This is a genomic window from Streptomyces sp. NPDC045695, assembly GCF_056432025.1.
In genome coordinates, this window is sequence record NZ_JBWKJU010000006.1 from 114,592 (window position 1) to 224,683 (window position 110,092).

A 110,092-nucleotide genomic window follows, 5' to 3' on the forward strand; every position below is an offset into this window, starting at 1 on the left:
ACGCCCACCCGGCGCTGTGACGCAGCGCCCCTGAGGGACGTGTGAGCCGTACGGAACCCCGGGGTTCCGTACGGCTGCGGTCACAGGCTCGTCAGGATCTGCGGAGCCAAGGTCTTGATCAGGGTGTTGGTCCAGCGCATCTGCCGTAGCGTGCGCGGGTGGCAGAAGGAGGCCAGCTCCTTCAGCCGGTCGTCCCTGGCCGCCTGCGCCGCCTGGGCCAGCATCTCCCAGTACAGGGAGTTGCCGGCTGCGTCGAGGTGCAAGGACCGCAGGTCGCTCAGGAGGAGCAGGCCGGGTTCCGGCCGGTGGCCGACGGCCTGCGCCGACTTCTCCCGGAGCGTCGACACGAGCCCCGGAGCGGACTTCTTGGACGGTCCGTCGAGGTCCAGGCCGTAGTGGCGGCCCGCCTCGGCCACGCGCCGGCAGTGGTCGTTGGACCACAGGACGAGGTCCTTCGCCACGTGGTGGAACTCGTGCTCCGTACGGTGGCGTTCCGCCATGGTGGACAGTTCCTTCGCCAGGCTCCGTTCGCCGTGGTGCAGCGCGCGAAGCGTCAGGGTGATGCCGTTCACTGTGCGCCTCCCGGGGAACCGCCGGCGTGTGGTCCGGGGACCTCGAGGACATGGGCGGCGGGGCCGCCCTCAGTGGCCGGGCCCGCGAGGGCGAGCGCGGGCGCGGACGCGGTGGTGGTGGGGGCGGGCGAGGGCCGGCCGTCAGCCCTTTCCACGAGCGTGACGGCCGCGGTGGAGGTCTTGAACAGGGGTTGTTTCGATACCGGGTCCCAGTCGGTGATCGTGGTCTCGTTCGCCGCCCGGCCCCCATCGGCCGTATCGGGTCCCGAGCCGGAGGGTGTGTCCCAGTAGCCGTAGTGGAAGGGCACGAACAGCAGGCCGGGCCGGATGTCGCTCACGCGCAGCCGGGCCGTGAGGGAGCCGCGCGGACTGCTGACCCGGACCAGGTCGCCTTCGCCGAGCTCTCGCGCCTCCGCGTCGGACGGCGAGATCTCCACCCACACGTCCGGCGCCGCGGCGTTCAGCTGCGGGACGCGGCCCGTTTTGGTGCGGGTGTGGAAGTGGTAGAGGTGCGCCCGGTCGTCAGCTGGAACGGGTAGTCGCCGCCCGGGGTCTCGTGCGGTGGCATGTACTCGGCGGCCTTGATCACGGCCTTGCCCTCGGGGTTGAGGGACCGGTACTCGACCACCGATACCGAGGCGCCGGTGACCAGGTCCTTGCCGTAGGACTCGCACACGTCCGGCCCGGCCCAGGTGATGCCGTCACCGTAGAGCCGGTCCGTGCCCTCGGGAACCCGCTCGTTGCACGGCCACTGGATGCCGCTCCCGCCGCGCAGCTTTCCGTAGGACAGGCCGGTGTAGTCACAGGGCCGGCCCGCGCTGCAGCGCTTCCACGCCTCGAAGGCGGACTCCGCGTCGTGCCAGGGGACGAGCGGGCCTCCGTCCTTGTCGCGGAAGTCCATGCGCCGGGCGTAGTCGAGGAAGATGTCGAGGTCCGCTCTGGCCTCGCCGGGCGGCTCGACGGCCTTGTCGGAGAGGTGGACGGTGCGGTCGGCGTTGGTGAAGGTGCCGGTCTTCTCGCCCCAGGTCGCCGCGGGCAGCACGACGTCGGCGAGCTGCGCCGTCTCGGTGAGGAACAGGTCCTGGACGACGGTGAACAGCCGGTCCTGGGACAGGACGGAGCGGATGCGGGACAGCTCGGGCAGGGACACGGCGGGGTTGGTGCCGCTGATCCAGAGCATCCGCAGGGAGCCCTGCTCGGCGTAGCGGAACATCTGCATGGCATGGGTGGGCGGGGCGTAGTGCGGGATCGTCGCGGGCTCGACGTTCCACACCTTCGCCAGGTCGGCGACGTGCTCGTCGTTCTCCCAGTTGCGAAAGCCGGGCAGATCGCCGTTGGCGCCGCACTCGCGGGTGTTCTGGGCGGTGGGCTGCCCGTTCATCTGGAGCACGCCGGCGCCCGGCCGGCCCAGCATGCCGCGCACGAGGTGCAGGTTGTTGACCTGAACGGCGGCGGCGGTCGCCTGGTGGGACTGGTAGACGCCCTGGAGCACGGTGGACAGCAGCCTGTCGGAGGTGCCCAGCAGCTCGGCCGCCTCCCCGATCCTCGACGCGGGGACGTCACAGATGCCCGAGGCCCATGCGGGAGTGCAGTGCGCCACCGCCTCGGCCAGCTCCTCGAAGCCCACCGTGTGGGCCTCCACGTAGGCGCGGTCGATCCGTCCGGTACGGATGATCTCGTGCAGGAGCGCGTTGAGCAGGGCCACGTTCGTCCCGCCGCGCGGGGCGAGGTGGACGGCGGCCCGGCGCGCCACCTGCGTCGGGCGGGGGTCGACGCACAGGAGGCGCGGGGGATCGGCGCCGTCGAGCCGGTCGAGGACGCGCATCCACTGCACGGGCTGCGTCTCGGCGATGTTGTGCCCGAACAGAGCGATGACGTCGGCGTGGTCGATGTCGTCGAAGCTGCCGGGCTGCCCGTCACACCCGAAGGACTGTTTGAGCGCCTCGGCCGCGGTGGAGGTGCACAGGCGCGTGTTGCCGTCCAGGTGGTTGGTGCCGATGCCGGCCCGGGCCAGGACCGCGAGCGTGTAGTACTCCTCCAGGAACAGCTGGCCGGTGGTGTAGAAGCCGATCGACCCCGGGCCGCGCTCGGCGAGCAGCTCGCGGGAGCGGGAGACGACCAGGTCCATCGCGGTGTCCCAGTCTGACTCGACGAGCTGCCCGCCCCGGCGTACCAGCGGCCCGGTGAGGCGGTCGGGCGAGGCGCCCGCCTGCCAGCCGAACGCGTCCTTGGGACCGAGCCGCCCGCGGTTGACCCGGTCCACGGTCCGGCCGCGCACCCCGACCATGGCGCCGTCCTTGACGGCGATGTCCATGGCATCACCGCCCGAGTGGAGGATCGACGCGGTCTGCACCCACTGGCCGACGTCGTCCGGACGCACACCCTCGGCCAGGTACGTGTCCAGGCGCTCGGGCCACGGCTCGTCCCGTGCGTACGGGGTGCGGCCGCCCCAGGGCGACGCGATCCGGTCCACCCAGTTGCCCATGCTGCCTCCCGGCGGAACACCGGCGGCGGCCGCTACGTCGGCCGCTCATCCGTGCGGAGATCCCTTCCCGCACGGGCTCCGCTCGCATCCGGGCCGTGGGGGCTGTCACCCCTGGGACGAGCCGACTCGGCCGTTCAGGGGCGTCCCGCGTCCGCGTCCAGGAGGCGGGCCGCCGCCTCCACGGCCGGCGGCAGCGGACGACGCGAGCGCAGCGCCGCCGGAAGCCGCTTGAGCATTCCCGCCAGCGCCTGGCGGGCCTCCGGGTCGCGCGGGGCCTGCGCGGCGAGCTGGCGGGTGTGCTGAACGGCGACGCCCACCGGGCGCCGCAGCCACGCGGTGAGGGCGGCGTTGCGGCGCTGGACCGCGGGCCGGCCGGGCCGCACCCCACCGGTCGGCCGGTGGACGGCCACCACGTCCGGGACGTGGCACACGCCCCATCCGTACGCGGTCAGGTCGTAGGCGAGCAGGGTCTCCTCGCCTCCGAGGAACAGGACGGGGTGGTAGCCGCCTGCCTGGAGGTAGGCGTCCCGCCGGGCCACGGCGGCGCAGGCCAGGAACCCGAGCACCTGTGGCCCGGGCAGATCGACGGCGCGGCCGAGCGGGGAGGCGGCGAGCAGGCCGTTCAGCGGATCGGGGTCGGCGTCGGGGCCCACGCGGACGCAGGCGGCGACCAGCCCGAGGCGCGCGTACCGGTCCAGCAGGTCCGCCGCGCGCGCCAGGGATCCCGCCTCCCACCAGGAGTCGTCGTCGCTGAACGCCACGTACGGCGTACGGGCGTGGCGCACGCCCAGATTCCGGCCCGGAGCTCCGAGATTGCGGCCGGGCGAAAGGAGGGTGACCTCCGGCCGCAGCCGGGCGACGGCTTCCGGGGTCCCGTCGGTCGAGGCGTTGTCGACGACGATCACAGGCGGCCGCTCGGGGAGCGCTGCCAGCCGGTCGAGGGTGTGCAGCAGCTGGTCGCGGCGGTTGTGGGTGATGACGACGACGGTGGTGCGGGGGTCGGGGCTCACGGCCGGGCCACCTCGGGTGCGATCGACGGGATGGTGCGCGAGGCCCGCGCCTAGGGAGGCCGGGGTCGGACGGTCGCTCGGCGCGCTCGCCGGTCGGACGGTCGGGTCGGATTCACGCCCCCAGGTGCGTGATCGCGGTGTTCAGCCGCGAAGCCAGGGCGTCGAGGTCCTGCTCGGTCGGTGTGCCGGACGGCAGCGTCGCGGCCAGATCACGGCCGGACACGATTTCCACGGCCCCCGCGTAGGGCTCCGAGGTCAGCCGGTCCGGGGGGACGACCTCCGTACGCCCCTCCAGCAGCACGAGGGAGCGGTCCTCACCGGAGGGATCGAGGAGGGCCCGGACCTGCGCGCGGGTGACGGCCACGGCCCCGTCCCCCTCACCGGCTCCCGGAGTCGGTTCCGGGGGATCCTCGGCTGTCTTCTCGGGTGCGGCATCGACACCGGCCAAGGGCTCCCCGCTACCGGTGCCGGCCTGGTGGTAGCCCTCTCGGGCGCTCGCCGTGCCGGGTACGACACGCTCCCGCGCCTGACTCTCCGAGCCGGAGTGGGCTCCCGGTTCCTCGCTGCTCCGGGCGCGCTCGTAGCGGTTCTGCCGCGCGGCGTCCGGTGTGTTCCCGGTCATCTCGGTGTCCTTCCGTCTCGATGACCCCGTGGGGCGGCTGCCCGCGAGAGGGAGGGCGAAACGGCGAAACGGCCGTGCGCGGCGCCAGGCCGGCGGCACCCGGTTCCGCGGGTGTCGCCGACCTGGCGGAGGTCGGCGTAGGAGGCGCCGGGACGCTCAGGAAGGTTCCTTGCCCCGTCCGCTCATCGCGTCACGCAGGCGGTCGACGAGCCCGACCCCCGGGGCCAGGAGCTTGTTGGCGGGCGGCTTGTCCGGGGCGGACGGGTGAGGGCGCGTGGGCGCCGTCTTCTTGGCCTGGCGCACCTTGTCTCCGAGCTTCTCCAGCATCTCCGCGGAACACGCCTGCCGCAGGCGCGGGAACAGATTGTTCTCCTCGTCGTTCACGTGGCTGCGGATCTCCGTCATCAGCTTCGTGACGAGCTCGTCGAACCGGGGATGATCGGCGTCGCATCCCTCCAGTTCCTTCATGATGCGTTCTGCTGTGGCGTGATCCTCCAGCTCCTTGTCGGCGATGCCGTCGCCGTCCGGAACGTGCTCGCGGACGGCGGGATACAGGTACGCCTCTTCGGCTACCGAATGCCGGACGAGTTCCATGGTGACCTGGTCGGCGTACATCTTCCTGCGGGCGTCACCCGAGGGCGTTTCCTCGATGTTCGCGAAAAGCTCCTCGACCTCCTGGTGATCGGTCATCAATTCAGCGATCACGTCACCGCCATGTCCCATGGGGCGTGCCCTTCTCTGTGAGGTTGCTGGAGCTCCAGTGAATCGCGCGACGCTCACAGAGCGTGGTTCCCCTCCACCCAGCGTGTCGGTCGCAGGTGCCCCGAAAGGCCTGTGACCTGCGCCATTCCTGGAAAGTCCGTGAGGCGATACGATCCCTTTTTCCTCCTTTTCGCCCCTCCCTTACTCCGAATTGGCCACCCGTGTCGGCAGACTCCTCCCTCTCCTCGCTCATAGCGGCGACGGCTCAGTGGATCACTCACGCCTATCCCTCCGGCCGCGGCGCCTTGCAGCGCGCCCTCGCCGAGGCCCAAGCGCGCCAGGCCGTCACCGTCGCCGCGTGGCTGAGGTACCCCACGGAGCTGGACGCCCAGCTGATGAACCTGACGGGGCCCGGTGGCTCCGCTCGGCTGGACTGGGTCACGGGCGCGGAGACCGAGGAGTCCTCGGACCCGGAGCTGCACGCGTGGCGCACCTGGGTGGACGAGGTCGTGGCGAGCTGGGCCGCCTGCCTGCTCGGTACGCCGGCCCTGGTCACCGCGGCGCTCACCACGCTCGCCGGGTCGACGCGGGCGGCGGGCGAAACGGTCGATTTCCGACGCCTGAGTCATCCGAACGAGAACGACCGGCACGCAGCCGCGCTGCTGCGCCACCCCGACCTCCTCGCTCCGGTGGCCGACCTCCATCACGCGCAGCTCAGGGACCTCCTGGAGAGCGGCGCGCCCTCCTCGTCCTGACCCCGGAAGCGTGCGGCGCCCCTCACCGCCGCCGCACGGCGGGCGTCGCGTGTTGCGGCGTCTCGTGTTGCGGCGCCGCGCGAGGGAACGTTCCATGAGCAGATAGCCGCTCAGCCCCCTTACCGGGCGGGACCGGCAGCCGGGCCCGGGTCTCGCGGGAGGTACTGCATGCTGAATCGATGGTGCTGGCATGGCATCGCGGCGATGGCGGCCGTCCTCACCCTCACCTCCTGCGGTTCCCTGTCCGAGAGGCGTGACGGCGCCGCCGCGGAGGTCGTCCGCTTCGAGCGGGCGCTGGGCGCCGGGCAGCACGATCGGCTGTGCGCCGCTCTCGCACCTTCCACCAGAGAAGAGCTGGAGCAGTCGGCCAAGAGCCGCTGCGAGCAGGCGATCGGTGAGGAAGAACTACCCGCGGCCGGCGCGGTGCGCACGGTGGACGTGTACGGCGACCAGGCCAGGGTGGTGCTGGAGCAGGACACCGTCTTCCTGGCCCGGTTTCCCGCGGGCTGGAAGGTGACCGCGGCCGGTTGCGCGCCGCGGCACCAGCAGCCGTACCAATGCGCGATCAAAGGCGGGTGACACGGCAATGAGGACGCTGTTCGCGGGAACGCTGCTGCTGATCTTCGTTGGGCTGGCGTACTTCATGACGTTGGGGCTGATGCACCGATGAGCACGGAACCCGCATCCGGCAAGCAGACCGCAGCGCCCGGCCATCGTGCGGGACGCTTTCTCCACCACAACGGTCTGGGGCTGTTCTTCCTCATCGGCTTCCTGCTCGCACTGGCAGGCCAGGCCGTGGCGGGGCACGCCGACTTCAACAACCAGCTCGTCAGCGACGGTATGACGCCCATCAGTTTCGGCGCTTACCTGACCTCGTCCGACTTCGCCGTCGACGTCACTGAGAACTGGCAGTCGGAGTACCTGCAGTTCTTCCTCTTCATCTTCGCCACCGTCTGGCTGGTGCAACGCGGCTCACCGGAATCGAAAGAACTCCACAAGGCCGGCACCGAGTCGGACAAGGAACAGATGGTGGGCGCGCACGCGAAGGAGGACTCCCCCCGCTGGGCCGCGGCCACGGACTGGCGCGGTTTCCTCTACTCGCGTTCGCTCGGCCTGGTCATGGGAGTCGTCTTCCTGCTGTCCTGGCTGGCCCAGTCCGTCGCGGGAGTCGCCGCCTACAACGAACAACAGCTGCGCGGGCTCCAGGCTCCCATCAGCTGGGCCCAGTACATCTCCTCCGCGGACTTCTGGAGCCGCACGCTGCAGAACTGGCAGTCCGAGCTGCTGGCCGTGGCCTCCATGGCGATCCTCGCCATCTTCCTGAGGCAGCGAGGATCGCCGGAGTCCAAGCCGGTGGGGGCACCCCACTCGGCGACCGGTGTGGAGGGCTGAGGGATTGTCGGGCGGTCAGTCCGAGGTCCGGCGCAGGACCAGGCACAGGAAGCCGAAGCTGTCCCGGTACGCGCGCAGCCACTGCGAACGCTGGGCGGTGGCCGTCTCCAGTGCCTGCGCGCCGGCCGGATCGGCGGGGTGGTCCAGAGCCCACGAGGCCAGCGAACCCCAGCAGGCCCACTCGTAGGCGTCCAGCTCCCCGCGGGTGCTGATGTGGCCGTGGACGGGGGTCCATCCGTCGGCGACGACGTGGTCCACCGTGGTCGCCAGGTCGGCGAGGTCACCGAACATCTCGACGGCCGCCGGTGAAGGGGCGCGGTCCCAGAACGACTCACCGATCAGAACGCGGCCGCCGGGAGCCAGGTGCTTTCGGGCCGCCGCGAGGGTGGGGAGGAGACCGCCGAAGGCATGGGTGGCACCGACGCTGATCACCAGGTCGAACGCATGCGGAGAGCTGAAGTCCGCGGCCTCCTGGTGGTGGAGGAGCAGGCGCTCGTCGACTCCGCGTCCGTTCGCTGCCCGGCGGGCCTGCGTCAGGGCGACTTCCGAGACGTCGACGCCCTCCGCGCGCAGGTGGGGCCGCGTCGCCAGGGCGCGCAGGAGCCACTCCGCCGTGCCGCAGCCGAGGTCGAGCACCCGCTCGTCGCCTCGCGGGAGGCCGCGTTCGAGCAGCAGGCTGACCGAGTCGTCGTCGAGCGGCGCCTTGATGGGGTGGTCGGCGTGGGCGATCATGGAGATCTGTTCGCGGCTCAGCGGCGTGGTGTGCCCCGTCTCCAGGAGCAGCTGCGCGGCCACGGCGGCCCCGTCGGTGCGGATGGTGCCGGCGACGGCCTTCGCCCGGTCCCCCGTCTCGGGGGCCAGGGCCGTCCTGAGCGCCGCGGACAGGGACTCGAAGGTCGGGACAGGGCCGTCGTGAGCGGCGCCGATGCCCAGGTCGGCCACGCGCGCGGCCCAGTGCGGCTGGTCCACGAACTGGGGCACCACCACCTGCGGCGCACCGGCTCGGGCGGCGGTGGTCGTGGTGCCCGCACCGCCGTGGTGCACGACGGCGGCGACCCGGCGGAACAGGGCCTGGTGGTTGACGTCGCCGACGGCGAAGCAGTCGTCGGAGCCGTCCACCGGGCCCAGGTCCGCCCAGCCCCGGGAGACGAGTACGCGCCGGCCCTGCGCGCGGGCCGCCTCGACGGCCGTCCGGGCGAGGCCGGGGGCCGAGTCCAGGGGCATGCTGCCGAAGCCGACGTACACCGGTGGGGTGCCGGCGGCCAGGAACGCCTCCAGATCGGCGGGCAGGGGGCGTTCGTCGGGCAGGATCCACGCGCCGGTCTGCACGACGTCGAGGTCCGTCAGCTGCTCCCACGGGCCCAGCACCGGGTCCACCGCCAGCCACGGCCGCTCGGTGAAGACGTGGTCGCGGACGTTGTCCACGGGCGCGAGGCCGATCGCCGCGCGGTGGGCGTTGAGGGGTTCCTGGTAGAGGGCGTCGACCTTCTGGGCGTCCAGGTCCCACAGGGCCTGGTGGTCGGTCAGGTCCGGCGGGACCGGCGGGCCGGGCCGCGGGGACGGCCGGTAGTGCGGGGAGGGCATCTCGAACGGGTGGAAGGCCGCGTACACGTAGCGGATGCCCAGCTTCTCGGCCACCGAGCGGGCACCGGCCGGCATCAGTCCGCTCGCCACCAGCACGTCACAGCCCTCGGCCGCCTTGCCGACCGTGTCGAAGTGCGCGGCGACCAGCTCGGCCGCGAACGCGGCCGCGTTCGACGGCGGCGCTCCCGTCCGCAGCGCGCGCACGTCCCGCCCGAAGGGCACCAGTTCGGCGCCGACACCGGCCACCAGTCTCGCGAACTCCTCGTCCGGCGGTGCGCACACGCGTACCTCCGCGCCTCGTTCGCGCAACTGCGCCGCCAGTCCCGCCAGCGGCGCGATGTCGCCGCGCGATCCGTACGCCATCAACAGCACACGCATGTCGTCTGTACTCATTCCTGTGGGGGCCGGCCCGGGGCCGGCCGGTGTCGGGTGGAGCTGCCTGCGCTACCTGCGCAGTCTGCGCCCCAGCGGTCGAGAACGGCGTACGCCGGCATCCACCGCCCGGTGCAGGCGGCGTAGGCCGGTGCCGGCAGCCGGGCGAGGAGCCGCTGCGCCGTCGGTTCGTCGGTGCCGTCCAGCAGCCACGGCAGCAGCAGCGCGTCCTGGTCGATGCGCTGGGCGTGGACGCGGCTGAAGTGGTCCCACTGCTCGGCCGTCAGTTCCCGCTGGATCAGCGGGAGCGCCGCTTCCTCCTCGTGCTGGAGGTGGCCGGCCAGGCCGCGGACCAGCGCGTCGGTCAGCTGGCCGAGCCGCAACGAGCCGCCACCCGGGTCGGCCAGCGCGGTGTCGATGGCGTGGATCACCGGGGTGATGGCGGCGTGTTCGGCCTCCATCACCTCCAGCAGTGCCAGGTCCTTCGGCCGGCCGGCCAGATTGCGCCGCAGCGGCGGCCACAGTGCGTCGTCCTCGGCCGTGTGGTGGGCGTGGAGGGCGTTCTTGAACAGCGTCCATCCGGCAGCCGTGGTCAGCACCTGCCGCGGGTCGCGGTCCGCGGCCGTGGTGACCCGGCCCAGATGGGCCAGTTCCCGGCGCAGGGCGTCATGCGTCGCGTACAGCACGGTCAGGTCGACGGCGTCGCTCACGGACGGTTCCAGGGCGCTCGGGTGTGCTCGGCGAAGGGCGGGTCGGGCGCGCGTGACGGCATGCCTCACACGATGGTGCGGCCCGCACATATGATCAATGAACACGTGTGCGTGGTTCGATAACCGCTGGATTATTGATCGAGGAAGGGCCGGGGCCGGTGGAGCTGCGGGACATCCAGATCTTCCTGGTGCTGGCCGAGGAGCTGCACTTCGGCCGGACCGCGCAGCGGCTGCACGTCTCCCAGGCACGCGTCAGCCAGGCCATCAAGAAGCAGGAGCGGCGCATCGGCGCCGAACTCTTCACCCGCACCAGCCGCGCGGTGCGCCTGACCGAGATCGGCCGGCAGTTCCGTGACGACCTGCAGCCGGTCTACGCGGGCCTGCACGACTCCATGGAGCGGGCCCAGTTGGCGGCCCGCGGCATCACCGCGCAGCTGCGCGTCAGCCTGATGCCCTTCAACGTCGCCGAACTGCACCCGTACTGGAAGGCGTTCCGCGCACGCTACCCGCACTGGGGACTCCGGGTCCGTCAGGCCACCTTCACCGACGTGTTCGGCCAGCTCCGCAGCGGTGCCATGGACGTCCTGGTCGCCTGGCTGCCGGTGGAGGAGCCGGACTTCACCGTCGGACCGCGGCTGTGCACCGACTCCCGGATCCTCTCCGTGGCCGCCGACCACCCGCTCGCAGGACGGGACCACGTACCCCTGGAGCTGCTCGCCGACTTCCCGCACGCCACCGCCCTCGGCCTGCCGGACTACTGGGAGGACAGCTACCTGCCCTTCCACACCCCCCGCGGCCGTACGATCGAGCGCGTCACCGCCGCGGCGTCGGACACCGCCGACGAGCTGATCGGCCACGTCGGCATGGGCGAGATCATCCACACCTTCCCCGGTCACGTCACCCGGTACTGGGGCATGTCGCACATCCGGTGGCTTCCCCTCCCCGACATGCCCAGACTGGACTTCGCCCTGGTCTGGAGGACCGAGGCCGAGAACGACCTCATCCGCGCTCTGGCCGACACGGTGCGCGACCTCGGCGTCTTCCGGTTCTGACCGTCCGGGCTCAAGCGTCCGGCCCGCCGAGCACCGCCTCGACCACCTGGTCGACGGTGATGCGCAGGAGCCGGGCGTCGGGCAGCGAGGCGTGCGCGTCACCCGGCCGCAAAGGGTCCTCGCCCGCTCGGGGACACCACAGCACGCGGTGTTTCGCGTGAGGGGGCGGGCCCCACAGGCTGGGGGCCACGGGGCCGAAGAGCACGACGGACGGGGTGCCCAGAGCCGTGGCGAGGTGCGCCAGACCCGTGTCGCCGACCAGGACGCAGCGCGCACCGGCCACCAGCGCGCAGAGCTCGTCGAAGGGCACGTCGCCGGAGCCGCCGACCACCGCCTCCTGCGGCAGACCGGCCTCGCGCGCCACCCGCCGCGCCCGCTCTCCCTCGCCCGCGCCCGCCGTGACGACCACGTCCCGGCCCGCCCGGCGCAGCGCACGTACGACCGCTGCGAACCGTTCCGGGGGCCACCGGCGGGCCCCGGCGTCGGCGCCGGGGTGGACGACGACGGCGCCGGGGGCGGGGGAGGCGCACGCAGGGGCGGCGATCGAGAGGTCCGTGGGGTCGGCCTCGATGCCGTACCAGCCCAACAGGCGGCACCAGCGCTCCCGCTCGTGCTCGTCGTCGCGCCACTCGGGTCCGGGGATGTCGGGGGTCCGGGCGTGCCGGTAGGCGAGGAGCCGGCGCGGCCGCAGCCGCTGGAGGAGCCGATGGCTGGGCGGTCCGTTCCCGTGCAGGTCCACCGCCAGCTCCGGGGGCGGCCCCTCCCAGTGCAGTGCGGCGGGCACGCTGCGGCCCGGCGCGGTCGTGGGCAGGACACGGTCCACGAGGCCGGTGGCGACGGCGACCGCGGTCAGCCGGCCGGGCGCCGCCAGGACGAGGTCGTGACCCGGCAGGCTCCTGCACAGGGCCCGCAGGCAGGGCACCACCGTCAGCAGGTCGCCGAGGCCCAGGGCCCGTAGGACGACCACGCTCGGGCGGCCGTCCGCGGCCCCCTGCTCCGTCGCGGCGGGGCCCGCTCGCTCGTGCACCGTCATGAACCCGAGGCGGCGGCCCGGGCCGCGCGATCGGCGAGGCCGGTGGTGGAACGGCCGTCGAGGTAGGGCAGGACGACGGCCTGGCCGCCCCAGGCGCGCAGCGCCTGCGCCTCCGGGAGATCGTCGGCCGAGTAGTCGCCGCCCTTGACCCACACGTCCGGCCGGAGCCGGTCCAGCAGCGTCTCGGGCGTGTCCTCCTCGAAGGCCACGACGGCGTCGACGCTGCCGAGCGCCGCCAGCACCCGTACGCGGTCCTCCAACGGGTTCAGCGGGCGCCCCGGCCCCTTGAGCCGCCGCAGGGAGGCGTCCGAGTTCACGCAGACGATCAAGCAGTCACCGATCCGCCGCGCGCTCTCCAGCAGGCCGACGTGTCCGGCGTGCAGCAGGTCGAAGCAGCCGCCCGTGGCGACCACCGTGCCACCGCGAGCCCGTACGCTCGCGGCCGTCGCGAAGGCGTCGCCGCCCACGGGCCGGGCGAAGCCCGATGCGGGGGGCGTTCGCCACAGGGCGGGGTCACCGGCGCCACCCGCCGCCACGAAGGCCGCGGCCGAGGCGACCGCCAGCTGCAGCGCCTCCTCCGGCAGGCATCCGTCGGCGAGCGCGCAGGCCGCCACGGCGGCGAAGCAGTCGCCGGCCCCGCACGGATCGCCCACGGCACGGTACGGGGACGGTACGAGCATCGGCGCCGCGGACCGGGGCCGGGTCAGCAGGACCCCGCGCTCGCCGAGGGTGACGGCCACCGCGGCGGCGCCCCAGCGCTCCGCCAGCTCCGCGCCGCGCCGGGCGTGCGCCGCCAGGGAGTCCCCCTCACCGGGGCACAGTACGGTCGCCTCCGCCGCGTTCGGTGTCACCAGCCGCGCCCCGGGTACGGGTGGTCCGCCCCGCGGATGCGGGTCCCACACCAGGGGGACGCGGCGCGCGGCGCCGGTCAGGAGGCTCCGCAGCGCCTGCGCCGTGCCCCGGCCGTAGTCCGCGACGAGGACGGCGTGCGCCTCGGCCAGGGCCCGGCCCACGGCGGCGTCGGCGCGGCCGACCTCACCGCCGCCCCGGTCGATCCGGACCAGGGGGCGGCCGTCGGCCAGCACCCGCGTCTTGACCGGCAGCGAGCCGTCCAGCGGGAGCTCCACCAGCCGGACGCGGCCGTGCAGCGCCTCCCGGACGCGGTCGCTGGCACGGTCCTCGCCCAGCGCCGTGACCAGGACGACCTCCCGGCCCGAGCGGGCAGCCAGCACGGCGGCCAGACCGGCGCCGCCGGGCCGTGAGACGTCGTCCGTGACGTCGACGACGGGCGCCGGTGCGTCCGGGGCAAGACGAGACGCGACACCCCGGACGTCGCGGTCCAGCAGGACGTCGCCGACCACGACCAGCGGTTCGAGGCCGGTCACCGGGCCCTCCTGACGGAGGCGACGGCGCGCCGGGGCGCCGAACGCACGGCGGCGGTGGCGGTGGAGGCGGAGGCGGGGGAGCCGAGGGCCGCGTCGAAGGCCTCGCACAGCAGGTGCACCGCCACCAGGTGTGCCTCCTGCACGGTCGCCGTGGAGGCCGCGTCGATGCACAGGGCCTGGTCGGCGGCCTCCGCCAGCGGGTTGGGGGCGGCGCCGGTCAGGGCCCAGACCTCCACGCCCGCCGCGCGCGCCGTCATCGCGGCCGACAGCAGGTTCCCGCTGCGCCCCGACGTCGACAGCAGGACCAGGACGTCACCGTCCCGGCCGTGGGCCGCCACCTGCCGGGCGAAGATCTGCTCGAATCCGTAGTCATTGCCGATCGCGGTGACACTGGACGTCTCGGCGTGCAGGGCGATGGCCGAGTAGGCCGGCCGCTCCTCGCGGTAGCGGCCGACCAGCTCCGCGGTCAGGTGCTGGGCCTGGGCGGCGCTGCCGCCGTTGCCGGCCGCGAGGAGGCGGCCTCCGGCGGGGAGCACCGCGGCGAGCCGGTGACCCCAGTGGGTGAGCTGGTCCAGACCGTGGACGCGCAGACGTCTCAGCGCGTCCTCGAGCGACTGGCAGTGCTGGTGGGCTCCTGTGGTTGCGGGAGATCGGCTCATGGCGTCGGGGCGGACGCTCCGGAGAGCGGTCCGCACCCCACCTCCTTCAGACGGTCGGTACGGCGCGGTAAGCGGTCCGGTCGTGGCCGACCGGAGGCGTTCGTCGGACGGGGGCCGGACGGACGGACGAGCGGCGCAGGGGGCTCACGTCCTCGTCCCGGCGCCCACGAGCCGCCCGGCGAGCACCGATCGGTAGGACCGTTCCGTCGCGGCGGCGACCTGGGACCAGCCGTAACGGCTCAGTACGCGCCGCCGCCCGGCAGCCCCGTACGCCCGGCGTACGGAGTCGTCGGCCAGGAGCTCGGCGGTGGCCGCCGCGAGCGCGAGCGCGTCCCCGGGCGGCACGAGGCGTCCGGTCTCCCGGTCGGCCACGGTGTCCTGCTGGCCGCCGACGGCGCTGGCCACGACGGGCCGGCCGCAGGCCATCGCCTCCAGCGGCACGATGCCGAACGGCTCGTAGTCCGCCGGGCACAGCACGACGTCGGCACTGCGCAACAGGGCCGGCACGCCCTCGCAGGGCACCGCCCCGACGAAGCGCACGCGGTCGAGGACGCCCGCTCCTCGGGCGAGGGCGCGCAGCCTCCGCACCTCCGGGTCCGCGTCGAGGACGCCGGGCGCGGGACCGCCCGCGATCACGAGCTCCGCCTCCGGCAGGTGGGCGAGAGCGGCGATGGACAGGGCCGCCCCCTTGCGGGGGACCAGCCGGCCCAGCTGGAGCAGCCGGTGGCGGCGGGCGGTCCCGCGGTCGGCGACCGGCCCCTCCGGCTGGAACCGCTCGGTGTCCACACCGCACGGAACGACGTCGGCCTTGTCCTCGGGAAGGCCCATCCGGACGAGTTCGGCGACCTCGTCGCGGCACGTCGCCACGACCCGGTCGCAGCCGAATCCGACCTCCCGCTCGCAACCGATGCGCGAGGGCGGACTGGTGTCGGCGGCGCCCTGGTGGCGTCGCTTGACGGTTCCCAGCGCGTGGTAGGTGTGCAGCATCGGCAGACCCAGCTCCCGCGCGGCCGCCAGCGAGGCCAGCCCGGACATCCAGAAGTGCGAGTGGACCAGGTCCGGCGGACCGGCCTCCCGCCAGTGGCGCATCAGGTAGTAGCCGAACTCCCGCATGTGCGGCAGCAGTTCGTCCTTGGGCAGGGGTTCGGCCGGTCCGGCCGGCACATGGTGGACCGTCACGCCCGGGCGCAACCGGCTGACGACCGGCAGGTCCCGGGAATCCCGCCGCGTGTACACGGTGACGCGGTGCCCCCGGTCGGCCAGCGCCCCGGCGAGGCAGGCCACGTGCACGTTCTGGCCGCCGGCGTCGACACCGCCGAGGGCCGCCAGGGGGCTCGCGTGCTCCGAGACCAGGGCCAGCGACAGGGGCCGGAGCCGGTGGGGCGACCGTATCGGACGGGCGGTGGGGGATGTCATGACCGTACCTCCGTCATCACGCGCTCCCAATCGGCCAGGAAGCGCTTGAGGCCGTACCGTTCGAGCGCGGCCTGCCGGGCGCGCGCACCGTCCTCGGCGGCCGCCTGGGGTTCGTTGAGGTAGCGGGTGACCGCCCGCGCCAGCACCTCCGGCCGGGTCGACAGGACCCCGGTGCCCGGCAGGACGGCCTCCACGGCCTCCGTGGACGCCAGCGCCACGACGGGCATCCCCAGGTGCATGGCTTCCAGCAGCGACAGGCCGAGGGAGGTCCAGCGCACGGGGTGCAGGTACAGGCGGCGCTGCGCCATCGCCGCGTGCAGCTCGCGCTGGGGGAGCTCATAGGCCCGGCACCGCTCCGCAGGCAGCCCCAGGTGCTCGGCGAGGCCCTGGGTGCGCATGCCGAACACGTCCAGCGGCGCCGCCCGGGCCAGGTCGGGCAGGAGGTCCGTCCCGGTGTGACGGCCCCGCCTGATCGGCTCGTTCGTCACCACGGCCGCGCGCGGGACCGCACCGGTGTAGAGGTGCCCCGGGTCGACGATGCCGTGTTCGACGACCTCGGTGCGGGTGGCACCGTTGTCCCAGAACAGCCGGTTGAAGTGGGTGACGTGGACGAGCGTCAGATCGTCGCGGTCCGCGCAGGGGTGACGGGTGCGCGGCACGTCGCCGTCCGGGGCGTTGTGCTCCAGGTAGACGGCGGGCAGATCGCGGCCGGGGCGCCGGCCCAGCCAGCGTTCGGCCAGCTCCATCTCGTGGGGCCGCTGGAGCACGACGAGGTCCACCGGCGCATGGGCCAGTTCGGCCGGCGTGACCTCCCGCACCGAGTCGGGCCAGCTGAAGGTGCGGGCGCGGCCCAGCCCGTCGGGGCCCCGGTCGGGGGTGACCGGGACGAGGTAGGTGTGCGGTCCCTGGACGAACGCGGTGGTCCAGGAACCGTGCACGTGCCACAGCAGGATGTTCATAGCGTCGCTCCTCGATCGGTCGCGCTCGGATCGGACGGCCGCGGGCCGTGCCCGCCCGGGGGAGCGTCCCCGAGCAGCCCGGCCACGGCCGCCAGCACCTCGTCGTCGGCCACCGAGTCCAGACAGGGATGGCCCTCCACCGGGCACACCCGCGCCCTGCTGCCCGCGCACGAGGCCCGTTGGTCGCCGAGCAGCACGTGCGGCACCCGGTACGGCCGCCACCGGCCGGCCGGCACCACGGGTGCGAACAGGCACACCACGGGCGTGCCCACGGCGGCGGCCAGATGGGTGGGGCCCGTGTTGCCCGCCACCACGACCTGCGCGGCGGCCAGGACACCGGCCAGTTCGTGCAGGTCGCCCGTGACACCGCCCAGGTCGAGCCCGTGACGGCCGGCCACCTCGGCGGTCAGCCCCTTCTCCGCGGGGCTGCCGGTGACCACCACCCGGTGTCCCGCCTCGTGCAGCGCGGCCGCGGCGCGCGTGGCCCTGGCCGGGCTCCACGCGCGGGCGGCCACGGCGGCTCCCGGATGCAGCACCACGTACGGTTCGGGACCCGTCAGCCGCGTCGTGTCGGGCGGGACGCACACCCGCAGTGCGCCGTCGTCGCCGTCGGGAAGCGAGAAACCGAAGTCGCGCACCAGGTCGAGGGCCGCGTCCGCCTCGTGCCGTTCCGGAAGCCGGTGGTGGCGCAGGGCCAGCAGGGATCCCGGGTACTCCTCGCAGTCGGCCGCGACCCGTTCCACGCCCGCGAGCGCGAGCAGCAGGGCCGCCGGCAGCGGGCTCTGGTGGTGGGACACCAGGATCACGCCCCGGTCGAAGCGGCCGGCTGCCAGGGCGTCGACCAGCAGGCCGCACTCCTCGCGCGAGGTGCGGCCCGGCTCCAGCCCCACCCAGGGGGCCTCGTACACCAGTACCTGGTCCACGCCCGGCAACAGCCGCGCGGCGGCGACACCCTGGGGGCCGCAGAGCAGCGTGGTGTGGGAGGAGCCGGCCGCCACCGCGCGTACGGCGGGACCGGCCAGCAGCACGTCCCCGGCGCTGTCGAGGCGGACGACCAGACTGCGCGGGGCGTTCACCGGCCACCGCCGAGGCGGGGCGGGCGCTCCTGTACGGCCCGTACGGGTCCGCGCGCCGCCGCGGCGTCCGTGCCGCGGCCCGCCGCGGAGCCCGGCGGGCGCGCGAGGAGCCGGACGGCGCCGAGGAGGTCGCACGCCGTCTCGCCGGCGGCCGCGACCTCCTCGGGGCGGGTCACGGGCGTCGGCACCAGCACCCCGCGCGCCCCGGCGGCGGCCGCAGCCCGCACGTCGGAGCCGATGTCCCCGATGACGACCGTGCGTTCGGGGGCCGCGCCCAGCCGCTCGCACGCGGCGAGGACCAGGCCCGGTGCCGGCTTGCGGCAGCCGCAGCCGTCCTCGGGGCCGTGGGGACACACCGCCCACACGTCGAACGGCCCGAAGAGCTCGTCCACGCGTCGGCGTACCGCCAGCACCTGCTCCCGGGTCAGGAGCCCGCGTGCGACGCCCGACTGGTTGCTCACGACACCGACCGGGACGCCGAGCTCGCGCAGCGCGGTCACCGCGGCCCGCGCCGTGGGCATGGGAGAGACGAGGGCGGGGTCGCCGTTGTACGGGACGTCGACGACGAGCGTGCCGTCACGGTCGAGGAGGACCGCTTCGGGAAGCCGGCCGGCCCTCCCGGACGGACGCCTCGTGCGCGCCGCCCCGGGGGCCTCCCACACCCAGGGGAGGGCCCCGGCCGTGGCGCCGGCGGTCGAGGTGCCCCCGGCGGGCAGGTGTCTCATGACACCACCTGATCGCGGGGAACCGCCTGTGGGGCCGCCGAGCGGCTCGCGGGGGGCGCCGCCGGGTCCGCTCGGCGGATCCTGCGGTGCACGGCCGTCCCGCGCAGCCAGTGCCAGACCGCCACGGCGGGGATGACCGCGCTCGTGACGGTCATGGTGAGGACCTCTGACGGGGTGCGCGGTCCGGGGGCGATGCGGGCAGCGGCGAACTCGGCGGTGCCCGCCGCCCAGCCGGCCGCGCACCACGCGGCGGCGCCCCTGCGGCCGGCCAGCGCACAGCCCACGGCCGCGGCGGCGGCCGCGGTCACGGCGAGATGGCGCGGCAGCCGCCCGCGAGGGGTCCCCGCCCGGCCCCACCAGTCGTGGCCGTGCAGCCGGCCCATCAGTACGTCGTCGGCGTTGCCGGCCTGGACCCGCACGGACACCCAGCGGTCGGCGGGGCGGACCGGATGGGTGGTACGGCGGCTTCCGGGTGCCAGGACCCAGCCGCCCTGGATCAGGCGCAGCGCCAGCTCGGCGTCCTCGCGGAAGGCGCGCCGGAAGCGCTCGTCGAAACCGCCGGCGGCGTTCAGCGCCTCCCGGCGGAAGGCCATGTCCGCGGTGATCCAGCGGGCGGTCGCCAGACCGGCGGTGTTGCGCTCCCAGTCCGTGGGACGTCGGCCGGACGGCAGGGGGACGTCGATGCGGGCCGTGACGGCCGCGGTGTCGTGGGAAGCGGCCACCAGATCACGCGCCAGGGCCTCGCCCCAGCCCTGTCCCGGCACCACGTCGTCGTCGAGGAAGACGATCCAGGGCACCGGACCCGCCGCCCGCGTCCCCGTGTTGCGGGCGGCCGCGGGGCCACGGGCCGGGCCGGCCACGACGGTGGTGATCGGGCGCAGCGCCGGCGGGACGTCCAGAGCGGGCGGAGTCCCGTCGGGGCCGGGACGGTCGTGCACGAGGACGATCCGCACGGGTCCGTGCCCTGCGGCCGTGGCGGCCGCCACGGCGTCCAGACAGGCCCTGAGGCTGGGCCGGCCGAGGGTGGGCACGACGATCGCGTACGGAGGCGGCTGCGCGGACACCTGGATCATCGCGGTCAACCTTCCTCTCCCGTACGGAAGATGGCGTCCCGGCGGACGGCGTACGGCCCGATGGCCAGCAGGTCCACCGGCGACGAGCCGAAGCACTCCAGCGCGTCCCGGGGGTCGTCGACCATCGGCCGGCCGGCGGTGTTCAGACTGGTGTTGACGACGACCGGCAGTCCGGTACGCCGTTCGAACTCGGTGAGCATCCTGGCCACCAGGGGCTCGCGCTGCGGGTCCACGGTCTGGATGCGGGCGGTGCCGTCGACGTGGACCACCGCCGGGATGCGCTCGCGCCACCCGGGAGCCACGTCGTGCACGAACAGCATGTACGGGCTGGGCAGCGGTCCGTCGAAGATCTCGGACGCCCGCTCGGCGAGCACCATCGGGGCCACGGGGCGGAACTGCTCACGGCCCTTGACGTCGTTCAGCCGCTCCAGGTTCCCCGCGTGCCCGGGATGCGCCAGCAGCGAGCGGTGGCCCAGGGCCCGCGGGCCGAATTCCGAACGGCCCTGGAACCAGGCCACGATGGCGTTGTCGGCGAGCGCCTGCGCGACGGTGGCCGCGATGTCCGGAGGCCGCTCGAAGGGGACTCCGGCCGTCTTGAGCCAGGCGCCGAGTTCCCCGTCCGACCAGTCGCGGCCCAGATCCGCGCCGTCCATGGGCTCGGGGTCGTCCCCCGCCCCGGCGGCGAGGAGCAGCGCGGAACCCAGGGCCGTGCCGGCGTCTCCGGCGGCCGGCTGGACCCACACGCGGGAGAACGGGCCCTCGCGCGCGATGCGGGAGTTGGCCACGCAGTTCAGTGCGACGCCCCCGGCGAGGGTGAGCACGTCGTCGTGGGTGCGGCCGTGGAGCCAGCGGACCAGGTCCAGCAGCGTCTCCTCCAGTACGGCCTGGGCGCTCGCGGCGAGATCGGCGTGAGCCCCGTTCCACGGCTCGTCGGGGCCGCGGAGCGGGCAGAACTCGCTCCAGGGGACGCCGGTGGCGTGGAAGCCGCCGTCGCCCGTCGGGTACACGTAGCGGCGCAGCTCGGCCAGCATCCGCGGGCTTCCGTGGGAGGCGAGTGCCATCACCTTGAACTCGTCGGAGGACCTCAAGAAGCCCAGGTGGTCGGTGAGCTCCTCGTACACGAGCCCGAGCGAGTGGGGGAGGTCCTGCGCGTACAGCGGCTCCAGCCGGGCGCCCGTCCGGCGCGCCGCCAGGTGGGAGGCGCGTTCTCCGCGTCCGTCGAGGACCAGCACGGACGAGCGGGCGGCGCCCTCGGTCGCGAAGGCGCCGGACGCGGCATGGGCCATGTGGTGCGGAACGAAGCGCACGAGGCCGGGGTCGAGCCCGGGCAGGGCGGTCGCGAGGAACCCGGGGGCCTCGCGCGCGTACGTCTGGCGGAGGTGGTCCCACGGGTCGTCCAGACCCATGGCGTCCGCCGGGAGCGCCAGGGCCGGGTCGTAGGAATACGCCACGGCGTCGAGGTCCTGCGGGCGAAGCCCCGCACGTTTCAGGCACCAGGCGGCGGCCTGTTCCGGTAGTTCCCAGGCCGAGAAGGGCACCGGCCGTTTGCCGTGCTTCCGTCGGGAGAATCGTTCCTCCTCGGTGGCGGCGACCGTACGGCCGTCGATGACGAGGGCGGCGGAAGGGTCGTGGAAGAGCGCGTTGATTCCGAGAATGCGCATCGCGGAAGGGACCTTTCGGCGAAGGGGCCGGGCGGGGCCGGGCAGGGAGGGGCGGGGAGGGGCGCGGCCGCCGGCGGACGTGCGTCGGGAGCCGAAGACGGTCAGCCGTCGCCTTCCGCGCGGAACCAGGCGATCGTGCGGCGCAGCCCGTCCTCGGCGGCCACCCGCGGCTCCCACTGGAGCTTGTCCCGGGCGAGCGTGATGTCCGGGCAGCGCACGGTGGGGTCGTCGGTCGGCCGCTCGACGAAGGTGATCTCCGACCGGGAACCGGTCAGCTCGACGATCCACCGGGCCAGCTCCAGCATGGTGAGCTCGTCGGGATTGCCGAGGTTCACCGGTCCCCGCATGCCGTGGTCCGCCGCCGCGAGGATCCCCGCGACGGTGTCGTCGACGTAGCACAGGGAACGGGTCTGCAGGCCGTCGCCGGTGACGGTCAGCGGGGCACCCGCCAGCGCCTGGCGGATGAAGGTGGGAACGGCGCGACCGTCGTAGCCGCGCATGCGCGGGCCGTAGGTGTTGAACAGCCGCACGATGCACACGTCCGTGCCCAGGGCCGAGGCGTGCGCGGTGCTCAGTGCCTCGCCGAAACGTTTGGCCTCGTCGTAGACGCTTCGAGGCCCGACCGGGTTGACGTGCCCCCAGTACCGCTCGTTCTGGGGATGCTCCCGCGGATCGCCGTAGACCTCGGACGTGGAGGCGAGGACGAAGCGGGCCTCGCTGCGGTGCGCGAGTTCCAGGGCGTTGCGCGTACCGAGGCTTCCCGCCTCCAGCGTGTGCAGCGGCAGCCGGAGGTAGTCGGCGGGGGAAGCGGGGGAGGCCAGGTGCAGGACGAGATCCGGGTCCCCCTCGACGGTGAAGGGACGCGAGACGTTCGTCTCCAGCAGGGTGAAGGCGGGATGGCCGGCCAGTTCGGATATGTTCTCCGGCCGCCCCGTGCTGAAGTCGTCGACGCAGGTGACGGCGGTCCCCGCGGTCAGCAGGGCGGAGCACAGGTGGGAGCCGACGAAGCCCGCACCGCCGGTGACGACAGCGTGCTTCCAGCGCGGCGCATGCGATGAGCTCACGGTGATCTCCTCGTGCGACAGGGACACGCGGGACACAGGAACCGCGAGGGGCGCCGAGCCGGGCCCGCTCGTACCGGGACGAACCCCGCGGGGACGGCCCCAGCCTGCCGCAGCCGGGGGAGGGCGGCACCTGGGAACGGCCAATCGGGTGAGGCCACGACACGGCGGGCCGGTCCTGCCGTCGCCCCGAGTCCTGTCGCGGGAGGATCCGCCGCGCGCCCGGGGTCCTGCCGTCGGGCCGCGGTCAGGCGATGACGACGCAGGCGGCGGCCGGGACGTCCAGCTTGCCGGCCAGGTGCGGGCGGCCGCTCCCGGGATCGATGTCGAACCAGGTCACGTCACCGGACCACTCGTTGGTCACGTAGAGGTGCCGCCCCGACGGGCCGGCCGCCAGATGCCGCGGCCATTGACCACCGCAGTTCACGACCTCCGTGATCCGGGGCTTCTCGGGACCGTCCTCCAACGACAGGGTGACGACGAGGTTGCTGCCCCGGATCGCCGCCCAGACGAAGCGGCCGTCCCCCGAGACGAGCGCCACCGACGGGTACTCCCTGGTGTCCGGCGCGGCGTCGGCCGAGCCCAGCGCCACCTCAGCGGTCGGCTCCAGGCGCCCGGAGCCCGCGTCCCACCGGCAGACGGTCAGCTGCGGTTCCAGCTCGTGGATCACGTACGCCACGTCCCCGCGCGGGTGGAACGCCACCTCCCGCGGACCGCTCCCGGCACGCAGCGGCGTCTCGGCCCGCACGCGCAGGGGCCCGCCGGCCGGATCGGGCGGGTACGCGCGCACCGAGTCGGTCCCGAGGTCCACGCCGAGCACCCAGCGGCCGCTCGGATCGGGCGTCACCTGGTGGGCGTGCGGGCCGGCCTGTCGTTCGGGGTCGGGCCCGCGGCCGCGGTGGCCGAGGACGGCGGCCGGGCCCTGCGGGCTGCCGTCGCCCGCGACGCGGATGCTGCTGACACTGCCGGACGTGTAGTTGGCGATCAGCAGCCGGTCCCCGCACACGCTCAGGTACGCGGGCCCGTCCCCGCCGACTGGGACGGGCCGTCCGAGCGGGGCGAGAGCGTCGGCAGTGATCCGGTAGGCGGCCACCAGCCCCTCGGCGCCCCCGGCGGCGTAGAGCGTCCGCCGGTCGGCGGACAGGGCCAGGCACGAGGGGTCTTCGAAGCCGTCGACGACGCTCAGTGCGGTGAGCGCCCCCGTGACGGGGTCCACGGCCGCCGTGATGATCCCGCGGCCTCCGCCGGAGGTGAACGAACCGATGTGAGCGCGCTGTCCGGCGCCCTCGTACGTGCTCGCCGCGCCGTCCACCGGGTGGTCCTCTCGCCGTCGGTCCGCTGCTACGGGGCGAAGCTAACAGCCGCCTGCCGCGAATCCGCGTGACCCGGCCGGGACGGGGCGGCGGGCTCAGCCGTCGGGGTCAGGATCGGGCCGGGACGGCGGGGCGCCCGGGGTGCCCGGCCCGCGCGCCCCGGCGCCCCGCGCGGGGCGCGGTCGGCCCTCAGGGCCGACGCCACCGGTCGTGTTCCATGTGCGACCCGGCCATGGGGCCCATCCGCAGCATGCCGCCGTCCACCGTCCAGGAGGCGCCGGTGACGTACGAGGCCGAGGGCCCGGCCAGGAACTCGATGACGGCGGCCACCTCGCGGGCATCGCCCGGCCGGCCGGCGGGAATGCCCGGCCGGGGCTGCGTCCGCACGTCCTCGTCCTCCTGACCGGTCATGGGGGTGGCGATCTCGCCCGGAGCCACCGCGTTCACGGTGATGCCGTGCTCGGCCAGTTCGAGTGCCATCACCTGCGTGAGGAGGCCCAGTCCGCCCTTGGCGGCGCAGTACGGGCCGGCGCCGACGCGCGGCTGGTGTTCGTGGACCGAGGTGACGTTGATGATCCGGCCGCCGGCGCCCTGACGGATCATGTGTCGCGCCGCCCGTTGACCGCACAGCAGCGGGCCCACGAGGTCGACGTCCAGGACCTGGCGCACGGTGGCCAGGTCCAGGTCCAGGAAGGGTGTGGCGGTCCCGGTGCCCGCGTTGTTCACGAGCACGTCGATGCGCCCGAGTCCGTCGGCGAGCCGGTCGATGACGTCGGCGGCGTCGGGCAGGTCGGTGAGGTCGAGCCGGGCCAGTACGGCGCGCCGGCCGCGGGCCCGGACCTCCTCGGCCGTGCGCTGGGCTCCCTCCTCGTCCTCGTGCCAGGTGATGCCGACGTCCAGGCCGGCCGTGGCCAGCCGCACGGCGACGGCGCGGCCGATTCCGGAGTCGGAACCGGTGACCACCGCCGTGGCGGGGGCGAAATCCAGCGGACTGATCATGGTGGCGGCCTTTCCCGTCAGGGCCAGGACGGTTCGCGGCGGGGCACCACGACCAGTTCGCCGACCACGCTCCCGGCGGGCACGGACAGCGCGTACATCACGGTGTCGGCCACGATCTCGGGGCTCTGGAGCAGAGCGGTGTCGGCCTCAGGGAAGCGGTCCATGATGAAGGCGGTCTCCATTCCGCCGGCGATGATCCCGGTGACACCGATCCCGGTGCAGTCCCGCTGCGCCTCCTTGAAGAGGGTGTGGGTGAACGCCCGCAGCCCGGACTTGCTCGCCGCGTAGGGGCCCGCTTCCGTCCACGTACGGTTCGCGGCGGTGGAGAGGATGTTGACGATGTGACCCCCGCCCGCGGCCACCATGCGCCGGTAGGTCTGCAGGCACAGGTACATCGGTCCGAGCAGGTTGGTGGTCACCACGTGCCTGACCTCCTCCGCGGTCAGGTGCTCGACGGACTTGGACACGTCGACGGCCGCGTTGTTGACGAGGACGTCCACACGGCCCCCGTCCGCCTCCACGTCCCCGAGGACGGCTGCGACCGCGTCGGGGTCGCACACGTCCATCTCGACGAAACGGGCGCGCCCGCCCGCCACCACGAGGTCCGCGCACAGCTCCTGGGCGAGGTCCTTGCGTACGTCGGCGACCAGGACCGAGGCGCCCGCCGCGGCGAGCCGCCGCGCGATGGCGGCGCCCAGGCCCCGGGCCCCGCCCGTGACCAGAGCCTGCTTGTCCGTCAGGTCGACCTGTACCGCGCTGTTCATGCTGTTCCTTGCCTTCCCTCTGTTCCGGGCGGGCCGGTGCCCTCCCGCAGGGGAGGGCACCGGCGACCGTCGCCTCTCGTGGGACCCACTCTGGGCAGGGACCGGGCACCGGGCGCGCGGGGTTAGGCCACCAGGCGGCACGCCGCCCCGCCCGCGTCATACGTGGCCCGCCCGCAGCAGTTCCAGGACGGCGCTCTCGACGGCCCCCTGGGTGGCCGGCCGGCCGAAGAGGCCGTCCTGGCCCAGCTTTCCGAGCACCGGGGCGATGGTCCGTCCGTCCTCGTAGAGCTCGATGACGCGGGGGTCGATGTAGGAGGACCGGCAGACGGCGGGCGTGTTCCCGAGGTAGCCGGCGACCTCGCGCACGGCGCGTGCCACGACCAGGCCGCGCCGGGCGGGGGAGGCGTCAGCCGTCTCCGCGGAGACGGCCAGGGCGACGGCGGCCAGGACGGTGGCGTACCAGGTCCTGAAGTCCTTGGCCGTCACGTCCTGCCCCGAGCACTCGCGCAGGTAGCCGTTCAGGTCCTCGGCGCGGACCTCGCGCCACGCGCCGTGCTCCCAGTACGCGAACAGCCGCGGGCCCGGCTCCTTGCGCCGGAGCAGGGCCCGGACCACGGCATGGGCCTGCTCGTCGACCAGGGACCGGGTGACCGTCCTGCCGGATTTGGCGGGGAAGTGCAGACGGATCTCGCCGCCCCGGCAGGTCACGTGGTCCCGCAGCAGGGTGGTCAGGCCGTAACTGCCGTTGTCGCGGGCATAGCGTTCGCCGCCGATGCGCAGGAAGCCCAGGTCGAGGAGCCGGGTCAGGCAGGCCAGCACCCGGGCGCGGGTGAGGCCGCGTCCGGCGAGATCCCGTGTCACGTGCTCCCGCAGCCGTGGCAGGGAGCGGGCGACGCGCTGCACGTGCTCGTGCTTGGCGGCGTCCTGCTGTTCGCGGAAGAGCGGATGGTAGAGGTACTGGCGTCGGCCGGCGGCGTCCGTACCCACGGCCTGGATGTGGCCGTTGGGCCAGGGGCAGATCCAGACCTCCCGCCAGGCGGGGGGAACCACCAGGGCGCGGACCCGGTCCCGGTCCGCCCCGGACAGGGGCCGGCCGTCGGTGTCCAGGTAACGGAACCCCCGGCCGTGCCGCACTCGGCGCCACCCCGGCGCGTGCGGGTCGCTGGTCCGCAGTCGCACGGCAGGCATCCGTCAGCCCGCGCGCATGCCGCGCTGCGGCACGATCCCGCCGGGGTTCCGCTGCTCGGTCTCACTCATGCCGGGCGTCTACCCGCGCAGACGCCGACGCACTCCAGGGCTGGGGCCGTCGGTGGGGGACCGGGCTCGCTCGTGCGAGCACGGCGTGGCGGCCGGCAACCAGGGTGCCGGCCGCCGTCGTTGGGGCCATGCGTGAACCGTTGACGCATGCCGTTGCTCACGGGTGGTCGGGCTGCTGCTCGGGGGGTGTCCCGCCGCCCTTGCCGCCACCCTTGTGTCCTCGGTCCGTTCCGTGGGGGCGACCCTCGCGGGCGCCCGCCTTGCCTGCCTCGTCGGCCTGAAGTTCCCTGCTGTCCTGCGGTGTGGCCCCGCCCTTGCCGCTGCGCCGGGCCTCGGGCTGCTGTGGACTGGACATGCCTGCTCCCTCTGCTCGCCACGGGCCGTGCGCCGAGCCCTTCGGCGCCGGTTCTTCTCCTACCGCTCCGGCGCCTACCCTGACCAACAGGGGCTAACCACCGGCCGATCCGGTCGCTCGCACCCCACGCGGCCTCGTGGGCTATGCCGTGCTCCCGTCCCGCGGGCTGCGGTCCAAGGGGCCCCAGCGTCCGCGCTGGCGTCGGATCTCCCGGGTGGCTTCCTCGATCACCGCCGGGTCGATCCACCCGATGGGACGGACGTCGGTGACGAGCGGCTCGTTGTCGGGGCCCCGCCCGTTCTCCGTGCCGTGGAGCAGCCAGGGACGCACGCGGCGGTCCTTCACGCGGGGCAGGTGGGCGTAGTCGTAGAGGCGGCGCGCGGCCCAGACCCGTAGCGGCCGGTCGCCCCACCACGGCTCGACGTCGAGGGGATTGGCGGACAGCCCCGGCAGGGGCGTCCCCGTGAGCTCGTCGCGGCTCGCGGGTGCGGGCAGGTCGACGTCCGGCCCCATGGACCAGCGCACGTACAGCCCCGTCCGCCGGGCGATGAGACCCGCCAGCTCGTCCAGTGACCTGATCGCCTGCATGTGCGTCAGGTGGTCCTCTCGATGCACGTCGGGCGCCTACCCGGCCCTGCGGCTGTCATTCGGGAGCCGCCTGGTGTTCGCTGAACCGGCAAGGCCTCACGCATAGTTCGTTAGACAGACGAAGAGTTTCCTTACATAATCCTTAGACATGGGAAAGACTTACGAACGCATCGACGGCCGACTGCGCACCTTCATAGAGCAGCAGCCGATCTTCTTCACCGCGACCGCTCCGCTGGCCGGCGACGGCACGGTCAACCTTTCGCCCAAGGGCCTCAAGGGCTCCTTCGCGGTCCTCGACGAGACGACGGTCGCCTACCTCGACTTCGCGGGCAGCACGGCCGAGACCGTCGCGCACCTGCGGGAGAACGGCCGCATCACGATGATGTGGTGCGCCTTCCAAGGGCCGCCCAACATCGTCCGGGTGCACGGCCGGGGTGAGCCCGTCTTCCGTGACGACCCCCGCTTCAAGGGACTCCTCGCACACTTCCCGGACATCGACCCGACGCAGCACGGCTTGCGCGCGATCATCGTGGTGACGGCCGAACTCGTCCGCGACTCCTGTGGGTACGCGGTGCCCTTCATGTCGTACGACGAAGAGCGCGACCTGCACGGCAAGCGCTTCGCGCGCGAGGACGACACCTCGCTGAGCGCCTACTTCGCCAAGAAGGACCACATCGCGCAGAGCCTCGACGGCCTGCCCGGGCTGCCCCTTCCGCTGCCGCCCGGTGACTTCTGAGCAACCGTCGCCCGATGTGATGCGGGTGCGGAACGGGGCAGACGCGCAGCATGGCGATGTCAACCCCGATGAAATGGAGCACGTGATGAGTGAGAAGAGGCAGCACCGCCCGGTCCCCACCCCTCCGTCGAAGGCTCCCGGCGAAAGCGGCGACCCGGAGGCCCGCAGGGAGGCGGAGGAAGCGGTGCTCCCCGAGACGCACGAGGGCGAGGCCGCGGACGCACTGACTCCGAGCAGCGATGCGCAGCGTCGCGCCGCACAGAAGAAGGGCGCTGCCCGGACCTCCGAGTAACTGCACGGCTGGAGCAAGGCGGCGACGGAGCGGGGCGGGCGGGGCGGGGCGAACGGGCCCGGGAATCAGCCGGCGCTGCGCTTTCCGGGCGGATCCTGCGGGTCGACGCCGGTGGTGGCGGACGCGTCCTTGGTTCCGCTGGGGCGTTGCGAGCGGCCCTTGGGGCCCATGTCGCGCATGCCCTCCTCGCGTCCCGTCTTGCTCTGGTCCTCGCCGCGACGGCTCGTACTCTTCGTGGGCTCACCGTGCGGATCTCCGGCCTCCTCCTTGGAGACCTTGCGCCCGGCACCCTTCTCGGGGGCGTACTGGTCGGGGTGGAAGGAGCGGTGGGCGCTCGGATTGTCCTGCTGACGGGTCTCGTCGACGTCGGGGGACCAGCCGTGCTGCTCGGTTCCCTTGTGGGGGCTCGGGCCTTCGCCGTGCCGGGGGTGGGATGACTTCGGTTGCTTGGCCATCTTGTCCGCCTGCCTTCCGGAGAGGGGGAATCCACTGCCTCCGCACGCTGCGGAGCACGGGGTGGGGTGTTCCGGCCAGGGGGGCCCTGGTCCCTTCCAGCCTAGGCTCATCCGGCGGCCGACGGTCGAGTCGCCGTGCTGGTGCGCGCCGGGTCCCCGCCGCTGCAATCCGGTCCGGTAGACCTGCCGATCGCGGGTAAGCGCCCGTCATGATTGCTACCGAGATGTACGCGGCCGAAGCCCGGCCGGCGCTCTTGCTCATCCTCGCCGGAGTGGCCGTGGCCGTGCTCCTGATCAGCGCCTTCTGGTACGGCAGCCGCCGCAGCGCGCGACGCCGTGCCCCGGCCCGGGCGGCCGAGCAGAACCCCGTGGCGCAGCGGCGCGCCCAGTCCTGGGAGACGCCGGACGAGGGGCCGGGCGGCCGCGAGAGCCGCCCATGAGCCGGACGGGCCGGATGGGCCGAATGGGCCACAGAGGGCCGCACGGGCCCGCGCCGCCTGACGCGAGCAGCCCGGGCCGGCCCGGCAGCCGGTCTGCCGGTACCGGCCCCGGCGGTCACAGCAGGCGGAGCTCGAAGCCGGTGCGGGGGAGCGTGGGCATACGGGACAGGGGAATGCGGAGGTCCTGGTCGGGGACGTCGTAGTCGAGCCGCGCCAGTTCCGTCGCGATGACCGCCAGCGCTGTGACGGTGATGTCCTCTCCCGGGCAGCGGTGGCCGTCGGCCGGGTCCCCGCCGCCCTGGGGCACGAGGTAGTCCAGTGGGTTCCGCAGCCCGTCCGTGCTGGTGAAACGCTGCGGATCGAACCGGTACGGGTGCTCCCACAGGGCGGGATCGTGGTTCTGTCCGTACAGGTCGAGCAGGACCATGCTGTCCTTGCCGATGTCCTCCCCCTGCCAGGTCAGGTCCCGCGCCGCGAGGCCCGCCACGAAGGGGGCGAAGGGGTAGAACCTGCGCACCTCATGGGCGAACGCCTCGGCATAGGCGCCCGCGGTGTCGGCGCGCAGCAGGTCGCGGTGCCCGGGCCACCGGTGGAGTGCGTGAGCGGCGAACGCGGCGAACCAGGCGATGGCGACCGTGGGCCGGATGACGTTCAGCAGCTCGACCGCGGCGGTCCGGGGGTCCAGCAGGGTTCCGCCCAGGTCGCGATACCAGGCCACCGCCTCCAGTGCCGACCGCGCGGTGTCCCCCTGCGAGGTCTGGCGCACCTCGGTGATCAGAGCGGCGAGGGCGTCCTCCTGGCGGCGGCGGGCCCGGCGGGCGCGCAGGTGGCGGGGGCCGGGGGAGGCGAATCCGTCGACCATGGACGTGCAGTCGCGTGCCAGCTCCGCGGTGGCCGCGTCGGAGAGCGGCACACCCGCCCAGTCGCGGACCGCGAGGCCCAGGACCGTGGCGGCCGTGTCGAAGACCACCACGTGGTCCTGGTGCCGCGCGGCCACCGCTTCGCGCCACCGCCGACGGACGTGCCCGCCCAGCGATGCGACGCCGTCGCCGTCCTTGAGGAGGGCGAGGAACATCGCCTTGCGTACCCGGTGCACCTCTCCGTCGAGCGTGTGGACGGCGCCCTGGCCGAAGAGGGTGTCCAGGACGGGGTCGGGCAGGGCGCAGGTGCGTACGACGTGCTTCTCGTCGTAGAAGAAGGCGACCGCGTCGGGGCCGCGCAGGGCGACGGTGGGCCGGCCCATCAGACGGGTCCGGACGACGCCGTCGGCGGCGTGGCGCATCCGGTTGGGCAGCCATGCGTAGCCGTGGGCGAGGAGCCCGAGCGTGCTGTCGGGCCACGGGGCGGACTTCATGGAGGGAGGCATGGAGCGCGCGTACCCGGCCGGGGCCCTGGGCACGCACGTGACACCGGGAGGTCACTCGTGCGGGGCCGTGCGGGGGCGCAACGGGACGCACGCGGCCGTACGCGGCCGTGCGCCCGGCACCCGCCGTGCTCGTCAGACGCGTTGGGCGCCGTGGAGGAAGGAGTGCAGGCCGTGGGGACGCAGGGCGGCGCGGGCGGCGTTCGCACCGGGCGCGCCGTGGACTCCTCCGCCGGGATGGGCGGCGGCAGAAGCCAGGTACAGGTTCTTGACGGGGGTCTCGGGCCGGCCCGTGCCGGGAGTGGGGCGAAAGACCGTCTGCTGGTGCAGGGCGGCGGTGCCGTTGTTGATGGCCCCGTTGTGGAGGTTCTCGTCCATGGCCTGGAGGGTGGTGGGGGACAGGATCCGGCGGGCCCGGATCAGGGCGCGGAAGCCGGGCGCGAAGCGTTCCACCTGGGCTTCGACGCGGTCGGCCATGGCCTCCTCCTCGCGGTTGTCCCACCGGCCGGTGAGGCGGTCGGGGCCGGCGTCGGCGGTGACGCGCTGGGGAAGGTGGGTGTAGGCCCAAGCCGACTCCGTCCCGGCGGGGGAGCGGCTGGGGTCCGCGGTGGTCATCTGGCCGAACAGGACGAACGGCTCGTCCGGCACGTGTCCCGTGGCGATCTGTGCGGCGAACCTGGTCAGGCCGTCGACGCCGTCGGCGAGGTGGACCGTACCCGCCCCGACCGCCCCCGGCGCCGTCCACGGCACCGGCCCCGTCAGAGCCCAGTCGACCTTGAAGGTCGCGAAGTCCCACTGGAAGCGCTCCAGGTCGCGCAGGAGCCGTGGCGGCAGGTGTGCCTCGCCGACGAGGTCGCGGTACAGGGACTGCGCCGACGTGTCGGCCAGTACCGCGCGGCGCGCGCCGACCGTCTCCCCGCCCGCGGTCTCGACCCCGACGGCCGTGCCCCCGCGTACGTCGACGGAGGTGACGCGCTCCCCGCAGCGCAGGACGCCCCCGCGACGCCGCAGGCGGCTCACGAGCGCATCGGTCAGCGCGCCCGCTCCGCCGACGGGCACCGGGAAACCGTGGCTCTGCCCGAGCATCGACATCAGCCAGCCGAAGCCACCGCTGCCGGCCGCTTCCGGTGCCAGGTCGGCGTGCAGGGCGTTGCCGGCCAGCAGGAGGCGGCCGCCCTCCCCTGCGAACTCCTCCTCACCCAGGCGGCGCACCGGCAGGGCCAGCTTGCGGGCCAGCCGCAGCCCGCCGCCGGCGCGGAGCTTCGCCGCCAGCCGGAGCCCGGAGCGCACCGGGGGGAACGGCGTGAACAGGGCCTGTACGAGGTCGGGCCCCACCCGGCTCCACGTCCGGTACAGGGCCTGCCAGGCCTCGGCGTCGGCGGGCGCGAAGCCGGCCAGGCCGGCGCAGGTGTCCTCCACCCGCCGCTCCAGCACCGCGCACCGGCCGTCCGGCAGCGGATGGGCCAGCACGGCGGGGGCGTGAGCCCAGCGCAGGCCCTCGGCGGCGAGGTCGAGCCTGGCCAGGACGGGGGAGGCGGCGGCCAGGGGGTAGAAGGCGCTGAAGACGTCCGAGACGTAGTCCGGGTGCACCCCGCGGTCACTGCGTACCGCTCCTCCGGGCTCGTCCTGCGCCTCCAGGACCTCCACGCTCCACCCGGCGTCGAGCAGTACGTTCGCGGCCACCAGGCCGTTGGGCCCGGCGCCGATCACCACCGCGTCAGGCACGGACCACCTCGTCGTGCCGCTGTTCCACGAGCCTGGCCAGGCGGGCCAGCATGCCCCGGTGCCTGAGCTGGATGGCCGCTTCGCTCAGGGGGTTGTGCAGCGTCCCTCCCAGGCCGCGCAGCGGATGCTCGTCGCAGACGACGAGGGTCTCCTCGCCCCACGGCCTGAGCTGGAGGAAGATCCGCGCCGTGCCGAGTGCCTTGAACGCCGCCTCCAACTCCAGCTCCCGGCCGGGTTCCTGGTGGCGTACGGTCGTCGTGCCCTGGAGGGACCACGGGCCGAGCCGGACCGTGTACCGCAGCCGGGAACCCGGTGCGGGCCAACTGTGGTCGAGCGGCGTGGACTCGGACGGGCCCACCACCCACTCCCCGTACAGGGCCGGGTCGGCGAGCACCGCCCACACACTGCGAGGAGGACGCCGGATGAGCTGATGACGCACGGCCACGGGGGACTCCTCGTGTCACCGGAACGGTAGGGGTGCGGCGCAACGGCCATGCCCGCACTGGTGGCCTGGAACGGCCCGGCCAGACGGGTGCCGACGGGTGCCTGCGCGGTCAGTGGCCGAGTGCGCTCTTGAGCTGGTCCTTGGTCATCGTGGAGCGGCCTTCGATGCCGCGCTTCTTCGCCTCCTGGTACAGCTCGTCCTTGGTGCGTTCGGACGAACCGCCGCCGCCACGGGACTTCTCGCCGCCGCGCTGCGAGGCGGACTTGCCCTGGGTGGAGCTGCTGCTCGCCGTCTTGCTCTCCCCGGAACGCGCACGTTCCTTGTTCACCGTGCGGGAGGCCATTTCCTTCGCGCGGTCCTCCGACATACCGCGCTTCTCACCCGACTCCTTGACGTGTTCGTACTGACGCTCGCGCTTGGGGCTGGATCCTCGGGGCATGACAGGACCTTTCATCGGTGGTTGGTGTCACGGTCATCGTGCGCCTACCCCGCTCGCACCGCATCTCACACGGTCCGAACCGGGCACCCTCCGCGCACGGGGGTTGGGCCCCCCTGAGCCGGCGGACCAGGTCACGGCAGGGGCGTGCCGCCGGTGGCGTTGACGATCTCCCCGGTGATGTAACTCGCCTGGGGGGAGGCCAAGAAGACGTACGCGGGCGCCATTTCGGAGGGCTGGGCCGGGCGCCCCAAGGGTGACTGTTCGCCGAACCGCTGCACCTCGGGCATCGTGGCCGGGATCAGCGGCGTCCACACCGGGCCGGGGGCGACCCCGTTGACCCGGATGCCGCGCTCGGCGAGCATCTGCGCCAACCCGTGGGTGAAGGAGATGATCGCCGACTTCGTCATCGCGTAGTCGAGGAGGTGCGGACTCGGCTGGTAGCCCTGTACGGAGGTGGTGTTGATGATCGCCCCGCCGCGCGGCATGTGCGCCAGCGCCTTGCGGGTGAGCCAGAACATCCCGTACAGGTTGGTCTTCATCACCCGGTCGAACTGCTCCGTGGTGATCGCCTCGATGCCGTCGGGCTGGGACATCTGGTAGGCGGCGTTGTTGACGAGGAGGTCGACGCGGCCGAAGGCGTCCACGGCCCGGTCGATCAGGGCCGCGCACTGCTCCTCGTCACGGATGTCGCACTCGACCGGGACCGCCGTGCGGCCCGCGGCGCGGATCAGGCGCGTGGTCTCGGCTGCCTCGTCCGCCTCCTCGGGGAGGTGGGTGAAGACGACGTCCGCGCCTTCGCGCGCGAACGCCAGGCAGACCGCCCTGCCGATTCCGGAATCGCCGCCGGTCACGACCGCCGCCCGGTCGAGCAGGACGTCGTGACCCTGGTAGGAGTCCTCCCCGTGGTCGGGTCGCGGCGCCATCAGCTCCGTGGAGCCGGGATGGTCCTGCTTCCGCTCGGGAAAGGGAGGGCTGGGGTGGCGTGTCACCGGGTCGGGGACTCGGGGCGCTTCCTGAGGCATGGGATCTCCGTCGTGCTCCGTCGTGTGCCCTTGTCGGGCGGATCAGGGGGTGGGACAGGGGACATGGGACGTGGTACGGGGGACGTCAAGGTCATGGTGCGCGTCCCCGCATCTGCCCGCATCCGTCCGCCGTGAACACGAACCGGCCCCTTCGGTCCGACGGGCCGTGAGGAGTGGCCCGCCAGGCGGTGGGTAGGCGCCGGTCAGGCCCGGTCGACCTGCCGACAGGGCGGCCCCGGCCTTCGTGGAGAGGAGGCAGACATGTCCGCACACGTCCCAGAACCAGGTGCGGGGAACGTTCCGGAACCGGGCGCCGGGAACGCTCCGGAATCAGGCCCGGGGAACACGTCGCGCCCGCAGGTCGGCGGCGTACCGCCGGGCGAGACCCCACCCGGTGAGTCGAGCACCGGCTCCGGCGCGGGTCCGTACCGTCCCCTGACGCGCGGCTGGGGGAAGGGTCCCCTCCTGGTGATCTGCCTGCTGGCCCTGGTCTGCGCCCTCTTCTTCCTCGCCTACGCCATCATGCTGAACGTCTGAACGGCTCCGGACCGCCGTGGAACCCGTGGGGATGGCCGGGCAGGCCGGCCGGGTCGGCGCGAACGACCTGGCCGACCTGGCTCACTGGGTGGGCGTCGCCTCCGTGTCGTCCGACGCCCGCCGGGCCGATGACGTACGGCGATCCGCCCGATGGCTGGCGCGGACCATGAGCCGGACCGGGTTCCCCCGTGCGGAGGTGTGGGAGACGCCCGGCCTGCCGGCCGTCTACGGCTGCTGGCCGGCCGCCGATCCGGACGCCCCGGTCCTGCTGGTCTACAGCCACCACGACGTCCATGCGGTCGAGCCCTCCGAATGGCACGTCACCGCGCCCTTCGCACCGCTCCGGCGCGACGGGCGTCTCTACGGGCGGGGCGCGTCCGATGCCAAGGGGCAGATCATGTGCCACCTGTGGGCCCTGCGTGCGCGCGCGGGCCCGCGCTCGGCGCCGCCGGTGACGGTGAAGTACCTGATCGAGGGGGAGGAGGAGATCGGCTCCGTGCACATGGCCGATCTGCTGTCGGAGCACGCCGCCGACCTCGAAGCGGACGTGGTCATGGTCTCCGACTCCATGCTCTGGTCCCTGGACGAGCCGACCGTCTGCGTGGTGGTCCGCGGGTCGGTCACCGCCACCCTCACCGTCCGCGGAGCCCGGCGCGACCTCCACAGCGGTGCGGTGTCCGGCGCCGCCGCGAACGCGGCCTTCGAGCTGTGCCGGCTGCTGGACCTCCTCGTCGACGGGTCCCGCCGCATCACCCTGCCCGGTTTGTACGACGCGGTGGCCGACCCCGGAACCGTCCTCGCAGGACTGGACTCCCTGCCCTTCGACCTGACGGCGTGGCTGGAGGACACCGGTACGTGCGAGGCCGCCGGGGAAACGGGGTTCACGGTGCCCCAGCGGCTGTGGACCCGTCCCTCCGCCGAGGTCGCCCGCCTCACGGCCGGGCGCACCGATGCTCCCGCTCTCGGACTCATCCCGGCGAGGGCCAGTGCGGACCTGCTCTTCAGGCTCGTACCGGACCAGCGGGCCGACCGGGTCGCGGACCAGCTGCGCGCCTGGCTGGACGAGCACCGCCGACCGGGTTTCACCTACGACCTGGAGGTGTCCTCGACCGTCTCCGACCCGTACCGGACGCCCTCCGACCACCCCGCGCTGGCGGCCCTGACACGGGCGGTCAGCCATGCCTACGGAGCCCCCGCCCGGTACATCGGCAACGGCGGGGCCACCCCCGCCGCCCAGCTCGCCCGCGCCTGCGACGCGCCCGTGCTCTTCTTCGGGACGGGACTGCCCGGGGACCGCTGGCACGCAGCCGAGGAACGGGTGGAGATCGAAGCACTGCGCCTCGGCGTCCGCACGCTGGCCTGTTTCCTCGGAGAGCTGGCCTCTGAGCCCGCCCTGCGCGGGCCCGCGCACGGACGCGGAACGTCCCCGTAACCGGCACATACAGGTTGGGGGGGCCGCCCGGTTCGCCGGCACGGCAGGGGGCACGCGCAGGGTGAGGAGCACGGCCACAGCGGGCCCCCGCTGGGCACCGACAGGGCCGAGCGGCAGCCCCGTCCCCAAGGAGGCGTTCATGAGGGCACTCACCTGGCACGGCAAGCGGGACGTACGCGTCGACACCGTGCCCGATCCCACGATCCACGACCCCGACGACGTGATCGTCAAAGTCACCACGACGGGCCTGTGCGGCTCGGACCTGCACCTCTACGAGGTGCTCGGAGCGTTTCTCGACCCCGGCGACATCCTGGGCCACGAGCCCATGGGCACCGTCGTGGAGGTGGGCCCCGACGTCACCTCGCTGAAGGCCGGCGACCGGGTGGTGGTCCCCTTCAACATCTCGTGCGGCTCGTGCTTCATGTGCGACCGGGGCCTGCAGTCCCAGTGCGAGACGACACAGGTCCACGAGCACGGCACCGGAGCCTCCCTCTTCGGCTACACGAAGCTCTACGGGCAGGTCCCGGGCGGGCAGGCCGAGTACCTGCGCGTCCCGTTCGGCAACTCCCTGCCCATCCAGGTGCCGGTCGGACCGTCCGACGAGCGTTTCGTCTACCTGTCCGACGTCCTGCCCACGGCATGGCAGGCCGTCGAGTACGCGTCCGTTCCGCCGGGCGGCAGCGTCGCCGTCCTCGGCCTGGGGCCCATCGGGGACATGAGCTGCCGCATCGCCGCTCACCGCGGCGCCGGTACGGTCATCGGCATCGACCTCGTTCCCGAACGCCTGGAGCGGGCCCGCAGCCGCGGCGTCCACACCCTGGACGTCCAGGACGGCGGCGACGACCTGGTGGACGCCGTACGAGCCCTCACGGGCGGGCGCGGCCCCGACGCCGTCATCGACGCCGTGGGCATGGAGGCCCACGGCAGCCGCATGGCCGCCGCCGCGCAGGGCATGACCACCCGCCTGCCCGACGCCCTGGCCGCGCCCTTGATGAAGCGGGCGGGCATCGACCGGCTGTCCGCGCTCCACACCGCCATCGACCTCGTTCGCCGCGGCGGCACCCTGTCGGTGTCCGGGGTCTACGGAGGCGCGGTCGATCCGCTGCCGCTGCTGACGATGTTCGACAAGCAGCTCACCCTGCGCATGGGCCAGGCCAACGTCCGGCGCTGGGTCGACGACATCCTCCCCCTGCTCGTCGACGACGATCCCCTCGGCGTCGACGACTTCGCCACGCACCGTTTGCCCCTCGAGGAGGCGCCGGACGCCTACGAGATGTTCCAGAAGAAGCGGGACGGCGCCGTCAAGGTCCTCTTCAAGCCGTGACCGCCTGAGCACCTGAGCACCTGACCAGTTGGGAGAAACGATGACCACGAAGCACACCCCTGCCGCCCCGGAGCCGGACGGGGACGGCGTACCGGGCAAGCCGGGACCGGTGTCCCCGCCCGTGGCCGAGCCGGCGCAGCCCGCGGAGCCCTTCCCGGCGAAGCCGGACCAGGAAGGGCCGGAGACCGTGAGCCCCACCGGGCAGGCCACCGGGGTGGAGCAGGCGCGCACGGCCCAGAGCGGCGCGTACCTCACCACCGCCCAGGGGGCCCGGCTCCACGACACCGATCACTCGCTGAAGGCCGGCGCGCGGGGGCCGGTCCTGCTCCAGGACCACCATCTGCGCGAGAAGATCACGCACTTCGACCACGAGCGGATCCCGGAGCGTGTGGTCCACGCGCGCGGCGCCGCCGCGCACGGCGTCTTCCAGGGCTACGGCACGGCCTCGGAAGTGACGCGTGCCGCCTTCCTGGCGAAGGACGTGGAGACTCCGGTGTTCGTGCGGTTCTCCACCGTCCTCGGATCGCGCGGTTCGGCCGACACCGTGCGCGACACGCGGGGCTTCGCGACGAAGTTCTACACCGACGAGGGCACCTTCGACCTGGTCGGCAACAACATCCCGGTGTTCTTCATCCAGGACGCGATCAAGTTCCCCGACATCATCCACGCCGGCAAGCCCCATCCGGACCGGGAGATCCCGCAGGCGCAGAGCGCGCACGACACGTTCTGGGACTTCGTGTCCCTGCACACCGAGGCCACCCACCACACCCTTTGGAACATGTCCGACCGGGGGATCCCGCGGTCGTACCGCATGATGGAGGGCTTCGGCGTCCACACCTTCCGCCTGGTCAACACGGCGGGTGACACCGCTCTGGTGAAGTTCCACTGGAAGCCGAAACTGGGCGTGCACTCGCTGGTCTGGGAGGAAGCCCAGCTCATCAACGGTATGGATCCCGACTTCCACCGCCGGGACCTGTTCGACGCCATCGAATCCGGTGCGTTCCCCCAGTGGGAACTGGGCATCCAGGTCTTCCCCGACACCGCGGAGCAGACGTTCGAGGGGATCGACCTCCTCGACCCGACGAAGATCGTCCCGGAGGAGCGCGCGCCGGTCCAGCCCGTCGGGCTCATGACCCTGAACGCCAACACGAAGAACTTCTTCGCCGAGACGGAACAGGTCGCCTTCCACCCCGGTCACCTCGTCCCCGGCATCGACGTCACCGACGACCCGCTGCTCGCCGGCCGGCTCTTCTCCTACCTCGACACCCAGATCAGCCGGCTCGGCGGGCCCAACTTCGGCCAGATCCCGATCAACCGGCCGCAGGCCCCCGTCAACGACATGCTCCGCGACGGCATGCACCAGACCGCCGTCCACACCGGCGTCGCCCCTTACCGGCCCAACAGCCTCGACGGTGGCTGTCCCTTCCTCGCCGGAGGCGACACCAGCGCCTTCGTCGAGACACCCGTGAAGGTCCCCGCGGCCAGCAAGGTCCGCGAGGCGCCCGCATCCTTCTCGGACCACTTCTCCCAGCCGCGGCTCTTCTGGCTCAGCATGACCCCGCCTGAACGCGAACACATCATCGCCGCCTACACCTTCGAACTGAGCAAGTGCTACGAACAGGCCATCAGGGAACGGATGCTGACCGTCCTCGCGAACATCGATCCGCAGCTTTGCGAAGGGGTCGCCGCGGGCCTCGGCCTGCCGGCCCCGGACGCCACCGTCCCGCACGCCGCGGTGGACCCCAGCCCGGCCCTCTCACAGCTGGGACGGACCTGGCCGACCGACGGCCGTGTGATCGGCATCGTCGTCGACGCCGCGGCCGACCTGGACGGCGTGCGGGCCGCCCGGCAGGCCGTCCTGGACGCAGGCATGGTGCCCCTCGTCGTCGCCCCGACCGGCGGCACCCTCCATTCCGGCGGCGACCCGATCACCGTTCGGCGCACCTTCGCCACCGCCCGCTCCGTCGAGTTCGACGCCCTCCTGTTCGCCGGCGTGCCCCTGGCGGGCGCGGACGCGTACGGTGCCCGCGACGCCAAGGCCGGTACGGCCAGGCCCCCCGAAGCGCCCGACCCGCGCGTACTGCTGCTCCTCACCGAGGCGTACCGGCACGGCAAGGCCATCGGCGGCTGGAACGGCGCGGAGCGGCTGCTCGACGCCGCCGGCCTCGATGCGGACGGTCCGGGCATCGCACTCGGAGAGGACGGCGCGGCGGTCGTGGAGAGCGTCGCCGCGGCCCTGGCCGAGCACCGGGCCTGGGACAGGTTTCCGGCCGAGGCCTGATCCCGGCGCGGGACGGGGGTGAGCGGACGGGGCAGGCACAGTGAGCTGGAGGCACAGTGAGCATGCGGACACGCGACCGGCCCCTGAGGGGTCGCACCGTGGTGGTGACCGGCGCCGCGCGGGGACTGGGAGCCGCACTGGCGCGGGCCTTCGATGACCGGGGCGCCCGGCTGGCCCTGCTGGGATTGGAGGAGGCGAGCCTGGAGCGGGTGGCCGGGACACTGCGCCACGACACCGCCTGCTGGAGCGTCGACGTGACCGATGACGCGGCCATGGCGGCCACTGCCCGCAAGGTCCGCACCCGCCTCGGGCCCGCGTCCGTGGTGGTGGGCAACGCGGGCATCGCCGAAGGCGGACCGTTCGCCGATTCCGACCCGCGGACCTGGCGCCGCGTGATCGAGGTCAACCTCATCGGCAGTGCCACGACCGTGCGCTCCTTCCTGCCCGATCTCTTCGACACGCGCGGCTACTACCTCCAGGTCGCCTCCCTGGCATCCATGGGTGCGTCCCCGCTGATGAGCGCCTACTGCGCATCCAAGGCCGGCGTCGAGTCCCTGGCCCAGGCACTGCGCGCCGAACTGGCGCCCCACGGTGTCGCCGTCGCGATCGCCTACATCAACTGGACGGACACCGACATGATCCGGGACGCCGACCGTCACGCCGTCCTGCGGGAACTGCGCGCCCACATGCCGCCACCCGCGCGCAAGGTGTATCCGGCCGAGCAGGTCGCGGACCGACTGGCGACCGCGGCGGAGCGCCGGAGGCCGACGGTGTACGTACCCGCCTGGCTGCGGGCCGTCCAGCCCGTGCGTGCCGCCCTGCCGGCCCTCGTCACCCGGGTCGCCCGCACCGAACTACCCCGCCTCGAACGTGCCGCGCCCTTCGGGGCCACTGGCCTGCTGGGTGCCGGCGGGCGCGCTGACGACGAACTGCGGGATTCCTGAGGAACGCCGCTCCCGGACGACGGCACCTGGGTGGGCCCCCGTTCATGCGTCCGGTCCGGACGGTCCGGCAGGACCGGAGAGGAGGTCCTCCGCCGCGCGCACGGCCTCGTGCGTGGTGGGACGGCCCATGAGCACGCACAGCGTGTAGGTGACGTCGTCCATGGCCCGCAGGGCCGCCGGGTCGTCGGGGGCAGCGGCCAGGCGTGCCCGGCAGGCCCGCAGCCGGTTCAGGACCTCTTCGGTCCGTGCCCGACTGGGCACGAGGGCGGTTCCGCGGGTGTGCCCCACGGGCGCGGCCCTGCGGGCCGCTTCGACCGCGTGGCGCAGGGCCCGCTCGACCGGGGCGGGCAGGGGCGTGCCGTGGGAGGCGGCCGTCATCGCGGCCGCCAGGCTGTGCACGGTGGTCCGGGCCAGGTCGGCGGCCGCGGCCAGGATCCCCCTCGCGTCACGGGCCGAGCACGGTGTGGCGGCCATCAACGTCCCCACCGCCCACGCGGTCGTCGGCGCTGCCGGCGGACACCCGCCGTCCTGTCCGGCGGCCACGGCGAGGGGGAACGGGTCGGAGGGTGTGGCCATGGAGGTCCCTTCGGTCGGTCCAGGCAGCAGGAGGAGGAGGGGGCCACAGCACGGGCGCCCACCGGAGTCATGCCCTGGATCGTCGCGACCGGCACACCCCGCGCCGGTGCGACACCCGCTCGCGTCGAGGCATTCAGCGGTCCCCCCGAAGGGTGCGTTCGGCTGTCTCCGTGGAGGAGGATGGAAGGAGCGGGCTGTGGCTGGAGGTGAGGCACCGTGGATCCGGTCCATCCCCAGGACGGCGAAGGACCCGAGAAGGGATCGTTCCCGGGGGGCGGCCGCGAGTACGGGCGCCTGAGCGAACTCTTCCTGGGAGGCCTCGACGGATCGGCCGCCGAAGGAGCGCCGGCCGCTCTGGCGAGGGCCTGCGTCGATCTCATGGACGTCAGCGGGGCCTCGGTCTCCCTGCACGGGGACGCGGACGTCCGCAGCCTGTGGTGGTCCAGCGACGGCGTGGCCAGCCGGCTGGCGGAGGCCCAGTACACGCTCGGCGAGGGCCCGTGCCGCACCGTGCTGGAACAGGCCGCGCCCGTGTTCGCCGCCGACCTCACGCGGGGACCGGACGCCGGCCGATGGCCGCTGTTCGCCCAGCAGGCCGTCGAGCTCGGCGTGCAGGCCGTGTTCAGCCTGCCGCTCGGCAGCAGCGGCCTGGCGATCGGCACCCTCGACCTCTACCGCGACCGGCCCGGTCCGCTCACCGAGCGGGACCGGTCCCTCGCCTTCCCCGCGGCCGACGCGATCACCACCGCCCTGCTGGCGCTCCAGGCACAGGATCCCGGAGCCGGGACCGATCTGGACGGGTCGTGGCTGCACGCGGCCGAAACCGATCATGAGGAGGTTCACCAGGCCACTGGAATGATCATGGTGTATCTCGGGGTCGATCCCCAGGATGCACTGGCCCGCCTGAGGGCTCACGCCTTCTCCCACGGACAGTCCGTGACGGAGGCGGCTTTCGACGTGATCGCCGGGAGAATCAGGTTCCATGACTAGGCCCGCCCCCCCATGGACGGCTGGAGCAGGGAAACGGTGACACCGGCATGACCACCACCCGAGAGCAGCAGCTCACCGAGGCGTTCGTCGCGCTCAGCGACACCCTCGGCGACGATGTCGACCCCCTTGTCCTCCTCGGACACCTCGTCCGGCACAGTGTCGCGCTGACGTCCGTCGACGCAGCCGGCGTCATGCTCGTCAACTCACGCGGCGGCCTGCGGTCCGCGATCACGACGGAGCACGCCGCCGAACTCACCGAAATCTGGCAGGCCGAGACCAAGCAGGGCCCCTGCATCGACGCCTTCACCACCGGCGACGCGGTGCACGCCCCGGAGCTGGCGTCGCACGAGGAGCGCTGGCCCGTCTTCACGCCGCTCGCCCGGGCGGCCGGCTACCAGAGCGCCCACGCCCTCCCCCTGCAGCACCGCGGGCACGTCATCGGCGCGCTCAACCTGCTGGCCCACCGGCCGACCGCCCTCACGGACGCCGACAACGCCCTTCTGCGGGCCCTGGCCGACGTCGCCACCACCGCGGTCCTGACCTGGGAGCGGCACCCGAGGACATCACCCTGCGCACGCAGACGGCCCTGGCCGGGAAAGCGGTCTTCGACACCGCCAGCGGGATGCTCGCCGCCACGGCCGACATCACCCCGCCCGAAGGCGCCGACCACCTCTACGCCTACTCCCGCCGCCACCACCTTCGCCCCACCGACGTGGTGGACCAGCTCGTACGCCGCACCCTCGACCCCCACACCGTCCTGGCGCCATGACGACCGTGCCGTATGGGCGAGCCTCAAGGCGAATGGCGGCCCGGTTGGCCAGGATGACGGCCAAACGGGGGGGCTCGTACGCCCACCGCTGTCGTGAGGAGAACGCATTGATCAGCATGGACGCCGAAGCCCGCGGTCACACGCTCCTGGTCGGACTGGCCGGGGCCCTCGACGAGGGAGCGGCCCCGGTGCTCCAGCGGGCGCTGGACCACCTCCCGGCCGAAGCACGGGTCCTCATGATCGATCTGCACCGGGCGACGTCCATGGACCCGGCGGGTCTCCTCCACCTCCTCGACCTGCACCGGCGCGGGGAATGCCTGGGCCTGCGCGTCCTCGTCGTGGGATGGCAGGACCAGCCCCAGCAGCTCCTGGCCGAGATCGCCGGCCTCACCGGGCCCGGCTCCCTGGCCGGCGAGCGCTACGCTCTGGCCGGCTTCCGCCGCCTGATCGGCGAGCGCGCCCAGCGGGCCCAGGACCTCGGGGCCGCCGAGAAGTCCGTGACCTGCCGCTGACGGGGGCTCTGCCGCGCCGCGGACGATCACCGCGGCCCGGACCGTTCGCCCGGCGGCCGCTTGCCCGACAGCCCCGGCCGGGCCCAAAATCGTGTCGAGAGACGTGTCGTCGGGACACCCCGTGGACGGACGGGGCGGACCCGGATGGCGAGGTGAGACGCCATGAACCCGGCTTTCCGCATCGCGGTCAGGCGCTACGGGACGACTCTGTGCCTTGCTCCCTCCGGAGAACTGGACCTGGAGAGCTGCCCGGCCTTCGGCCAGGCCGAACAGCTGGCCGACGCGGACACCACGGCCGTGAACTGCACCATGGCGGGCGTACCGTTCATGGACCTCAGCGGCCTGCACTGCCTTCTCACCCTGGCCGGGCACCTGGAGGCCCGCGGTGTGGCCCTGGCCGTCTACGACTGGCAGCCCCAGCCCCGGCGCCTGCTCGACGTGGTCCAGCACCTCAGCGGCTTGCCCGAAGGCAGGGCCCGAGAACGTCAGGCAGCGGCCGCCGCACTGCGCGGTCTGCTGAACTGCCGCGCACGGGCAGGACGCGAGCAAGGCACGCACGAGGCCAACGGCGCGTACGTGCCCTCCGGTGCGGTGGCGGGCCGCAGCCGCAGACCGGGCTCCTTCCGTACCCCCGCCTGACCACCTCCGCCAGCCGTCGCGGCGAAATGGCATTACTGCCGAATTACCGTGACGGGAATTCATGCAGTGATTATCGCGATGACGTTGATGACGTTAAATACGGAAAAGCAGCCATGCCATGAGGCGGTCGAAGGAGTCGAAGGGGTCCTCGTACGGATGTGAGGCGGCCGGCCGAACCGTCGGACGGGTCCTCTCCCGGGTCCCTTCCGCGGACGGCCGAAACGGCCTCGCCGTAGTCCCCGGCGCGGACCGCACGCGGACGGGGATCCGCACCCGGTGGCCGGCGGCGGCCTGCCGCTCCCGATCGCGTTCGGCGTCGTAGGCGGTCCGCCGCAGCGGATCGTGCAGGGTCCGGTAGGCCTCGATGACTTCGGCCAGTTCGCCCTCGGCCACCGGCCCGCCCGGGCGGGTGTCCGGGTGCAGGGCGCGGATCAGCGCGCGGTAGGCGCTGGTGATCTGCTGCGGGGACGCCTCCGCGGGGAGTCCGAGGACGGTGTAATGGTCGCGTGGCGGTCGCGAGCCGCCCATTTCCCTCACCTCCACCATGACCGGCACCTCTCCTCTCCCACCCGTGATAAAGCCGGTCCGCAATGTTGTCAAGGTGACCCTGGATGGGTATTCGACTGTGAGGAGAAGGTCGCAGCCGAAGGGAGGCGACGGACATGATTACCGAGATGGCATTGGAACGGGCGGAATTCACGTGCGGCCGGTGCTGGCACCAGTGGAGCATCGACTACGACGTCCAGCAGTACCGCGACGAAGAGGGCGGAACGTGGGAGTACTTCTCGCGCGACGGCCTTCCCGTGCCCTCCCCGTACACGCCTGCCGGCGCCTCACCGTGCCCGGCGTGCGGTCGGCACTGGGTGGGCCGGCTCCTGGCCCGCCGGGTGATTCCCGCAGCACCCGGAGCGGCGGACACCCCGCGCGAGAGGGTCGCCGACACCGCTGGTCACCGGCCCGAACGGCAGGGCGCACCCCTGCTCGGCGCCACCGAGCACATCCAGCCGGAACAGCTCGGCATGCCCGCTCAGCGGCCCTCCGCGCCGACGCCCGGCTGATCATCACCTCTACCGGCCCGGCGCACGCCAGGCCGGTACGCGTACCTCAGGTCACAGCACTGGTTTGTGCTTCCTCCCGGTCGGGCGGCTCGCTCACCGTCACCTGGGCCGGGCGCAGGAGGTGCTCACCGACCCGGTAGCCGCGGCGCAGCACGGTGGTGCAGGTGGGCCGGTCGACCTCGTCGGACCGCTGGTAGGAGATCGCTTCGTGATGGGTGGGGTCGAAGGGTTCTCCCGGGGCCCCGACTTCCTGGAGGCCGAGCGTGGCGAGCTGGGTTTCCAGCGCGTCGGCGACCGCGCGCAGGCCGGGGTCGAGGTCGCCGTGTTCACGGGCGCGGTCGATCGCGTCCAGGACGGGCAGCAGCCCGGCCAGGACGTTGGCGACCGCGATCTCCCGCACCGCGAGACGGTCGCGCTGAACCCGCTTGCGGTAGTTGTCGTATTCCGCCTTCAGGCGCTGCAGATCGGCGGTGCGTTCCGCCAGCTCGCTCTGCGGAGCGGTGCTCCCGGCGGCGGGGGCGCCGCCGGGGGAGCCTGGTCCGGCGGCGCCGGTCTGCGTCTGCTCGGGACCACCGCTGTCGGCTGCCCTCAGCTGCAGGGTGACGGGGTCGATGCGCCGCTTGTCCCTGATCACGACCGGGGGCTGCTGCTTTCGCGTTCCGTCGGAAGCCTTCGGCAGGCTCATCGCGCCTCTCCCTTCGGGCTGTCCTCGTCGACGATCTCCGCGTCGACGACATCTTCATCCGCACCACCGGACGATCCGGGGTCGGACGCTCCGGCACCGGATGCCTGACCGTCACCGCCCGCGGCGGCTCCCTGGGCGGTTTGGTAGAGGGCGGTGCCGATCCTCTGGGCGACGGCACCGGCGTGCTCCGTCGCCGTGCGGATGGCGGCCGTGTCCTGCCCCTTCAGCTTCTCCTTCAGGTCCCCGATCGCCGTCTCGGTCTCGGTCTTCAGATCGGCCGGGATCTTGGACTCGTTGTCCCGCAGCAGCCTCTCCGTCTGGTAGACGAGCTGTTCGGCGCTGTTGCGGGTCTCGGCCTCCTCCTTGCGGCGACGGTCCTCCTCGGCGTGCTGCTCGGCCTCGCGGACCATGCGGTCGATGTCCTGGCGGGGGAGCGAGGAGCCGCCGGTGACGGTCATCTTCTGCTCCTTGCCCGTGCCGAGGTCCTTGGCCGTGACGTGCATGATGCCGTTGGCGTCGATGTCGAAGGACACCTCGATCTGCGGGACGCCGCGCGGGGCCGGCGGCAGGCCCGTCAGCTCGAACATGCCGAGCTTCTTGTTGTAGGCCGCGATCTCGCGCTCGCCCTGGTAGACCTGGATCTGCACGGACGGCTGGTTGTCCTCGGCCGTCGTGAAGATCTCCGAGCGCTTGGTCGGGATCGTGGTGTTGCGCTCGATGAGCTTGGTCATGATGCCGCCCTTGGTCTCGATGCCCAGGGACAGCGGGGTCACGTCGAGGAGCAGGACGTCCTTGACCTCACCCTTGAGCACACCGGCCTGCAGCGTCGCGCCGATGGCGACGACCTCGTCCGGGTTGACGCCCTTGTGGGGATCCTTGCCGGTCAGCTCCCTGACCAGCTCGGTCACCGCGGGCATGCGGGTCGAGCCGCCGACGAGGATGACGTGGTCGATGTCCGAGACCTTGATCTTCGCGTCCTTGACCGCGTTGTGGAACGGCGCCTTGCAGCGCTCCAGCAGGTCGGCGGTCAGCTGCTCGAACTGGCTGCGGGTGAGCTTCTCGTCCAGGTGCAGTGGGCCCTCGGCGGACGCGGACACGTAGGGCAGGTTGATCGTCGTCTCCGTGGAGGAGGACAGCTCGATCTTCGCCTTCTCGGCGGCCTCCCGCAGACGCTGGAGTGCCATCTTGTCCTGGGACAGGTCGATCCCGTAGGCGTTCCGGAACTGCTTCACGAGGTGATCGACGATCTTCTGGTCCCAGTCGTCGCCACCGAGGTGGGTGTCACCGTTGGTGGACTTGACCTCCACCAGCCCCTCGCCGATCTCCAGGAGCGACACGTCGAAGGTGCCGCCACCGAGGTCGAAGACGAGGATCGTCTGGTCGTTCTCCTTGTCCAGGCCGTACGCGAGCGCCGCGGACGTCGGCTCGTTGATGATGCGCAGGACTTTCAGGCCCGCGATCTCACCGGCCTCCTTCGTGGCGGTGCGCTGCGCGTCGTTGAAGTACGCCGGAACGGTGATCACGGCGTCCGTGACGTCCTCCCCGAGGTAGGCCTCGGCGTCGCGCTTCAGCTTCTGCAGGACGCGCGCGGAGATCTCCTGAGCCGTGTACCGCTTGCCGTCGATGTCGCCGGACTCCGGGAAGCGCCAGTTCGTCTCGCCGACATGGCGCTTGACGGACCGCGCGGTCCGGTCGACGTTCGTGACCGCCTGCCGCTTGGCGATCTCTCCGACGAGGACCTCTCCGCCCTTGCCGAAGGCCACGACGGAAGGGGTGGTCCTGTTTCCCTCGGTGTTGGTGATGACCGTGGGCTCGCCGCCCTCAAGGACGGCGACGACGGAGTTGGTCGTGCCCAGGTCGATCCCGACTGCGCGTGCCATCATGCGCTCCTCTCGGATCAAGAACCTTCATCACTTCTACTGTTCACTGCGCCGGACGGCCGAGCAGGCCAGCCGTACCGGTCCCGCGCAGGAGCCGCCGCACCAGGGGCGAGGTGACGCTCACGACGCGCAGGACCGTGCCCCGTTCTCCCGCACGACGGCGGGCCTCCAGCAGCACACCGAGTCCGTAGCAGTCGCAGAACTCGACCGCGCTGAAGTCGAGCTCCACCACTCGGGCACCGTCCGACAACGCCTCGTCGAGGATCACGCGCAGCCGCGGCGCGCTCAGGATGTCGAGCTCCCCCGACACGGCGACCTTGAGGTACCCGTCGGCGCGCTGCCTGGTCTCGGCCGCGAGAGGCGGCGTTTCGGGCATCACGGCGGACCTCGCTTTCTCGACCGGCCTTTCTCCACCGGCCGACGTGGACGGCGGGGGAGCGAGGGGAGGGCGGCCCCGGCGGAGGCCGCCCGTCCTCCGCGTTCCCACCGCCCGTCCGTCAGGCGTCGATCTCCTTGTGCGAGCCTTCTCCGGCCCTGATCTCGATCTTCCGGGGCTTCGCCTGCTCGGCGACCGGAAGGGTCAGCCGCAGCACGCCGGCCTCGTAGGAGGCCTCGATGCGGTCGGTGTCCAGCGTCTCGCCGAGGAACAGCTGGCGGCTGAAGGTGCCGGAGGGGCGCTCCGCGATCAGCACGTCGCTGTCGTCGCCGGAGGCGGTGGTCCGCCGCTCCGCCTTGACGTTGAGGACGTTCTGGTCGACGTCCAGGTCGATGGACTCGGGGTCGACACCGGGCAGGTCCAGCTCGACGACGAAGGAGTCGCCCTCGCGGAAGGCGTCCAGGGGCAAGGCCGCCGACCGGGTGGCGCTCCCCAGGACCTGCTGGGTCAGCCGGTCCAGTTCACGGAAGGGATCGGTTCGCATGAGCATCGTCGTTCACTCCTCTCCTTTGTGTCCCACATGCACATGGCCACACCACCTATATAGCGCGCGGCAGAAAACTTGACAAGAGCCGACTCAAGGTGGGGGACGCCCCTTGCCGGGTGAGGGGACGAGGCCCCCTAAAGGGCTTGCTCAGCGCGAGGACCGCCTTTGCAGAAAGATCACTCGATGGTGCATCGGGCCGTGCATCGGGCCTGCTCGGCGCAGCTCAAGCGGCCAGACTCGAAGGGCGTGGCGCCGAACACCGTGACGCGCTGCTCCGTGCCGACCGGCCCGGAGCCGGGGCGGGCCCTTCCGTGCAGGAGACATGCTGTGGCACACCATGACGGCCGCGAGCCGCGGCTGACCGAGGACGCGGTGGCCCTGGTGGCCGGTCTCGCCGATCTCGCGGTCAGCGGCCTGAGCAGCGCGGTGGGCGGACTGAGCGGCCTGCTGCGCCGCGCCGATCTCGAGGACCTCCTCGTCGACGGCCAGGAGGAGACCAAGGCGCGCGGCCGGCTGTTCCTCGACCGGCACGCGGTCACGCCGCCCGCCCACCTGGAGGTCCTGGCCCGCACCCTCACCGCCCCCACCCCCGCGGAGCGCGTCGGTGACTGAACGGGAAGAGCGCGCCTCGCTCAAGAAGCGCGTCGATCACGTCCTGGACGAGTTCGTCTCCGCGGAAGCACAGGCGCTGGCCGACATCGACGCCTCTCTGGCCCCGGTCGCAGACCAACTCCATGCCGCGACCGCGCACGGCAAGCGGCTGAGGGCGGCGTTCTGCTACTGGGGCTGGCGCGGGGTCGGCCAGCCGGACAGCGAGGCGTTGGTACGAGCCGCAGGCGCCATCGAGCTGGTCCACGCGGCCGCCGTCGTCCACGACGACCTGATCGACCACAGCCGCACCCGTCACGGCCGCCCGACGGGGCACATCGCCCTGCGCGAGGCCCTCCCCGATCACGCGCGGCCGAAGGCCGGCGCCCGGGCGCTGGCCATGCTCGTGGGTGATCTGCTGATGTCCATGGCCGGCCAGCTGTTCACCTCCTCGGGCCTGCCCGGCGCCTTCCTGAACCGGGCCCGGCCCGTGTGGACGCTCCTGGCCCGCGAACTCGTGGCCGGTGAGTGCCTGGAGGTCATGCGCACCGGCTGCGCACCGGACCCCGACGCATCGGTGAAGGTGATCCGCTACAAGACCGCCAAATACACGGTCGAACACCCCTTGCAGATCGGCGGCCTGCTCGCCGGCGCCCCACCGCGGCTGATCCGGGCGTACAGCGACTACGGCCTGCCGCTCGGCGAGGCGTTCCAGCTGCGCGACGACCTGCTCGGCCTGTTCGGCGATCCGGAGCAGACCGGCAAGGACCCGGCCGACGACCTGGCCGGGAACAGGCCCACCGCCCTGATGGCCCACGCACTCGCCTCCGCCACCCCGGCGGAACACGCGGAGCTGCACCACCTGCTCGGGCAGGCGAACCTCGGCGAACGGCAGGTGGAACGGGTGCGGGAGATCGCCCACCGCACCGGGGCCGTCGCCCGCGTCGAAGACATGATCACCGCTCGGCTGCGGGAAGCACACGACGCCCTGGCCGACGCCGACCTGACCACCGAAGCACGCAGCGCCCTGGTGGACCTGGCGACCCTCTCGGCCACCCGCACGCACTGACCGCCCCACCCCCACCCGGAGCACCCGAGCATCCGATGACCGGAGTTTCACGATGACCTACACCCGGGCGTCCATGGACGCCCTGCGCACCACAGGGGACGAACTCGCCGACGCGACCGTGGCGACCTTGTTCGAACGCGGCGAGGTGGGCACGTTCAACACGCTCATGCGCTACTTCTCCACCGTCGGGCAGGACCTCCCCGAGGGCCTGCCGGAGGTCGCCCGCGCGTACCTCCACGAGACCAGTGCGCCGCCGGCGTGGGTGGACTGGGGGGAGATGGAGAAGGCCCGGCTGTTCTTCATCGACAACAACGTGCACATCGCCACCGCGCTGTCGTTCGCCTCGATGCCCGCCTGCTACGTCCTGCCGCACGTGGCCAAGCTGCTGTCGGCCACCCACTCGCTGAAGTACCCCTCGAAGCGGATGGCCGAGACCGGCCAGTTCACCGTCTACCTCATGCAGCCCAACGCGTTCGAGGCGGGCAGCCGGTTCATCCCCGCCGCCCAGAAGGTCCGGCTGCTGCACGCCTCCATCCGCCACCACCTCAAGCGCGAGGGCCGCTGGGACACCGCCGCCCTGGGCACGCCGATCTGTCAGGAGGACCTGATCGGGGGGCAGATGATGTTCTCCATCCAGGTCCTCGACGCCCTGCACCGCCTCGGCATCCACATGAGCACCGAAGGGGCCGAGTCCTACTACTACGCCTGGAGGGTGGTCGGCGCCATCCTCGGCGTCGACCAGGACCATGCCCCCGCGGACCTGCGCGCGGCCCGCGCCTTCTCCGACCTCTACATGACCCGCCACATGGGCCCCAGCGAGGAGGGCGCCCAGCTCACCCGCCAGCTCATCGACCTCTACGAGGAGGTCGTGCCCGGCACCTTCTTCGACCCGATCGTCTCCGCCCTGATCCGCTACCTGATCGGCGACACCTGCGCCGACTGGCTCCAGGTCCCCCGCACCACCTGGGACACCGTCGTCAAGGCCGCCCCCACCCTGCTGGGCGTACTGGAAACGATCGAGGACCGCTCACCGCTGGCGGGCTGGGCCCTGGACCGGCTCGGACACCTGACCAGCCTCTTCGAACTGTCCGCCCTCACCCGCGGCCGCGTCATGCACTACGCCATCCCCGAACAGCTCAAGCGATTTCGGAGTCAGAGGCACCATCCCGCCCAAGAGCCGCTGGACCCCGCCGCCCGCCACCGTCCGCTAGGGGCGTGCTGGACTTGCAAAGTCATGCATCCCGGCCTCCCCGGCATCTCCCACTTGCGGTGGCGTGGGTCCGCGAAACCCTGGAAGGGAGCGCAGCGGGCAGCCGGGGGACGAGCCCGGTCGAGAGCACGGTCGCCGTCGCGCACCGGCAGTCATCCCGAGAGGGCGTGAGGATCATGGGCACGACGCAGTCGCGGCCGCCCACTGGGCACACCGATCTGGGGCGGCGCATCGCCGCCCGGCGCGAGGAGCTGGGTCTCACCCGGGAACAGGTGGGCAAGCGCTGTGGGGCGGACGCCTCGTACATCGCCTACATGGAGGAGCACGCCGCGTCCCCGGCGATCGGCTCCCTCCTGCGACTCGCCGACGCGCTGGGCACGACGGTCGCGGAACTGACCGGCGCGACGACCGAGCTCCCGCCCGGCAGAACCACGGCCCTGCACGACGTCCAACTGATCACGCTGAGCGACGAGGAATGCCTGCGCCTGCTGTCCACTCACGGCATCGGCAGGATCGCCCTCGTCACCCCGCAGGGTCCGGCGATCTTCCCCGTGAACTACGTGATGGCGGGCCGGGACATCGCCTTCCGGACCCTCGGTGACGCCGTGCTCGCCCGGGCCGACGGGACGGAGGTGGCCTTCGAGGTCGACCACATCGACGATGTCACCAGACTCGGCTGGAGCGTCCTGGCCGTGGGCGAGGCGGAAGGCGTCATCGACCCGGAGGAACTCGTGCGTCTGGACGCCCTCGCGCGCTCGCTCCCCTGGGCGGGCGGGCCCCGCACGCACTGGATGAGGGTCAGGCCGGCCCGGGTCACCGGGCGCCGCTTGGTGGAGCGCTGAGACAGGGACCCTCGGCCCCGACGCGGGTCCCGCGTGGCCCCCCGCGAGCCGGGGCCCGGCATGTCAGGGTGAGAGGCGACCGGCGAGGGTCCTGGCCGAGGAGGCGTCATGGAAGGCACCGTCAGCGGATCCGGTCTCGGTTCCGTCATCGTCGGAGTCGACGGCTCGCAGTCCGCCCGTCAGGCGGCGCTGTGGGCTGCGGCCGAGGCCGTTCGCCGGGAGCGCCCCCTGCACATCGTCTACGCGGCGGACACCGACGGCCGGGCCCTCTACCTATCGGCCCCCACCGTCGAGCGCATCCACCGGGCCGGCCGGGCGCTGCTCGACGACACCGCCGCCGCGCTCGCACAGCGGCATCCGGACCTGAGCGTCACCACGGAGCTCAGCCGCGGAGCGCCCGTACCCAGCCTGCACCGGTGCGCCGGCCGGCGCGGCACGATCGTGGTGGGGAACCGGGGCCTGGGCGGCTTCAACTCCCTCATGCTCGGCTCCGTCGGACTGAAGACCGTCATGGGTGCCCAGACGCCCGTCGTCGTGGTCAGAGGCGTAGAAGACGGGGATGAGACCGGTGTCGTGCTCGCCGCGGTCCGCGATGAGCACGACCTCGCGGTCGCCCGCCACGCGGCGCGCGAAGCCGCGGTCCGGGGGGCTTCGCTGCGGATGCTGCACGTGTGGCACGTCCTGCAGTCGGTGGGCAGCGTCGTGAGCATGCTCGACGACGTGGAGGAGATCGCCGGTGAGCACGCACGGCGCCTGAACGCCGTGGCCGACCGGATCCGCGAGGAGTTCCCCGCCCTGAGCGTGCGGGCGGACGCGGAGAAGAGCGTGTCCGTGGCCGGTGTCCTCGTCGAGGCCTCTCGCGACGCGGACCTGCTGGTGATGGGCGGCCGGCGCTCGTCCGCCGCCGTGGGGCCCACCCTCGGGCGGGCGACGCACAGCCTCCTGCACCACTCCCACTGCCCCGTGGAGCTCCTCCCGCGCAACGCCGGGACGTCCGAAAGCGCGTCCTGACCGCGTCATCAGGCGGTGGCCGCACCCTGCGCGGCGCGCTCAGAGGGAGGTGCCGCTGCCGTACGGCGCGTACAGGTCCAGCAGCCGGACCCGCGCGGCGTGCAGCCGCTGGGCGAGCACCTGCGCGACCCAACGCCCGATCGAGGCGCCGAAAGCGGGATCGGCCTCCATCAGCGCCAGCACGACCGCCGCGTCGAACTCGTGCGTGCGCACCGGTGTCGTCGCCTCCGCGCCCAGCCGCCACCGGTGCGGCGCCAGCATCCAGGAGCAGCCGACCAGCTCGCCGGGCCCCAGACTCTCGATCACGGCGGCCTTCCTGCCGGGTACGTGGACGTCGAGGGCGACGACGCCCGTCCGTACGATCCAGAACCGATCCGCGTGGCCGCCTTCGTTGAAGAGCCGGGCCCCGTCGGGGAAGTCGACCTCCCGGGCCGTGCTCATCAGCTTGGTCCGGTAGGCGGCGGGCAGTGCGGCGGCGATCCGGGTGGGGGACGGTGTGGTCATGGCAGCCTCCTCGTGCCGGTCCGCTTCCAGTATCCGAGGCCGCCGCGCATCCGGCTCGGCCGACGGCCGCCCCGTACGGCGCGGGCTGCGGCGCGCGCAAGGAGTCGTGCGGGAGCCTGGGGAGGTGTGACGGAGGAGGGTGCCTGATGGAGTGGCTGGTGTCGGCCGCGGGAGCGGCCCTGGTCCTGCTCATCCTGCGGGACGTGTTCCACACGCTGTGGCATCCCACCCGCCACGGCGGCTTGAGCCGCCTGGTCATGACGGCGCTCTGGCGGGTCTCCACCGTCTTCACCTCCCGGCGCGGGGCTTCCGGTCTCGCCGGCCCGCTCGGCATGGTGTCGGTCGTCGCGCTGTGGGCCGTGACGGTGGTGGCGGGCTGGGCGCTGATCTACTGGCCCCACGTGCCCGGCGCCTTCGTCTACGCGGGCGGGCTGCGCCCCGCCGAGCACGGGAGCCTGCTGGACGCCGTGTACATCTCGCTGGTCCACGCTTCCACACTCGGCCTCGGCGACATCGCCCCGGCCGGAGGGTGGCTGCGCGTCCTCGCCCCGCTGGAGGCCCTGGTCGGTTTCGCGCTCCTGACCGCGACGGTCTCCTGGATCCTCGGCGTCTATCCGGCCCTGGCCCGGCGCCGGGCGCTGGCGCTCCGCCTCTCCCACCTGCGCCGTACGCATCCTTCGCGGGAGCAAGTCGACTCCCCGGCGGGGGCCGCCGTGCTCGACGGCCTGGCCGCGCAGTTCTCGGTCGTCGCCGTCGACTTCCTCCAGTACGCCGAGTCCTACTACTTCCACGACGTCGACGACCGGACCTCGCTCGCCCACCAGATCGACTACGCCCTGGACATCGCCGATCAGGCCGCCGGCGCCCGCCACCCCGACGCCCGGCTCGGCGCCGCCGTGCTGCGCACCGCGCTCGAAGACCTCGCCGACATCCTGGACCAGCGGTTCCTGCACACCGACGGCCCGCTCCGCCGCGTCCTGGACGCCTTCACGCGCGACCACGGCCGCCGGGCGGGCACCTAGGCGCTGTCGTCAAAGTCCCGCCTGGCCCGCGGTGTCCGGCACCGCACCTCGCCGCGTTGTCGGGGCGCCCGAGTACGTCCCGTACCCGGGCGCCCCTCCGCCTTGCGATGCACGGCACCGGACACCGCGGGCCTGACCGGCGCCACTTTGACGACAGCGCCTTGGCCGTCTAGCCCGCCGGTCAGTAGGGCCACGACCAGTCGGTGACCTCTGGGAGGTCGGTGCCGTGGCGCGGGTCAGCTGATCCGCGGGCTGCGGCGCTCCAGCAGGACCACGTCGCGCCACACGCCGTGGTGGCGGCCGATGCGCTCGCGGGTGCCGATGATCCGGAAGCCGGCCCGCTGGTGGAGGGCGAGGCTGGCGCCGTTCTCGGGGAAGACGCCGGACTGGATCGTCCAGATCCCCGCGGCCTCCGTCGAGCCGATGAGGGCCGTCAGCAGGGCGGAGGCGACGCCCCGGCCACGGGCCGCGGGGTGGACGTAGACCGAGTGCTCGACCACGCCCGCGTACGCGCACCGGTCCGAGACCGCGCTCGCCGCGACCCAGCCCAGGACCTCGCCGTCCTCGCCCAGGGCGACGAAGCGGTGCTGCGGCAGCCTGCCCGCGTCGAACACCTCCCAGGTGGGGGCGGTGGTCTCGAAGGTGGCCTGGCCCTCGTCGATCCCCGCCTGGTAGATCGCCAGGACCTCATCCGCGTGCGCTTGCGCCAGCGGCGCGACGGTGACGCTCACGCGGCGGCCGCTCGGGTGAGCAGTTGTCCCATGGCGGCGAGCACCGACGGCTCGACCCGGTAGTACACCCAGGTACCGCGCCGTTCGCAGGACAGCAGCCCGGCCTCGCGCAGCTTCTTCAGGTGGTGGGAGACCGTCGGCTGGGAGACGCCCACGTCGGAGATGTCGCACACGCACGCCTCGCCGCCCTCGTGCGAGGCGACCAGCGAGAACAGCCGCAGGCGCACCGGATCGCCCAGCGCCTTGAACATGACGGCGGTCCGCTCGGCCTCCTCGGCCGTCAGCGGGCGCTCCGACAGGGGCGGGCAGCACGCCGCCCCGGCCTGTGGCTCCAGCAGCGGCAACACCTTCGTAGTCATGGCCCCATCATCCGCAAAAATTCGATGGATGTCTATGTTGACGAACGTCGATGCAAGGTCCACTCTGAAGGCGTCAGGACATCGACAGACGTCGAATCAACGTCAATCAGCGTCCCATCAACCGGGGAGCCCACCGTGACCGCATCCACCGAAACCCTGCCCGTCGTCGTGATCGGCGCCGGCCCCATCGGCCTCGCCGCGGCTGCCCGTCTCATCGAGCGGGACATCGAACCGCTGGTCCTGGAGGCCGGACCGGCCGCCGCGTCCGCGGTGCGCGACTGGTCGCACGTACGGCTCTTCTCCACCTGGTCCGAGGTCGTCGACCCGGAGGCCGAAAAGCTCCTCGCCCCCACCGGATGGGTGAGGCCGGACGGCTCCACCTACCCGTCGGGCGGCGAATGGGCCGAGCTCTACCTCCAGCCCCTGGCCGACGTCCTCGGCGACCGCGTCCGCTACGACGCGACCGTCACCGGCGTCTCGCGCAGCGGCCGGGACCGCATCGTCGACGCCGACCGCGAGGACCAGCCCTTCGTCGTCCACCTCACCGGCCCCGGCGGCGAGGAGAGGATCTTCGCCCGCGCCGTCATCGACGCCTCGGGAACGTGGGCCACCCCCGGCCCGGCCGGCGGCAGCGGCCTGCCCGCACTGGGCGAGAAGAGCGCGGCCGACCACGTCACCTACCGCGTCCCCGACCTCAAGGACCCCGCCGTCCGCACCCGCTACGCGGGCAAGCGCACCGCCGTCATCGGCTCCGGCGCCTCCGCCTTCACCGCGCTGGCCTACCTCGCCGACCTCGCCGCGCACGCAGAGGACGGCGCCGGGACGCACGCGACCTGGATCCTGCGGCGCGGCATCAGCGGCTCCACCTTCGGCGGCGGCGCCGCCGACCAGCTGCCCGCCCGCGGCGCCCTCGGCCTCGCCGCCAAGGCCGCGGTCGACGGCGGCTACGCCGACGCGGTCACCGGCTTCCGCACCGACGCCGTCGAGAGGACCGCGGACGGCCGCCTGGTCCTCGTCGGCGAGGACGGCCGCCGCCTGGACCCCGTCGACGAGGTCATCGTCCTGACCGGCTTCCGCCCCGACCTCACCTTCCTGGACGAGCTCCGCCTGGGCCTGGACGAGCGCCTCCAGGCCCCGGTCGAGCTCGCCCCGCTGATCGACCCCAACCAGCACTCCTGCGGCACCGTCTACCCGCACGGCGCCGGCGAGCTCTCCCATCCGGAGAAGGACCTCTACCTCGTCGGCACGAAGTCCTACGGCCGCGCCCCCACCTTCCTCGCCATGACCGGCTACGAGCAGGTCCGCTCCATCGCCGCCCACCTCGCGGGCGACCACGAGGCCGCCGCACGCGTCGAGCTCACGCTCCCCGAGACCGGAGTCTGCGGTGGCGCCGGCCTCTTCGACCAGCCCCAGGCCGCCGAGGAGACCGGTGGCGGCTGCTGCGCCGCCCCGGCCACCCTCACCATCGGAGCCCCCGCCTCCGTCTCCGGCGGCTGCTGACCGCCGTGCCCCGCACCCCGGCCGACGAGGCCGCGACCGGAACGGGGGTCCGGTCGCGGCCGCGCGCCGCCCTGCCCGCCCTGTGCGCCACCCAGATCACCAGCTGGGGCATCGTCTACTACGCCTTCCCCGTCCTGGCCCCCCGGATCACCGCCGACACCGGCTGGTCCCCGGCCGCCACCACCGCGGCCTTCTCCGGAGCCCTGCTCGTCTCGGCCCTCGCGGGCATCCCCCTGGGCCGCGTCCTGGACCGGCGCGGGCCGCGCGCCGTCATGACGGCCGGCTCGGTCCTGGCGGCGCTGGCGCTCGTGACCATCGCCTGCGCGCCGGACCTCGCCGTCTTCACCGCGGGGTGGCTGCTCGCGGGCGTGGCCATGGCCGCGACGTTCTACCGCCCCGCGTTCGCGGCCCTCACCCGCTGGTGGGGCGATGACCGGGTCCGGGCACTGACCGTCGTGACCCTGGCCGGGGGACTGGCCTCCACGGTCTTCGCGCCCCTGACCGCGGTCCTCGCCGAACACGTCACCTGGCGCGCCACCTACCTCGTCCTGGCGGGCGTCCTCGCCGTCGTGACCATCCCCGCCCACGCACTGGCCCTGCGGGCGCCCTGGCCGCCCGCCGCGGCGCCCGACCTCGCACCGGGCCCCGCCCCGGGGCCGGCGGTGGAGCGCAGCCGCCCCTTCCTCCTCCTCGCCGCGGCCCTGACCCTGTCCGGCTTCGCCATGTACGCCGTCGTCATGGGCCTGGTGCCGCTCCTCATCGCGCGCGGAGCCACCCCCACCGAAGCGGCCTGGATCCTCGGGCTCGGAGGCGTCGGACAGACCCTCGGGCGCCTGCTCTACGCCACCCTCGCCCGCCGGACCGGCCCCACCGCGCGCACCGTGGCCCTGATCGCCGCCGGAGGCGTCAGCACGGCGGCCCTCGCCCTGATCCCGGGCCCGCTCCCGCTCCTGGCCCTGGTCGCGATCACCGCCGGAACGGTACGCGGCAACCTGACGCTGCTCCAGGCCACCGCCGTGACCGACCGCTGGGGCGTCGCCCAGTACGGACGCCTCTCCGGGCTCCTCACCGCGCCCGCGTCCCTCGCCGCGGCCCTCGCCCCCTTCGCGGGGGCCGCGCTGGCGGGCGTGCTCGGCCACTCGCGGCTGTTCCTCGTCCTCGCCGCTCTGTCGCTGGCCGCGGCGGCCCTCTCCCTGGGCACGACGCCGCTCCTCGCGGCGGGGCGCGCACCGGCCCGCAGGCGGCGGCCGTGGGGCCGGGAAGGCGGGGCCGGGAAACTGGTCAGCCCCGCTAAGCGGGGCTGCGACTGACACCTGCCCGGTTTCGGACGTCCCACACCTGTGCCGGGCGGACGCACGGGAGCGCACGGCGCGGACGCTCGTTTTCGCCGGACGCCACGGGGCAAGCGGTGCGGCATGGACCAGTCGAAGGCACCAGTACTCGATGCGTTGGCCGCCTACCACGAGAGCGGCCAGACCCCCTTCACGCCCCCGGGGCACAAACAGGGCCGGGGCGCCGACCGGCGGGTGCGGGCCGTGCTCGGCGACGCGGTGTTCCGGTCCGACCTCCTCGCCACCAGCGGCCTGGACGACCGCACGTCCTCCCACGGGATCGTGGAGGAGGCGCAGGCCCTGATGGCCGAGGCGGTCGGAGCCGAGCACGCGTTCTTCTCCACCTGCGGCAGTTCCCTCTCGGTCAAGTCGGCGATGCTGTCCGTCGCCGGCCCCCACGAGAAACTGCTGGTCGGGCGCGACGCCCACAAATCCGTGGTGTCGGGCCTGATCCTCTCGGGCATCCGCCCCGTCTGGGTGGATCCTCAGTGGGACGCCGAACGCCACCTCGCCCACCCGCCGTCCGCCGCGGCCTTCGAGGCGGCGTTCGCCGAGCACCCCGACGCCCGCGGGGCGCTGGTGACCACGCCCACCCCCTACGGCACCTGCTCGGACCTCGCCGCCATCGCCGAGGTCTGCCACCGGCGGGACAGGCCCCTGATCGTCGACGAGGCCTGGGGCGCGCACCTGCCCTTCCATCCCGGCCTTCCCACCTGGGCCATGGACGCCGGGGCCGACGTGTGCGTCACCTCGGTCCACAAGATGGGGTCCGGCCTGGAGCAGAGCTCCGTCTTCCACCTCCAGGGCGATCTGGTCGACCCCGACGTGCTCAGGAGCCGCGAGGACCTGCTGGGCACCACCAGCCCCTCCGTGCTCGTGTACGCGGCGCTGGACGGCTGGCGGCGGCAGATGGTCGAACACGGCAAGGCCCTTTACGACCACGCGCTCGGCCTCGCCGAGCGGACCCGCGCCCGCGTGGCCCGCATCGACGGCATGCGGGTGCACGGCCGCGAGGACTTCTGCGGACCGGGCAAGGCGCAGGACATGGACCCCCTCCAGCTCGTCATCGACCTCAGCGCCACACAGGTCAGCGGTTACCGGGCCGCCGACTGGCTACGGCGCAACCACCGGATCAACCTCCACGTCTCCGACCACCGCCGCATCAGCGCACAGCTCACCCACGCCGACGACAGCGACACGGCCGGGGCCCTGGTGGCCGCCCTGACCGACCTGGCCGCCCATGCCGGGGAGCTCCGCACGGCGCGCCCCGTGGACGTCCCGCCGCCGTCGAAGCTCCGGCTGGAGCAGGCGGTGCTGCCCCGCGACGCCTTCTTCGGCCCCACGGAGCAGGTGCTCTGGGAGAGGGCGGACGGCCGCATCGCGGCCGAGATGCTCACCCCCTACCCGCCGGGCATTCCGGCGGCGGTGCCCGGCGAGCGCCTCACCGCGGACGTCCTGCGCTACCTGCGTACGGGGGTGGAGGCCGGCATGGTCGTACCGGACGCGGTCGACACGGAGGTCACGAGCGTCCGGGTGCTGCGCGAGGAGTGAGCGCCGCCTGCGGCGTGCGCCTGCGCCGACGGAAGGCCCGACCGCGGAGGGCGGTCGGGCCTTTCGGGTCAGTGGGGGTCAGAGCGGGTCAGCCGGGCCGGCGGTCCGTCCGCCGTCCGGATCAGAGTTCTCCGGGGTCCCGCCGCTCCAGCGGGTGCAGGGCCGGCCCTTGCAGGATCTCGCCGTCGATGCCGAAGCGCGAGCCGTGGCAGGGGCACTCCCACGTCCGTTCGGCGTTGTTGAAGGCGACGAGGCACCCGAGGTGCGTGCAGACGGCGGACACGGCGTGCAGTTCGCCCTGATCGTCGCGGTGCACGGCGCACGGTCCACCACCGGCCCGGACCACGGTCCCCTCACCCGGACGCAGGCTTGCGACGGGCCCGTTGGTGCCCTCGCCGAGCGTGTCCAGGCGGTCCTTGACGAAACGCTTCCCCACGTCCCACTGCGCCTTCAGGAACTCCGGCGCGGAGCGCAGAGCGGGGCCGAGGCGGCCGGGGTCGTAGAGACCTCCCCAGGGCTCGGGTTCCCCGTTGACGAGGGAGGCGATGACCGTTCCGGCCAGGACCCCGCCCGTCATGCCCCAGCCGGCGAAGCCGGTGGCGACGTAGACGTTCTCGCCGTCCGTGGGGAGCCGGCCGATGAGGGGCAGCTTGTCCGTGGCGCTGTTGTCCTGTGCCGCCCACCGGTGGGTGAGCGTGAAGCCGGGGAAGTGCTGCTCCGCCCAGGCCTGCAGGCGGTCGTAGCCGGCCTCGGTGTCACCCCCGGAGCCGGGGGTGAACATCTCTCCGGTGACGATCAGGAGCCGTTCGCCGTCCGCGAGCGGCGCCGTGCGGACGGACCGCTTGCCGCCCTCCTCGGTGATGTACATGCCCTCGGGATCCCGGTCAGCGGGCATCGAGCCGGCGATCACCAGGTCGCGGTGCTGGGTGAGCCGGGTGGCCAGCAGGGCGTGGTCGAACACGGGGTGGTGGGTGGCCACGACGACGTGCCGGGCGGACACGGTGGCCCCGGAGGCGGTGGTGAGCCGGCACGGGTCACCGTCGACGAGCTCGGTGACCCGGGTGCCCTCGTGGATCCGGCCGCCGAGCGCGACGATGTCCTCGACGAGCCCGCGCAGGTACTTGAGCGGATGGAACTGGGCCTGGTCCTCCACCCGCACGGCGCCCGCGATGGGGAAGGGCAGCCCGCTCGCGGTGACGAACGAAGCGCCGAGACCGGCAGCGCGGGCCGCCTCGGCTTCGGCGCGCAGCGCCTCGACGCCCTCGGGCTGCTCGCAGTACGTGAGGGCCGGGCGCACCTCCAGCTCGCAGTCGACGCCGAGCTCCCCGGCCACATCGATGACGCGCCGCAGCGCGGTGCTCTGGGACGCCGCGTACCGGCCTGCGGCGTCCTCTCCGTGCTTGGACCGCAGCGTGTCGTACGCGGCGGTGTGCAGCGCGGTGACCTTTCCCGTCGTGTGGCCGGTGACACCTCCCGCGAGCCGGTCCGCTTCCAGCACGACGACCCTCAGCCCGGCGCGGGCGAGTTCCCACGCCGTGCTGAGGCCGACGATGCCGCCGCCGATGACCGCCGCGTCCGCCTCCGCGTCGCCCGCGAGGGGTGCGAAGGACGGAAAGGGGGCCGTCCGCATCCAGTAGGAGCGTCCGCTGTCCAGTAGTCGGTTCATAACCGGCGACTGCCCAGGCGAACCCGCCTGATGCACCGCCGCTCCACCTCGCGGGCGCCCGGCCGGACCCTGCGGATCAAGAGGAGAGGGCTTCGAGGAGGTCGCCGACCTGCGGGTCGGGCAGCGCACGGGCGACATCGGCCTGGGCGACGATGCCCACGAGGCTGTGGCCGTCGATGACCGGCAGACGGCGCACCTGGTGCTGCGTCATGGTCCGCAGGATCTCCTGTGCGTCGTCGTCGGCTCCGATGGTGACGGCTTCCCCTTGTGCCAGTTCCCCGGCCTTGGTCTGCGCGGGGTCCTTCCCCGCGGCGAGGACCTTCACCACGATGTCCCGGTCGGTGAGCATGCCCTTGAGCTTGTTGTCCTCACCGCAGATCGGCAGCGCGCCCACTCCCAGATCGGCCATCTTCTTCGCTGCTTCCAGCACGGTCTCCTGAGCACCGATACAGGTGGCGTCCGGAGTCATGATGTCGCGTGCGGTCGTCATGATGTCTCTCCTCACGTCGCGTGGGGGCAGTGGATTTGTTCCGTGGTGCGCCTGCCCCACCTGGCGGCCCGTACGCAAGCGGGGCGGGGTCGCGTTGTCCTCTTTCGGGGGTGACGCGTCACAGCGCGCGCCAGGTGAGGTCCCCCACGATGGGGGTAGCGGTACGGGAGACGCCGTCGGTAGGCGAGACTGGGCGTGGCCACCGCGGAACGGACCGCGGGGCCGGCCTGCCGTGGACCGGGTCCCTCGGACCCGGGGCGTGGCATGCTCGACCTATGGAGGGCGAATACGTGCTTCCCGATGCCGGTGTCGGGGCGACACCCGAGGTGCTGGCGTTGGCCAAGGTCGTGACCAGGCTGCGTGCCGAGGTGGCGGACCTTGAGGCCCTGGCCTCGGTGACGGCCGTCGTGGAGCGCGCCAAGGGCGCTCTGATGGCCCAGGAGGGCGTGACGCCGGACGTCGCCTACCAGCTGCTGCTCGAAAGGGCCGCGCCGCACCGGCGGACCCTCCTGGAGGAGTGCTGGATCACCCTGAGCCGGACCGGCGCGGCCCCCGTGCCGCCGCAGGCCGCCGTGGCGGCCGCGCCCGCCGCGGATCCGGAGCCCGACACCTCGCCCTTCCACGCGAGCCACTACGTCTCCGACGGCGCCACGACGTCCGGGCACCGGACCCCTCTCGCCCGGCTCGCCCAGGGACTGGCCAGCACCAGCAGCCGTACCCCGGACGACATCGCGGAGCTGCTGCGGGCCGCGCTGGGCGACTCGGAGGGCGTGGACGCGGTGATGATCTATTCCGTGGCCGCTGCCGGAAGCCTGGAGCTGGTCGGTCACGCCGGCATCGGCGACGCGATGGCCGAGCAGTGGAGCCACATCCCTCCGCTCAGCGGTGTCGCCGCCCTGGAGGCCATCGCGGACCAGGAAGCGGTGTGGCTCGAAGACCCGGAGCGGGACGCGGTGCGGTACCTGCTGATCGGCGATCCGCCCGAGCGGTGGCCGTCGCGTGCCTGGATCCTCGTACCCGGCAACCGGCCGATGACGATGGTCGTCGGATTCTTCCGGACCCGGCCCGGTCCTTTCGACCACGGTACGCGCACCCTGTTCAGACGGGCCGTCAGGCTGTGCGCAGAGCCCCTGAGGGAGGACCGCGGTCCTCGCGGGGCCGACACCCTCCAGCAGGACGTCGGCGCCATCCAGGCGATCTTCGACGCGCTCTCGGGACCGGCGGCCCTGCTGACCCCGCTGCGGTCGCACACGGGCGAGGTGGAGGACTACCGGATCGACGCGGCGGCGCCGCAGTCCGTCGACGTGGCCGGGCGGCGCGGCAAGGAGCTGGTCGGCCGGCGGATCCTGGAGACCTACCCCACCGTGGCGGGCACCGCCCTGTGGGACGGGTACCTGGAGACCCTGGCCACCGGACTGGTCTACGAGGGCGAGCCCTTCACCTACGAGGAGGTGGCCGCCGGAGTCCCGCAGCAGTCCGTGTACTCGGTCCGGGTGTCCAGGCTGGGGGACCGGCTGGTCGTGACCTGGCTCCGCCACGACACCAGCGAGCGCGAGACCCGTAGGCTCGCCGAACTGCAGCGCCTGGGCAACCTCGGCTGGGCCGGCTGGAACCTGGTGACGGACACCATCACCTGGTCCGACCAGGTCTACGCCGTCTTCGACCGCGATCCCGCGCTGGGCCCGATGCGGCTGGAGGAACTGCCCGAGCACCTGGTGGCGGACGACCTGCCGAGGCTGGGGGCGGCCGTCCAGCGGCTGCTGCGTGACGGCGAGGCCATCGACCAGTACTTCCGCATCACCTGCGCGAACGGCGTGCGGCACCTGCGCATCGTCGCGGAGGCGCAGCGCGACGCGGACGGCAGGCCGGTGGAGGTGCACGGCTTCTTCCAGGACCTGACGGCGCAGCGGGCCGCCGAACTGGCCCTGCGGGAGAGCGAGCGCGCCAATCTCGTCCAGCGCGGCATGCTGAAGGCCGAACGGGCGCTCGCCGCCCGGCTCCAGGACACCCTGCTGCCGATCCCGGAGCAGTCGCTGGAGCTGGCCGGTCTGCGCGTGGACGTGGCCTACCTCCCCGCCGACAGCGGGCTCAACGTCGGGGGCGACTGGTACTCCGCGATCGAACTCCCGGACGAGAGCGCGCTGTTCGTCGTCGGCGATGTCGCCGGACACGGTCTGGCGGCCGTGGGAACCATGGCTCAGCTGCGGTTCACCACGAAGGGCATGACCATCACGGGATCGCCCCTCTCCGAGGTCCTGGGCCGGCTCAACACCCTGCTGCTGCACACCGCTTCGGACACCTACAGTGCCACCGCCACCATGGTCATGGGGCGCTACCAGCCCTGGGACCACCGACTGACCTGGGTGCGGGCGGGCCACCTGCCGCCGCTGCTGATCCGGGGCGGCGAGGCGAGGTTCCTCGCGCAGCCCGAGGGCAGCCTCCTCGGCGCCGCGTTCGACTCCCGGTACCGGCAGGAGGTGACCGACCTGCTGCCCGGGGACAACCTGCTCTTCTATACGGACGGTCTCGTGGAGGAGCCGGGAGAGGACATAGGGACCGGCCTCGCCCGCCTCGCCGAGACGGCACTGCGTCTCGTCCAGGAAGGCCGAAGCGGCACGCTCGCCAAGACCCTGGCCGCCCTGCGCTCGGGGAACCGTGACGACATCTGCGTACTGGAGATCCACGTACCCGACGCACCGTGACGCACCACGGACCGTGACGAGCCCCTCGCCTGTTACCCGACAGTAAGGAATGATGGGCCAGGACCCTCCACACGGCCGGATGACGAGGTAGCGGTGACGACTTCCGAAGAACGGGCCCCGGTGCACGCCTTCCGGGACGACGCCCTGGGAGAGCACGACGCCGTCGGTCTCGCGGCGGCGCTGCGCCGGGGCGAGGTGGGCGCCGCCGAGGTCGCCCGGGACGCGGCGCAGCGGGTCCGGGAGGTCGAGGCCCGGCTCCACGCCGTCCAGACGCACAGCGACGTACCGGCCCGCCCCACCGCGAACGGCGACGCCTTCGCCGGGAGCGGCGTCTTCGCCGGGGTGCCGACCTTCGTCAAGGACAACACCGACTACCTGGGACTGCCCACCGGCCACGGCAGCGCGAGCTTCACCCCGAGGGCCGCGCGGCGGCACGCGCCGTTCGCCCGGCAGTTCCTGAGCAGCGGCGTCACGGTGCTGGGCAAGACCCGGCTGCCCGAGTTCGGCTTCAGTCCGACCACGGAGTACGAGGGCGGCGAGCCGGTGCGCAACCCGTGGCACACGGGATACTCGGCGGGTGGCTCCTCCGGGGGCAGCGCGGCGCTCGTCGCCGCCGGAGCCGTGCCGATCGCGCACGCCAACGACGGGGGCGGCTCGATCCGGATCCCCGCCGCCTGCTGCGGACTCGTCGGTCTCAAGCCGACGCGCGGCCGGGTGGTGGCGAACGCCCAGAGCCGTCAACTGCCACTGGACATCGTCTCCGACGGCATCGTGAGCCGCTCCGTCCGCGACACCGCCGCGTTCCTCGCCGCCGCCGAGGCGTACTGGCGCAACCCGAAGCTGCCGCCCCTGGGCCTGGTCGAAGGCCCCTCGGCGCGGCGGTTGCGCATCGGGTTCCTGCTGGACTCCCCGAACGGTGTCCGCTGTGACGCCGCCACCCGGGCGGCCGTCACGGGGACGGTGGCCACGCTCGAACGGCTCGGGCACGTCGTGGAGCCGGTCGAGTTGGCCATCGACCCCTCCTTCACCGACGACTTCCTCGCGTACTGGGGGATGCTGTCGTTCCTCCTCGGCCTCACGGGCCGCACCCTCGGCCCGGACTTCGACCGGCGCCGCATGGACGGCCTCAGCCGCGGGCTGCGCGAGACGTACCTGACGAACTGGCAGCACACCGCGGGCGTGCTGCGCAGGCTCAAGCGCACGAAGGAGACGTACGCGGCGGCGTTCCGCGGGCTCGACCTCCTGCTGTCGCCCGTGCTCGCCCACACGACACCGCCGATCGGACACCTCAGCCCGGCCGTTCCCTACCCGGCGCTGATCGAGCGGATCCTGGCGTACGTGGCGTTCACACCGGTCAACAACGTCGTGGGCACGCCGTCGATCTCGGTGCCCGCCGCGAGCGCGACGGACGACGGACTGCCCATCGGCGTCATGTTCTCCGGCCGCCCGGGCAGTGAACGCACCCTGCTGGAGGTGGCGTTCGCCCTGGAGGCGGACCGCCCCTTCCGGCGCATCCAGGACCTGTGACGACGACGTCAGCACCCCCGTCCCCGGTCGGCCGCGGGCGGGCCGACCGGGGACGCCGGGCTCAGGCGAGGTCGAACCTGTCGAGGTCCATCACCTTGCTCCACGCCGCCACGAAATCGCGTACGAACTTCTCTCCCGCGTCCGCGGACCCGTAGACCTCCGAGACGGCCCGCAGCTGGGAGTCCGAACCGAAGACGAGGTCCACGGCGGTGGCCGTCCACTTCACCTGGCCCGTGGCCCGATCCCGTCCTTCGAACACGTTCTCAGTCGACGCGGACGCCTTCCACTCCGTGCCCATGTCGAGCAGGTTCACGAAGAAGTCATTGGTCAGGGTCTCCGGCCGGTCGGTGAACACACCGTGCGGGGACCGCCCGACATTGGTGTTCAGGGCCCGCATGCCGCCGGTCAGAACCGTCATCTCGGGCGCCGTCAGCGTCAACAGGTTGGCACGGTCGAGCATGAGCGTCTCGGGCGACAGCTTCTCCCCCGACCGGAGGTAGTTGCGGAAACCGTCCGCCCTCGGTTCGAGTACGGCGAACGACTCCACGTCCGTCTGCTCCTGCGACGCGTCCGTGCGCCCCGGAGCGAACGGGACCGTGATGGCGTGCCCCGCGTTGCGCGCCGCCTGCTCGACCGCCGCGCAGCCGCCCAGGACGATCAGATCGGCGAGCGAAACCCGCACGCCGTCGCTCCGGGAGCCGTTGAAGTCCTGCCGGATCCGGTCGAGCGTCTGGACCACCTCGGCCACCTCGGGCGAGGCGTTGACCTCCCAGTCCTTCTGCGGCGCGAGCCGGATCCGCGCCCCGTTGGCCCCGCCCCGCTTGTCGGTGCCGCGGAAGCTCGCCGCCGCAGCCCAAGCGGTCGCGGCCAGCTGGGATACGGACAGCCCCGAGCCCAGGATCCGGGCCTTGAGGTCCGCGATCTCCGCCTCCCCGACCAGCTCGTGATCGACCGCGGGGACGGGGTCCTGCCACAGCTGCGGCTCCGGGATCCACGGGCCGAGGTAGCGCGCGAGGGGCCCCATGTCACGGTGCAACAGCTTGTACCACGCCTTGGCGAACGCCTCCGCGAGCCTGTCCGGGTTCTCGTGGTAGCTCTTCGAGATCGGCCCGTAGACCGGATCCAGCTTCAGCGCCAGGTCCGTGGTCAGCATCATCGGAGCGTGCCGCTTCGACGGATCGTGCGCGTCGGGCACCGTGTCCTGGGCCGAGGGGTCCGTGGGGGTCCACTGGTGCGCGCCGGCCGGGCTCGTCGTCAACGTCCAGTCGTACCTGAACAGGTTGTCCAGGTACCCGTTGTCCCACCTGACGGGCTGCGAGGTCCAGGCACCCTCCAGCCCACTGGTGAGGGCGTCGGGACCCTTGCCGCTGCCGTACGAGTTCATCCAGCCGAGACCCTGCTGCTCGACCGGGCAGGCCTCGGGTTCCGGCCCGATGTACTCGGGGCCGACCGCGCCGTGGCACTTGCCGAAGGTGTGGCCGCCGACGATGAGCGCGACGGTCTCCTCGTCGTTCATCGCCATGCGGGCGAACGTCTCGCGAACGTCCCTGGCGGCGGCGAGGGGATCCGGGTTTCCGTTCGGCCCCTGCGGATTGACGTAAATGAGCCCCATCTGCACGGCTCCGAAAGGACCGGTGAGTTCCCTGTCGCCGCTGTAGCGTTCGTCTCCGAGCCATGTGTCCTCGGGGCCCCAGAAGATTTCCTCGGGCTCCCAGATGTCCTGCCGCCCGAATCCGAACCCGAACGTCTTGAATCCCATCGACTCCAGGGCGCAGTTGCCGGCGAAGACGAGAAGGTCGGCCCATGAGATCTTCCGGCCGTACTTCTGCTTGACCGGCCAGAGCAAACGGCGCGCCTTGTCGAGGCTCGCATTGTCCGGCCAGCTGTTGAGAGGAGCGAAACGCTGAGCGCCGGAGCCGCCACCGCCGCGCCCGTCGGCGATCCGGTACGTTCCCGCGGCGTGCCAGCTCATCCGGATGAACAGCGGCCCGTAGTGCCCGTAGTCGGCGGGCCACCAGTCCTGCGACCTGGTCATCACCTCGAAGACGTCCTGCTTCAGCGCGTCGACGTCCAGCGTCGCGAACTCTTCCGCGTAGTTGAAGTCCTCACCCATCGGGTTGGAGCGGGGCGAGTGCTGGTGGAGGACTTGGAGGTCCAGCTGGTTGGGCCACCAGTCCCGGTTCGTCTTGGGGCGCGCCGGCGCGGGGGCCGGGGCGGGAATGACTGGGTTCTCGCTTTCGCTGCCGGACACGTCCGTCCCTCTTCCTGTCGTGGCAATTCCATCTGCTGGCTGTTTGCTCTTGGCGCTGTCCGCTTTCCGCTTCGGGCATTTGCGACCGCGCCCGGCGTCCGTATGGTCGCGCACCGCGGACCACACCGCTACGGGAACACGCAGAACACCCCCCGCATGGCAAGGAGCCAAAGTCCTGCGTTCGTGGCACCCTGGCCATGAAATGGAGGCGAGTCGCCATGACGGAAAGCGCGAGTCCATACATCTCCGGGGCGCGGGTGACGGTGCTCGGAGTGCAACCTGGTGACCCGCCGTTTCGCATCGTGGAAATCGACGGTGATGTCGTCAGCACGGCGACGTCCATGACGGACGTGATCCTGGTCGCGGCCGCATCCGGCATCACGATCCACGACCTGGACGACCCGGGCGAGGTGCGCTGGGTCGGCGGTGGGAAGTTCCACTGGAGAACGCACTGAGGTGGCGGGCGCCACCCCTACCTCGGCCCGCTGCGGCCCCGACGGCACGCCATCAGCAGCAGGCCGGTCGCGGTGGGCACCCACAGAGCGGCGAAGAGCCAGAGCGCGGCCGGTGAGGCCGTCGCCGCGGCTCGCACGAAGAGCACCGCGCAGACGAGGGCGAGGAGCGACGTGCACAGGCCCAAACGGTGGGCGCGGGCGCTGCCGCGGGACCCGCTCCACGGTCTGAGTCCACGGTGCATGGTGCGCAGCCTGCGGTCGAGCCGTGCGTCGGCCCGCAGGTCGCCCTCGATGCCGTTGAGGATGGTGCGCTCCTGTGCGGAGAGCTCGGGGCCGTCCATGGCAGGTCCTCACGATTGTGCGGCGTGCGCGGGGCACGCTCCGGGCTGCGCGGTGCGTCTACCCGCTCCGGGGCCCTTCACACGGCGGCCCTGCGGGCCGGCCGCCGTGTGAACGGCGGGTTAGGCGCCGGTCAGAGTTCGTCGTCGAGCGCCTGCTCGTCGCCGCCGCCCTCGCCGCGCTTCTCTTCCTCACGACGCTGCCTGAGCTCCTCGGGGCTCTTGCCCCGGGCGCCCTCCCGGCCCCGCGCGGGGGCAGCGGGGTCCTGGCCCGGACGGTGCATCCGCTCCTGCTCCTCGCGGCCCTTGCCCGGTTCCTGGTGCTTCTCCTGCATGTCGACTCCTCTGGGGTGGTGGGGAGGTTTTCCTCCCTCACCACGCTGACACCCTCCGTGATGCCGCGCATCATTTGTGTGACCGCCGCAGAGGCCGCCTCGAAGCCCACCGCGTAGAGCGGCTCGGGGTGCGGTCGGCGGGCGCGCCCCCGACGATGGGGGCGTACTCATCCGCTGCAACCGTCAGGAGCCCGCCCATGCTGGAACGCACCCTGCGCAAGGACCGGACCGAGGTCACCTTCATCCTTCCCGCCGACACCCCGCCGGGTCCGGTCAGCGTGGTGGGTGACTTCAACGACTGGCAGCCCGGCGTCCACACCCTCAGGTCCCGCAAGGACGGCAAGCGCGCCGTCACGGTGGAGCTGCCGAGTGAGAGCACCCACTCCTTCCGCTACCTGGCCGCCGGGGACTACTGGTTCAACGACGAGAGCGCCGGTGACCGGGACGGCCCCAACAGCCGCCTGCACACCTGAAGGCTCTGCCCGTCAGAAGATGTGCTGGCCCGGCGTGAGGATGCCGTCGGGGTCGTAACGGCGCCGGGCGGCCCTGAACTCGTCCCAGAAGCGGCCGAAGTGACGCACCCAGTCGGCTCGGGAGAGGGGCACCGACCCGATCGGGTACCAGTGGCCACCGGCGTCGACCGTGGCGTCGTACTGCGCGCGGTTCGCGGCGACCATCTCCTCGGGGGAGTCCGCCCCGGGGGAAGCCGTTTTGAGGAGGGAGAAGAGATAGGCGAGTTCCTCGTCCGGCATGACCGGAAGCGGGGTCGTGCACTTCTCGGTGAGGACGGGGTACAGCAGGATGACCGCACTCGCGCCGAGGGCCCGGGCCTTGAGGCTCGCGAGCGTCGTGGTGACGACGGCGTCGACCGAGGAGGCGGGGAGCAGGCTGTCGTACCAGGGGTGGGGCCGCTTCCACTCGCCGATGGACTTCAGCGTCTCCACCAGCGGGGCGATCCGGTCGAGGAACTCGAAGTAGGGCAGGTCCTGGGCCTGGACCGCGAGGTGTTCCAGGTCGCCCGTGAGCCGGGCGTCGTCGGCGCGTGTCGCGTCGTAGGCAGCGGCCTCGATCACGTAGGTCCAGCCCTCGCCGGAAGGCGACTGGACCTGGCCGACGAGGTAGTCGAAGCGTCCCTCGCCGATCAGCTCGGCCTGCTGCGCGGTGAGCGCCGCGACGCTCGGGCAGGTCAGCGTGTAGAGCCGTACGGAGCGGGGCGCGCGGACCAGGGGGATCGTGGCGCGGGTGATGAGCCCGGACTGTCCCAGACCGCCGAGGACGGCCCGGAACAGGTCGGGGCGCACGGTGGGTGAACAGGTCGTCAGCTCGCCTTCGCCGGTGACGACCTGGAGTTCGAGGACGTTGTCGGCCTGTGTGCCGTAGCGGCCGATCTGCCCGCCCAGACCTCCGGCCGACAGCGTCCCGCCTATGGACAGCTCCAGGTAGTCGGTGAAGACGGGCGGGGTGAGGCCCACGGGCAGGGTGGCCCGGACCAGGGCGCTCCACAGTGCGCCGCTCTGGACGATCGCGGTGTCGTCGTGGATCTCGACGGAGTTCAGGGTGCTGAGGTCGATGACGAGCCCGGAGGGCACCTGGGCCTGCCCGTGGGTGGAGTGCCCCTGGCCCCGCCCGGCCACGTGCAGGCCGCGCTCCCGGCAGTAGCGGACCATCGTGGCGACGTCCTCGGCCGACCCGGGCTTGAGGACCGCCGCGGGCCGCTCGTGGACGAGGCCGCCGAAGTCGGTGGACGCCGCGTCGAGAGCGGCCTCGTCCCGGCACAGTTCTCCGTCCAGTGGCGGGACCGCGTCGAAGGCCCCGGCGGCAGGGTGGTGGGGAAACGTCACGCTCGCTCCAGTCGGCTCGGGTACGAAGGAGCGCCCCGCAGGGCGCACGGCCGCTGCGGGACGGGCCCGCTTCCCGCTCAGTGTGGTCGTCACCCCGTCAGAAGGTCCACCGGAACGGCCTTTGCGCTGAGAGCCGAGATCCGGAGGTCAGGCCGGGGCGAGGATGCCCTCCGGTGCCTCGTCGAGGACGAAGCCGTTGTCGAGACGCACGCGTACCGTCACGCGGGGCCTTCGCCCCTGGTACGCGACCCAAGCGGGCTCCAGCGCGAGGACCTGCTCCGCGAGCTGCTGGCGGCTGCCCGGGGGCATCTGGTGGCCGAAGTCGTCCAGGAGCGACTTGAGCCGCACGTACTCGCGGACCTCCTGGCTCTGCTGCTGATACGGCGCGTTCACCCGCTCGACGGTGCCCTCGGTGCCCGATGCCAGGGACAGGGACAGGGGCGGGGATCCGGGCACGGCGTCGGCCGCCGCCCCGCCGTCCGTCCCGCTGTCCGCCCCGCCGTCCCAAGCCGGAGCGAGCGACCCGTCCAGTCTGAGGTCCGCCGCCAGCTTCACCCGCTGGCCTTCTTCGAGTGTCATCGATCCTTCGTCTCTCCGGTCGGCCGGGCCATGGCCGTGCACGCGCACGGCGGCACCCGGGGTCGGTCCCATTATCCGGCGGTCCCCTTCGTCCGTTCGCGCGTCCCGGTGCTCCGTCCGGGCTGTCCGCCCGCGCGTACGGAACGGGCGCGGGAGTCGGCGGCCCTCGCGCGTGGTCGGCTGGGCACGGTGGGCCGCATCCCCTGCCGGCCGGCCGTACCCCTGACAGAGGAGTCCTTCGATGTCTCGTCGGCATGTCCCGGCCGTCATCGGCCTGGTGGCGGGCGCACTCGTGGCCGTCCCCGCCCCGGCCGCCCACGCCGCCACGGTGCACGTGCGCTGTTCCGTCCCGGATCTCGTCGCGGCGATCAACACCGCGAACCGTTCACCGGGCCCCGCCACGCTCCGGCTGGCGCGTTCCTGCACGTACGCACTGACGGCGCCCGACCCGCTGCACCCCGGCAACGGGCTGCCGGTGATCTCCAGTGAGATCAGGATCGAGGGGCGCGGGGCCACGATCAGGCGGGACGGGGGCGAGAGCGCGGCGGCGAGGTTCCGGATCCTCTTCGTCGGCCCGACGGGCAACCTCACGCTCACCCGCACGACGATCAGCGGCGGCTTCGCGACGGACTGCCCCGCCTTTCCCGACCTGCGGGGACTGGCCTGCGGAGGCGGCATCTCCAACGCCGGAAGGATGACGGTGAGCCGCAGCAAGTTCACCGGCAACACCGCCGGGTCGCGGGTCTTCGCCCAGGGCGGCGCCATCGACAACCCCGGCACCGGAAAAGTGAGCGAGACCGAGATCACCGGCAACCACGTCGTCTACAGCGGCAGCGAAACCGGCGGCGGAGCCGCGGGCGCCGCCATCGCCAACGACGGTCCGCTGACGGTGACGCGCTCCCGGCTGACGGGGAACACCGCGACGGTGAAGGAGAACACGAAGAGCTTCGCCTTCGGGGCCGGCATCATCAGCTTCGCCGCGACCACCGTCAAGGACACGGTCATCAGCAAGAACCGGTCCTTCGCCCGGGGCGGCTTCGCACGGGGAGCCGTCTCCAACAGCATTCCGCGGCCCGGCAGGATGACGGTGACCGGCGGCGCCATCACCGACAACATCTCCGACGCTCCGCGCGGCTTCGCCCAGGGCGGGGGCATCGCGAACAACGCCCTGATGACCGTGAGCAAGGTGGAGATCAGCCGCAACCGGGCGGTCGCCAAGGGCGGCACCGCGCGCGGTGGGGGCGTACGCGTCGGCCCCTTCGGCGTCCTCGACCTGATGGACAGCCAGATCACCGGCAACGCCGCCGCCGCACCGAACGGGACGGCCCAGGGCGGCGGTCTCGACAACCCCGACGGCGGCACCCTGACGGCCAGGCGCAACAAGGTCGTCCACAACACGGTCACCGCGCGGGGCGGCACCGCGCAGGGCGGCGGCCTCTACCACGCCGGGGGTCCCTCGGGAGGGGGCACCACCACCCTGGAGGGGAACACCATCGCCCACAACCGGGCGGGCGACGGCGGCGGCATCTTCAAGACGTCCGGCGTCCTCACCCTGAACGGCGACGTCGTCCGCGACCACCGGCCCGACAACTGCGCTCCGGCCGGCGCCGTCCCGGGGTGCACCGGCTGACGCCGTCCGGCCTCATCCACCGGGCCGACGGCCCCAGGCCGTGAGCATCCCCGGGGACAGCGCCGCGCAGTCGGGAGAGTCGAGGTACCGGATCGCCGCGTCGACGTCCCCGTCGTCCACGAGCCCGGTCGCGGTCATCGACTCCCGGGCGCGGTTCCACGTCTGCGCCCAGAAACGGCTGATGGGGCTGCCGGGGACGAGGGGCGGAACGTGGATCTCCGCGGCCACGGAGGTCAGTCCCAGACCGCGCAGCACCTGCGGGTAGCGCGGCGTGCCGGAGACGTCGGTGCCGATGGTGTCGTGCAGGCCCTGCCACATGGCCTGCACGGCCCGCGTGTACGGGCTCACGGGCGCGAGGTCGGTGGTCAGGTCGATCGCATCGCTGAGCACCAGCGTTCCGCCGGGCAGGAGCAGCTCGCCGAGGCGCGCGATCAGCTCACGGCGGGCAGGCAGGTGCATCAGCACGAAACGGGCGTGGACCAGGTGGAACCGTCCGGGGGCGAACCCGGGGGCGCCGACGTCCGTCTCCAGGACGTCGAGTCCGGGCTGCGGACGGGCGGCGAGGAAGCGGACGTCGCGGTCCACGGCCAGCACCCTCGTGACGCCGAGCTCCCCGAGCAGCCGGCGGGCCACGCTGCCCGTGCCCGCTCCCACGTCGAGGCAGCTCCAACCGGGCCCTGCACCCAGCTCGCGCAGCCGGGCGATCGAGAGGTCGTCGTAGGCGAGCGCGCCGAGGTCGATGCGGGCGTCCTCGCCCGCACGATCGGGCGGGAACACCGTCGTGCCGTAATCGCCGGGCGCGCGGACGTGCCGGGGCTCTTCATCGCCGGTCGGAACAGGTGGGTACACCGCTCGCCACCGCCTCGGGGGATCTCTGTGCGCAGGGGGCCCCGCGTGGTCCAGTATCGGCCACCGTGCGCGATGTGCCAGGCGGCATGCGGCGCCGATCCCGCCGTGACACGCTGGGCTCGGGCTTCGGCAGGGACGTCCGCGGCGAACGGAGCGTGCTGTGAGCGGTCCGGTGCACCTCCCTGGGCGGTACGCCGTCACAGAGGGGCACCTCGTCCATCGTGGGGCTCGCCTGGTCTTCGAAGACGCCGGTGCGGGGCCGCTGGCCGTGTACGCCCACGGCGGCTTCGTCAGCCGGGCCGTCGAGGACCGCATGGGCCTCTTCGACTGGCGGCCGGTCCTGGACGCGGGGCGACGACTGGTCCGCTACGACGCGCGGGCGCACGGCGGGTCCACGGGCGGGCCCTCACCCGCCGACTACACCTACCCCTCCCTCGCCGACGACCTGCTGGCCCTGCTCGCCCATCTGGGTGCCGACCGGCCCGTCGACGGCATGGGGGCCTCGATGGGATGCGGCACCCTGCTGCACGCGGCGCTCCGGGCGCCCGAGCGGTTCTCCCGGCTGGTGCTCCTGATTCCGCCGACGGCGTGGACGACGCGGGGGGCCTACGCCCGGGCCAACCGGCGCTCCGCCGACACGGTCGAACAGGACGGGCTGGACGCCTGGCTCGCCGGCCGGCGTGAGCCGCCCCCCGCGGTGGTGGCCGACGTCCCCCAGTTCCCGCCGACGCCCGCCGAGCACGCGCTGCCGGCCGTCCTGCGCGGCCTGGCACAGTCCGACCTGCCGTCGCCCGCCGAGCTCGCGGGCCTGCGCCTGCCGGCGTTGATCCTGGCCTGGGTGGACGACCCCGGTCACCCCCTGTCCACCGCGCGAACGCTGGCCGGCGCACTGCCCCGGGCGCAGCTGCACGTGTCGGCGACGCGCGCGGACATCCGTACCTGGGGGCAGCGCGCCGCGGAGTTCCTGACCACCACCTAGGCGCTCAGAGACGGCTCCTGCTGCCGCCCGGTTCGGCCAGCCGACGGTGCACGGCCGCCTTCGCACGGCTGGGCAGGGCGTGCCCGGCCAGCTCCTGGGTGCGGGTGTGCAGCGAGCCCGCCACCACTTGGGCGCGGCCCTCGACCATGGCCTCGTACGCCTGCCGGGCCACCAGGGCGGGATCGTCCTTCCTGGACCGGCCGAGCCGGGTATTGAGCAAGCCCGCCCGGACGAAGAAGCGGGTGTCCGTGGGCCCGGGCATCAGCACGGTGACCGTGACGCCCGTGCCGCGCAGCTCATCGCGCAGCGCCAGGCCGAAGGACCGCAGGAAGGCCTTGGAGGCGTTGTACACCGCGTGGTACGGCCCCGGGATCCGCGCCGCGACCGAGGAGGTGATCAGGAGGCGCCCCGCGCCCTGCGCCGTCAGGTCCTCCAGCAGGCACCGCGACAGGTGGACCGTCGAGCTGATGTTGAGATCGATCACGCGGGTCAGATCGGCGAGGTCGGTCTCCAGGAACGCGCCGCCGTGGCCGATCCCGGCATTGAGCATCACGGTGCTCGGGGGCCGCCGCAGCGCCCGCACCTCCCGGACCAGGGTCTCCACCCCCGCGCGGGTGGCGAGGTCCGCCCGGACCGCCCGCACCTCCTGCGCGTGCACGTCCAAACGGGCGGCCGCGGCGTGGATCGCCTGCTCCTCGGCGGCGACGACCAGATCGTGGCCGTGGTCGGCTGCCTCCCGGGCCAGCTCGAAGCCGATCCCGCTGGAGGCGCCGGTGACGACGGCCAACGGACGGGGCGCGTTCATACGCGGCGCCTACCCGCGCCGGGAGCGCCCACACGCCGGGCCGCTCGCGGTTGCAGGCCCGTCCGGGGCGGCGCGGTGTGCCGCTCCGGACGGGTGGTGGCCAGGACGCGGGGTCCGGCCGGTTTCAGGTGTGGAGGCGGCTGTTCACACCGTCGTGGTCGTCGGCGTGCTCGTCGTCGAACCAGTAGTCACCGGCGGCGAGGTAGCGAAAGGCGTGCGTCTTGCGCCCGGGCAGCTCGACGGTGACGGCGCGCTGGCCGTCCTTGCGGGCCGTCAGGACGTGGACCCCCGGCTGCCAGTCGTTGAAGTCGCCGACCACGCTGACCGGACCGGGAGGCGTTTCCGCCGGGAGGACGAAGGTGATCTCGGTGCCGTTCTTGCGCTGCTTGCGTTCGAGCAAGGTGGAACTCCTGTCGGGAGGAACGCGGTCGCGGGGGGCCGGCCCCATGTGGCTGGGATGAGCGCGTCCACTGTGACACCGGGGAGTCGGCCCGGGTGGCGGGGCACGATGTCGGCGTTCCGGGTCGCCGCGGTTTCACCCGTACGCCACTTCCTGGGATCACGGCAGTGCGCCCGCGTCGAACCGGGGGAGGCCCCCGGGGGAGGCCCCCGGGGGAGGCCCCCGGGGGAGGCCCCCGGGGGAGGCCTCCTCCCGCTGCGGCCACCCCGGCCGCCGGGCAGGGCCCCGCCGTTCACTCCAGCGCGGTGGCGGCCACGGACAGGTCCGCCACCAGACCCGCGAAGGCGGACTCCCGGTCGTCCGCCCGCAGGACGGCCGACGGATGCACCGTCGCCAGCAACTGCCCGTGACCCGCGTCCTGCTCCCCGCCGCCCAGCACGGGCATCGGCAGCAGGACGCCCCGGCGCTCACCCACGCGGAACGAGGAGCCGAGCAGCGCCTTGCCCGCCGTACCCCCCAGCACCACGAGCACCTCCGGGTCGACCAGCCGCAGTTCCGCCGCGAGCCACGGCCGGCAGGCCGTCATCTCGCGCAGGCTCGGCGCCTTGTGGATGCGGCGCTTGCCGCGCGGGGCCATCGTGAACTTGAAGTGTTTGACCGCGTTGGTCACGTACGGTTCCTCGTCCCCGAGGCCCGCCTCGTCCAGGGCCCTGCGCAGCAACTGCCCGGCCGGGCCCACGAACGGCTCGCCCTGCCGGTCCTCCTGGTCGCCCGGCTGCTCGCCCACCAGCATCAGCCGCGCGGGCGCGGGCCCCCTGCCGAAGACCGTCTGGGTCGCGTCCTGGAACAGCGGGCAGCCCCGGCAGCCGGCGGCCGCCCGCCGCAGGACCGGCAAGCCGCCCCTCGGCGGCAGGTAGGGGCTCGCGTCGTACTGCCGGCCGTCGGCCGCGGCCGGGTCGGCGCCCGTCCCGGCCCTGGTGCTCACGCTCATCGCCACCACCTCCGTTCCGGCCGCGTCGGCGGATCGCGGCCGGCTCATGCGGCGCGCAGACGGTCGGCCGCGTCCGGGGTCAGGCTCACCCGTACGAGGCCGTCCGCGAGCCGGGTGAAATCGTGCGGCGGGACGAGCCCGGCGAGGGCCTTCGGCGTGCGGGGCAGGCCGACGCCGGACGCCGCCTCGCGGACGCGCGCGTCGACGTAGGGGCGCAGCTCCGGCCAGACCGCCTGGGTTTCGCGGCAGAAGACGTCGGCGCCGGTGGGGCCGATCCTGGGCACCTCCTGAACCAGCTCCCGCACGCGGGCGCGGTCGCCCCCGGCTTCCTCCCGTAGCGCCCGGAGGTCACCGTGCCAGCGGTCGAGCAGCAGGTGCGCCCCGTCGCCCAGCGCGGTGGCCGTGCTCTCGTCGTACCTGCGGTAGTGCGCGCGCCCGAGCGCGTCCACCCGGTCCTGCCAGCTGGATCCCGCCATCTTGCGCGGGGTGCGCAGCCCCGCCGCGAACAGCTCCCGGGCCGCCGCGACGGCCGTCGTCGCACGGATCGGCGCCGACAGCAGGACGCACAGCACCAAGACCTGGTAGAGCGGAGCCGGAGTGTTCCGCAGGCGGATGCCGGCCTCGTGCGCGTACGTCTCGCCGTACTCGCGCACGATCCGGCGGGCCATCGTCGTCGCGTTCATCGGCGCGTCCTCGCTGAGCCTGCGGCCGGCACGGGGCCGGCCTCCTCGCTGCCGTCAGCGCCTGCCCAGCCTCCCGCGGACCAATCGCGCGGGCGAAGGCTACTTCGCCGCCGCGCTGTCGTCCCGGTCCCGGTTCCGGCGGCGATCGCGCCCGCGCCCGCGCAGGCGCAGGCGCCCGCGCAGGCCCTCAAGGCGGCCCGCGCGCCGGGTGCGGGTGTGGTGGTCCAGTTCCTCCAGCAGGCGCTGCGAGCGCTTGTCCACGCCCAGTTCGTCGAGGACCCGGTCGATCTCGGCGAGCAGCGCGCCGTGCAGCTGCCAGTGCAGCGGATCCTCGCGGGCGTCCTCCAGCAGCAGCCGCGCGAGCCGGTCGCGGTGCGTCCGGGCCACCGCCAGCTCCGCGGTCAGGAGGGCCTCCGCATCCTCGGCGTTGGCGCTGACCTGCGCGGTGATCAGCTGGGCGAAGCTCTCCACGGCGACGGCGGTGTGACGCAGCACCTGCTGCAACGCGTCCGCGGTCTCGGCCGCGAAGAGCGGACCGTCGGGCCGGGCCCTGGCCAGGTCGGTGAGCGTACGGCAGGCCACGCGGAGCACCACCGCGCAGATCTCCAAGGTGTCCAGGCCCGTGCGCAGGACCAGCCGGAACAGCAGGCCCTCCTTGACCCGGGGATTGAGCCGCAGGCTGTCCTCGGCCTGTCGCAGGGCGGCATCGACCTGCGCGACGTCGTTGTCGAGGCGGCGGGCCTCGTGGAGCCGGGCCGCGGCCTGTTCGACCTTGGCCGGTCCGAGGGGTTCCTCGCCGAGGTGGTCGAGCAACCGGCTCATCCGGGCGGCGAGGTCGGTGATCGCGGCCCCGGCGGGGCCGACCCAGAGGGGCGGCGCCAGGAGCAGGTTGACCAGCAGCCCGACCGCCGCGCCGATCAGCGTCTCCAGGACCCGGTCCCAGGCCGTGTCCGCGACCTGGGTGACACCCAGGACGAGCATGGCGCTGATCGCGACCTCGGGGACGAACTCGTCGACGCGGACCAGGTGGCCCACCACGAGGGAGGCCAGGATGAGCAGGCCCAGGCTCCACCAGGTCAGGCCGACCAGCACGCTGAAGCCGATCGCGATCAGGACACCGACGACCACCGAGTTCACCCGCCGGATGCTGGTGGTCAAGGTCGAGTAGAGGGTGACCTGGACGACGAGCAGGGCGGTCAGTGGCGCGGTCAGCGGATTTGGCTCGCTGCTCAGGCGGAGTGCGACCACATAGCTGACGACGGCCGCCGCGGTGGAGCGCAGGGCCTGGACGGCCACGGGCTCGCGGCGCCGCCGGGCGACACGGGTGGCGAAGCTGCTGATCATTTCAGGCATACCCGTGTGCCTTCCCGCGTCGGCCCCGAATGACGCGTTACAGGCGTTTCGTCCTACGCCACTGCGTCACGACGGGGCATTCGGCGGTTGCACGGTTCGGCGGTCGTGGCGCGGGGACCCGCCCGCGGCCCCCCGCCCCCGGCTCAGACCGACGCGGTGTGGCCGGCCGGTACCTCCTCGCCCGGGGCCACCGGGCCGGGCGGGGTGCCGTCGCCGAAGGGCCGTCCCCCGAACGCCGCGCGGTGGTGCGGCTCCAGCCAGCCCGACAGGTCCGGGCCCTGTGGCACGATGCCGGTGGGGTTGATGTCGTCGTGCACCAGGTAGTAGTGCCGCTTGATGTGGTCGAAGTCGACGGTGTCGCCGAAACCCGGTGTCTGGAACAGGTCCCGCGCGTACGCCCACAGCACCGGCATCTCGCTCAGCTTGCGGCGGTTGCACTTGAAGTGGCTGTGGTAGACGGCGTCGAAGCGCACGAGCGTGGTGAACAGGCGTACGTCGGCCTCGGTGATCGTGTCGCCGACCAGGTACCGCGATCCCCCCAGCCGGTGCGACAGCCAGTCCAGCCGGGCGAAGAGGCGCTCGTAGGCCGAGGCGTACGCCTCCTGGGATCCGGCGAACCCGGCCCGGTAGACACCGTTGTTCACGTCCTCGTAGACCACGCTGTTGACCGCGTCGATCTCCGGCCGCAGAGCGGCCGGGTAGAGGTCGGGCGCCCCGGGCCGGTGGTGGGCCTTCCACTCCAGCGACAGGTCGATGGTCATCTGCGGGAAGTCGTTGGTCACCACCTGGCCCGACGGTACGTCCACGATCGCGGGCACCGTGACGCCGCGGTCGTAGCCGGGGTCGCGGGCGAGGTACGCGTCGCGCAGGCGTTCGATGCCGAGTACGGGATCACGGCCGCCGGGGTCGAGGTGGAAGGACCAGCTGCGCTCGTCGTGCTCCGGCCCCGCGACGGCCATGCCGAGCGCCGACTCCAGCCCCAGGAGCCTGCGTACGATCACCGCCCGGCTCGCCCACGGACAGGCGCGGCTGACCACCAGCCGGTAGCGGCCCGCCTCGACGGGGAAGCCGTCGCGGCCGTCCGCCGTGATGCGCGTGGTGATGTACCGGCTGTCGCGCGAGTACTCCTTGCCGCGGGTCACATAGCTCACGCCCTCGCGGCTACCCGCAAACCCCGGCGCCAAGCGGCGGACGCCCCCCAGGGTCGTGGCGGGCCGGACGTGCGATGCTCAAGGCATGAGCAACCAGCACCGGCGTCCCCGTAGCACCGTCCGTGCCGAAGCCCCTGGTGAGCCCGCCGAGGGGCGTGAGGAGCAGGTACCCGCGCACCCGGGGCCCGACCCGGTTCACCCCGAAGCCAGCAGGCCGGTCCCCGGGAAGAGTCCGGAGGAACTCCGGAGGCGGCAGGAACGGCAGATGAACCACGGCGACGAGCACGAGCACGAAGCCGAGCACTGACCGGCGCGCCGCTCGGGTCCGCGGCGGGAAGCCGGGTAGGCGCGGAACATGAACACTCACACCTTCGACGGATTCGACACCTACGACACCTTCGACGGGTCGACGGATCCGGGGCACTCATCGGCGCTCGACAAGGCGTCGGAGTCCTGGCTCATCGCCGTGGCCGCCATCGAGGGGACGACTGCCCTGGACCCGGTGATCCGCGTGCTGCAGCGCGGCATCCACGCGCTCCCGCTCGGCGGCGTCCGCGAGCTGCTGCGCGGCGAGCCGCTGGGCCATCCCGCCCATCCCGTCCTGGTACAGGTACCGATCGGCTGCTGGCTGTCGGCCGGGATCGTGGACGCGGTCCCCGGAGCACAGCGGGCGGCCACGGTCCTCACGGCCGTCGGCCTCGCCGGCGCCGCTCCGGCGGCGGTCGCCGGCTGGGCGGACTGGGCGGACCTGCCGCCGCGACAGGCCCGGCTCGGCGTCATCCACGCGGTGACGAACCTGGCCGCGGTCGGCTGCTACACGGCCTCGCTCATCGCCCGGCTCCGGGGCGAAGGGCTGAAGGGCCGCCTGTGGTCACTGGCCGGGCTGACCGCCGTCTCGGCGAGCGGCGCACTGGGCGGTCACATGGCCTACCGCAGGTACCAGGACGGCGACTAGGTTGCGGCGCGGCGGGGCCGGGGCCGATTATCGAATCGGGCACTGAACCGTGCTCGGACTTGGACCTGTCATGGCAGGTGATCGCCATGGAGAGCGTTTTCCACATCGCGGTGAGGCGCCGCGGCGCAACCGTGCACCTGACGCCGCGGGGCGAGCTCGACAGCGAGGCGGGGCCCGTCTTCGACCGGGTGCGCAGCGCGCTCGACGCAGACGTGGACGTGGCCGTGTGCGACATGGGCCGCCTGGAGTTGATGGACGTCAGCGGCCTGCACCACCTCCTCGACCTCGCGCACGCGGCGAACGCGCGGGGCGTCGCCTTCCTCGCCTGGCGGTGGCAGGGCCAGCCGGCGCGGCTGCTGACCCTGATCGACGGCCCCGGGCGGTTCGTCACGGCTGCGGGCGCCGACCGGGCGACGGTGGCCGCGCTGCTCCGTCACGACGCACAGGCCCGGGCGAGCGCGGCGCGCCACTGCGGCATCGACACCCTGCGGACACAGCAGCCCGCCGCGGCGGCGAGCTGAGCCGTCGGGGTGCCGTGTGCGTCAGGCCGGGCTCGCGGGTCGGGGAGACATGAGAGCGCGGGGGCAGGGCAGGCGCATGGACGGGCCCAGAAAGCCGACGCCGCAGCACAGGGGAGCGAGGATGACCCTCCACGTGCGACAGCACCGAGACCTGCACGGGACCAGCGCCGCCGCCACGGCACGCGACCTGACCCGTCACTTCTTCGACGAAGCCTGGCGCGGCGGCTGTTCCGTGCCGCCGGAGACCAGGGACACCACCCTGCTCCTCGTCAGCGAACTCGTCACCAACTCCATCCGACACACGGCCGACGGCTGCGCCCTGGACCTCGAACTGGAGGCCAACGGGGTCGGCGTAGGCGTCACCGACTACAGCAGCGCCGAGCCGCGGCGCAGGACGCCGGACCTCCAAGGGGGGAGTGGGGGCTGGGGCTGGGCACTGGTCAACCAGCTCGGCCGCGACGTCCAGATCCGCCACCGGCCCACCGGGAAGACCATCCACCTCCGCGTCCCGTTGGCTCCGGCCTGACCCCCCGGACACACACCCCTACGGACCCTCGTCGTAGGTCCCCATCTCGACCTCCAACGCCAGCTCCTGGAGGACCTCGATCGAGGAGACGTCCGTCCGGCCCTCATCGTGAGCCATCGCCAGACTGGTGAACGCCAGACTGAACCCCGAGACCATCGTGTGCAGGGCCGGGCCGAGCGCCTCGGCGACCAGGGCCGCCACCTCCTGCGGAGTGGCGTCGGCCGGCACGGTGATCGACGGCAGCATTTCGTTCAGGAGCTGCGTGGCCACTCCGGCCGTCGCCGCGGAACCGTCCTCGTCATCGTCCCGGCCGGCTTCGGTCGCCCGGCGGATGTCCTGGGCCTCGGTGAGGATGCCGATCACTCGTTTGAGCACCTCTGCGCGTTCCATCTTCTGGAGCGTAGCCCGCGACGTCCCCCCGGGCTCCTCACACCGGCCGGTCCCCTCCGGTTTCCGCCGAAGGCGGACGGGCAGCCGCCAAGGGGGACTCGACCGACGACCGAGGAGGCAGCCATGGACGAGCAGGGTGGCGCCGGAGGCATCCCCCCGCACGTGGGGCACGAGGAGCACGACGCGGGGCACGACACCCGGAAGGGCGAGCCGCGCACCACGCGCCCCGGAAAGGACACCCGCCCCGAAGAGGAGCGGACGGCCGCGGCCGACACCGATGAGGCGAGCCGCCTCGACCGGCCCAAGCCCGGGCCCGGCACGGCGCGCGGTCAGTGGGTGAGCCCGCGGGACGCGCAGAAGCGGGGCGAGGGCGAAAGGTGAGGCAGGGGTCCGGCGTCATCGCCTGAGCCGGCGCTCACGCCCGGGCGGCGAGGGGACCGCCGGAGGCGAAGGCCACGGCGGCGAACCGCTCGCCCATGCGACGGTGCGTCGCGGCGTCCGGGTGGAGCCGGTCGGGCAGCGGCAGCTCGGCGGAGTCCGCCTCGCCGTACAGTGCGCGGCCGTCGAGGTAGTGCAGGTGGGGGTCGTCGGCCGCCCGCTGCCGTACGAGCCGGGCGAGTTCGTCGCGGATGACGCCCAAGGTGAGCTTCCCGGTGGCCCGTTCCGCGGGGTCGCCGGTGGCTCGGAACCGTATCCGGCCCGCCTTCAGCTCCTCGAAGTCCGGGGCGCTGGGGCCGGGCGTGTCCTCGTGGATGGGGCAGAGGATCGGCGAGACCACCAGGAGCGGCGTCCTGGGGTGGCCCTCGCGGACGGTGTCGAGGAAGCCGTGCACCGCCGGGCCGAAGGCGCGCAGGCGCATCGCGTCGGTGTTGACGAGGTTGATGCCGATCTTGATGCTGATCAGGTCGGCGGGCGTGTCGCGCATCGCGCGGGCGGTGAACGGGTCGAGCAGGGCGCTGCCGCCCAGGCCCAGGTTGGTCAGCTCCACACCGCCGAGGAAACCGGCCACCGCCGGCCAGGTCGTACTGGGGCTCGCGGCGTCGGAGCCGTGGCTGATCGAGCTGCCGTGGTGCAGCCACCGGGCCCGGCCCCGGTCCGGCACGGGTTCAACGGGGGCGTCGGTGCGCAGGGCGACCAGCTCGATGGTCTCGTTGTACGGCAGCCAGATCTCGACGTCCTTGACGCGGTCCGGGAGCCCGGCGAACCGGGCGGTGCCGACCGGGCCCGGACGGCTCTGCGCCGAGCCGGTGGCCATGTCCACCGTGAGCACGTTGCCGCCGCTCACACCGGCCTGCCCGGCCGGCTGCCCGTCGACGATGAGGTCGTAGACGCCGTCGGGGCGGGGCGGCGCACCCGCGTAGGCCCGCTTGGTGCGGAGCGCGTCGAGCTCGATGACGGTGGCCCGGGTGCGCAGGACCACGCGTACGCCCGACGGCTGCGACTGTGCCATGGCCAGCTGGCCGTCGGTGTTCTGCGCGCGGGCCCGGGCGGGCAGCCGGTGCGGCAGCAGGCCGTGGGCGGTGTGCTCCAGGTCGAGGGCGCCCCGTATGAGGGCGGGGGTGAGGGGTGTGGTGATCCAGTGGAAGGGGGTGCTCATGGTTCCAGCCTGTCGTTCGCAGTGGTCGTACCCGGTGCGCCGCCGGGCGCGGGCCAGTTCCGCAGCAGGGCGTCGAGGGCGTCCAGCACCCGCGACCAGGATTCCTGCGCGTCGGGGGCGCTGTGGCTGAAGCTCCCGCCCCTCTCCAGGCTGATGTAGCCGTGGAAGACGCTGCCCAGGAGCCGGATGGCGTGGGTCTGGTCCGGTTCGGTCAGTTCGTAGCCGCGCAGGATCGCGCGGGTCATCTGTGCGTGCCTGCCGCCGGCACTGGCGGCCGCTTCTTCGGGGGTGAGCGTCAACTGGGCCGCGGCGTAGCGCCCGGGGTGCTCCCGGGCGTAGTCGCGGTAGGCGTTGGCGAAGGCGGTCAGGGCGTCCTTGCCGGCCCGCCCCGCGAGGGCCGCGGCCACGCGGTCGGCCAGTTCCTCCAGGGCGAGCAGGGCGATCCGCGCCTTGAGGTCGCGGGAGTTCCTGACGTGCGAGTACAGGCTCGCGACCTTCACGTCGAAGTGCCGGGCGAGCGCCGAGACGGTCACCTGGTCGAAGCCGACCTCGTCGGCGAGCTCCGCCCCCGCCCGGGTCAGCCGCTCCGTGGTCAGCCCTACGCGCACCATGCCCATCCTCCCTGTTCGCCTATAGGAATTATGAAGCTACCTAAAGTCTTTAGGCAAGCTGACCTGTCCTGAGGCGCAGGCGTCGGGCACGATACGGAGGTGCACACGACGACAGAACTGGTCCTGAGGGCGGCCGCGCTGGCCGGGCCGACCGGGCGGGGGAACCGCCGGATCCTCGGCATCGCGGGGCCGCCGGGGGCCGGGAAGTCGACCCTGGCCGCCCGGCTCGCCGCAGCACTCGGCCCCCGGAAGGCCGTGGTGGTCCCGATGGACGGGTTCCACCTGGCCGGGGCCGAGTTGGTCCGGCAGGGGCTGGCCGACCGCAAGGGAGCCCCGGAGACCTTCGACGCGGCCGGATACGCCTGCCTGCTGGACCGACTGCGCCGCCCGCGCGGAGCCACCGGAGCGACGGTGTACGCCCCCGCCTTCGACCGTTCCCTCGAAGAACCGATCGCGGGCAGCATCCCCGTCGCCCCCGAGGTCCCGCTGGTGATCACCGAGGGCAACTACCTGCTGCACGACGCGGGGGAGTGGGCGTCGGTGCGGCCGCTGCTGGACGAGGCCTGGTATCTCGCCCCGGACGAGGAACTGCGCGTACGGCGCCTGGTCGAGCGGCACGTACGCCACGGCAAGGATCCGGCGTACGCGCGCGCCTGGGTGGCCCGTTCGGACGAGGCGAACGCCCGCCTCATCGCCCCGGGCCGCCACCGCGCCGACCTCGTCCTCGACGCCGGCTGACCGGCGCGGCGCCCGGTCTAGGCGGGGTCGTGACGCTGTTAGGGTGACGTGCGCCCGTCAAGGCGGGCTTCCACAGGTACTGATATTCCAACGGGGTTGAACGTGAAGCTTCGCCATGTCCGTGCGGTTGCCGTCTTCGGAATCGCGGTCGTAGCACTCACCGGAGCCCGTGGCTCCCACGGCGGCAGCTGCGGCGGTGGCCACAGTTCCGGTTCGAGCTCCAGCAGCTCCTCGAGCGGCGGTAGCACCGGCGGCAGCAGCAGCGGCAGTGACGGTTCCAGCACCAGCTCCAGCGGTAGTTCGAGCAGTGGCACCGTCAGCGGCGGCACCAGCAGCAACAACAAGGCCGAGCGCGACATCAAGATCGACAGCTGCAAGCTGGACGACGCGGGCAAGAACCTGGTCGCCAAGGTCACCGTCACCAACAGCGGTTCGCTGGACTACACCTACAACATCACCATGAAGTTCCACGGGAACGCCACCTCGACGGCGACCCCCGCCCAGGCCAACGTCACCGGCCTCACGGTCAAGGCGGGCGCCTCCCGTCAGGCCGAGGCGACGACGGCGTACACGGGCAAGGGCGACGGCAGCGAGTACAAGGAATGCGTCGTCGCCAGCGCGACGAAGAACGCCCTCTGACGCACCCCGCCCTTTGACGCACCCCACCGCCCGGGCGGTCGCCTGAGCAGCGGCCGGACGGGATCCAGGCCCCGTCGGTCTCACACCGGCGGGGTCGTTCTCGTGTACGCAGTGTCGCCCACACGGAAAACGCTTGGACGGCGCGGACGCGTGCGCGGACACTGCGGTTCCGGGTCTGCCACACGACACCACAGGGTTGCCATGGGGATGGGATCGTCCGCGTCAGGAGGGGCTGCGCCCGCATCGGGCCCGGTGTTCGTCGCACTTCGTTACTACGGGCGGGAGTTGGCGCGGCTGCGGTGGCTGACGGTGCCCACCATGCTGCTGCCGGCCCTGGGCAACATCGGCATCGACTGCCTCGCCCCGCTTTCATCGCGAAACCTCTACGTGATCGGCATGGACGAACTCTTCGCGAAGTTCCGCGCGTGGATGACGTGGTCTCCCCGCCCCCGAACGCTCAAGCGGTGACCAGTACATGCTGGTCACCGCTTGTGGTCAGGCCAATGCCGGGCTCACCACCACGCGCCGGCGGACAGTGGGCCGACCGGTTGCCTAGCGGGGAACCCGATGGGGGACATGCAGGCTCCGCCTTCGCCCTCCCAGGCGTCTTCCCGGTCCCGGACGTCGGGCCTTCGGCCGATGACGGCTTCGGCGGCGATCAGTGCGCCCGCGGTGAGGACGCTGCCGGGGACGGAGGCCGCTGCCATCAGGCGGGCCGCGGCGGCGGGTGCCGTCTGGGGTGGGACGACGAGGAGGTCCCAGCGGCCGACGGTGTAGGAGAGCAGGATCAGCTTGTCGGGGTCCTGCTCGGTGAACCAGCCCACGTGCACGGTGTGCCCGGCGACGGGAACCTTGGGCGGAATGACCGGCCAGCGGTCGGGGTTCACAGTGACGCGGGTGATGCGCCCCCAAGGCTCGGCCAAGGCGGCTACGAGAACAGGGAGTTCGGCTTCGAGATCACGGGAACGGGGCCACCAGGCACCGTCCAGTTGCCCAGCGAGGGCGGTCTTCGGCGTGAGCGCGAGGCGAGCGGGGCGAGGAGGCGCGGCAGCGGGAAGCGCGGGTGACGTGGTGGCAGCTGTGGCACGTTCCAGGGTGATGGCCATGGAGAAGACCTGTCCCCGGGCCGCCCGCAGTTTGACGGCCCGGCGTATTGATCGCCGGAAATGACACCTGAGTTGCGTCCGGTGCGCGAAATACTCCCGGTATCTCCATCGTACTCCGGTACGAAGATCAAAAGCGCATCTGACCAGGTATTTCGGCTGAGACGGAGGTTCACGCTCCGGCCGTCTGCGCGGCCGACGTGGTCAGGGCGCAGTTGACGTCGACCACGCCTTCCACAGCGCGTGCGCGGCGTGCTGCCACCGGAATGAGCGATCCGTCGAGGATGCCACCGGACAGGGTGACGACGCCGTGGCGGACATCGACCCGCACCCTGTGCTGTGCGAGCGGGAACAGTCGGCCGACCACCTCGCGCCGTACCTCATCAGCCAGTTCACTGTCCGGTCGGAGGAACACCTTGAGTAGATCGGTGCGGCTGACGATGCCCTGGAGGGTGCCGACAGGGTCGACGACCAGCAGTCGCTTGATGTGCCGTTCCGCGATGAGCCGGGCCGCCTTGGCCAAGGTCGAGCCGGCCTTCAGCGTGTCACCAGCCGCTGCAGCTGCGTGACGCTGACGACAACTCTCGTCATCACGTCGCGGACGAGACGCGGACTGGAGGTCATGGCGAGGTCCTCGATGAGAAGGCGCGAGCTTCTCCGGGTTGGCCTGGAGAGCGGCGGTAGTCCTTCCGGCGGAGGAGACTCTGCTATCCACCTTCCCACGTCGACGGCAAGGGCCGGACGGGCCTGTCAGGCCCTGGTGCGGGCCCGTCCGGCCCTGTCCGGGACCCGCGTGGCGGCTACAGCATGAGGTGACCTTTGCAGAGAACGGAATACACATGGAGAGGTGGCGTCATGAAGGCACTCGTCTTCCAGGAGCCGGGGCGCACCGCGTGGCAGGAGGTGCCGGATCCGGGCATCAAGGACCCGGGCGACGTGATCGTGCGCGTCGACGCGGTGACCATCTGCGGGACAGACCTGCACATCGTCAAGGGGGACCTGCCGGAGGTGACTCCGGGTCGCGTACTCGGGCACGAGGCCGTGGGCACGGTGGTGGAGATCGGCGGTGATGTCCGCTCGGTGCGGCCCGGCGACCGGGTGCTGGTGTCCTGCATCTCCTCGTGCGGCCGGTGCCGGTTCTGCCGGGAGAGCCGCTACGGACAGTGCCGCGGGGGCGGCGGCTGGGTACTCGGGCACACCATCGACGGTACCCAGGCCGAGTACGTCCGCGTGCCGTTCGCCGACCTTTCCGTGTACCCGCTGTCGAGCACGGTCGACAGCGCCGACGCCGTCCTGCTCGCGGACATCTTCCCCACCTCCTACGAGGTGGGAGTACTGAACGCCAGTGTGCGGCCCGGGGACACCGTCGTCGTGGTCGGCGCCGGGCCCGTGGGACTCGCGGCCATCGCCACGGCCCGGCTCTACTCACCGGCCCGCGTCATCGCCGTCGACCTCGCGCCCTCCCGTCTGGCGAAGGCGCGGGAGCTGGGGGCGGACGCGGTCGTGAACGCCGCCGAGGAACCGGAAAGGCTCGTGGGAGACCTGACCGACGGTCTCGGCGCGGACGTCGTCATGGAGGCCGTCGGCGTACCCGAGACCTTCGAGATGTGCACCCGCATGGTCCGCCCGGGCGGCCGGGTCGCGAACATCGGCGTCCACGGCAAACCCGCGACCCTGCACCTCGAAGACCTGTGGATCAAGGACGTCACCATCACCACCGGCCTCGTGGACACCAGCTCCACCCCGATGCTGCTGCGCATGCTGGCGGCGGGACGGCTGCCTACCTCGTCGCTGATCACCCACCGTTTCGAGCTGGGGCAGATGGAGGAGGCGTACGAGGTGTTCTCCCGCGCCGGCGAGACCGGCGCGCTGAAGGTCGTGCTGGGCGGGCCGCGCCACGACGACCTGGCCGTTTCGAACCCTTCGCGCGTCCAGAAGACCTGACGACCCGGGTGCGACACATCGCGGGGGCCGGTCGGTTTGAGCCCGGCGGATCGGGGCGGCGGAAGCCGACGAATGCCCCGTAGGCAGTCCGTGTAGCCGACAGTCGGTACCGCCGTGCGGAGGTTTTGCCTCCACACGGCGGTACCGACTGCCAACTACACGGCCTGTGCGGCTCCGTTCGGCTGAGGGGGGCGGGGGATCGTCGTAGCGAGCTCTGCGACGGGCGGTGCCTGGACCGGTGCGGCGGTGGCGGCCGCAGTTTCGCGGGCGAGGAAGGCGCCGAGTTCGCCGATGGTGCTCATGAGCGGTGCGGGGAAGACCACGGTGGTGTTCTTGTCGACGCCGATCTCCACGAGGCTCTGCAGGTTGCGCAGTTGCAGGGCCAGGGGGTGGGCCATCATGGTGTCCGAGGCGTCGCCGAGTGCGGCGGCGGCCATCGATTCGCCCTCCGCGTTGATGATCTTGGCCCTCTTCTCCCGTTCGGCCTCGGCCTGGCGGGCCATCGCGCGCTTCATGCTGTCGGGCAGCTGGATGTCCTTCAGCTCGACCAGGGTGACCTCGACTCCCCATTCGGCGGTGGTGACGTCGAGGATCTCGCGGATGTCCAGGTTGATGCGGTCGGTCTCCGACAGGGTTTCGTCGAGGGTGTGCTGGCCGACGACCTTGCGCAGCGTGGTCTGCGCGATCTGGTTGATGGCCGGGCCCACGCTCTCGATCGCGATGACCGACTTCACGGCGTCGACGACGCGGAAGTAGGCGACCGCGGAGACGTCGACGCTGACATTGTCCCGGGTGATGATGCCCTGGGACTGGATGGGCATGGTGACGATCCGCAAGGACACCCGGTGCAGGACATCCGCGAACGGCACGATGACCCGCAGGCCCGGCGCGCGGGTCCCGGTGAGCCGGCCGAAGCGGAACAGCACGCCTTGCTCGTACTGCTTGACGATCTTCAGCGCCATCGGCAGCCCTATCAGGGCAACGATGGCCAGGGCGATCAGCGCGAAGATCAGGACTTCCATGAAGGTGCTCCTCACTAAGTGCGGGGGCGGAGCGAGGGAATGACCCGGGTCCGTCCGCAGGACTCAGCACCTCTGCGATCGGGGGAGGCGAGCCTGCCTCATCCCATGCTCGCGCGGTGCGAGTGGGGCGGGCAGGGGCCGAACGGTCCACACCCTGGATCAGCGGGGTGCGTCCTCGGTACCGCGGTCCAGTGGAGCGGTGCGGGTGCGGGTGCCGTCGGAGTGGGCCGTGAGCCGGTCGATGACCGCGACCACGCCGTCCAACTGTCCGGCGAGCCTGAGCGCGACGGGAATCTGACTGTCCTTGGGCAGCTGGCCGGCCAGGGTGACGACCCCGTCCACGACGCGCACGCTCACAGCGTCGGCGCCGATGCCCATCGTGTCCGCCAGCACGTCCTCGACCAGCACCCGGCGTATCTCGTGGTCCGGCCGGAGGAACACGCGCAGCAGGTCCCGTCGGGTCACGATGCCGACCAGACGGTCCTCGTCGTCGATCACCGGCAGCCGCGTCACGCCGCGCCGGGTGATGAGGCGGGCGGCCTCGGTGACCGTCTGTTCGGCGTGGATCGTGACGGCCGGCGCGGTCATCAAGTCCTGAGCGGTGAGGTGGTCTTGGACGAGCAGATCAGTCCGCGAAATGACTCCGAGGACGCGCTCTTCCTCGTCCACGACCGGCACGCCGCTGATGTCGTGCTCGACGAGCAGCGCTGCGACGTCGGTGGACGGTGTCCTTCCGAGGACCGAGACGACCTCGTCGGTCATGAGGAAGCCGACCTTGGCATGCTTCATGCGAGGCCCTCCTGTCGGCTTCGGTCAGCGAGAGCACTTTGCGGAGCACCCTCACCAGCCACCATCCCTCCCTCACGCCCTCGGTGCGAGGGGCCGAACGGTCCTCTGTCAGGCCTGACCGGTCCCCTGCGGTGACTGGCGGTGAGGCGGTGCGTGGCGGGCAAGGGACCTTCGGTCCCTTGACTGACCCTTGCGCCCCATTCCTCGCGCGGTCCCGGGTGGCGATGTGAAGGCACCCCCGACGCTATTCGACAGAGGAGGAAGCCATGGGAGGCTCCACCCGACACCGTCCGGACCTCGGCTCGGTCCTCGTCGGTGTCGACGGATCGAGCACCGCACTGACAGCGGCATTCTGGGCCGGGAGGCCCTGCGGCTCGGCAACGGCCTGACCGGATTCGCCACGGCTCGACCCTCATGCCCGTCACCCTGGGCCTCGACCATGACCGGTCGGCGGGTAGGGGACTACGCTGAAGGCCGGGCTGGTGCGCAGAGCCCCTCGATGCCGGCGGAGGTGTCCATGGTTGGGGATGATCGCGATGCGCCGACGGGCCGGATTCCGCAGCCGAGGCTGGACGTGCTCCAGGCAGAGATCCTTGACGCGCGAGACACTCGTGATCGGCTGACCGGCCTGCTGGAAGCGGTCATGTCGCTGGGGCAGGAACTGGACCTGGCCCAGGTGCTGCGCGGCATCGTGGAGGCCGCGGTCGTCCTGGTGGACGCGGAGTACGGCGCGCTGGGCGTGGTGGGGGACGACGAGAAGCTCGCCGAGTTCCTCCCGGTGGGCATCAGCGACCAGCTCCGGGCGCGGATCGGGGCCCTGCCCACCGGCCACGGACTGTTGGGCGAGCTGATCAGGCACCCGCGGCCCCTGCGTCTGGGAGACCTCTCGGAGCATGCGGCCTCCGCCGGTTTCCCCGAGCACCACCCGCCGATGCGCTCCTTCCTCGGCGTACCGATCCGGGTCCGGGACGAGGTGTTCGGCAACCTCTACCTGACGGAGAAGCGGGGCGGGAAGAGCTTCGACGCGGAGGACGAAGGGGTTCTGTCCACCCTCGCGGTCGCCGCCGGCGTCGCCGTGGACAACGCCCGCCTGTACGAGGAGGTCCGCCTCCGGGAGCGCTGGCTGGCGGCCGGCTCCGACTTCACGAGCGCCCTGCTGTCCGGCTCCTCCGAGATCGAGGTACTGGAAGGTATGCTCGAGCGGGCCCGGGACATCATTTCCGCTGAAATGTGCGTCTTCTACCAGGCGGGACCCAGCGGCGAGCTGCGCGGGTCGTTGGCCCTGGGGGAGGGCGCCGAGGCGCACCGCGGGATCATGCTGCCCGGCGGCGAGGGGATCCTGGCCGCACTCGCCCTGGCGAAGGACGGACTGATCACCTCGGGCGACGTGGCCACCGACGCCCGGCTCACGGCGCAGCCGGACGCCTGGACGGGCTTCGGGCCGGCTGTAGCGGTCACGGTGGGCACCAGGGTGAAGCTGCGCGGCGTGCTGATGCTGGCGAGGCGTACCGGCCGACGGGCGTTCGCCGGAGCCGAGGTGGCGCCCCTGCCCGGCTTCGCGGGCCAGGCCGCCCTGGCCTTGGAGCTGGCCGACCGCCGCCGGGACAGCGAGCAGGTGAGCTTGCTGGAAGACCGCGACCGGATCGCCCGCGACCTGCACGATCTCGCGATCCAGCGGCTCTTCGCGACCGGGATGACGCTGCAGAGCGCCCGGCGCTTCGTGGAGCACCCCGAGGTGTCCGAGCGGCTGAGCCGGTCGATCGACGACCTGGACGAAACGATCAAGATCATCCGTACGACCATCTTCGGACTCCGCGACCACGAGGCGGCGGGTAGCGCCCCGAGGCTCCGGGCCTGCGCGGTGCGCGCCGTGGGCGCCGCGGCGGCGGTACTGGGCTTCGCCCCCGCCCTGCGCATGGAGGGCCTGATCGACACGGATGTGCCAGTGCCGGTCGCCGACGACGTGGTGGCCGTGCTCGGGGAAGCCCTGACCAACGTGGCCCGGCACGCGCGGGCGACGCGGGCGGACGTCGGGATCGTCCTGGCGGACGGCGTACTGACCGTCACGGTGAGTGACGACGGGGTGGGCGTCGCGGACGGTGGCCGTCGAAGTGGTCTGCGCAACCTCGCGGAGCGCGCCGAAGCCCGCGGGGGCGGACTGTCCGTCTCACCGCGCCCGAACGGTGGCGGAACCGTTCTGGAATGGCGGGTCCCGATTGAACCTACTCAGTGATTGCGGGCCTCAGCGGCCGGTTTCGTCGTGCTCGCGGACCTCGGCGGCGATGACGGCGGCCTGTACGCGGCGTTCGACGCCCAGTTTGGCGAGCAGCCGCGAGATGTGGTTCTTGACCGTCTTCTCGGAGAGGAAGAGCCGTTTGCCGATCTGACGGTTGGTGAGGCCCTCGCCGATGAGCTCGAGTACGGCTCGCTCGCGCTCGGAGAGGACCGTCAGCCGCTCGTCCCCGGGCGGTTTCCCGGCGGTCGGGTCCCGGAGTGAACTCATCAGGCGCGCTGTGGTCGCGGGGTCGAGCATCGACTGACCCGTTGCCACCGTGCGGATGGCGGAGACCAGGTCGGAGCCTTTGATCTGCTTCAGTACGTACCCGGCGGCGCCGGCCATGATGGCGTCGAGGAGGGCGTCCTCGTCGTCGAAGGACGTCAGCATGAGGCAGGCGAGGTCCGGCATGTGCGAGCGCAGCTCGCGGCAGACGGTGATCCCGTCGCTGTCAGGCAGACGGACGTCGAGTACCGCGACGTCGGGCCGCAGCGCGGGCCCTCGGGCCAGCGCCTGGGCGGCTGTGCCCGCCTCGCCCACCACCTCGATGTCGGGCTCGGAGTCCAGCAGATCGTGCAGACCGCGGCGGACGACCTCGTGGTCGTCGAGGAGGAACACCCGGATGGGAGCCGGAGCGACAGCTGGTGCATCGGACATCCACGCCACACCCTCGGGTCGGGATACGTCTGGGGTCGATTGTCTCAGATGCGGCTTCCGCTGCCGTGGGGCGCGTACAGGTCGAGGAGCCGGATGTGGGCGGAGACGAGCCGGTGGGCGAGCACCTGGCCCACCCACTGCCACATCGCGGAGGTGAGCGCGGGGTCGGCGTCCATCAGCTCTCGCACGGCGGCGGCGTCGAACTCGTCGGCGCGCACTGGCGTCATGGCTTCGGCGCCGAAGTGCCAGGTGTAGGGGCGGAACAGCCAGGACCAGCCGACGAGCTCGCCGGGGCCGACCGTCTCGACTACCGCGGCCTGCCGGCCGGGGACGTGCACGTCCATGCCGACGTTCCCCGACCGGATGACCCAGAAGTGGCTGGCGTGCCCGCCCTGGTTGAACATGCGCGCGCCGGCGGGGAAGTCCGCCTCGTGGGCGAGGGCCAGCAGGCTGCCGCGTTGGTCCGGGGAGAGGGCGTGGTCGAAGCGGTTGGGGGAGGAGGTGAGCCGGTGAGGGGAAGAGGTGCTCATGGCGGTTCTCCGTTCGGGTCCGCCTCCACTCTCCGTCGGTGGCGGTCGGCCCGGGAAGGGCCGTTCGGTACCTTCCCGGACCCGGGCGGCCCACCCGTACCGACCCGGGCGGGCGATCAGTAGGGCCAGGACCAGTCGGCGACCTCCGGCAGGTCGGTTCCGTGGGCGCGGATCCAGTCGTGGTGGCGGATACGCTGGTCGTACATGCTCTGGCGCAGGGCCGCCGCCCGGCCGGCGAGGCCGGGGACGCGGTCGATGACGTCCATGACGAGCCGGTACCGGTCGAGCTCGTTGCGCACGACCATGTCGAAGGGCGTCGTGGTCGTGCCGGACTCCTTGTAGCCGCGCACGTGCAGGTTCGGATGGCCGGTCCGGCGGTAGGCGAGCCGGTGGATCAGCCACGGATAGCCGTGGTACGCGAAGACGACCGGCCGGCCGGTGGTGAAGAGAGCGTTGTACTCCGTGTCGGTCATGCCGTGGGGGTGCTCTTCCCTTGGCATCAGGCGGGCGATGTCGACGACGTTGACCACACGCACGGCCAGCGAGGGGAGGTGCTCGCGCAGCAAGGCCGAAGCAGCCAGGACCTCCATGGTGGGTACGTCCCCGGCGCAAGCCAGCACGACATCCGGTTCGCGGGTCCCGTCGTCCGTGCCGGCCCACGCCCAGATCCCGGCGCCCCGGGCGACATGTGAACGCGCCTCGTCCATGTTCAACCAGTCGAAGCAGGGCTGCTTGCCCGCGACGATCACGTTCACCTGGTCACGGCTGCGCAGCGTGTGATCGGCCACCACGAGGAGGGTGTTGGCGTCCGGCGGCAGGTAGACGCGTACGACGCCCGGGCTCTTGTTGAGGACGTGGTCGACGAATCCGGGGTCCTGGTGGGAGAAGCCGTTGCTGTCCTGGCGCCAGACGTGCGAGGTGAGCAGGTAGTTGAGAGAGGCGATGGGCGCGCGCCAGCTCAGCTCGCGCGCGCTCTTCAGCCATTTGATGTGCTGGCCGACCATCGAGTCGACGATGTGGGCGAAGGCCTCGTAGGTGGAGAAAAGGCCGTGGCGGCCGGTGAGGAGGTATCCCTCCAGCCAGCCCTGGCAGACGTGCTCGGAGAGGATCTCCATGACCCGGCCGTCGCGGGAGAGGTTCCGGTCGGTGGGCTCCGTCATGCCCTGCCAGGCCTTGCCCGTCACGTCGTACAGGTCGTCGAGGTGGTTGCTCGCCGTCTCGTCCGGTCCGACGACCCGGAAGTCTCGTCGTCCGGCCGTGTCCCTCATGACCTGTGCGAGGTAGTGGCCCAGGACGCGGGTCGGCTCGTGCAGGGTACTGCCCGGCTTGTCCACGGGGACGGCCCATGCATCCAGTCCGGGCAGGGGCAGCGAGCGCAGCAGTCGACCGCCATTGGCGTACGGGCTTGCGCCGAGCCGGCACTTGCCCTCCGGTACGCAGGCCAGGACGGAGGAGACCGGACGGCCATCGGCCTCGAAGAGCTCCTCGGGCCGGTAGGAGCGCATCCAGCATTCCAGCTGCCGCAGGTGTTCGGGGTTTTCGCGGACCCCCGCGAGCGGGACCTGGTGCGCGCGCCATGTGCCCTCGACGGGTTGCCCGTCGACGGTCGCCGGTCCGGTCCAGCCCTTGGGGGTCCGCAGGACGATCACCGGCCAGCGTGCACGCTCACTGCCCGGATCCGTTCCGGCAGAGCGCGCTTGCCGCTGGATGGCATGGATGCGGTCGAGGGCCTGGTCCATGGCTCTGGCCATGGCCGGATGGACGAGGGAGGGGTCACTGCCGGAGACATAGAGGGGGTCGTGCCCGTAGCCGCGCAGCAGCGCGTCGAGCTCGGCCTCCGGGATCCGTGAAAGCACCGTCGGGTTGGCGATCTTGTACCCGTTGAGGTGCAGGATCGGCAGTACGGCGCCGTCGTGGACGGGGTCCAGGAACTTGTTGGAGTGCCAGGAGGCGGCCAGCGGGCCCGTCTCGGCTTCCCCGTCGCCGATGACGCACGCGACGAACAGGTCGGGGTGGTCGAAGGCGGCCCCGTACGCATGGGCCAGTGAGTATCCGAGCTCGCCGCCCTCGTGGATGGAGCCCGGTGTCTCCGGCGCTACGTGACTCGGCACTCCGCCGGGGAAGGAGAACTGGCGGAACAGCTTGCGCATCCCGTCCGTGTCGCGGCCGATGTCCGGGTAGGTCTCGGTGTACGTGCCCTCCAGCCAGGAGTTGGCGAGGACGGCGGCCCCGCCGTGGCCGGGTCCCCAGACGCACAGGGCCTCCAGGGAACGCTCCTTGATCACCCGGTTCAAGTGGGTGTGGACGAGGTTCAGGCCGGGGGCGGTGCCCCAGTGGCCGAGCAGCCTGGGCTTGATGTGCTCCGGGCGCAGGGATTCTGTGAGCAGGGGGTTGTCCATGAGGTAGATCTGGCCGGCGGCCAGATAGTTCGCGGCACGCCAGTGTGCGTCCAGCTCCGCGATCCGGTACATGGTCGTCATGAGCGCTCCTTGAACCGCAGGCCGGGGTATGCGCCGGTTGAGCCGATGTGTGAACCGTGCTCCCACGAGGACGGGGGGCGGAAGGGCAGGACCGTCCCCTGCATGGGACCGGTCGGCCCCTTCTGCGACAACGGCCGGGCATGGAGTCGGCTTCGCCCTCTGGATGTGGTTCGTGGAGGCCAATCCCTGGCCGATGCTGACGCTCGTCGTCTCCCTGGAGGCGATCTTCCTGTCGACGCGCAGCGAGGCGGATGGCACAGTTCAGGGCTTGAGCGGCTCCGGTCGACCAAGACGGCTTGCCCATACTTGGTTCCTGCCTGTGACGGTCCGCACGGTGCCGAGGAAGCGCAGTGGAGCAGGCCCGCCCCGGATATGACCAGCCTTCCTTCAGCGAGGGAACCGGCCTTCGCCGTCATACCCGAGGAAAGGGCATGGGTCCGACCGGCCCCGGTAGGGGGCCGTCCGGCCCTGTGCGTGCACCGGTGGCGGGTACAGCCTGGGGTTGGCGCCCAGTGCGTCGGCACGTTCCTGTACCCGCTACGAACCGCAAGGGTGTGACGATCATGAGAGAGACCACGGCAGATGTGTCCCCGATCAAGGTTCCGGCTGCCCGGGGTGACCTCGGACGGCGCGTGACCGCCCGCCGCGAAGAGCTGGGAATCACGCGTGAGGAACTCGGAGAGCGCTGTGGGGCCGCCGCGTCGTACATCGCCTACGTGGAGGAGCGGGCGGAGGCGCCCAACATGGGCATGCTCCTGGGTCTCGCGGATGCGCTGGGGACCACCGTTGCCGAGCTGACCGGGAGAACGACCGACAGCCCTCCCGGAATGGGGACCGCGATGCGTGCTTCCGCGTCGACGACGCTGAGCGAGGCCGAGTGTCGCCGCCTGCTCTCCACCCACGGCATCGGCCGGGTCGGGTTCTCCGGCATGGAAGGACTTGCCGTCTTTCCCGTCAACTACCTCGTCGTAGGAGACGAGATCGCGTTCCGAACGGCGGTCGACTCGCGCCTCGCCGAGGCGACCGGTACCGAGGTCGCCTTCGAGGTGGACCACATCGACGACGCGATGCGAGAGGGCTGGAGCGTCATGGCCGTCGGTGAGCTGTCCGGTGTCACGGACGGGGAGCGCGTCAGCCACCTGTACTCCGTCGCCCGTTCGCTGCCCTGGGCCGGCGGACCCCGTACGCACTGGATGTCCGTGACCCCCACCCGGATCACCGGCCGCCGTGTGGGATCCGGGTGAGCACCCCGCGCGCCGTCGTCTTCGACACCGACGGGGTGCTCCTCGACTCGGCCCAGCTGCACGCCGCGGCCTGGAAGACCGCCTTCGACAGCTGTCTGGCCGCCTGGGCCGACGGCCCCGGCCGCCAACGTGCGTACGAACGCCGCCTCCTTGCGCGCGGCGACCGCCGAGAGCGTGTCGTCGCCCGGTGCGCTGTCGGGGCTGCCGGCCGGCAGGTGGATGCCACGGTGGGGAAGTCTGCCGGCCCAAGGGTGATCGACGCGGTCCGCGCGGTCAAGGAAGTCCTGCTCACTGAGCACTCGATCCCCTTCGGGAGTCTGCGAACTCCTCGGCGTCACGGGTCCGGAGTGCTCAGCGGCGCGGCAGTGATGTGTGCCATGGGGGCGCAGCGGACCTGGTAGCGGCCGTTGGGGATGTGTTCGGCCGCAGCGAGCCGCACGGTGAGCGGGCCGGCCCATTCGTAGCCCTCGCGCTCGCCGTGGCGCTCCAACCGGTCGGTCAGCTCCTGCCCCACCACGGTGAGGTGCGGGCCGATCTCGGCGTACACGGGCGGAGGCAGCTCGACGGTGAACACGTTCGGCACCACGGTGCGGTGGGAGCTGCACACGACGGCGTGCTCGTCGCACGTCCGGAGTAGCGCCTCGACCACCTCCGCCTCCGCCGCATCACTGCCGAGCAGCTTCTCCGCCAGTGCCTTCTCGGCCTGCTCGATCGCCAGCTCCCAGCCCTTCAACGTGCCCATGAACCGCACGTGCCCCGGTTCCGCGACGTCACGCGCACGCGAGGGCAGATTCACCCGGGACCGCACGGGGGTGAACTGCGGGATGCGCCGCGCGGCCGCATCGCGCCCGCCTACGGGAAAGCCGGACCTCCCCCGTCCGCTTCCCGGTGCCGTGTGCGGGTAGCCGGGCGGTGACAGCAGCGCGCGGCAGGAGGACGAGGAGAAGCGATGATCACTCAGGAGCAGCTGACGGCCATGGTCGGATATACGGCGTACACCGACCAGGGTCAGCGTGTGGGCGGGGTGGACTACGTCCTGGTGGACGACACCACCGGCCGGCCCGAATGGGTCCGGATCACCGACCGGGCGTCCGGCCTCGGCGGCGTCTTCGTCCCGCTGCGCGACGCGCTGCTGGAGGACCAGCGTCTGGTGCTGCCGTACGGCGTCTCCCTGATCGAGCGGGCGCCGTGCGCGGCGCTGGACTGCGGGAGCGTGCTGTCGGTGGCGGAGGAGCAGAAGCTGTTCGCGCACTACGGGATCAGGGACGTGCGGGAAGAGGTGAACGCCGAAAGCGGTGCGGGCTGGGGGCAAATGGACCGGGCCGGCACCATCCAGGAGGGCGCGGCCGGTCAGGAGACGCACGTGTCCCGGCTCCGGCCGGTACAGCCCGGAAGGTGAACCGCTGAAGTGGGCGTGGGCGTGGCGGGGCGCGAACCGTAAGGGCGGGTTCTCCGACTTGCCGGTCGCGCGGCTCGACGCGCCTCGCCCACGGATGCGGTTGCACCGTTCCGGCACCTGGCGCCCGGCATCCACCACCCCGCATGGCATCCGGCATCCGGCATGTGCCGGGACACCGGCGCCCGCGGGCCGAGGCCGTGGGGCCCTCTGTACGGCTGCGGTAGGTTTCCGCTTTCCTTAATGAGCCGACGGCGAGGGGGAGGGGGAACCGGCGCGCGGTGGTGATGCAACCGCGGCGTGGGTGGCCGGTGGGCTGATGACGGCGGCGATCGCGGTAGGAGCTGCTCGTGAGCTGTTCGGTCGCAACACCCGGTGGCGGTGAGCGGCACCCTAGAGCCCCGACTTGCCACCCGGCGAGAGCATCGCACCATCGTCATCGGCTCCGTCCGCGCGCGGACTTGCGGCGGGCTCGCGGGCGGGCTGCGGCGGAAGGAGGCGTGCGGTTGCGAAAAGCGACGCATCCTCACTCACCGTGTTTGAGGCGGGATTAGTCGGCTAGACGATGTAGCCACAGGAACTTCGTAGCCGACCGGAAGGCAGGAACATGAACCTCGTTGCCGTGCTCATCCTCGTCGCGGTCCTCGTAGTCATCGCTCTCCTGGTGCTGGCCCCCAGTGCTCCGGCACGACGCAATCCCCTTTCTGGCCGCCACCGCTCCGGGGCCCGCCGACTGACCCGAATCCCGCGTCAGCGGCACATCCGGCACCACAGCCGGTGACACCCGCGGAGACGGGCTCAGCGCAGACCACGCCTCCGTCCCCCCGGTTGCGTCGGAAGCCCACAGGTAGCCGCTGTAACCGCTCCCGCGTCGTGTGCTCCAGGGCCGGCCAGCTGCGGGGGCGCCGTACGCGTGGCGGGTGCCCCGGCGGCGCCCCGCACCCGGTGCTTCCGCTGAACCGAGCACGCGTCACGCACGTTTACCGGCGGCGACCGGTGGAAGAGTCGAGTCCGACGTACGGTCGACCGACCGGCCTCGAACGGGAGCCCGCCGATGCGCCTCTACGCCCAGACCCCGGCACGCAGGAACCGGCAGGTCCTGGGGGACCTGCTGGCCGCGGCCCTGACGGCCGCCGCGGTGTGGTTCGCCCTCGCCGCTCACGAAGTGATCATGCTACTGGCCGAGCCGGGGCGGAAGGTGGAGAGCTCGGGCGACAGCCTCGCCTCTGAACTCGACAACGCCGGTGACGCGGCCTCGAAGGTCCCGCTCGTCGGCGACCTCCTGAAGAAGCCGCTCCAGTCCGCAGCCGACGCCGGCACCGGGTTCGCCGACGCTGGACAGTCCCTCCAGCACGGCGTCAGCCAGGTCGCCACCCTGACAGCAACGGCACTGATCGTCATCCCGGTGTTCTTCGTGCTGCTGCTCTGGCTTCCCCCACGCCTGCGCTGGATCCGGCGCAGCGCCACCGTGAGACGCCTGGCGGAAGCACCTGGGGGCGCCGATCTGCTCGCCCTGCGCGCCCTCAACGGCTCCCTGCGTGACCTCGCCGCGCTCCCCGCCCCTCCGGGCGGTCTCGCCGACGCCTGGCGCCGCGGGGACCAGCGCGTCATCGCTGACCTCTGCGAGGTCGCACTCAAGCAGGCCGGCCTGCGGCCCTGACGGGCACAGGCGGTGGCCGTCCGTGCAGAACGGCGCGCATCGGCGCGGCGACGTGCGGCGGGGCCCGTTCGCAGGTCTGGACTCTGCCGAGCTCCAACTCCAGCACGGGACAAGAGTCTGCAGGGCCGGCGGGTGCGAAAGGCACACAGGGAGGATTGAGAAGGAGAGTTCGGGGCACACGCTGCCCCGAATCCGCAGGCCGACCGAAAGACGCTCGAGGTGAGGCGCACCGATGGACACCCAGACCAACACGTCGGCTGACGGAGGCAGCTCCGAGGGGACGTCCCGTGACGGAGGCTGGTTCGGCCCGAACCCGGTCAAGAGACCTGCGGGGGGAGGGCGGGACGACCAGGAGGGCGCGGACCGGATACCCAGCCGCCCCGTCAGACCGATTCGCCCCGTGGGCAACGCTGCCGGTGGCGACAGGAGCCGTACGGGCGCCGGGAAGTCCGCGCCGAGCACCAGGGCCACCCAGCCGCCCCCGCCCCCTCCGACCGCCGAGCCGCCCGCTGCGCCCACCCCCTCGCCCGAGACCTCGGACGCCGCTCTGCTGCGCCGCACCATGGCCGAGGTCGAGCCCGTCGCCGACAAGGTCACCTCGTACTTCTACGCCCTGCTCTTCGTCCGGCACCCCGGCCTGCGAGCGCTCTTCCCCGCCGCGATGGACACCCAGCGAGACCGCCTCTTCAAGGCGCTGCTCACCGCCGCGACGCACGTGCACGACCCCGCCGCCCTGACCGCGTACCTGTCCCCTCTCGGCCGCGGCCACCGGAAGTACGGCACCCTTCCCGAGCACTACCCTGCCGTCGGCGAATGCCTCATCGGCGCCCTCTCCCACTACGCGGAGCGCAGCTGGAGTCCGCAAGCCGAGGGCGCCTGGGTGGCCGCCTACACCAAAATCTCCCAGATCATGATCGACGCTGCGGCTGAGGACGAGCTGCACGCGCCCGCCTGGTGGCAGGCGGAGATCGTCGCCCACGAGATGCGTACGCCGGACGTCGCGGTCGTGACCGTCCGCCCCGACCAGCCCTACCCCTTCCTCGCCGGGCAGTACGCCTCCCTGGAGACCCCGTGGTGGCCGCGCGTGTGGCGGCACTACTCCTTCGCCTCTGCGCCCCGCTCGGACGGCCTGCTCTCCTTCCACGTCAAAGCCGTGCCGGCGGGCTGGGTCTCCAACGCCCTCGTGCGGCGAGCCCGCCGAGGGGACGTGGTCCGGCTCGGGGCACCCGCCGGGTCGATGACCGTGGACCACAGCACCGACAGCGGTCTGCTGTGCCTCGGCGGTGGCACCGGCATCGCACCCATCAGGGCCCTGGTCGAGGACGTGGCCCGCCATGGCCGCCGACGTTCCGTCCAGGTGTTCTACGGAGCCCGCCGCGGCGACGACCTGTACGACTTGGACACGATGCTCCACCTGCAGAAGACGCATCCCTGGCTCTCGGTCCGCCCGGTCATCGACGCCGGGACGGTCGGCGGCCCGGGCGCCGGCCTTCCGGAAGCAGTGTCGCAGCACGGCCCGTGGCACGCCTACGACGCTTACCTGTCCGGGCCGCCCGGAATGATCCGCCAAGGCGTCGACACCCTCTTGGGCATCGGCATGTCCACCGACCGCATAAGGCACGACTCCATCGAGGAACTGGTCGGGGCAAGGAATTGAGCCCATCCGAACAGACCGGTCACCGGCCGGCGGCGCCGACGCGCACCGCACGTCCCGGCAGCGCCGGCGAACACCTGCTCCAGCAGCTCACAGGTACCGGCGAGCGCGCTGACAAGTTCTATGCCGAACAGGTCCTGGACCGGCTCAACACCCGCATGCGGAACTTCGTGGTGCGACAGGAGATGTTCTTCCTGGCGACCGCCGATGGGTCCGGTGAGTGCGACAACACCTTCCGTGCCGGCCCGCTCGGGTTCCTTCACGTCCTGGACGACCGGACCATCGCCTACCCCGAGTACCGCGGGAACGGCGTGCAGGCCAGCCTCGGCAACATCCAAGAGAACCCCCACGTCGGCGTCCTCATGATCGACTTCCTGCGGGACCGCATCGGCCTCCATGTCAACGGCAGGGCAAGGATCGTGGCTGACGACGAGATGCGCCGCGCCCACCCCGGACTCGCGGTCGACCCCGTGCCCGGTCGGCGGAGCCGGGTGTGGGTGCGGATCGCCGTCGAAGAGGCGTACATCCACTGCGCCAAACACATCCCCCATCTGCAGAGGGTGCCGCGGCAGGGCGCCGGTCGGTCTTGGGGGACGGACGACTCCAAGCGCAAGGGCGGCGACTTCTTCGGAGCTGCCGCCGAAGCGCACGAACGGGGTCACTTCGATCCCCCGCCCCGCGCGGACGCGCCGGCCTGGAGGGCGCAGGCCGAGCGGGTCCTGGAGAGGGCCGAGCAGCGCCGTACCGAGACCGGGGAACGGGCATTCAGCGGCTGGTTCAGCACCCCGGATCGCCAGGCCGCGTCCTGTGGCCCAGGACCCCAGCGTCCCGACACCGATCCAGCTGGCCTGTAGAGCGACGACGGCGCGTACGCCGGCTGCCCGACCCTGCACGACGCCGTCGAAACCGGCTGATCACCGGCTTCTCCATTGCCTCGGCGCGCGGACGGCGCGACCACCTTCAGCCGCGACGGTGTGCCGTCCGGCCGATGCCGGGGCCCTCAGCGGAGTCGGCCACCGCCTCGTCCGCCGACGGGTGAAGGCGCTCAGTTCTGGCGCCCCTTGTCCTTGTTGCCCTTCCCCTTTCCGGGGTCGGTCTTCTCCTTCACCGGCTGGGGCGGTTTCTCCCGGCCGGCGCCCGGTCGCCCGGCGCCCGGGACGGCCGCAGTGGCGGGCGGTGCGGATTCCCCGGCGGTTGGCGGAGCGGGGACCGTCAGATCCGCCCCTGTTGACGGGGACGGCGCCGGCGGCGTGGTCTGCGGAGCCGCAGCCCCGGCATTCTTGGGCGCCGACGGCTGGTTGTGGAAGGTTGCGGAGGGAGGCGGGGTCTCCCGCCCTTCCGGGACGCCGCCCGTCAGGAGCACGCAGGCCCCGGTGACCCCCACCGCCACGAGGCCCATCGCGGCGGCCCGCCGCCGCGTTCCGGCCCTCCTCGCCGACGGTGCGGGCGGTCGTACAGCCTGAGCGGAAGCGGGAGCACGGGCGCCCTCGAGGCACGGCAACGGTGCACGGTGCGTGGAGGTGTCCGCGTTCGCCGCGCTCACCGTGGCGGCGGCACGCGGTACGGGCGTGCCGGCCATGGCCTGCAGGCGCGACTGGACACAGGCGGCGTCCGGGCGGGCCTGGGGGTCCGGGTCGGTCATCGCCTTCAGCAGCAGGCGGAGGTCGGCCGACAGCCCCTCGGGTACCCGTGGCGCTTTGAGGATGTGGGCGGTGCCGACCTCGACGGGTGTCCCCTGGTACTCGCGGTGCCCGGTGAGTGCTTCGAGAAGGGTCAGACCCAGGGCGTAGACGTCACTGGCCGTGCTCGCACCCCGGCCGAGGAACTGCTCGGGAGCCATGTAGGCGAGGGTGCCGACCAGTGCTTCGGCCGTGCTGTGGGACTGGTCGCGGACGGTCCTGGCCAGCCCGAAGTCGGCCAGGTGCGGGGAACCGCTGTCACCGAGGAGGATGTTGGAGGGCTTCAGGTCGTGGTGGATGATCCCGTGGGCGTGGATGTGGTCGAGGGCGGAGGCGATCTCCGCTCCGAGCCGTGTGACCTGGACGGGGCTGAGGGGACCGGCGGATATCCGCGTGCGCAGGGTGACGCCGCGGATCAGCTCGGCGACCATGAAGGCGCCCTCTCCCTGGCGCCCGGCGTCGTAGACCGTGACGAGCGCACGGTGGGACAGCCGGGCCAAGGTGCGCGCTTCGTCGCAGAAGCGGTCGGCGGTGACCGTGTCCGTCCCGGCGCGGAACACTTTGACGGCTACCTCACGTCCCAACACCTCGTCGACACCGCGGAACACGTCCGCCGTGCCGCCGGATCCTATGAGGGCGTGGAGCCGGTAACGGCCACCCAGCAGGGTGTGGTCTTCGTACGGTGCTCCGTGCGCGGGGTCGGGCCGGGCCGCCATTCGGGGTTCTCCTCCACTCGCGGGCAGTGTCGCGCGTTTGCCCGTGGATGCAGGAGCTACGCAACGCACCGGCCTCCACGCCGATCGGTGGGCTGACCCGCGCTCGGACGAGACGATCAGTGGCCGGCACTGTGGAGGAGGCGGCCGGATGTGCGGTCCACGAGCGCCTCCAGGGCGCGGCTGCGTACCAGGCCCGTCATCCTCTCGACGTCGGGCGACATCCACCGGTCGTCCTTGAGGGTTTTTCCGGCCGGGACAGCACGCCTGACGGCGCGGCTCTGGTCTGCATCTCGGGGATGAGCGCGGCGGCTGTCGTCTGTGCCTGCACCATGCCGGAGTTGAGGCCCACCGGCGGGTAGGCGAGGTTGGCCGGCAGGCCGTAGCTCCATCTGTTCGACAGCAGCCGGGCGGATAGTTCGTGCGCGAGTACGGCGACGTCGGTGACCTCGGCATTGAGGGTGTCAACGGCGTGGCCGCTCCTTCTGCTCGGGGTGGCGGCCGCCACAGCTCACTTGCGAGGGGTTCCTGCACCGCAGATTCGCCGCCCGAGGCGCACAGCCCGAGCCCCTCCGCGCGGGCCGCGGCGACCAGCGCCCCGCGGACCGTTCCAGTGCCACCCCGGAGGTACCCACCCGGCGCGCTGAACGGGAGCGTGCCGCGTTCCCGGCCGGTCACGGAACGCTCATCCCCGCCAGGGGGCCCGGCGACTACTGCAGCGCCGGCCGCCCTCGTCACCCGGCGGCCGAATGCCGGAGGGGGTCCCGCCGGCAGGGCGCCGCCTCAGGCCGGGGTGTCCATGTCGCCCTCGTCCATGCTCGCGGTGGCCAATGCCGCGATCCGGCGGTTGACCACGATCGTCGTCGCGGCCGCGGCCAGTGTGAAAGCCACCAGTACGGCCGCCGGCTGGTTCAGTCTGTGTCCCGCGACGTGATCGAGTGAGTAGCAGCCGGGCCCCGCGAGCCCGAGACTGGCGGCCACGAAGCCGAGGAAGGCCGGGTACTCGAAGCCGCCGCCCTGGGCGAAGAACCCGGCGGGCGCGTGCACCGAAACGGCCCCCGCCATGGCACCTGCGGCGGCCGCACCGGCAGCCGGTGTGGCCAGGCCGAGCACGAGCAGTGCCCCGCCGCCCGCCTCACCGAGGCCGGCCGCGATCGCACTCTCCCGGCCCGGGGTGAAGCCCATGTGCTCCATGGCCTTGGCCGTTCCCTCGATGCCGCCCCCTCCGAACCAGCCGAAGAGCTTCTGCGTGCCGTGTGCGATTAGCACACCGCCTGCGCCCAGGCGCAGAGCGAGCAATCCGAGATCCTTGCGGTGGGTGAAGGGCATGGCGGTCAGGCCTTTCCGTCGTCGTCGAGTCGGCACCGCCGGTCATCGGCACGCACCGCCGGCGATCGGCACGATCTGTTCCCCCGAGGCTCCCACCCCACACCGCCGCCCCCACCGGATGGCGGTGCACCGGCTGACCGGCGGGCGCCCGAAGGCCGTCTTATCGCTCTGGTGCCCTGCGCCCCGCCCCGCCCGGGTCGGGAACCTGCCTCCGAGGGGGAAAACGACAAAGGCAAGGAGAGCCCTCTCCTTGCCACTCTCAACTTATAGCGCGACAGGGGGCTTGCCGCAAGGGCCCGGGCAGGGCGCAGAATCATCGCCCGAGCCACGACCGCCCTGGAGGCATCGCAGTGAACGAGCAGTACGTGTGGGACCTTCACCATGCCGACGAGACCCAGGTCGCCGTCGTCGGCGGCAAGGGCGCACACCTGGGCGCGCTGTCGCGCATCGAAGGGGTCCGCGTGCCGGGAGGATTCTGCGTGACGACCGAGGCCTTCCGGCGGATCATCAAGCAGGCGCCCTCGGCCTGCGATCTGCTCGATCGGTTGTCGCGCGTGAACCCGGACGACCGGGAAGCGGTCCGCACGCTCAGCGCGCGGATCCGCCGGACCATCGAAGGAACCGCCATCCCGGACGACCTCGCGGCGGCGATCATCCGCGCACTCGCCCGGTCCGGCGAACGGGCCGCCTACGCCGTTCGGTCCAGCGCGACGGCGGAGGACCTGCCGACGGCCTCCTTCGCCGGCCAGCAGGACTCGTACCTCAACGTCGTGGGACCGACGGCGATCCTCCAGCACATCAGCCGGTGCTGGGCCTCGTTGTTCACCGAGCGTGCCGTGACGTACCGCCATCGCAACGGTATCGACCACCGTACGGTCCACATGGCCGTGGTCGTGCAGCAGATGGCCTTCCCCCACGCGTCCGGCGTCCTGTTCACGGCCGACCCCGTCACGGGAAACCGGAAGGTCGCCACCGTGGACGCCGGATTCGGCCTTGGCGAGGCACTGGTCTCCGGCCTGGTGAACCCGGACGTCTTCATGGTGCGCGACGGTGAGGTCGTCGCCCGCACGATCGCCTCCAAGAAGCGCGCCGTGACCGCCCTGCCCGCCGGCGGTACGCACGAGGTGGCGGTCGACGCACGGCGTCAGGAACAGCCGGCGCTGACGGATGCGCAGGCCGTACGGCTGGCCGGTCTCGGGCGGCGCATCGAAGCGCACTTCGGCCGCCCCCAGGACATCGAATGGTGCCTGGTGGACGACGGCTTCCGCATCGTGCAGAGCCGGCCGATCACGACGCTGTTCCCCGTCCCGGAGAGCGGCGACCGGCACAACCACGTCTACGTCTCGGTCGGCCACGGGCAGATGATGACCGATCCCATGAAGCCGCTGGGGTTCTCCATGTGGCAGCTGACGGCCATGGTGCCGATGCACGAGGCCGGCGGGAGGCTGTTCGTGGACGTCACCGCCCGCCTCGCCTCGCCCTCGGGCCGCGCCGCCCTTCTCGACGCCTTCGAGAAGGGCGACCCGCTGGTCAGGGACGCTCTGCAAACGATCCTCGACCGCGGGGACTTCATCCTGCCGCACCCTGATCCGGTCTCCGGCGGGCCGCCGCCCGCAGGTGCGCCCGACCCGATCGCGACCGATCCTGCCATCGTCACCGACCTGATCGAGCGCAGCCGGGTGTCACTCGCCGCCCTGGAGCGCGACATCCGGACCAAGAGCGGACCGGCGCTGTTCGACTTCCTGCTGGAGGCCTTCGAAGAGCACAAGCGCATCCTCAGCGATCCGCTGAGTATTCAGGTGATCATGGCGGGCATGGAAGCCACCTGGTGGCTCAACGACAAGCTGGCG

112 protein-coding genes and 4 pseudogenes (2 of these 116 running past the window's edge) are annotated in these 110,092 nt (G+C 72.5%); 49 read left to right on the plus strand and 67 right to left on the minus strand.

Annotation, left to right across the window (positions count from 1 at the left end; all coding sequences use genetic code 11):
• Nucleotides 1-20, plus strand: partial view of a glycoside hydrolase family 6 protein gene (locus tag AC07DU_RS13190; RefSeq protein ID WP_479111301.1) — the final stretch only. It extends 1,765 nt beyond the left edge of the window; 20 of the gene's 1,785 nt are visible here — the last part of the coding sequence; the start codon falls outside the window, past its left edge; its stop codon occupies nt 18-20.
• A gap of 60 nt (nt 21-80) precedes the next feature.
• On the opposite strand, the gene AC07DU_RS13195 is transcribed toward AC07DU_RS13190, so the two are convergent.
• The 5 genes and pseudogenes from AC07DU_RS13195 to AC07DU_RS13215 form a co-directional block, all read right to left on the minus strand.
• On the minus strand, nt 81-572 hold the full coding sequence (locus tag AC07DU_RS13195) for a hypothetical protein (RefSeq protein ID WP_479033417.1): 492 nt from the start codon (nt 570-572) through the stop codon (nt 81-83).
• Nucleotides 569-3,057, minus strand: a pseudogene (locus AC07DU_RS13200) (molybdopterin oxidoreductase family protein). The gene AC07DU_RS13195 and the pseudogene AC07DU_RS13200 overlap by 4 nt, the downstream one beginning before the upstream one ends.
• A gap of 134 nt (nt 3,058-3,191) precedes the next feature.
• On the minus strand, nt 3,192-4,067 hold the full coding sequence (locus AC07DU_RS13205; protein WP_479111303.1) for a glycosyltransferase family 2 protein: 876 nt from the start codon (nt 4,065-4,067) through the stop codon (nt 3,192-3,194).
• Nucleotides 4,068-4,179: 112 nt separating this feature from the next.
• A complete protein-coding gene (locus tag AC07DU_RS13210; protein ID WP_479111305.1) occupies nt 4,180-4,689 on the minus strand; it encodes a hypothetical protein in 510 nt (169 codons plus the stop codon).
• A 156-nt stretch (nt 4,690-4,845) separates the two neighbouring features.
• On the minus strand, nt 4,846-5,412 hold the full coding sequence (locus AC07DU_RS13215) for a hemerythrin domain-containing protein (RefSeq protein WP_360902535.1): 567 nt from the start codon (nt 5,410-5,412) through the stop codon (nt 4,846-4,848).
• A gap of 200 nt (nt 5,413-5,612) precedes the next feature.
• Here AC07DU_RS13215 and AC07DU_RS13220 point away from each other — a divergent pair, with 200 nt between their 5' ends.
• The 3 genes from AC07DU_RS13220 (at nt 5,613) to AC07DU_RS13230 (ending at nt 7,538) form a co-directional block, all read left to right on the plus strand.
• Nucleotides 5,613-6,146 carry a hypothetical protein gene (locus AC07DU_RS13220; RefSeq protein WP_360904504.1) on the plus strand — a complete coding sequence of 178 codons (534 nt, stop codon included), beginning with the start codon at nt 5,613-5,615 and terminating at the stop codon, nt 6,144-6,146.
• A 168-nt stretch (nt 6,147-6,314) separates the two neighbouring features.
• Nucleotides 6,315-6,725 (plus strand): hypothetical protein, encoded by a 411-nt coding sequence (locus tag AC07DU_RS13225; protein WP_479111307.1) that lies wholly within the window; start codon nt 6,315-6,317, stop codon nt 6,723-6,725.
• Between the two features lie 87 nt (nt 6,726-6,812).
• Complete coding sequence (locus tag AC07DU_RS13230; protein ID WP_479111309.1) at nt 6,813-7,538, plus strand: DUF6766 family protein; 726 nt, start codon at nt 6,813-6,815, stop codon at nt 7,536-7,538.
• Between the two features lie 15 nt (nt 7,539-7,553).
• On the opposite strand, the gene AC07DU_RS13235 is transcribed toward AC07DU_RS13230, so the two are convergent.
• The 3 genes and pseudogenes from AC07DU_RS13235 to AC07DU_RS13245 form a co-directional block, all read right to left on the minus strand.
• Nucleotides 7,554-8,291 (minus strand): SAM-dependent methyltransferase, encoded by a 738-nt coding sequence (locus AC07DU_RS13235; RefSeq protein ID WP_360904533.1) that lies wholly within the window; start codon nt 8,289-8,291, stop codon nt 7,554-7,556.
• Between the two features lie 18 nt (nt 8,292-8,309).
• Nucleotides 8,310-9,500 (minus strand): annotated as a pseudogene (locus tag AC07DU_RS13240) (glycosyltransferase); the annotation flags it as partial.
• 11 nt (nt 9,501-9,511) lie between these two features.
• Nucleotides 9,512-10,204, minus strand: coding sequence for a hemerythrin domain-containing protein (locus tag AC07DU_RS13245; protein WP_479111311.1), 693 nt, complete (start codon nt 10,202-10,204; stop codon nt 9,512-9,514).
• Nucleotides 10,205-10,338: 134 nt separating this feature from the next.
• Here AC07DU_RS13245 and AC07DU_RS13250 point away from each other — a divergent pair, with 134 nt between their 5' ends.
• Nucleotides 10,339-11,256, plus strand: coding sequence for a LysR family transcriptional regulator (locus AC07DU_RS13250; RefSeq protein WP_360904516.1), 918 nt, complete (start codon nt 10,339-10,341; stop codon nt 11,254-11,256).
• Nucleotides 11,257-11,266: 10 nt separating this feature from the next.
• Here AC07DU_RS13250 and AC07DU_RS13255 read toward each other — a convergent pair whose 3' ends face one another.
• From AC07DU_RS13255 to AC07DU_RS13330, 16 genes are all read right to left on the minus strand, one after another.
• Nucleotides 11,267-12,289 (minus strand): glycosyltransferase family 9 protein, encoded by a 1,023-nt coding sequence (locus AC07DU_RS13255; RefSeq protein ID WP_479111313.1) that lies wholly within the window; start codon nt 12,287-12,289, stop codon nt 11,267-11,269.
• Nucleotides 12,286-13,674, minus strand: a complete 1,389-nt coding sequence (gene rfaE2, locus AC07DU_RS13260; protein ID WP_479033449.1) for a D-glycero-beta-D-manno-heptose 1-phosphate adenylyltransferase — start codon at nt 13,672-13,674, stop codon at nt 12,286-12,288. Before rfaE2 ends, AC07DU_RS13255 begins: the two co-directional genes overlap by 4 nt.
• Nucleotides 13,671-14,333, minus strand: coding sequence for a D-sedoheptulose-7-phosphate isomerase (locus AC07DU_RS13265; RefSeq protein ID WP_479033698.1), 663 nt, complete (start codon nt 14,331-14,333; stop codon nt 13,671-13,673). The genes rfaE2 and AC07DU_RS13265 overlap by 4 nt, the downstream gene beginning before the upstream one ends.
• 144 nt (nt 14,334-14,477) lie before the next feature.
• On the minus strand, nt 14,478-15,749 hold the full coding sequence (locus AC07DU_RS13270; protein WP_479033451.1) for a glycosyltransferase: 1,272 nt from the start codon (nt 15,747-15,749) through the stop codon (nt 14,478-14,480).
• Nucleotides 15,746-16,708, minus strand: a complete 963-nt coding sequence (locus tag AC07DU_RS13275) for a glycosyltransferase (RefSeq protein WP_360904527.1) — start codon at nt 16,706-16,708, stop codon at nt 15,746-15,748. Before AC07DU_RS13275 ends, AC07DU_RS13270 begins: the two co-directional genes overlap by 4 nt.
• Nucleotides 16,705-17,784 (minus strand): glycosyltransferase family 9 protein, encoded by a 1,080-nt coding sequence (locus AC07DU_RS13280; RefSeq protein WP_479033454.1) that lies wholly within the window; start codon nt 17,782-17,784, stop codon nt 16,705-16,707. The genes AC07DU_RS13275 and AC07DU_RS13280 overlap by 4 nt, the downstream gene beginning before the upstream one ends.
• Nucleotides 17,781-18,509: a D-glycero-alpha-D-manno-heptose-1,7-bisphosphate 7-phosphatase gene (locus tag AC07DU_RS13285; RefSeq protein ID WP_479111315.1), complete on the minus strand. Its 729-nt coding sequence runs from the start codon at nt 18,507-18,509 to the stop codon at nt 17,781-17,783. The genes AC07DU_RS13280 and AC07DU_RS13285 overlap by 4 nt, the downstream gene beginning before the upstream one ends.
• Nucleotides 18,506-19,582 (minus strand): glycosyltransferase family 2 protein, encoded by a 1,077-nt coding sequence (locus tag AC07DU_RS13290; protein ID WP_479111317.1) that lies wholly within the window; start codon nt 19,580-19,582, stop codon nt 18,506-18,508. The genes AC07DU_RS13285 and AC07DU_RS13290 overlap by 4 nt, the downstream gene beginning before the upstream one ends.
• A gap of 5 nt (nt 19,583-19,587) precedes the next feature.
• Entirely contained in the window at nt 19,588-21,243 is a 1,656-nt protein-coding gene (locus tag AC07DU_RS13295; protein WP_479111319.1) for a carbamoyltransferase family protein, read from the minus strand.
• A 101-nt stretch (nt 21,244-21,344) separates the two neighbouring features.
• Nucleotides 21,345-22,307, minus strand: coding sequence for a UDP-glucuronic acid decarboxylase family protein (locus AC07DU_RS13300; protein WP_479111321.1), 963 nt, complete (start codon nt 22,305-22,307; stop codon nt 21,345-21,347).
• 244 nt (nt 22,308-22,551) lie between these two features.
• Nucleotides 22,552-23,616: a lactonase family protein gene (locus AC07DU_RS13305; RefSeq protein ID WP_479111323.1), complete on the minus strand. Its 1,065-nt coding sequence runs from the start codon at nt 23,614-23,616 to the stop codon at nt 22,552-22,554.
• 190 nt (nt 23,617-23,806) lie between these two features.
• A complete protein-coding gene (locus tag AC07DU_RS13310; protein ID WP_360904857.1) occupies nt 23,807-24,616 on the minus strand; it encodes an SDR family oxidoreductase in 810 nt (269 codons plus the stop codon).
• Between the two features lie 17 nt (nt 24,617-24,633).
• Complete coding sequence (locus AC07DU_RS13315; RefSeq protein WP_360904854.1) at nt 24,634-25,380, minus strand: SDR family oxidoreductase; 747 nt, start codon at nt 25,378-25,380, stop codon at nt 24,634-24,636.
• A 156-nt stretch (nt 25,381-25,536) separates the two neighbouring features.
• Complete coding sequence (locus AC07DU_RS13320) at nt 25,537-26,559, minus strand: DNA topoisomerase IB (protein ID WP_479111325.1); 1,023 nt, start codon at nt 26,557-26,559, stop codon at nt 25,537-25,539.
• 235 nt (nt 26,560-26,794) lie between these two features.
• Nucleotides 26,795-26,992: a hypothetical protein gene (locus tag AC07DU_RS13325; RefSeq protein ID WP_360903363.1), complete on the minus strand. Its 198-nt coding sequence runs from the start codon at nt 26,990-26,992 to the stop codon at nt 26,795-26,797.
• A gap of 141 nt (nt 26,993-27,133) precedes the next feature.
• Nucleotides 27,134-27,580 carry a DUF6098 family protein gene (locus AC07DU_RS13330; protein ID WP_479033704.1) on the minus strand — a complete coding sequence of 149 codons (447 nt, stop codon included), beginning with the start codon at nt 27,578-27,580 and terminating at the stop codon, nt 27,134-27,136.
• 148 nt (nt 27,581-27,728) lie between these two features.
• Between AC07DU_RS13330 and AC07DU_RS13335 the strand changes: the two genes are divergently transcribed.
• On the plus strand, nt 27,729-28,316 hold the full coding sequence (locus tag AC07DU_RS13335) for a pyridoxamine 5'-phosphate oxidase family protein (RefSeq protein ID WP_360903366.1): 588 nt from the start codon (nt 27,729-27,731) through the stop codon (nt 28,314-28,316).
• 85 nt (nt 28,317-28,401) lie between these two features.
• Nucleotides 28,402-28,608, plus strand: coding sequence for a hypothetical protein (locus tag AC07DU_RS13340; protein WP_360903369.1), 207 nt, complete (start codon nt 28,402-28,404; stop codon nt 28,606-28,608).
• Between the two features lie 65 nt (nt 28,609-28,673).
• On the opposite strand, the gene AC07DU_RS13345 is transcribed toward AC07DU_RS13340, so the two are convergent.
• Complete coding sequence (locus AC07DU_RS13345) at nt 28,674-29,063, minus strand: hypothetical protein (RefSeq protein WP_479033475.1); 390 nt, start codon at nt 29,061-29,063, stop codon at nt 28,674-28,676.
• A gap of 209 nt (nt 29,064-29,272) precedes the next feature.
• Here AC07DU_RS13345 and AC07DU_RS13350 point away from each other — a divergent pair, with 209 nt between their 5' ends.
• The gene (locus AC07DU_RS13350) at nt 29,273-29,503 is read left to right on the plus strand and encodes a DUF6479 family protein (protein WP_360903375.1); all 231 of its coding nucleotides are present in this window, start codon (nt 29,273-29,275) and stop codon (nt 29,501-29,503) included.
• 115 nt (nt 29,504-29,618) lie between these two features.
• On the opposite strand, the gene AC07DU_RS13355 is transcribed toward AC07DU_RS13350, so the two are convergent.
• From AC07DU_RS13355 to AC07DU_RS13375, 5 genes are all read right to left on the minus strand, one after another.
• Nucleotides 29,619-30,869, minus strand: a complete 1,251-nt coding sequence (locus AC07DU_RS13355) for a cytochrome P450 (protein WP_479111328.1) — start codon at nt 30,867-30,869, stop codon at nt 29,619-29,621.
• 132 nt (nt 30,870-31,001) lie between these two features.
• Nucleotides 31,002-32,591, minus strand: a complete 1,590-nt coding sequence (locus AC07DU_RS13360; RefSeq protein ID WP_360903381.1) for a phytoene desaturase family protein — start codon at nt 32,589-32,591, stop codon at nt 31,002-31,004.
• Nucleotides 32,584-33,036 carry an SRPBCC family protein gene (locus tag AC07DU_RS13365; RefSeq protein WP_360903384.1) on the minus strand — a complete coding sequence of 151 codons (453 nt, stop codon included), beginning with the start codon at nt 33,034-33,036 and terminating at the stop codon, nt 32,584-32,586. Before AC07DU_RS13365 ends, AC07DU_RS13360 begins: the two co-directional genes overlap by 8 nt.
• Before the next feature lie 109 nt (nt 33,037-33,145).
• Entirely contained in the window at nt 33,146-33,475 is a 330-nt protein-coding gene (locus tag AC07DU_RS13370; protein WP_360903387.1) for a plasmid stabilization protein, read from the minus strand.
• Nucleotides 33,476-33,606: 131 nt separating this feature from the next.
• On the minus strand, nt 33,607-34,497 hold the full coding sequence (locus AC07DU_RS13375) for an SDR family oxidoreductase (RefSeq protein WP_479111330.1): 891 nt from the start codon (nt 34,495-34,497) through the stop codon (nt 33,607-33,609).
• Nucleotides 34,498-34,758: 261 nt separating this feature from the next.
• Here AC07DU_RS13375 and AC07DU_RS13380 point away from each other — a divergent pair, with 261 nt between their 5' ends.
• The 5 genes from AC07DU_RS13380 (at nt 34,759) to AC07DU_RS13400 (ending at nt 41,015) form a co-directional block, all read left to right on the plus strand.
• Entirely contained in the window at nt 34,759-35,034 is a 276-nt protein-coding gene (locus AC07DU_RS13380; protein WP_479111332.1) for a DUF6480 family protein, read from the plus strand.
• Nucleotides 35,035-35,065: 31 nt separating this feature from the next.
• A complete protein-coding gene (locus AC07DU_RS13385; protein ID WP_479111334.1) occupies nt 35,066-36,466 on the plus strand; it encodes a M20/M25/M40 family metallo-hydrolase in 1,401 nt (466 codons plus the stop codon).
• Nucleotides 36,467-36,605: 139 nt separating this feature from the next.
• Entirely contained in the window at nt 36,606-37,790 is a 1,185-nt protein-coding gene (locus AC07DU_RS13390) for a zinc-dependent alcohol dehydrogenase (protein WP_360903399.1), read from the plus strand.
• A gap of 40 nt (nt 37,791-37,830) precedes the next feature.
• Nucleotides 37,831-40,071 carry a catalase gene (locus AC07DU_RS13395; RefSeq protein ID WP_479111336.1) on the plus strand — a complete coding sequence of 747 codons (2,241 nt, stop codon included), beginning with the start codon at nt 37,831-37,833 and terminating at the stop codon, nt 40,069-40,071.
• 62 nt (nt 40,072-40,133) lie between these two features.
• Nucleotides 40,134-41,015 carry an SDR family oxidoreductase gene (locus AC07DU_RS13400; RefSeq protein WP_479033496.1) on the plus strand — a complete coding sequence of 294 codons (882 nt, stop codon included), beginning with the start codon at nt 40,134-40,136 and terminating at the stop codon, nt 41,013-41,015.
• Nucleotides 41,016-41,057: 42 nt separating this feature from the next.
• On the opposite strand, the gene AC07DU_RS13405 is transcribed toward AC07DU_RS13400, so the two are convergent.
• Nucleotides 41,058-41,591: a DUF5133 domain-containing protein gene (locus tag AC07DU_RS13405; protein ID WP_479111338.1), complete on the minus strand. Its 534-nt coding sequence runs from the start codon at nt 41,589-41,591 to the stop codon at nt 41,058-41,060.
• Nucleotides 41,592-41,807: 216 nt separating this feature from the next.
• Between AC07DU_RS13405 and AC07DU_RS13410 the strand changes: the two genes are divergently transcribed.
• The 4 genes from AC07DU_RS13410 to AC07DU_RS13425 all read left to right on the plus strand — a co-directional run bounded on the left by AC07DU_RS13410 (nt 41,808) and on the right by AC07DU_RS13425 (nt 44,501).
• Complete coding sequence (locus AC07DU_RS13410) at nt 41,808-42,581, plus strand: GAF and ANTAR domain-containing protein (RefSeq protein ID WP_479111340.1); 774 nt, start codon at nt 41,808-41,810, stop codon at nt 42,579-42,581.
• A 47-nt stretch (nt 42,582-42,628) separates the two neighbouring features.
• Complete coding sequence (locus tag AC07DU_RS13415; protein WP_479111342.1) at nt 42,629-43,447, plus strand: GAF domain-containing protein; 819 nt, start codon at nt 42,629-42,631, stop codon at nt 43,445-43,447.
• Nucleotides 43,448-43,466: 19 nt separating this feature from the next.
• Entirely contained in the window at nt 43,467-43,862 is a 396-nt protein-coding gene (locus AC07DU_RS13420; protein ID WP_360903438.1) for an STAS domain-containing protein, read from the plus strand.
• 162 nt (nt 43,863-44,024) lie between these two features.
• Nucleotides 44,025-44,501: an STAS domain-containing protein gene (locus tag AC07DU_RS13425; RefSeq protein ID WP_479111344.1), complete on the plus strand. Its 477-nt coding sequence runs from the start codon at nt 44,025-44,027 to the stop codon at nt 44,499-44,501.
• 93 nt (nt 44,502-44,594) lie between these two features.
• On the opposite strand, the gene AC07DU_RS13430 is transcribed toward AC07DU_RS13425, so the two are convergent.
• Nucleotides 44,595-45,047: a J domain-containing protein gene (locus AC07DU_RS13430; protein WP_479111347.1), complete on the minus strand. Its 453-nt coding sequence runs from the start codon at nt 45,045-45,047 to the stop codon at nt 44,595-44,597.
• A gap of 116 nt (nt 45,048-45,163) precedes the next feature.
• On the opposite strand from AC07DU_RS13430, the gene AC07DU_RS13435 reads away from it, so the two are divergent.
• A complete protein-coding gene (locus AC07DU_RS13435; protein ID WP_479033514.1) occupies nt 45,164-45,559 on the plus strand; it encodes a hypothetical protein in 396 nt (131 codons plus the stop codon).
• 46 nt (nt 45,560-45,605) lie between these two features.
• On the opposite strand, the gene grpE is transcribed toward AC07DU_RS13435, so the two are convergent.
• From grpE to AC07DU_RS13455, 4 genes are all read right to left on the minus strand, one after another.
• Nucleotides 45,606-46,244, minus strand: coding sequence for a nucleotide exchange factor GrpE (gene grpE, locus AC07DU_RS13440; protein WP_479111348.1), 639 nt, complete (start codon nt 46,242-46,244; stop codon nt 45,606-45,608).
• Entirely contained in the window at nt 46,241-48,124 is a 1,884-nt protein-coding gene (dnaK, locus tag AC07DU_RS13445; RefSeq protein ID WP_479111606.1) for a molecular chaperone DnaK, read from the minus strand. Before dnaK ends, grpE begins: the two co-directional genes overlap by 4 nt.
• A gap of 43 nt (nt 48,125-48,167) precedes the next feature.
• Nucleotides 48,168-48,500 carry an STAS domain-containing protein gene (locus AC07DU_RS13450; RefSeq protein ID WP_479111350.1) on the minus strand — a complete coding sequence of 111 codons (333 nt, stop codon included), beginning with the start codon at nt 48,498-48,500 and terminating at the stop codon, nt 48,168-48,170.
• A 121-nt stretch (nt 48,501-48,621) separates the two neighbouring features.
• Nucleotides 48,622-49,050, minus strand: coding sequence for an Hsp20/alpha crystallin family protein (locus tag AC07DU_RS13455; RefSeq protein ID WP_479033525.1), 429 nt, complete (start codon nt 49,048-49,050; stop codon nt 48,622-48,624).
• 324 nt (nt 49,051-49,374) lie between these two features.
• On the opposite strand from AC07DU_RS13455, the gene AC07DU_RS13460 reads away from it, so the two are divergent.
• The 5 genes and pseudogenes from AC07DU_RS13460 to AC07DU_RS13480 all read left to right on the plus strand — a co-directional run bounded on the left by AC07DU_RS13460 (nt 49,375) and on the right by AC07DU_RS13480 (nt 53,767).
• A complete protein-coding gene (locus AC07DU_RS13460) occupies nt 49,375-49,659 on the plus strand; it encodes a polyprenyl synthetase (RefSeq protein WP_479111352.1) in 285 nt (94 codons plus the stop codon).
• A complete protein-coding gene (locus AC07DU_RS13465) occupies nt 49,652-50,704 on the plus strand; it encodes a polyprenyl synthetase family protein (RefSeq protein ID WP_479111354.1) in 1,053 nt (350 codons plus the stop codon). Before AC07DU_RS13460 ends, AC07DU_RS13465 begins: the two co-directional genes overlap by 8 nt.
• A 52-nt stretch (nt 50,705-50,756) precedes the next feature.
• Nucleotides 50,757-51,915 (plus strand): annotated as a pseudogene (locus AC07DU_RS13470) (oxygenase MpaB family protein).
• A 175-nt stretch (nt 51,916-52,090) separates the two neighbouring features.
• Nucleotides 52,091-52,756 carry a helix-turn-helix domain-containing protein gene (locus AC07DU_RS13475; RefSeq protein ID WP_360904163.1) on the plus strand — a complete coding sequence of 222 codons (666 nt, stop codon included), beginning with the start codon at nt 52,091-52,093 and terminating at the stop codon, nt 52,754-52,756.
• Nucleotides 52,757-52,864: 108 nt separating this feature from the next.
• Nucleotides 52,865-53,767 (plus strand): universal stress protein, encoded by a 903-nt coding sequence (locus AC07DU_RS13480; protein WP_479111356.1) that lies wholly within the window; start codon nt 52,865-52,867, stop codon nt 53,765-53,767.
• Nucleotides 53,768-53,806: 39 nt separating this feature from the next.
• Here AC07DU_RS13480 and AC07DU_RS13485 read toward each other — a convergent pair whose 3' ends face one another.
• Complete coding sequence (locus AC07DU_RS13485; protein WP_360904169.1) at nt 53,807-54,271, minus strand: Crp/Fnr family transcriptional regulator; 465 nt, start codon at nt 54,269-54,271, stop codon at nt 53,807-53,809.
• Between the two features lie 146 nt (nt 54,272-54,417).
• Between AC07DU_RS13485 and AC07DU_RS13490 the strand changes: the two genes are divergently transcribed.
• A complete protein-coding gene (locus AC07DU_RS13490; RefSeq protein ID WP_479033542.1) occupies nt 54,418-55,293 on the plus strand; it encodes a potassium channel family protein in 876 nt (291 codons plus the stop codon).
• Nucleotides 55,294-55,529: 236 nt separating this feature from the next.
• Here AC07DU_RS13490 and AC07DU_RS13495 read toward each other — a convergent pair whose 3' ends face one another.
• Entirely contained in the window at nt 55,530-56,024 is a 495-nt protein-coding gene (locus tag AC07DU_RS13495; RefSeq protein WP_479033545.1) for an N-acetyltransferase family protein, read from the minus strand.
• Entirely contained in the window at nt 56,021-56,383 is a 363-nt protein-coding gene (locus AC07DU_RS13500; protein WP_360904178.1) for an ArsR/SmtB family transcription factor, read from the minus strand. Before AC07DU_RS13500 ends, AC07DU_RS13495 begins: the two co-directional genes overlap by 4 nt.
• A gap of 135 nt (nt 56,384-56,518) precedes the next feature.
• On the opposite strand from AC07DU_RS13500, the gene AC07DU_RS13505 reads away from it, so the two are divergent.
• The 3 genes from AC07DU_RS13505 to AC07DU_RS13515 all read left to right on the plus strand — a co-directional run bounded on the left by AC07DU_RS13505 (nt 56,519) and on the right by AC07DU_RS13515 (nt 60,765).
• The gene (locus AC07DU_RS13505; protein WP_479111359.1) at nt 56,519-57,883 is read left to right on the plus strand and encodes an NAD(P)-binding domain-containing protein; all 1,365 of its coding nucleotides are present in this window, start codon (nt 56,519-56,521) and stop codon (nt 57,881-57,883) included.
• Complete coding sequence (locus AC07DU_RS13510) at nt 57,880-59,193, plus strand: MFS transporter (protein ID WP_479111608.1); 1,314 nt, start codon at nt 57,880-57,882, stop codon at nt 59,191-59,193. Before AC07DU_RS13505 ends, AC07DU_RS13510 begins: the two co-directional genes overlap by 4 nt.
• Nucleotides 59,194-59,298: 105 nt before the next feature.
• Nucleotides 59,299-60,765, plus strand: a complete 1,467-nt coding sequence (locus tag AC07DU_RS13515) for an aminotransferase class I/II-fold pyridoxal phosphate-dependent enzyme (protein WP_479111361.1) — start codon at nt 59,299-59,301, stop codon at nt 60,763-60,765.
• Between the two features lie 121 nt (nt 60,766-60,886).
• Here AC07DU_RS13515 and AC07DU_RS13520 read toward each other — a convergent pair whose 3' ends face one another.
• Nucleotides 60,887-62,431 (minus strand): FAD-dependent oxidoreductase, encoded by a 1,545-nt coding sequence (locus tag AC07DU_RS13520; protein WP_479111364.1) that lies wholly within the window; start codon nt 62,429-62,431, stop codon nt 60,887-60,889.
• 76 nt (nt 62,432-62,507) lie between these two features.
• Complete coding sequence (locus AC07DU_RS13525) at nt 62,508-62,921, minus strand: CBS domain-containing protein (RefSeq protein ID WP_479033558.1); 414 nt, start codon at nt 62,919-62,921, stop codon at nt 62,508-62,510.
• Between the two features lie 275 nt (nt 62,922-63,196).
• Here AC07DU_RS13525 and AC07DU_RS13530 point away from each other — a divergent pair, with 275 nt between their 5' ends.
• Together AC07DU_RS13530 and AC07DU_RS13535 are read left to right on the plus strand one after the other, a co-directional pair.
• A complete protein-coding gene (locus tag AC07DU_RS13530) occupies nt 63,197-65,623 on the plus strand; it encodes a SpoIIE family protein phosphatase (protein WP_479111366.1) in 2,427 nt (808 codons plus the stop codon).
• Nucleotides 65,624-65,716: 93 nt separating this feature from the next.
• Nucleotides 65,717-67,150: an amidase gene (locus AC07DU_RS13535; RefSeq protein ID WP_479033564.1), complete on the plus strand. Its 1,434-nt coding sequence runs from the start codon at nt 65,717-65,719 to the stop codon at nt 67,148-67,150.
• A gap of 61 nt (nt 67,151-67,211) precedes the next feature.
• On the opposite strand, the gene katG is transcribed toward AC07DU_RS13535, so the two are convergent.
• Entirely contained in the window at nt 67,212-69,401 is a 2,190-nt protein-coding gene (gene katG, locus AC07DU_RS13540; RefSeq protein WP_479111368.1) for a catalase/peroxidase HPI, read from the minus strand.
• Nucleotides 69,402-69,619: 218 nt separating this feature from the next.
• Here katG and AC07DU_RS13545 point away from each other — a divergent pair, with 218 nt between their 5' ends.
• Nucleotides 69,620-69,856, plus strand: coding sequence for a hypothetical protein (locus AC07DU_RS13545; protein WP_360903647.1), 237 nt, complete (start codon nt 69,620-69,622; stop codon nt 69,854-69,856).
• 17 nt (nt 69,857-69,873) lie between these two features.
• Here AC07DU_RS13545 and AC07DU_RS13550 read toward each other — a convergent pair whose 3' ends face one another.
• Both AC07DU_RS13550 and AC07DU_RS13555 read right to left on the minus strand, forming a co-directional pair.
• Nucleotides 69,874-70,197 carry a hypothetical protein gene (locus AC07DU_RS13550; protein WP_360903644.1) on the minus strand — a complete coding sequence of 108 codons (324 nt, stop codon included), beginning with the start codon at nt 70,195-70,197 and terminating at the stop codon, nt 69,874-69,876.
• A gap of 131 nt (nt 70,198-70,328) precedes the next feature.
• Complete coding sequence (locus tag AC07DU_RS13555; protein ID WP_479033570.1) at nt 70,329-70,529, minus strand: hypothetical protein; 201 nt, start codon at nt 70,527-70,529, stop codon at nt 70,329-70,331.
• 197 nt (nt 70,530-70,726) lie between these two features.
• On the opposite strand from AC07DU_RS13555, the gene AC07DU_RS13560 reads away from it, so the two are divergent.
• Nucleotides 70,727-71,002 carry an isoamylase early set domain-containing protein gene (locus tag AC07DU_RS13560; protein WP_360903638.1) on the plus strand — a complete coding sequence of 92 codons (276 nt, stop codon included), beginning with the start codon at nt 70,727-70,729 and terminating at the stop codon, nt 71,000-71,002.
• Nucleotides 71,003-71,014: 12 nt separating this feature from the next.
• Here the strand turns inward: AC07DU_RS13560 and AC07DU_RS13565 are convergent, their stop codons facing one another.
• A complete protein-coding gene (locus AC07DU_RS13565) occupies nt 71,015-72,370 on the minus strand; it encodes an FAD-binding protein (RefSeq protein ID WP_479111370.1) in 1,356 nt (451 codons plus the stop codon).
• A gap of 147 nt (nt 72,371-72,517) precedes the next feature.
• Nucleotides 72,518-72,949 carry a hypothetical protein gene (locus tag AC07DU_RS13570; RefSeq protein WP_479111372.1) on the minus strand — a complete coding sequence of 144 codons (432 nt, stop codon included), beginning with the start codon at nt 72,947-72,949 and terminating at the stop codon, nt 72,518-72,520.
• A 241-nt stretch (nt 72,950-73,190) separates the two neighbouring features.
• On the opposite strand from AC07DU_RS13570, the gene AC07DU_RS13575 reads away from it, so the two are divergent.
• Nucleotides 73,191-74,579, plus strand: a complete 1,389-nt coding sequence (locus AC07DU_RS13575; RefSeq protein ID WP_479111374.1) for a hypothetical protein — start codon at nt 73,191-73,193, stop codon at nt 74,577-74,579.
• A gap of 12 nt (nt 74,580-74,591) precedes the next feature.
• Here AC07DU_RS13575 and AC07DU_RS13580 read toward each other — a convergent pair whose 3' ends face one another.
• Entirely contained in the window at nt 74,592-75,356 is a 765-nt protein-coding gene (locus AC07DU_RS13580) for a class I SAM-dependent methyltransferase (RefSeq protein WP_479111376.1), read from the minus strand.
• A gap of 232 nt (nt 75,357-75,588) precedes the next feature.
• Between AC07DU_RS13580 and AC07DU_RS13585 the strand changes: the two genes are divergently transcribed.
• Entirely contained in the window at nt 75,589-76,407 is an 819-nt protein-coding gene (locus AC07DU_RS13585) for an alpha/beta fold hydrolase (protein WP_479111378.1), read from the plus strand.
• 4 nt (nt 76,408-76,411) lie between these two features.
• On the opposite strand, the gene AC07DU_RS13590 is transcribed toward AC07DU_RS13585, so the two are convergent.
• From AC07DU_RS13590 to AC07DU_RS13615, 6 genes are all read right to left on the minus strand, one after another.
• Complete coding sequence (locus AC07DU_RS13590; protein WP_479111380.1) at nt 76,412-77,212, minus strand: SDR family NAD(P)-dependent oxidoreductase; 801 nt, start codon at nt 77,210-77,212, stop codon at nt 76,412-76,414.
• Nucleotides 77,213-77,336: 124 nt separating this feature from the next.
• Nucleotides 77,337-77,612, minus strand: coding sequence for an isoamylase early set domain-containing protein (locus AC07DU_RS13595; RefSeq protein WP_360903618.1), 276 nt, complete (start codon nt 77,610-77,612; stop codon nt 77,337-77,339).
• Nucleotides 77,613-77,904: 292 nt separating this feature from the next.
• Nucleotides 77,905-78,603 (minus strand): UdgX family uracil-DNA binding protein, encoded by a 699-nt coding sequence (locus AC07DU_RS13600; protein WP_479111382.1) that lies wholly within the window; start codon nt 78,601-78,603, stop codon nt 77,905-77,907.
• Between the two features lie 44 nt (nt 78,604-78,647).
• Entirely contained in the window at nt 78,648-79,286 is a 639-nt protein-coding gene (locus tag AC07DU_RS13605; RefSeq protein ID WP_360903612.1) for an endonuclease, read from the minus strand.
• Nucleotides 79,287-79,385: 99 nt separating this feature from the next.
• Nucleotides 79,386-80,639 carry an FUSC family protein gene (locus AC07DU_RS13610; RefSeq protein ID WP_479111384.1) on the minus strand — a complete coding sequence of 418 codons (1,254 nt, stop codon included), beginning with the start codon at nt 80,637-80,639 and terminating at the stop codon, nt 79,386-79,388.
• Between the two features lie 143 nt (nt 80,640-80,782).
• Nucleotides 80,783-81,790, minus strand: a complete 1,008-nt coding sequence (locus AC07DU_RS13615) for a glutathione S-transferase family protein (protein WP_479111386.1) — start codon at nt 81,788-81,790, stop codon at nt 80,783-80,785.
• A 355-nt stretch (nt 81,791-82,145) separates the two neighbouring features.
• Between AC07DU_RS13615 and AC07DU_RS13620 the strand changes: the two genes are divergently transcribed.
• The 3 genes from AC07DU_RS13620 (at nt 82,146) to AC07DU_RS13630 (ending at nt 83,792) form a co-directional block, all read left to right on the plus strand.
• Nucleotides 82,146-82,745 (plus strand): DUF2231 domain-containing protein, encoded by a 600-nt coding sequence (locus tag AC07DU_RS13620; RefSeq protein ID WP_479111388.1) that lies wholly within the window; start codon nt 82,146-82,148, stop codon nt 82,743-82,745.
• An 86-nt stretch (nt 82,746-82,831) separates the two neighbouring features.
• On the plus strand, nt 82,832-83,266 hold the full coding sequence (locus AC07DU_RS13625; RefSeq protein ID WP_479111390.1) for an STAS domain-containing protein: 435 nt from the start codon (nt 82,832-82,834) through the stop codon (nt 83,264-83,266).
• 133 nt (nt 83,267-83,399) lie between these two features.
• The gene (locus tag AC07DU_RS13630; RefSeq protein ID WP_479111392.1) at nt 83,400-83,792 is read left to right on the plus strand and encodes an ATP-binding protein; all 393 of its coding nucleotides are present in this window, start codon (nt 83,400-83,402) and stop codon (nt 83,790-83,792) included.
• Between the two features lie 18 nt (nt 83,793-83,810).
• Here AC07DU_RS13630 and AC07DU_RS13635 read toward each other — a convergent pair whose 3' ends face one another.
• Entirely contained in the window at nt 83,811-84,182 is a 372-nt protein-coding gene (locus AC07DU_RS13635; RefSeq protein ID WP_360902619.1) for a hypothetical protein, read from the minus strand.
• Nucleotides 84,183-84,305: 123 nt separating this feature from the next.
• Between AC07DU_RS13635 and AC07DU_RS13640 the strand changes: the two genes are divergently transcribed.
• Nucleotides 84,306-84,563 (plus strand): hypothetical protein, encoded by a 258-nt coding sequence (locus tag AC07DU_RS13640; protein WP_479111394.1) that lies wholly within the window; start codon nt 84,306-84,308, stop codon nt 84,561-84,563.
• Between the two features lie 34 nt (nt 84,564-84,597).
• On the opposite strand, the gene AC07DU_RS13645 is transcribed toward AC07DU_RS13640, so the two are convergent.
• Together AC07DU_RS13645 and AC07DU_RS13650 are read right to left on the minus strand one after the other, a co-directional pair.
• Entirely contained in the window at nt 84,598-85,779 is a 1,182-nt protein-coding gene (locus AC07DU_RS13645) for an SGNH/GDSL hydrolase family protein (protein WP_479111396.1), read from the minus strand.
• Nucleotides 85,776-86,390 (minus strand): TetR/AcrR family transcriptional regulator, encoded by a 615-nt coding sequence (locus AC07DU_RS13650; RefSeq protein WP_479111398.1) that lies wholly within the window; start codon nt 86,388-86,390, stop codon nt 85,776-85,778. Before AC07DU_RS13650 ends, AC07DU_RS13645 begins: the two co-directional genes overlap by 4 nt.
• Nucleotides 86,391-86,489: 99 nt before the next feature.
• Here AC07DU_RS13650 and AC07DU_RS13655 point away from each other — a divergent pair, with 99 nt between their 5' ends.
• The 3 genes from AC07DU_RS13655 (at nt 86,490) to AC07DU_RS13665 (ending at nt 88,235) form a co-directional block, all read left to right on the plus strand.
• Nucleotides 86,490-87,128 carry a nucleoside/nucleotide kinase family protein gene (locus AC07DU_RS13655; RefSeq protein WP_479111400.1) on the plus strand — a complete coding sequence of 213 codons (639 nt, stop codon included), beginning with the start codon at nt 86,490-86,492 and terminating at the stop codon, nt 87,126-87,128.
• 102 nt (nt 87,129-87,230) lie between these two features.
• Complete coding sequence (locus AC07DU_RS13660; protein WP_479111402.1) at nt 87,231-87,767, plus strand: hypothetical protein; 537 nt, start codon at nt 87,231-87,233, stop codon at nt 87,765-87,767.
• Between the two features lie 252 nt (nt 87,768-88,019).
• Nucleotides 88,020-88,235, plus strand: a complete 216-nt coding sequence (locus AC07DU_RS13665) for a hypothetical protein (protein ID WP_479111404.1) — start codon at nt 88,020-88,022, stop codon at nt 88,233-88,235.
• Between the two features lie 44 nt (nt 88,236-88,279).
• Here AC07DU_RS13665 and AC07DU_RS13670 read toward each other — a convergent pair whose 3' ends face one another.
• On the minus strand, nt 88,280-88,873 hold the full coding sequence (locus tag AC07DU_RS13670) for a DUF5994 family protein (protein WP_479111406.1): 594 nt from the start codon (nt 88,871-88,873) through the stop codon (nt 88,280-88,282).
• Nucleotides 88,874-89,042: 169 nt separating this feature from the next.
• The gene (locus tag AC07DU_RS13675) at nt 89,043-89,711 is read right to left on the minus strand and encodes a CBS domain-containing protein (protein ID WP_479111408.1); all 669 of its coding nucleotides are present in this window, start codon (nt 89,709-89,711) and stop codon (nt 89,043-89,045) included.
• Between the two features lie 14 nt (nt 89,712-89,725).
• Here AC07DU_RS13675 and AC07DU_RS13680 point away from each other — a divergent pair, with 14 nt between their 5' ends.
• Nucleotides 89,726-90,814: a zinc-dependent alcohol dehydrogenase family protein gene (locus AC07DU_RS13680; protein ID WP_479111410.1), complete on the plus strand. Its 1,089-nt coding sequence runs from the start codon at nt 89,726-89,728 to the stop codon at nt 90,812-90,814.
• 155 nt (nt 90,815-90,969) lie between these two features.
• On the opposite strand, the gene AC07DU_RS13685 is transcribed toward AC07DU_RS13680, so the two are convergent.
• On the minus strand, nt 90,970-91,836 hold the full coding sequence (locus tag AC07DU_RS13685; protein WP_479111412.1) for a slipin family protein: 867 nt from the start codon (nt 91,834-91,836) through the stop codon (nt 90,970-90,972).
• A gap of 159 nt (nt 91,837-91,995) precedes the next feature.
• Entirely contained in the window at nt 91,996-92,625 is a 630-nt protein-coding gene (locus AC07DU_RS13690; RefSeq protein WP_479111414.1) for a CBS domain-containing protein, read from the minus strand.
• A 517-nt stretch (nt 92,626-93,142) separates the two neighbouring features.
• Between AC07DU_RS13690 and AC07DU_RS13695 the strand changes: the two genes are divergently transcribed.
• Nucleotides 93,143-94,858, plus strand: a complete 1,716-nt coding sequence (locus AC07DU_RS13695; protein WP_479111416.1) for a sensor histidine kinase — start codon at nt 93,143-93,145, stop codon at nt 94,856-94,858.
• Nucleotides 94,859-94,867: 9 nt separating this feature from the next.
• Here AC07DU_RS13695 and AC07DU_RS13700 read toward each other — a convergent pair whose 3' ends face one another.
• From AC07DU_RS13700 to AC07DU_RS13710, 3 genes are all read right to left on the minus strand, one after another.
• On the minus strand, nt 94,868-95,557 hold the full coding sequence (locus tag AC07DU_RS13700; RefSeq protein WP_479033638.1) for a response regulator: 690 nt from the start codon (nt 95,555-95,557) through the stop codon (nt 94,868-94,870).
• Between the two features lie 44 nt (nt 95,558-95,601).
• Nucleotides 95,602-96,087 carry a Crp/Fnr family transcriptional regulator gene (locus AC07DU_RS13705; protein WP_479111418.1) on the minus strand — a complete coding sequence of 162 codons (486 nt, stop codon included), beginning with the start codon at nt 96,085-96,087 and terminating at the stop codon, nt 95,602-95,604.
• Between the two features lie 116 nt (nt 96,088-96,203).
• Nucleotides 96,204-98,567 carry a phosphoketolase family protein gene (locus AC07DU_RS13710; RefSeq protein WP_479111420.1) on the minus strand — a complete coding sequence of 788 codons (2,364 nt, stop codon included), beginning with the start codon at nt 98,565-98,567 and terminating at the stop codon, nt 96,204-96,206.
• 563 nt (nt 98,568-99,130) lie between these two features.
• Here AC07DU_RS13710 and AC07DU_RS13715 point away from each other — a divergent pair.
• Nucleotides 99,131-99,811: a helix-turn-helix domain-containing protein gene (locus AC07DU_RS13715; RefSeq protein WP_479033648.1), complete on the plus strand. Its 681-nt coding sequence runs from the start codon at nt 99,131-99,133 to the stop codon at nt 99,809-99,811.
• Nucleotides 99,802-99,909: pseudogene (locus AC07DU_RS13720) on the plus strand (hydrolase); the annotation flags it as partial. The gene AC07DU_RS13715 and the pseudogene AC07DU_RS13720, both read left to right, overlap by 10 nt.
• A gap of 236 nt (nt 99,910-100,145) precedes the next feature.
• On the opposite strand, the gene AC07DU_RS13725 reads toward AC07DU_RS13720, so the two are convergent.
• Nucleotides 100,146-100,553, minus strand: a complete 408-nt coding sequence (locus tag AC07DU_RS13725; protein WP_479111422.1) for a DUF3662 domain-containing protein — start codon at nt 100,551-100,553, stop codon at nt 100,146-100,148.
• A gap of 207 nt (nt 100,554-100,760) precedes the next feature.
• Between AC07DU_RS13725 and AC07DU_RS13730 the strand changes: the two genes are divergently transcribed.
• From AC07DU_RS13730 to AC07DU_RS13745, 4 genes are all read left to right on the plus strand, one after another.
• Entirely contained in the window at nt 100,761-101,210 is a 450-nt protein-coding gene (locus AC07DU_RS13730) for a PRC-barrel domain-containing protein (RefSeq protein WP_479111424.1), read from the plus strand.
• 1,051 nt (nt 101,211-102,261) lie between these two features.
• Complete coding sequence (locus tag AC07DU_RS13735) at nt 102,262-102,867, plus strand: hypothetical protein (RefSeq protein WP_479033656.1); 606 nt, start codon at nt 102,262-102,264, stop codon at nt 102,865-102,867.
• 232 nt (nt 102,868-103,099) lie between these two features.
• Nucleotides 103,100-104,524, plus strand: coding sequence for a globin domain-containing protein (locus AC07DU_RS13740; protein WP_479111426.1), 1,425 nt, complete (start codon nt 103,100-103,102; stop codon nt 104,522-104,524).
• A complete protein-coding gene (locus AC07DU_RS13745; protein ID WP_479111428.1) occupies nt 104,521-105,375 on the plus strand; it encodes a pyridoxamine 5'-phosphate oxidase family protein in 855 nt (284 codons plus the stop codon). The genes AC07DU_RS13740 and AC07DU_RS13745 overlap by 4 nt, the downstream gene beginning before the upstream one ends.
• A 191-nt stretch (nt 105,376-105,566) precedes the next feature.
• Here the strand turns inward: AC07DU_RS13745 and AC07DU_RS13750 are convergent, their stop codons facing one another.
• From AC07DU_RS13750 to AC07DU_RS13760, 3 genes are all read right to left on the minus strand, one after another.
• A complete protein-coding gene (locus tag AC07DU_RS13750) occupies nt 105,567-106,916 on the minus strand; it encodes a serine/threonine-protein kinase (RefSeq protein WP_479111430.1) in 1,350 nt (449 codons plus the stop codon).
• A 196-nt stretch (nt 106,917-107,112) separates the two neighbouring features.
• Nucleotides 107,113-107,421 carry an aromatic amino acid lyase gene (locus tag AC07DU_RS13755; protein ID WP_479033666.1) on the minus strand — a complete coding sequence of 103 codons (309 nt, stop codon included), beginning with the start codon at nt 107,419-107,421 and terminating at the stop codon, nt 107,113-107,115.
• 275 nt (nt 107,422-107,696) lie between these two features.
• Entirely contained in the window at nt 107,697-108,242 is a 546-nt protein-coding gene (locus AC07DU_RS13760; protein WP_453370993.1) for a DoxX family membrane protein, read from the minus strand.
• 350 nt (nt 108,243-108,592) lie between these two features.
• Here AC07DU_RS13760 and rph point away from each other — a divergent pair, with 350 nt between their 5' ends.
• Nucleotides 108,593-110,092, plus strand: the 5' portion of a protein-coding gene (gene rph / locus AC07DU_RS13765; protein WP_479111433.1) for a rifamycin-inactivating phosphotransferase. The gene runs 1,101 nt beyond the window's last position; the window shows 1,500 of its 2,601 coding nt (coding positions 1-1,500); it begins with the start codon at nt 108,593-108,595; the stop codon falls past the right edge of the window.

Bases quoted from the DNA above. Each gene is read 5' to 3' on its own strand.
- AC07DU_RS13210 (WP_479111305.1), bottom strand. From the start codon at position 4,689: ATGACCGGGAACACACCGGACGCCGCGCGGCAGAACCGCTACGAGCGC.
- AC07DU_RS13215 (WP_360902535.1), bottom strand. From the start codon at position 5,412: ATGGGACATGGCGGTGACGTGATCGCTGAATTGATGACCGATCACCAG.
- AC07DU_RS13225 (WP_479111307.1), top strand. From the start codon at position 6,315: ATGCTGAATCGATGGTGCTGGCATGGCATCGCGGCGATGGCGGCCGTC.
- AC07DU_RS13230 (WP_479111309.1), top strand. From the start codon at position 6,813: ATGAGCACGGAACCCGCATCCGGCAAGCAGACCGCAGCGCCCGGCCAT.
- AC07DU_RS13255 (WP_479111313.1), bottom strand. From the start codon at position 12,289: ATGACGGTGCACGAGCGAGCGGGCCCCGCCGCGACGGAGCAGGGGGCC.
- AC07DU_RS13265 (WP_479033698.1), bottom strand. From the start codon at position 14,333: ATGAGCCGATCTCCCGCAACCACAGGAGCCCACCAGCACTGCCAGTCG.
- AC07DU_RS13270 (WP_479033451.1), bottom strand. From the start codon at position 15,749: ATGACATCCCCCACCGCCCGTCCGATACGGTCGCCCCACCGGCTCCGG.
- AC07DU_RS13275 (WP_360904527.1), bottom strand. From the start codon at position 16,708: ATGAACATCCTGCTGTGGCACGTGCACGGTTCCTGGACCACCGCGTTC.
- AC07DU_RS13285 (WP_479111315.1), bottom strand. From the start codon at position 18,509: ATGAGACACCTGCCCGCCGGGGGCACCTCGACCGCCGGCGCCACGGCC.
- AC07DU_RS13290 (WP_479111317.1), bottom strand. From the start codon at position 19,582: ATGATCCAGGTGTCCGCGCAGCCGCCTCCGTACGCGATCGTCGTGCCC.
- AC07DU_RS13295 (WP_479111319.1), bottom strand. From the start codon at position 21,243: ATGCGCATTCTCGGAATCAACGCGCTCTTCCACGACCCTTCCGCCGCC.
- AC07DU_RS13310 (WP_360904857.1), bottom strand. From the start codon at position 24,616: ATGATCAGTCCGCTGGATTTCGCCCCCGCCACGGCGGTGGTCACCGGT.
- AC07DU_RS13315 (WP_360904854.1), bottom strand. From the start codon at position 25,380: ATGAACAGCGCGGTACAGGTCGACCTGACGGACAAGCAGGCTCTGGTC.
- AC07DU_RS13325 (WP_360903363.1), bottom strand. From the start codon at position 26,992: ATGTCCAGTCCACAGCAGCCCGAGGCCCGGCGCAGCGGCAAGGGCGGG.
- AC07DU_RS13330 (WP_479033704.1), bottom strand. From the start codon at position 27,580: ATGCAGGCGATCAGGTCACTGGACGAGCTGGCGGGTCTCATCGCCCGG.
- AC07DU_RS13335 (WP_360903366.1), top strand. From the start codon at position 27,729: ATGGGAAAGACTTACGAACGCATCGACGGCCGACTGCGCACCTTCATA.
- AC07DU_RS13340 (WP_360903369.1), top strand. From the start codon at position 28,402: ATGAGTGAGAAGAGGCAGCACCGCCCGGTCCCCACCCCTCCGTCGAAG.
- AC07DU_RS13345 (WP_479033475.1), bottom strand. From the start codon at position 29,063: ATGGCCAAGCAACCGAAGTCATCCCACCCCCGGCACGGCGAAGGCCCG.
- AC07DU_RS13350 (WP_360903375.1), top strand. From the start codon at position 29,273: ATGATTGCTACCGAGATGTACGCGGCCGAAGCCCGGCCGGCGCTCTTG.
- AC07DU_RS13355 (WP_479111328.1), bottom strand. From the start codon at position 30,869: ATGCCTCCCTCCATGAAGTCCGCCCCGTGGCCCGACAGCACGCTCGGG.
- AC07DU_RS13370 (WP_360903387.1), bottom strand. From the start codon at position 33,475: ATGCCCCGAGGATCCAGCCCCAAGCGCGAGCGTCAGTACGAACACGTC.
- AC07DU_RS13375 (WP_479111330.1), bottom strand. From the start codon at position 34,497: ATGCCTCAGGAAGCGCCCCGAGTCCCCGACCCGGTGACACGCCACCCC.
- AC07DU_RS13380 (WP_479111332.1), top strand. From the start codon at position 34,759: ATGTCCGCACACGTCCCAGAACCAGGTGCGGGGAACGTTCCGGAACCG.
- AC07DU_RS13385 (WP_479111334.1), top strand. From the start codon at position 35,066: ATGGCCGGGCAGGCCGGCCGGGTCGGCGCGAACGACCTGGCCGACCTG.
- AC07DU_RS13390 (WP_360903399.1), top strand. From the start codon at position 36,606: ATGAGGGCACTCACCTGGCACGGCAAGCGGGACGTACGCGTCGACACC.
- AC07DU_RS13395 (WP_479111336.1), top strand. From the start codon at position 37,831: ATGACCACGAAGCACACCCCTGCCGCCCCGGAGCCGGACGGGGACGGC.
- AC07DU_RS13400 (WP_479033496.1), top strand. From the start codon at position 40,134: ATGCGGACACGCGACCGGCCCCTGAGGGGTCGCACCGTGGTGGTGACC.
- AC07DU_RS13405 (WP_479111338.1), bottom strand. From the start codon at position 41,591: ATGGCCACACCCTCCGACCCGTTCCCCCTCGCCGTGGCCGCCGGACAG.
- AC07DU_RS13415 (WP_479111342.1), top strand. From the start codon at position 42,629: ATGACCACCACCCGAGAGCAGCAGCTCACCGAGGCGTTCGTCGCGCTC.
- AC07DU_RS13420 (WP_360903438.1), top strand. From the start codon at position 43,467: ATGGACGCCGAAGCCCGCGGTCACACGCTCCTGGTCGGACTGGCCGGG.
- AC07DU_RS13425 (WP_479111344.1), top strand. From the start codon at position 44,025: ATGAACCCGGCTTTCCGCATCGCGGTCAGGCGCTACGGGACGACTCTG.
- AC07DU_RS13430 (WP_479111347.1), bottom strand. From the start codon at position 45,047: ATGGTGGAGGTGAGGGAAATGGGCGGCTCGCGACCGCCACGCGACCAT.
- AC07DU_RS13435 (WP_479033514.1), top strand. From the start codon at position 45,164: ATGATTACCGAGATGGCATTGGAACGGGCGGAATTCACGTGCGGCCGG.
- grpE (WP_479111348.1), bottom strand. From the start codon at position 46,244: ATGAGCCTGCCGAAGGCTTCCGACGGAACGCGAAAGCAGCAGCCCCCG.
- dnaK (WP_479111606.1), bottom strand. From the start codon at position 48,124: ATGGCACGCGCAGTCGGGATCGACCTGGGCACGACCAACTCCGTCGTC.
- AC07DU_RS13450 (WP_479111350.1), bottom strand. From the start codon at position 48,500: ATGCCCGAAACGCCGCCTCTCGCGGCCGAGACCAGGCAGCGCGCCGAC.
- AC07DU_RS13455 (WP_479033525.1), bottom strand. From the start codon at position 49,050: ATGCTCATGCGAACCGATCCCTTCCGTGAACTGGACCGGCTGACCCAG.
- AC07DU_RS13475 (WP_360904163.1), top strand. From the start codon at position 52,091: ATGGGCACGACGCAGTCGCGGCCGCCCACTGGGCACACCGATCTGGGG.
- AC07DU_RS13480 (WP_479111356.1), top strand. From the start codon at position 52,865: ATGGAAGGCACCGTCAGCGGATCCGGTCTCGGTTCCGTCATCGTCGGA.
- AC07DU_RS13485 (WP_360904169.1), bottom strand. From the start codon at position 54,271: ATGACCACACCGTCCCCCACCCGGATCGCCGCCGCACTGCCCGCCGCC.
- AC07DU_RS13490 (WP_479033542.1), top strand. From the start codon at position 54,418: ATGGAGTGGCTGGTGTCGGCCGCGGGAGCGGCCCTGGTCCTGCTCATC.
- AC07DU_RS13500 (WP_360904178.1), bottom strand. From the start codon at position 56,383: ATGACTACGAAGGTGTTGCCGCTGCTGGAGCCACAGGCCGGGGCGGCG.
- AC07DU_RS13515 (WP_479111361.1), top strand. From the start codon at position 59,299: ATGGACCAGTCGAAGGCACCAGTACTCGATGCGTTGGCCGCCTACCAC.
- AC07DU_RS13520 (WP_479111364.1), bottom strand. From the start codon at position 62,431: ATGAACCGACTACTGGACAGCGGACGCTCCTACTGGATGCGGACGGCC.
- AC07DU_RS13525 (WP_479033558.1), bottom strand. From the start codon at position 62,921: ATGACGACCGCACGCGACATCATGACTCCGGACGCCACCTGTATCGGT.
- AC07DU_RS13530 (WP_479111366.1), top strand. From the start codon at position 63,197: ATGGAGGGCGAATACGTGCTTCCCGATGCCGGTGTCGGGGCGACACCC.
- AC07DU_RS13545 (WP_360903647.1), top strand. From the start codon at position 69,620: ATGACGGAAAGCGCGAGTCCATACATCTCCGGGGCGCGGGTGACGGTG.
- AC07DU_RS13550 (WP_360903644.1), bottom strand. From the start codon at position 70,197: ATGGACGGCCCCGAGCTCTCCGCACAGGAGCGCACCATCCTCAACGGC.
- AC07DU_RS13555 (WP_479033570.1), bottom strand. From the start codon at position 70,529: ATGCAGGAGAAGCACCAGGAACCGGGCAAGGGCCGCGAGGAGCAGGAG.
- AC07DU_RS13560 (WP_360903638.1), top strand. From the start codon at position 70,727: ATGCTGGAACGCACCCTGCGCAAGGACCGGACCGAGGTCACCTTCATC.
- AC07DU_RS13570 (WP_479111372.1), bottom strand. From the start codon at position 72,949: ATGACACTCGAAGAAGGCCAGCGGGTGAAGCTGGCGGCGGACCTCAGA.
- AC07DU_RS13575 (WP_479111374.1), top strand. From the start codon at position 73,191: ATGTCTCGTCGGCATGTCCCGGCCGTCATCGGCCTGGTGGCGGGCGCA.
- AC07DU_RS13590 (WP_479111380.1), bottom strand. From the start codon at position 77,212: ATGAACGCGCCCCGTCCGTTGGCCGTCGTCACCGGCGCCTCCAGCGGG.
- AC07DU_RS13600 (WP_479111382.1), bottom strand. From the start codon at position 78,603: ATGAGCGTGAGCACCAGGGCCGGGACGGGCGCCGACCCGGCCGCGGCC.
- AC07DU_RS13605 (WP_360903612.1), bottom strand. From the start codon at position 79,286: ATGAACGCGACGACGATGGCCCGCCGGATCGTGCGCGAGTACGGCGAG.
- AC07DU_RS13610 (WP_479111384.1), bottom strand. From the start codon at position 80,639: ATGCCTGAAATGATCAGCAGCTTCGCCACCCGTGTCGCCCGGCGGCGC.
- AC07DU_RS13620 (WP_479111388.1), top strand. From the start codon at position 82,146: ATGAACACTCACACCTTCGACGGATTCGACACCTACGACACCTTCGAC.
- AC07DU_RS13625 (WP_479111390.1), top strand. From the start codon at position 82,832: ATGGAGAGCGTTTTCCACATCGCGGTGAGGCGCCGCGGCGCAACCGTG.
- AC07DU_RS13635 (WP_360902619.1), bottom strand. From the start codon at position 84,182: ATGGAACGCGCAGAGGTGCTCAAACGAGTGATCGGCATCCTCACCGAG.
- AC07DU_RS13640 (WP_479111394.1), top strand. From the start codon at position 84,306: ATGGACGAGCAGGGTGGCGCCGGAGGCATCCCCCCGCACGTGGGGCAC.
- AC07DU_RS13645 (WP_479111396.1), bottom strand. From the start codon at position 85,779: ATGAGCACCCCCTTCCACTGGATCACCACACCCCTCACCCCCGCCCTC.
- AC07DU_RS13650 (WP_479111398.1), bottom strand. From the start codon at position 86,390: ATGGTGCGCGTAGGGCTGACCACGGAGCGGCTGACCCGGGCGGGGGCG.
- AC07DU_RS13670 (WP_479111406.1), bottom strand. From the start codon at position 88,873: ATGGCCATCACCCTGGAACGTGCCACAGCTGCCACCACGTCACCCGCG.
- AC07DU_RS13675 (WP_479111408.1), bottom strand. From the start codon at position 89,711: ATGTGTATTCCGTTCTCTGCAAAGGTCACCTCATGCTGTAGCCGCCAC.
- AC07DU_RS13680 (WP_479111410.1), top strand. From the start codon at position 89,726: ATGAAGGCACTCGTCTTCCAGGAGCCGGGGCGCACCGCGTGGCAGGAG.
- AC07DU_RS13685 (WP_479111412.1), bottom strand. From the start codon at position 91,836: ATGGAAGTCCTGATCTTCGCGCTGATCGCCCTGGCCATCGTTGCCCTG.
- AC07DU_RS13690 (WP_479111414.1), bottom strand. From the start codon at position 92,625: ATGAAGCATGCCAAGGTCGGCTTCCTCATGACCGACGAGGTCGTCTCG.
- AC07DU_RS13695 (WP_479111416.1), top strand. From the start codon at position 93,143: ATGGTTGGGGATGATCGCGATGCGCCGACGGGCCGGATTCCGCAGCCG.
- AC07DU_RS13700 (WP_479033638.1), bottom strand. From the start codon at position 95,557: ATGTCCGATGCACCAGCTGTCGCTCCGGCTCCCATCCGGGTGTTCCTC.
- AC07DU_RS13705 (WP_479111418.1), bottom strand. From the start codon at position 96,087: ATGAGCACCTCTTCCCCTCACCGGCTCACCTCCTCCCCCAACCGCTTC.
- AC07DU_RS13710 (WP_479111420.1), bottom strand. From the start codon at position 98,567: ATGACGACCATGTACCGGATCGCGGAGCTGGACGCACACTGGCGTGCC.
- AC07DU_RS13715 (WP_479033648.1), top strand. From the start codon at position 99,131: ATGAGAGAGACCACGGCAGATGTGTCCCCGATCAAGGTTCCGGCTGCC.
- AC07DU_RS13725 (WP_479111422.1), bottom strand. From the start codon at position 100,553: ATGGGCACGTTGAAGGGCTGGGAGCTGGCGATCGAGCAGGCCGAGAAG.
- AC07DU_RS13730 (WP_479111424.1), top strand. From the start codon at position 100,761: ATGATCACTCAGGAGCAGCTGACGGCCATGGTCGGATATACGGCGTAC.
- AC07DU_RS13735 (WP_479033656.1), top strand. From the start codon at position 102,262: ATGCGCCTCTACGCCCAGACCCCGGCACGCAGGAACCGGCAGGTCCTG.
- AC07DU_RS13740 (WP_479111426.1), top strand. From the start codon at position 103,100: ATGGACACCCAGACCAACACGTCGGCTGACGGAGGCAGCTCCGAGGGG.
- AC07DU_RS13750 (WP_479111430.1), bottom strand. From the start codon at position 106,916: ATGGCGGCCCGGCCCGACCCCGCGCACGGAGCACCGTACGAAGACCAC.
- AC07DU_RS13760 (WP_453370993.1), bottom strand. From the start codon at position 108,242: ATGCCCTTCACCCACCGCAAGGATCTCGGATTGCTCGCTCTGCGCCTG.